The organism is Actinokineospora sp. NPDC004072 (genome assembly GCF_053604195.1).
The window spans coordinates 222,646-315,272 of sequence record NZ_JBSGHB010000007.1; the positions used below are offsets into that span (position 1 = coordinate 222,646).

Here is a 92,627-nt window from a genome sequence, read left to right on the forward strand (position 1 = left end):
CGTAATCGCCGGATGCAATCCGCCCTGCCACTCGCCGAGGCCCAGTTCCTACTCGCCTCGCGCCTGAACCCGGCGGCGCTGACGGCCGTCCGGCGGCGCTGTCGGTCCGGTTGAGCCTTGCCCAGTGGGGTATCGCCGGATGCCGTCCGCCCTGTCGCTCGCTGAGGCCCGGTTCCTGCTCGCCTCGCGCCTGAACCCGGCGGCGCTGACGGCTGGCCCGTGGGGCTGCCCGTCCTGTTGCGCATTGCCCTGTGGCGGGTGGCCGGAGCGTCGCAGTTGCGCGCGTGGGGGAGGGGCGCCTGCCTGCGGCGGGCCGTTGGGGGGTGACCCCACGGCCCGCCGGGGGTGATCAGCGGGAGGCGCGGGCGGGGGTGCCGTTGCGCTGCTGGTCGGGCTTCTTGGCAGGCTTCTGCTGTTCCGGCGTGAAGTGGCGCTTGGCCTCCTCCAGCAGGGCGAACGCATTGGTGACCTGGGCCGAGATCCGCTCGTGGTAGTCCGCGGCCGCGGCGTGGCGGTCGTTGGCCTCGGCGAGCTTGGCGTCGGCTTCGGCGGTCACCCGGGCCGCGTAGGAGTCGGCTTCGGCGCGGGCTGCGGTGATCTCGGCCTCGGCTTCGGCGCGGGTGCGTTCGACGGCCGCTTCGGTGTCGGCCTTGCGCTGCTCGGCTTCCGCGACGAGCGCCGCGGCCTTCTGCTCGGCCTCGGCGAGTTGCGCGGCGATCTGCTCGTCGGTCGTCTTGCGCAGTTCGGCGAGCTTCTCCTCGGTGTCGGCCTTCTGCTTCTGCGCGTCGGCGATGAGGGCGGCGGCCTTCTGCTCGGCGTCGGCCAGCTGCGCGGTGATGCGGGCGTCGGCGTCGGCCTGGCGGGCGGCGAGGTCGGCGTCGACCTCGGCGATGCGGGCGGCCAGGGACTCCTCGGCCGCGGTGCGGGCGGCCTCGATCGCCGCGGCGGAGGCGGCTTCGGCCTCGGTGCGCCGCTGCTCGGCCTCGTCGTCGAGGCGCTTGCGCTCGGCGGCGGCGTCGGCGTCGAGCTGGGCGATGCGCGCCTCGTTCGCCTTGGTGTGGGCCTCGATCTCGGCGCGCGAGTCGGCCATCAGCTTGGTGTGCTCGGCGGCCAGCGTCGTGCGCATCTGCTCGTACTCGGCGTCGAGCTGCTCGTGGTTGCGCTTGTAGTCGGCCTCCAGCTGGGCCCGGCGCTGCTCCAGCTCGGCCAGCATCCGCTCGTGCTGCGCGCGCAGCTCGGCGGCGTCCTTCTCCGCGGCCGCCCGCATCGCCGCGGCCTGCTCGTCGGCCTTCTTCAGCGCGTTGGCCGCGTACGCCTCGGCGCTGCGCCCGGTCTCGGCGGCCTGCTCCTCCGCCGTGGCCTTGATCCGCGCCGCCGCCGCCTCGGCCTCCTGCCGGTGCGCCGCGGCCCAGGCGTCGGCCTCGGCGCGGGTGTTGGCCCCGTACTCGTCGGCCTGGCGCTTGAACTCGGCGATCTCCTCCTCGGCCAGCTGCATCATCAGCCGGACCCGCTCGGTCATGCCCTCCGTGCTGTTGGGGTTGGCGGAGATGCGGTTGAGCCGGGTCGTGGTCTCCAGCAGCTGCTGCTGCAGCGAGCCGAGGGATTTGGTCAGTTCGGCGACCTTCGCCGCCGCGTCGTCGCGCTCTTTCGTCGCGTGCCGCAGGTCATACGTCAAACGGGTGACCCGCTCGTTCACCTGACGGGGGTTATACCCCCGGAGAACGGTGTCGAAGTGCGGAAGGCGATCAGGGGATTCGACGTCATCTGAGGGCATTGACCCACCATAGTGGGTCACCTGGAGTAGTTAATCTGACATCACGGTTAATTCCGCCCCGGACAATTGATCATGCCGACAACTTGAGCCGCCGTCGAGTTCGGTGGCAACTGGGGATGATTGCCGGGTTCCGCGCCCGCCTCCTAGACAGGGATCATGGCCAAAACCCTGCACCGCCTGTCCCTGCTCGCGGCAGGCGTCCTCACCTTCTCGGCCGTCCTCACCCCGTCCGGGCACGCCGCGCCCACCGGGGACTACATCGTCGTGCTCAAACCCGGCGCCGTCGCAGCCCAGGCGCATGGCGGCGTCGTCCACCACCGCTTCGGCATCCTCAACGGCTTCTCCGCCGCCCTCACCGCCGCCCAGGCCCGGGCCTACGCCGCCGACCCCGCGGTGGACTACGTCGTGCCCGACACCCCCGTCCGCGCCTACGGCGAGCAGCCCGACCCGCCGTGGGGGCTCGACCGCATCGATCAGCGCACACTGCCGCTGGACGCCCGCTACCGCTACAACACCGCGGCGCCCGACGTCACCGCCTACATCCTCGACACCGGAATCCGCGCCGACCACGTGGAATTCCAGGGCCGGGTCAGCGGCGGCCACGACTTCATCGACAACGACACCGACCCCAACGACGGCAACGGGCACGGCACCTTCGTCGCGGGCCTGGTGGGCGCGACGACCTACGGCGTGGCCAAGCGCGTGAAGCTGGTCCCGGTCCGCGTCCTCAACGACGCCGGGTCCGGCACCACCGCAGGTGTGATCGCGGGCATCGACTGGATCACCCGCACGGCGACCGGCCCGTCGGTGGTCAACGTCAGCCTCGGCGGCCCGGCCAACCAGGCCCTCGACGACGCCGTCCGCCGCTCGATCGCCGCAGGCATCACCTACTCGGTCACCTCCGGCTCGTCCCGCCAGCCCGCCAGCAACTTCTCGCCCGCGCGGGTCACCGAGGCCATCACCAGCGCCGCCATCGGCCGCGACGACTGCGCCGCCTCCCAGGGCAACTACGGCCCGGCGATCGACATCTACGCCCCCGGCCTGTCGATCCCCGGTCCCTGGCACACCTCCAACACCGCGACGAACACCATCTCCGGCTCGTCCCTGGCCACCGCCCACACGACCGGCGCCGCGGCCCTAGTCCTCGCCCTGGCCCCCGACGCCACCCCGGCCAAGGTCCAAGCCGCCCTGGTCCGCAACGCCAGCCCCGGCGTCTGCAACCTCCCCCCCGGCTCCCCCGACAAGATCCTCTACACCGGCCCGTTCCGCCGCTAGCGGTTCCCCTGCGGGCCGGGACGCTCACCAGCCCCGGCCCGCAGCCCCGCACTCCCCGCACGATCCCGCCGCTCCAAGCCACGCAGGCGTAGCCGTCGCCCTTGCCCGCCCACCCGGTCCGCACTCCCCGTGCGGTCTCGCCGCCCCAAGCCACCTTCGTTGTCGCCCGTCGCCCCCGTTCGCGCCGCTCGCCAGCCAAGACCCTCCACGTACCGCCCTCTGCCGCCCCGGCCTAGGCGCAGGCCGCCTTTGTTGCCGCTCCGGTGCGCGGGTCGCCAGGCCCCTCCACGTGCCGCTTCCGCCTCCCCGGCTGGGCGCAGGTCACCTTCTTGTGCCGCTCCCGTGCGCCCGGTCGCCAGGCCCCTCCACGTGCTGCCTTCTGCCGCCTCGGTCTGGGCGCAGGCTGCCCTTGTTGCCGCTCCGGTATGCCGGGTCGCCAGGCCCCTCCACGTGTCGCCCTTCCGCCGCCCCGACCTGGGCGCAGGCCGCCTTCGTTTGCCGCTCCCGTGCGCCGGTCGCCAGCCAAGCCTCTCCACGTGCCGCCTTCCGCCGCCTCGGCCTGGGGCGCGGGCCGCGTTGCTCCAGATCGTCAGCACTGGCTGCCGCTGCCGCCGGGGCTGCCCGCGCAAAGATCCTTTGCGCCCCCCCACCGGAACTTCTCCACCGGCACATTCCCCGCACCGCCGGGACGCGCGTCCGCCCAGCTCACCCCCGCTGCACCCCCGCCGTCCCACCGAGTCCAAATGGGTGACGGAGCTGGTCAACCCGCCGCGCCCTTGCCAGGATGCGGCGTGCGCCCGGCCGTCGGGTGCGTGCCGCACACCTCGGAGGGACCGCTGTGCCCCAAGGTCCTGGCCGAATAACCACGTGCCTGGCCGCAATCGCCTTCGCCATTCCATTCATCGCCACGCACGTTATCCACAGCCCGTTGCAAACCCCTATTGACAAACCCGAATCCCGCGTAGCCTGGAAAGAAAGGGCGGTTCGTCCCCCGGTTGGGGCGGGGTTTGCCCCCGCGCGTGGGCGGAGTGTTGGGGAGACAGTGAGTGCGGGGTTTGGCACTCCGGGTGGGCGGACTGTTGGGATGGGGTTTGCCCAGCCGCGAGGGAAGGCGGTTCGGGCGGAGTTCGGTCAGTCGCGGGGGCAGGCAGTGGAGGCGGAGTTCGGTCAGTCGCGGGGGCAGGCGGTTGAGGTGGGGTTTGCCCAGTTGCGTGGGGGGACGGTAGGGGCTGAGTTTGGGCAGTCGCGGGGGCAGGCGGTTGGGGTGGAGTTTGGCCAGCCGCGTGGGGGGACGGTTGGGATGGGGTTCGCTCAGCCGCGAGGGAAGGCGGTTGAGGCGGGGTTTGGGCAGTCGCGTGGGGGGACGGTTGCAGCGGGGTTTGGGCGGGGGCGGGGGGCTGCGGTTCGGGTGGGGGTGGTGTTGGTTCGGGTGTGGGAGGCGTATCGGGGGCGGGGTGGGGGGTTGGCGAAGGTGGGGGCTGAGGCGGATTTCGTCATCCGGACGGAGTTGGGGGTTGAGGGGGAGGTGGTGCGGGAGGCTGTGCGGCTGCTGACCGGCGACGGCGCCCGGGCGTGGCAGGCGCGGTTGGCGTTGGTCGGGGCGGCGGCTCCGCAGGCGCAGCGGGGGTTCGTGCGGGCCGCGATCAGGGCCTACGACTCCGCGTACGCCGCCGCACCCCTCACCGTGTCGAGCACGCTCGGCTACGTCGCAGGCCATGACGTCGCCCTGGCCGCCGACGGCGACCCCGACACCTACTACTGGAGCGCAGGCCCGGCCACGAAGGACTCCGCCGTCACCGTCGACCTCGGACGCCTGCGTCGGGTGCACGGAGTCCGGATCGCGCTCGGCAAGCCTGATCGGCCGGGGGACTACCTCCACCAGGGCGTCCTGGAGTTCTCCGCCGACGGCCGCGCCTGGTACGTCGCCGCCCGGCTCGACCGGCCCGAGCACGACGTGCGCGTGCGCGCCGACATCCGGTACCTGCGCCTGCGCTCGACCGCCGACCAGGCCCACTGGCTGGTCGTCCGGGAGCTTTCAGTCGTCGCGTGCAAGGCCGACGACGGCGATCCCTCGACCGTGTTCACCGTCACACGCGAGCCGGTGGAGCTGCCGTTGCCCAGTTCGGCGTCCGCCGTCGTCGTGCGGGCGGGCGCGGACACCGAGCGGGGTGGGCAGGTGCAGGTCAGAATGGGGGGCGGGTGGCGCACGGTGGGCGCGCTGGCCGGGCCGTACACCGAGCTCCCGCTGCCGCGGGGCCGGGCGCCCCGGGTGCGCATCGTGCCGCACACCCCACTGGCGGTGCACGAGGTGACCGGTCGTCCGGCAGGCTGAACCGGGCTGTCAACAGGCAGGCGGGGATCGGCGGGGGTAGTGCCCGTCACGTGGGACGTTCCTCCCGATTGGCGGGACAATCGCGGTAACCTCCGGCGACCGAACCCTAGGGAGCTGGAGGTAGTCGGGCATGTTCCGCAAGGTGCTCGTCGCCAACCGCGGTGAGATCGCCATCCGGGCGTTCCGGGCCGGGTACGAACTCGGGGCGGGGACGGTGGCGGTGTTCCCGCACGAGGACCGCAACTCGCCGCACCGGATGAAGGCCGATGAGGCCTACCTGATCGGCGAACCCGGCCACCCCGTGCGCGCCTACCTGTCCGTCGAGGCGATCATCGACGCGGCCCGCAAGGCCGAGGCCGACGCCGTCTACCCCGGGTACGGCTTCCTCTCCGAGAACCCCGAGCTGGCCCGCGCGTGCGCGCAGGCGGGCATCACCTTCGTCGGCCCCGACGCCGACGTGCTGGAGCTGACCGGCAACAAGGCGCGGGCCATCGCCGCCGCGCGCGAGGCCGGGCTGCCCGTGCTGCGCTCGTCGGCGCCGTCCACCGACGTCGACGCCCTGCTCGCCGCGGCCGAGGAGATCGGCTTCCCGGTGTTCGTCAAGGCCGTCGCGGGCGGCGGCGGGCGCGGCATGCGCCGGGTCGAGGAGTCCAAGGCGCTGCGCGAGTCGCTGGAGGCGGCGATGCGCGAGGCCGAGTCGGCCTTCGGCGACGCCACGGTGTTCCTGGAGCAGGCCGTCGTCGACCCGCGCCACATCGAGGTGCAGATCCTCGCCGACGGCGAAGGCAACGTCATCCACCTCTACGAGCGCGACTGCTCGCTCCAGCGCCGCCACCAGAAGGTCATCGAGATCGCCCCGGCGCCCAACCTCGACCCGGCGCTGCGCGACCGCATCTGCGCCGACGCGGTGAAGTTCGCCAAGCACATCGGGTACAAGAACGCGGGCACCGTCGAGTTCCTCCTCGACACCCGCGGCGAGCACGTGTTCATCGAGATGAACCCGCGCATCCAGGTCGAGCACACGGTGACCGAGGAGGTCACCGACATCGACCTCGTGCAGTCGCAGCTGCGCATCGCCGCGGGCGAGACGCTGGCCGACCTCGGCCTGTCCCAGGACGTGGTCTACCTGCGCGGCGCGGCCCTGCAGTGCCGGATCACCACCGAGGACCCCGCCAACGGCTTCCGCCCGGACACCGGCAAGATCTCCGCCTACCGCTCCCCGGGCGGCGGCGGCATCCGCCTCGACGGCGGCACCGCGGTGGGCGCGGAGGTCAGCGCCCACTTCGACTCCATGCTGGTCAAGCTCACCTGCCGCGGCCGCGACTTCGACGCCGCCGTGCGCCGGGCCAAGCGGGCCATCGCCGAGTTCCGCATCCGCGGCGTGGCCACGAACATCCCGTTCCTGCAGGCCGTGCTGGACGACGAGGACTTCCGCGCGGGCCGGGTCACCACGGCGTTCATCGAGCAGCGCCCGCACCTGCTGACCGCGCGCCACTCCGCCGACCGCGGTACCCGGCTGCTGACCTACCTGGCCGACGTGACCGTCAACCGCCCGCACGGCGAGCGCCCGAAGGTGCTCGACCCGCGGGAGAAGCTGCCCGCGGTGGACCTCGCCGCCGAGCCGCCCGCCGGGTCCAAGCAGCGCTTGGTGGAGCTGGGCCCGGAGGGCTTCGCGCGCTGGATGCGCGAGTCCAAGGCCGTCGGCGTCACCGACACCACCTTCCGCGACGCCCACCAGTCGTTGCTGGCCACCCGGGTGCGCACGCGCGACCTGCTGGCCGTCGCCCCGCACGTGGCCAGGACGCTGCCGCAGCTGCTGTCGCTGGAGTGCTGGGGCGGGGCGACCTACGACGTGGCGCTGCGCTTCCTCGCCGAGGACCCGTGGGAGCGGCTGGCCGCGCTGCGCGAGGCCGTGCCGAACCTGTGCCTGCAGATGCTGCTGCGCGGGCGCAACACCGTCGGGTACACCCCGTACCCGACCGAGGTGACCCACGCCTTCGTGCAGGAGGCCACCAAGACCGGCATCGACATCTTCCGCATCTTCGACGCCCTCAACGACGTCGAGCAGATGCGCCCGGCGATCGAGGCCGTCCGCGAGACCGGCACCGCCGTCGCCGAGGTGGCCCTGTGCTACACCGCCGACCTGTCCGACCCGGCCGAGCAGCTCTACACGCTGGACTACTACCTGAAGCTGGCCGAGCAGATCGTCGGCGCGGGCGCGCACGTGCTGGCCGTCAAGGACATGGCGGGCCTGCTGCGCCCGCCCGCGGCGGCCCGGCTGATCACGGCGCTGCGCAAGGAGTTCGACCTGCCGGTGCACCTGCACACCCACGACACCGCTGGCGGGCAGCTGGCCACCTACCTGGCCGCCATCCAGTCCGGTGTGGACGCGGTGGACGGGGCGGTGGCGTCGATGTCGGGCACCACCTCGCAGCCGTCGCTGTCGGCGATCGTGGCCGCCACCGACCACAGCGACCGGGAGACCGGGCTGTCGCTGCAGGCCGTGGGCGACATGGAGCCGTACTGGGAGATCGTGCGCAAGGTCTACCAGCCGTTCGAGGCGGGCCTGCCCTCGCCGACCGGGCGCGTGTACCACCACGAGATCCCGGGCGGGCAGCTGTCGAACCTGCGCACGCAAGCGGTTGCGCTCGGCCTCGGCGACCGCTTCGAGGAGATCGAGACGATGTACGCCGCCGCCGACCGCATGCTCGGCAGGCTGGTGAAGGTGACCCCGTCGTCCAAGGTCGTCGGCGACCTGGCGCTGCACCTGGTGGGCGCGGGCGTGGACCCCAAGGAGTTCGAGAACGAGCCGGGCCGCTTCGACATCCCCGACTCGGTCATCGGCTTCCTGCACGGCGAGCTGGGCGACCCGGCGGGCGGCTGGCCCGAGCCGTTCCGCACCAAGGCGCTGGCAGGCCGCCCGCCGCGGCGCGGCATGGTCGAGCTGACCGAGGACGACCGCGCGGGCCTGGCCCAGGACCGCCGCGCGACGCTGAACCGGCTGCTGTTCCCCGCGCCGACCAAGGAGTTCCTGGCCCACCGCGAGCAGTTCGGCGACACCAGCGTGCTGGCCAGCAAGGACTTCTTCTACGGCCTGGAGCACGGCAAGGAGTACGCCGTCCCGCTGGACCGCGGCGTCACCCTGCTCATCGAGATCGAGGCGGTGTCCGACCCCGACGAGCGCGGCATGCGCACGGTCATGGCCAAGCTCAACGGCCAGCTGCGGCCGGTGCAGGTGCGCGACCGCTCCGTCGCGTCGAACGCGCCCGCGGCCGAGAAGGCCGACCGCGGCAACCCCAACCACATCGCGGCGCCGTTCGCGGGCGTGGTCACCCTCGCCGTCGCCGAGGGCGATTCGGTCGAGGCGGGGGCAACGGTGGCGACCATCGAGGCGATGAAGATGGAGGCGGCGATCACCGCGCCCCGGGCGGGCACCGTCTCGCGGCTGGCGATCGGCGGGGTGCAGCAGGTCGAAGGCGGGGATCTGCTGGTCGAGCTCTCGTCGTAACGGTTGCTGGTCGGTCTGGCGGCTGTTCGTCGCTTTCCCGGATCCCGCGCGGCGCCGCTCGCTACACTCCGGTGCCCGACAAGCCACCACGGTGGGGGAGAGATGACCGACCAGCCGCCCGGCCACCAGCCGCCGGGATACCAGCCTTCCCCTGCCGGGGAACCCACCCCGCCACGTGGGTTCCCCGCATCGCCCTACCAGGGGACGGGGTCGTACCCGGGTTCGGGCGGGTTCCCCGCGCAGAACCCGGGTTCCGGCCCGTTCCCGGCCCCGACCTCCGGCGGGTTCCCGGCGCAGACCCCGGGTTCGGGCGCCTTCCCGGCGCAGAATCCCGGCTCCGGCGCGTTCCCCGCGCAGCCGGGCTATCCGGGCGCGCAGCCCAAGCGCAAGGCCGGGACGGCGGTCGTGGCGCTGGCCGCCGCGCTGGTCGTGTTCGCGGCCGCCGCGGGCGTGATGCTGTTCCTGTGGCTGGGCGCGGCCGATGACGCCAAGGCGCACAACGACAAGCTCTCCGGGCTCAGCGGCGAGCTGGTCTCGACGCAGAAGAAGGCCGAGGAGGCCAAGGAGTCCGCGGCCGACTCCGCGGCCAAGGCCGATGCGGCTGGCAAGGACGCCGACGTGCTGAAGAGCGAGATCAGCGGGCTGCGCCGGTGCGCGGACAAGGTGCGCCAGACGCTCATCGCCGCCGAGTCCGGCACCGACGAGGAGCTGCGCTCGGCCGTCCAACTCATGTTCCAGAACTGCTGAGCCAGGAGTCCCCGATGAGTTTCCCCGGACCGGAGCAGGTCGCCGGGTGGGGCGGCGCCCAGCAGCAGCCCGCCCAGCAGCAGCCCGCCGCCAAGGGCAAGACGCCGGTCGTCGTGCTGGCCGTGCTGGCCGCGCTGCTCGCCATCACCGCGGGCGTGTTCACCGTGCTGTACTTCGGCGAGCAGGCCGAGGCCGACCGCGCGGCCGCCGCCGTCGTCGAGAAGGAGCGCGAGGTCGAGCAGGCCAAGGACGGCCTGGAATCGGCCGAGCAGCAGGCCCGCGCCGCCGTCGACGACCTCGACGCCCAGGAGGACCGCAAGTCCACTCTGGAGTCCGAGCGCGAGGAGGTCGCCAGCTGCACCGCGGCGGCGAAGAAGTACGTCGACGCCCCCTCCGGCACCGCCGAGGCGGAGATGGACAAGCTCTTCGACGCCATGTACGAGGCCTGCCGCTACATCTGATCAGTCCGGCAGCAGCGGCACCGAGACGCCCGGGTCGCGGCCGAGCAGCGCGGCTCGGGTGACCGCGGCCGCGCCGAAGCGGTCCCGCACGCTGTCCAGCGCCGAGTCCAGCACCGGCCCGCCGCGCTCGAACGGCAGGGCCAGCTGCACCGAGTCGGCGTTCTCCAGGTTCGACAGGGCCAGGCCGACCAGCGTCAGCCCGTCGGCGGCGATCCTGGGCCACGCGGCGGCGAAGAGGTCGCGCGCGGTGCTCAGGATGAGGGCGGTGTCGGTGGTCGCCTCGGCGATGGTGCGCGAGCGGGTCGCGCGGGTGTAGTCGGGGAAGCGCAGCCGAAGGGTGACCGTGCGGCAGGCGCGGTTGGCGCGGCGCAGCCTGCGGGCCAGCTTGTCGGCGAGGGCGGCCAGGGTGGCGTCGAGCTCGGTGCGGCTGCGCGACCGCAGGGCCCGCTGGGCGCCGATGGACCGGCGGCGGCGCCCGACCTCGACCGGGCGCGGGTCGCGGTTGTGCGCCAGGGCGTGCAGGTGCCTGCCCGCCGCCCGGCCGAGCATGGCCACCAGCTCCGCCTCGCACAGCGCCGCGACCTGGCCGACGGTGCCGATGCCGTGGTCGCGCAGCTTGGCCGAGGTCACCTTGCCCACGCCCCAGAGGCGTTCGACCGGCAGCGGGTGCAGGAACGCCAGCTCCCCGTCGTGCGGGACGACCAGCAGCCCGTCCGGCTTGGCGACGCCGGAGGCGACCTTGGCCAGGAACTTCGTGCGCGCGACGCCCACGGTGATCGGCAGCCCGACCTCGCCCGCCACCTCCGCCCGCAGCCGGGCGGCGATCTCCCCGGCCGGACCGGCGATCTTGCGCAGCCCGCCGACGTCGAGGAACGCCTCATCGATGGAGATGCCCTCGACCAGCGGCGTGGTCCGCTTGAAGACCTCGAACACGGCCTTGGACGCGGCGGCGTAGGCCGACATCCGCGGCGGCACGACGACCGCGTGCGGGCACAGCGCCTTGGCCTGCCGCCCGCCCATCGCCGTGCGCACCCCGCACGCCTTCGCCTCGTACGACGCCGCCAGCACCACCCCGCCGCCGACGATCACCGGCCGCCCGCGCAGGCGGGGGTCGTCGCGCTGCTCGACGGAGGCGTAGAAGGCGTCGAGGTCGGCGTGCAGGATGGGGCCTTCAGTGGACACGAACATATGTTCGCATCTGGTGACTGGATTGACACGTGACCTTTTGGTCACGTAACCTCGTCGGCGTGGACGAGGTGTTCAAGGCCCTGGCCGACCCAACCCGACGCAGCCTGCTCGACGAGCTGCACCGCGAAGACGGCCAAACCCTCAGCGCGCTGGAATCCCGCCTCCCGATGACCCGCTTCGGCGTGATGAAGCACCTGAAACTCCTGGAAGAAGCCGGCCTCGTCGTCACGAAGCGCCGAGGCCGGGAGAAGGTCCACTACCTCAACCCCATCCCGATCCGCCTGATCCACGACCGCTGGGTGAGCAAGTACGCCGAGCCGTGGGCCGCAGGCCTGACCGGGCTCAAGACGGCATTGGAGCGCACCGTGGAACGAGTCTTCGAGATCTACATCCAGACCACGCCCGAGCGGCTGTGGGAGGCCATCACCACCAGCGAGATCCGCGAGAAGTACCAGTTCGGCGTGCGGTTCAGCACCGACTGGTCGGTGGGGTCGCAGCTGGAGATGCGCCACCCGGGAGCAGGCGTCCTCGGAACCGGCGAAGTCCTCGCCGCCGACCCGCCCCACCTCCTGGTCCACACCCTCCAGGCGTTGTGGAGCGAGGAGGTGCGGGCGGAGGGGGTTTCCCGCGTCACCTGGGAGATCGAGCAGGTGCAGGACTCCTGCCGCCTCACGCTGACCCACGGCGAACTGCGGGAGGGGGCCAATGATCAGCTGTACGGGGGTTGGCCGATGATTCTGTCGGGCCTGAAGACGTGGCTGGAGACAGGATCGACCCTGACCACGCCCGGGTCGTTGATGTACGGCGGGTGAGATCGGTTCCGCTGGTCCGGCCGCTTCGCAGTCCACCGATCGAACGGGAGATCCGCAGGTGACGAACGGCTGGACGGCGGGCAACGCGGACGAGGACACCACCGGCACGCGCGGCTGGCTGGTCGGCCACTTCATCGACCCCGCCGAAGGTGGCCCCCGCGCAACCGGGGATGTCGAGGTCAAGTGGGCCAACCACCCCGCCGGGGACAAGCGGCCCGGGTGGACGTCGGACGACCAGCGGACCACGCTGGTCGTCCTGGTGTCCGGCGAGTTCCGCGTGGACCTGACCGAAGGCGGCAAGGTGCTGTCGCGGCAGGGCGACTACATCATGTGGGGCGCGGGCATCGACCACTCGTGGGAGGCGCTGGCGGACTCCGTGGTGGTCACCGTCCGCTGGCCGTCGTCCACCTGATCGACGGCGCGTCGGCCCTCGTCCCACCGATCTCGCCGAGCCTGCGCAGCCCGAGCAGGAACGCGAACAGGCCCTCGTTGCTCCAAGCCTCGTCCCGCGCCAGCTCGGCCAGCAGCTCCCGGTCGAGTGTGGAGTACATCCGCAGCCCCGACGCCTCCCAGTTCGCCTCGACGGCGCCACCGAACCGCGCCCAGAACTCCTCGTCCTCCACCACGGTCAGGCACGCGAACTCGTAGTTGCCGCTGACCAGGTTCAGCCCGAACCCGGTGCACTCCATCCGCATCCGCTGCCCGTCCAGCAGCCACTTCATCGGCTCGGACAACCGGCTCGGGTGCATCGGCGCTGCCGCCTTCTGCGGCCCCCGCGTCGAATCGACATCGCCGCGCCCGAACAGCTCCTCCTCCAACTCCCGCAGCAGCGTCGCGCTGATCCGCGCGTCAGCCCGGTAGTCCGTCAGCGGCCCGTGGAACCCCTTCGGCACCACCGCCAGCCGACCCGACCCGTTCACCACGTGCGGGGACCTCTGCTGGACCAGCACGGCGTAGTCGGCAGGCCCGCGGAATGGATCGGCAGGCCGCGCCACCGCGAACAACGACAACACCCCACCGGCCGTCAGCCGGTCCCCGATGGCCGTCACGGCCGCCCAGTCCGGCAGGTACGTGCGCCGAAGCGGCAACGCTCCGGCTCGCACGGCCTGGCCCGACGCGAGCGCGTCGGCCAACTCGGACTCCAGCAGGTCCAGCGTCAGCGCGTACTCCAGGAACGACCCCATCCCCACCTCACCCCGGACCGCTCCGCCATCGAGGTCCACCCCGACCAACCGGTACAACGGCTGATCAGCGAGCCGGACCGCTCCCGCCTCAGCCTCGGCAACCCGCCGAATCGCCAGGTCCAGCCCCCGCCCGGCCAACCTCACCGCGTCCGATCGCACCCCTGCCAGCCGCACCTGATCGGTCTCCGCGTCCAACGCCGCACTCGCCCCGACCCACTCGTCCCGGGTCGCCACGCTGGTCACCAGCTCAACACCCTCCACCTCAGCCGAGAACGCCCGATACCCACCCCCGTTGGCCCCGTAGAACGCCCCCAGCGCCGCCGCCACCCGAGACCGCCCCACCCGTGCCCGCCCGGCAGCCGCCGCCACCAACCGCCCCCGCGCTCCATCTGCCAGGAGTTCGGCCACCCGCCGCCGCGCAGTCCCCACCGCCAACCCGCCATGTCGATCCACCCACTCCACTGCCGACCCCGCAGGCTCCACCTCCACCACATCCCCGAGCAACCCGCTCCGCCGCCACCCCTCCAACTGCTCCGCGACCGCCGCCAGCTCAGCCGCCTCCCACTGCCCGTCCCGCACCCGCTTCGCCGCCCGGAACTCCCGGTCCGCGTCCACCAACAGCCCCCGCGCCCCCAACACCTCATCCACCCTGCGCCAGAACGCCTCGTCCGCTTGCCCCCGCCCGTTCTCCAGATGCGCCAGCCGCGTCCGATCAACGAACACCCGCGCCGCCACGCTGGCCTGGGACATCCCCGCGGCCTTCCGGCAAGCAGCCAACCGCCTGCCCAACTCCTTCCGCAGCTCCACCACGGCCGCCGACTCCCGGCCCATCACCACCACCTCCACGCCCATGTTGACAGAGCGCAGCGGAAAGGTGACGGAACCGGTCCACAGGCACGCTCACCTACCTAGTCACAGCCCTAACTGGTCACCACACCGACCAGCGATCGCCGGTCACCGACCAGCCGATTCGGGGCAAGACAATGGACACCACCCCCTCGACCCAGCGGTCTCGCAGGCCACCGGTCATCTGGCTCACCTGCACCGACGGCCGCGACCACGCGAGCACCCACATGATCGGGACGACCGGCGCCTACGCCACCGCGTGCGGCACCACCGCCCTACCCGCCGCTTCCCAGGACCCACCCCAACCGCGCTGCCCGTCCTGCCTCCGCTACACCGCCACTTGGCGCCACGAACGCACCATCGCCCAGCGCCTGGGAAGTCCGCGCAACCACACCCGCATTGGTTGGCTGCGCCGCGCGTTCTGCCGGGCACGGCGATGACCACCGCGCGCAAAGCCCGCTTCCCCGTCCCCTACGTCGCCAGGTGGAGCAACGAAGACATCGGTCACCCGCCCGTGGTCGTCAACCCCGACGGCACCGGGATCCAGTACAGCGACGAAGTCCTCGGCGACCGCGACACCCGAGGAATCCTCTGGGACCGCGCCGGCCTCGCCCACGGCTCCGGCAAACCCCTCTACGCCCGCATCCACCCGCTCCGCCAACGCCGCTGCATGGCCCGTCTGCTCTGCCAGGTCTGCGCCCACCCAGCCGACCGCAACGACCACGGCACCCTCTGGCTGGTCACCGACACGATCACCCGCGACCACAGCTGGCCCCACAGCGCACTCGTCGCCGAACCACCCGTCTGCGCCTCGTGCGCCCGCCTCGCCCTGCGCCTGTGCCCCGCCCTCTCCACCGGCCGCCACACCCTCATGCGCGTAGCCGCCCACCCCATCAACGGCGTCAACGGTTTGCTGTTCGCCCCCGGCCCCGCCACCCGTCCCCCGGATCTCCTCGACGAGAACGCGGCGCTCGCCCATGGTCACCCGCTGCTGCCATGGATGCTCGCCGCCAAACTCACCCGAGAACTCCAGGAGACCACCATCTTGACCTCGGCCGATTTCTGTGCCAGGTGACCCTTTGCGTGGGATGGCGCGTTGCTAGCTGGGCCAGGTTGGGTTGGTGGTGACCACTGTGAGGCGCTGGGTGGCTCGGGTCAGGGCTACGTACAAAGTCCGTGGGCCGGTGAGGGATTCGGTGACGAGTTCGTCCGGTTCGGCTAGGACTACGGCGTCGTATTCGAGGCCCTTGGATTCCAAGCCGTCTACGACCTTGATGCGGTCGTTGGACAAGGTGGCGATTGCGGCTCGGGTGGTTGCTGCGCGGGAGGCGGAGGTGATGACGCCTACGGTGCCTTGGACGTCCGCCAGCAGCGTGTTCACCGCCTTGATGATCGTGTCGGTGAGGGCGTCGGGGGTCGTCACCTCGATGAGGGGTTCCTGGCCGGTGCTGCGGACGGCGTGGGGGAGTTCCTCGGGGGTTGCGATGTCGGCGACGACCTTGTGGGCCAGGGCGAAGATCTCCGCCGAGTTGCGGTAGTTCGTGCGCAGCGCGAAGCGGCGGTGTTCGGTGGTGGGGCCGCCGAGGGCGGCGGTTCGGGCGCGGCGGGCTTCGTCCGGGTCCGGCCAGGAGCTCTGGACCGGGTCGCCGACCACGGTCCAGCTCGCGTAGCGGCCGCGCCTGCCGACCATGCGCCACTGCATGGGGGAGAGGTCCTGGGCCTCGTCCACCACGATGTGGGCGTACTCGTCGTAGTTCGCGCGGGGTTCGGGGTCGGGGTGCTTGCGGCCGCGGCGGCGCGGGGGCTTGCCGAGGAGGATGCGCAGCTCGTCGAGCAGGGCGACGTCGGCGACCGACGGGTCGCGCAGGTCGGCCCAGGTGTCGGCGAGCAGGTCGACCTCGTGCCGGGTCAGCACCTTGCCTGCGGCGGCGGCCAGGCGGCGGCGGTTGCCCAGGGAGCGCAGGACGTCCAGCGGGGTCAGCAGCTGCCACCAGACGACGACGAACCGGTGGAAGTCCAGGCGCTCGCCGAGGTCGGTGAGCAGCTCGGCGCGGGTCGCGGGGAAGTCGCCGAAGGAGTCGGCCTTGCGCCAGAGGGCCTCCAGCAGCGCCTCGGCGGCGTCGACCCGCGACTGGTTCGGCGGGCGGCGTCCGTTGTGGACGGAGCGGCGGACGGCGGCCAGCTCGCGGGCGTCGAGCTTGAGCACCTGGCCCTTGTAGACGATCCGCAGCTCGTCGGGGGCGTCGGCGGGCGCGTCGCGGATGGCGCGCTTGAGCACCCGGCGCATCCGCAGCGAGCCCTTGACCGCGGCGACCTCGGCCGGGTCGTTGCGGACGGCCTTGACCCCGTCCAGCACCTCGCCGAGCGAGCGCAGCTCGACGCTGTCCTCGCCCATCGACGGGAGCACGCGCGAGATGTAGGAGGTGAACGCGGGCGACGGGCCGACGACGAGCACCCCGCTGCCGCCCATCCGCCGCCGGTCGCGGTAGAGCAGGTACGCCACCCGGTGCAGGGCCACCGCCGTCTTGCCGGTGCCCGGCCCGCCGGTGATCTCGGTGACCCCGCGCCACGGGGCCCGGATCGCCACGTCCTGCTCCTTCTGGATCGTGGCGATGATGTCGCGCATGTTCTCCCCGCGCGCGCGGGTGAGGCTGGCCATCAGCGCGCCCTCGCCGACCACGGCCATGCTCTCCGCGCGCGCGTCGGGCATCAGCAGGTCGTCGTCGATGTCCACGACCTGCTTGCCGGTGGAGCGGATGACCCGCCGCCGCACCACGTCCATCGGGTGCTCGGCGGTGGCCTGGTAGAACGGGGCCGCGGCGGGGGCGCGCCAGTCGGTGACGAGGTTGTCGAAGTTGCCGTCGCGCACGCCGAGGCGGCCCACGTACTGGGTCTCGCCGGTGGTGGAGTCGAGCCTGCCGAACACCAGACCCTCGTGCTCGGCGTCGAGGGTCCGCAGGATCTGCGTCGCGTGGCGCACCATGACGTCGCGCTCGAACAGCATCGCCGCCTGCTCGAACACGGCCTCGTTGCGCGCCCCGTGCGCGAGCTGGTCGCCCTTGGCGCGCATGTCCTCGGCGTCGTCGCGGATCTCGGCGACCCGCGCGTAGACGACGTCCAGGTGCTTCTGCTCTACGGCGATCTCGGCCTCTCTGACAGAGGTCTCCGACACCCCGCTGTCCCCCCTGCTCGATTCCGACCGGACAAGCGAGACTACGCGGTCGGCCGACCCGGTGAATCGGCCGCGTGGCCGACTGTGCCCCGTGTCACCCGCGCGGCTGGTCCACGTGGAGCATCGGGCACGATGGGGCCGTGACCAGGATCGTCGCGGGCGTGGCTGGCGGGCGCAGGCTCGCCGTGCCGCCCAGGGGCACCCGGCCCACCGCCGACCGGGTGCGCGAGGCCCTCTTCAGCGCCCTGGAGGCCGCCGTGGACCTCGACGGCGCCCGCGTGCTCGACCTCTACGCGGGCTCCGGCGCGCTCGGCTTCGAGGCGCTCTCCCGCGGCGCCGCGCTGGCCACGCTGGTCGAGTCCGACCGGACGGCGGTCAAGGTGCTGCGCGACAACGCCCGCGCGCTCGGCCTGCCGGGCGCCGACATCCGGCAGGGCAAGGTCGCCACCGTGCTCGCCGAGCCCCCGCCGCAGCCCTACGACCTGGTGCTCGCCGATCCGCCCTACGCGCTGGGCCAGCCCGAGCTGGCCGCGGTCCTCTCCGCACTGGTCGAGCGGGACTGGGCGGCCGGGGGCGCCGTGGTCGTCGTCGAGCGCGACCGCCGCACCGGACCGCCCGCCTGGCCTGCGGCGTTCGCGCCGGAGCGGGTCCGCGGCTACGGGGACACCGAGCTGCACTGGGCCGTGATCACCACCACCCGGTGACGGCCCGTCCCGGCTGCTACGGTCCGCCCATGACCCGCGCTGTGTGCCCCGGCTCATACGACCCGCCCACCAACGGTCACCTGGACGTCTTCGAGCGCGCCGCGGGCCTGTTCGACGAGGTCGTGGTCGCGGTGATGATCAACAAGAACAAGCGCGGGCTGTTCACCGTGGACGAGCGCATGGCCCTGCTCGCCGAGATCACCGGCCACCTCGGCAACGTGCGCGTCGACTCGTGGAACGGCCTGCTGGTCGACTACTGCGCCACCCACGACGTGCGGGCGATCGTCAAGGGCGTGCGGGTCGCGGGCGACTTCGACTACGAGCTGCAGATGGCCCAGATGAACAAGGGCCTGACCGGCGTGGAGACGCTGTTCATGCCGACCAGCCCGGTCAACAGCTTCCTGTCCAGCTCGCTGGTCAAGGAGGTCGCCGCGGGCGGCGGCGACGTCTCGCACCTGCTGCCCGAGCTGGTCCACAAGCGACTGCTGCGCAGGCTCGCCGAGAACGGCTGACAACCTCCCCGCCCCGCGCGCGTCGATCTTGTCGACCGAGTGGGACGGAAGGGGAGGACATGCGCAGACGCACAGGTGCGGCCGTGGTCGCCGCGGTGGTGGCGGGCACGCTGGTCCCGGCGGGCGCGGCCCAGGCCGCGGGCGCGCGGGGCGCGGGGTACGTGTGGGCGGACCAGCCGACGGCCGCGTCGTACACGCCGTCGACGCGGTACCAGATGAACACCACCGGGGCGCTGAACACGATCAGGCGGGCCGCGACCGGCGTCTACGAGGTCCGGTTCACCGGCCTCGGCGAGCACGGCGGCATCGCCCACGCCACCGCCTACGGCTCCGCGGCCAACCACTGCAAGGTCAGCGGGTGGGCCTACTCCAGCGGTGACCAGGTCGTCAGCGTCCGCTGCTTCACCCTGGCGGGCGCCCCGGTCGACACCCGGTTCACCGCCAGCTACACCAACCGCACGACCTGGGCGGGCTTCGACTACGGCCGCACCTACCCCGGCGCCTACGTCTACGCCTGGAACCCCACCGCGGCCAACTACGCCGCCGAGGGCGTCTACCAGTACAACTCCGCAGGTCAGACCAACACCGTCACCAGGTCGGCCCGGGGCACCTACCACGTCCTGCTGCCCGGCATCGGCAACGCCGTCGTCGGCGGGCACGCGCAGGCCACCGCCCACGGTTACGGCCCGGAGCGGTGCTCGGCGGTCGGCTTCGGCTGGACCAACCCGACCTCCACGATCAAGGTCACCGTCCGCTGCGCGGACCGCGCGGGCGCACCCGTCGACACCCGCTTCAGCCTGACCTTCACCGACCGCACGAACCTCCTGGGCCTGCCCGGCTGCTGCAACCCCGACGGCCACCAGTCCGCCTACGCCCTCGCCCACGACCCCACCGCCGCCTCCTACACCCCGGCCGCGGCCTACCGGCACGTCACCCAGGCAGGCACGGCCACCGCGACCCGCCAGGGCGTCGGCGACTACGCGATGCGCTTCACCGGGGTCGACCTCGACACCGGCACCGTCCACGTCCAGGCCGCGGGCTGGGACGGCGAGTCCTGCACCGTCGCAGGCTGGAGCGGCGCAGGCATCCGGGTCCGCTGCCACGACGCGACCGGCGCCCCCACCGACATCCCCTACTACGTCGCCTTCACCGGCCCCCGCCTGCTCGGCTGAAGCCGGTGCGCGCGACCGACCTTCACTGCCAGGCGGCGGCGCTCAGGTCCAGCTTCATGCCGGTGGGGCTGGGCACGAAGCCGAGCCGCTCGTGGATGCGGTGGGCGTGACCAGGCTCCACTGCTCGACGGCGTTCAGATCCAGCCTCATCCCGACTGACTGGACCGAGCCGTAGATGCGGTGGGCGTGACCAGGCTTCACCGTTCGGCGGCGCTCAGGTCCAGCTTCATGCCGACGTGGCTGGGCACGAAGCCGAGGCGCTCGTAGAAGCGGTGGGCGTCGGGGCGGGCGCGGTCGGTGGTGAGCTGGACCAGGTCGGCGCCGCGTTCCCGGGCGTGCTCCACGGCCCACTCGATCAGCCGCTGGCCCAGCCCGGCCCCGCGCTGGTCGGCGCGGACCCGCACCCCCTCGATGGTGGCGCGGCGGGCTGCCAGCCGGGACAGGCCGGGGGTGATGGTCAGCTGGAGCGTGCCGACCACCGCGCCGTCGGCCTCGGCGACCACCAGCACCTGGTTGGGGTCGGCGGCGATCTCGGCGAAGGCGGCCGCGTAGCGCGGGTCGCCGGGGCGCTCGCGGGTCGCGCCGAGCGGGTCGTCGGCGAGGAGGGCGACGATGGCGGGCACGTCGGCCGCGGTTGCGGTGCGGATCACCGGCCGAGCCTGACACACCCGGCCGATCTCCCCACCGCGCCCCCGCGACCACGGCAGAATCGCCCCCGGGAGACTGCCGCGGCGAGGAGGAGTCGATGTACAAGGTCTTCGAGGCCATCGACGAGCTGGTCACCATCCTGGAGGAGGCCAGGGGCGTGCCCATGACCTCCGGCTGCGTGGTGCCCCGCGGCGACGTGCTCGAACTGCTCGACGAGGTGCGCGACAACATCCCCGCCGAGCTCGACGACGCCCAGGACGTCCTCGACCGCAAGGACGAGATCATCGGCGGCGCCGAGCACGAGGCCGAGCAGAAGCTCAGCAAGGCGTCGATGGAGGCCGAGCGGCTGGTGGCCGACGCCCGCGCCGAGGCCGAGCGGCTGGTCGCCGAGGCCACCGCGCACGCCGAGCGGCTGGTCGCCGACGCCCACGCCGAGGCCGACCGGGCGGTGGCCGCCGGGCGCGCCGAGTACGACAGCCTCGTCGCCCGCTCCCAGGCCGAGGCCGACCGGATGCTGCAGGCGGGCCGGGAGTCCTACGAGCGCGCCGTCGAGGAGGGCCGCTACGAGCAGCAGCGGCTGGTCTCCCAGACCGAGGTGGTCGCCGCCGCCCAGGCCGAGGCCCAGCGCACCGTGGACGCCGCCGCCGACGCCGCCGCCCGCCAGCGCGCCGAGTGCGACGAGTACGTCGACACCAAGCTCGCCGAGTTCGAGGACCTGCTCACCCACACCCTGCGCACCGTCGCCAAGGGCCGCACGCACCTGCGCGGCGTCCCGGCCGGGGCGGTCCCCTACGACTACAACCGCTGAATTTCGCCTCCGGCGTCGCGTCGCGTACGCTGGTCTGGCCGTGTCCGGCACTGTCCCGAGTCCCGAAAGCCGTGACTGAACCAGCCATGTCCAACCACCGCAAGAGCCACGCCCGGCCCGAGGTGTCCAGTTCCTGGGTGATCGACACCCGCGACCTGGGCCGCAGGCCGGGTTCCAGCCGCGCGCTGCGGCGCACGGCGACCGCGGCCCACGACATCGGGCTGGAGGGCGTCATCGCGATCCCGACCGGGGCGGCCGTCGAGCTGGACCTGCTGCTGGAGTCGGTGGTGGAGGGCGTGCTGGTCTCCGGCACGGCGACCGGGCCGCTGGCCGGGGAGTGCTCGCGCTGCCTGGACCCGCTGGCCGACGAGGTGACCGTCGAGGTGACCGAGCTGTTCGCCTACCCCGACAGCGCCACCGACGAGACCACCGACGACGACGAGGTCGCCCGCCTGGTCGACGACCTCATCGACCTGGAGCCGGTGGTCCGCGACGCGGTCGTGCTCGCCGTGCCGTCGGCCCCGCTGTGCACGCCGGACTGCGCGGGCCTGTGCCCGGGCTGCGGCGGCAAGTGGGCCGATCTCGGGCCCGATCACGCGCATGAGACGATAGACCCTCGGTGGGCAGCGCTCCAGGAGCGGTTCCCGCGGGATCAGGGCCACTAGCCCATCCGAAGCTTCACGTTTTAGCACGTCAGAGGAGATGCAGTCGTGGCCGTCCCCAAGCGGAAGATGTCGCGTTCGAACACCCGCTCCCGCCGCTCGCAGTGGAAGACCACCGCGGTCCACCTGGTTCCCTGCAGCAACCGCGCGTGCAAGGCGCCCAAGCCGCAGCACATCGCCTGCCCGACGTGCGGTCAGTACGACGGTCGTCAGGTCACCCAACCCGCGTGACCCGTGGGGAGTAAGCCGCCCCGCGGTCCGTCGGCGGACCCGCAGACGCTGCTCGCCGCGCTCGGCGTCGAACTCGACGCCGAGCTGCTGCGGCTCGCCCTGACCCACCGCTCCTTCGCCTACGAGAACGGCGGCCTGCCGCCCAACGAGCGGCTGGAGTTCCTCGGTGACGCGGTGCTCGGGCTGGTCGTGACCGACCACCTGTACCGCACGCACCCGGACCTGCCCGAGGGCCAGCTCGCCAAGCTGCGGGCCAGCGTGGTCAACATGCACGCCCTCGCGGGCGTGGCCCGCACCCTCGGCGAGGGCGGCCTCGGCGCGCACCTGCTGCTGGGCAAGGGCGAGGAGCTGACCGGCGGTCGGGACAAGGCGTCGATCCTGGCCGACGGCATGGAGGCCATCATCGGCGCGGTCTACCTCAGCCACGGCATCGAGGTCGCCCGCGAGGTCGTCCACAAGCACTTCGACCGGCTGCTGACCGAGGCGCCGCTGCGCGGTGCGGGCCTGGACTGGAAGACCAGCCTGCAGGAGCTGACCGCGGCGCGCGGTCTGGGCGTGCCCGAGTACAAGGTGCGCGAGGAAGGCCCCGACCACCGCAAGGAGTTCACCGCCACCGTCGTGGTGAACGGCCAGGGCTACGGCAACGGCGACGGCAAGACCAAGAAGGAAGCCGAGCAGAAGGCCGCCGAGGCGGCCTGGCGGGAGATCTCCGAGACGCCCCCGCGCACCGACGATGCCGGAACTGCCTGAGGTCGAGGTCGTCCGCCGCGGCCTCGACGGACACGTCCGCGGGCGCGCGGTCGCCGCGGTGGAGGTGTTCCACCCGCGGGCCGTGCGCAGGCACCTGCCCGGCGCGTTCGACTTCATCGGCAGGCTGATCGGCCAGACCGTCACCGCGGTGCGCAGGCGCGGCAAGTACCTGTGGCTGGAGCTGGGCTCCGGCGAGGCCGTGCTCGCCCACCTCGGGATGAGCGGGCAGATGCTGGTCAGCGCCGCCGACGCGCCGCCGGAGAAGCACCTGCGGGTGCGCTTCGCCTTCGCCGACGGCGGCCCCGAGCTGCGCTTCGTCGACCAGCGCACGTTCGGCGGGCTCTCGGTGGAGGAGCTGGCGACCGTCGACGGCGCGCTGCTGCCCGTGCCGGTCGCCCACATCGCCCGCGACCCGATGGACCCCGCCTTCGACATCGCCGCCGCGGTGGCCGCGGTGCGGCGCAAGCGGACCGAGATCAAGCGGGCGCTGCTGGACCAGACCGTGGTCTCCGGGATCGGCAACATCTACGCCGACGAGGCGCTGTGGCGGTGCTCGCTGCACTGGGCCCGGCCGACCGACCGGCTGACCGGCCCCGCGGTGCGCCGCCTGATCACCGCGGCGACCGACGTGATGGCCGCGGCGCTGGACGTGGGCGGGACCTCGTTCGACGCGCTCTACGTCAACGTCAACGGCGAGTCCGGCTACTTCGACCGGTCGCTGGCCGCCTACGGCCAGGAGGGTAAGCCGTGCCCGCGGTGCGGGACACCGATCCGCCGCGAGCCGTTCATGAACCGCTCGTCGTTCTCCTGCCCGCGGTGCCAGCCGCGCCCCCGCGCGATCCGGTAGCGCACCGGCCTGGCCGAGGCGGCATAGTGGCGGCGTGACCAAGGTTCTGGTTGTCGACGACGAGCCGCAGATCGTGCGGGCGCTGCGCATCAACCTCAGCGCCCGCGGCTACGACGTCGTCACCGCGGCCGACGGCGCGGGCGCCCTGCGCGCGGCCGCCGACACCCACCCCGACGTGGTGGTGCTGGACCTCGGGCTGCCCGACATGGACGGCAACGACGTCATCGCCGGGCTGCGCGGCTGGACGAGCGTGCCGATCCTGGTGCTGTCCGCGCGCGTGGAGAGCCGGGACAAGGTGACCGCGCTGGACGCGGGCGCCGACGACTACGTGACCAAGCCGTTCGGGATGGACGAGTTCCTGGCCCGGCTGCGCGCGGCCGTGCGCAGGGCCGCGGTCGCCGTCGCCGACCAGTCCCCGGTGGTGGTGACCGAGGCGTTCACCGTCAACCTGGCCGCCAAGAAGGTCCACCGCGACGGCGCGGAGATCCACCTGACGCCGACGGAGTGGGGGATCCTGGAGATCCTGGTCCGCAACAAGGGCAGGCTGGTCGCCCAGAAGCAGATCCTGCAGGACGTCTGGGGCCCCGGGTACGCGACCGAGACCCACTACCTGCGCGTCTACCTGGCCCAGCTGCGGCGCAAGCTGGAGCGGCAGCCGTCGCGGCCCCGGCACCTGATCACCGAGCCGGGCATGGGCTACCGGTTCGAGGGCTAGTAGCCGAACACCTGGGTCCAGTAGTAGCCGTCGGTGTCCAAGCCCAGGCCCATCGCCTTGAGGTCGCAGTTGAGGATGTTGGCGCGGTGGCCGGGGGAGTCCATCCACGCCTGCATGACCTCAGCGGCGGTGCGCTGCCCGCGGGCGATGTTCTCCGCGCCCGGGTTGCGGTAGCCGGCGGCCTTGGCGCGGTCCACGAAGGACCGGCCGTCGAGGCTGGTGTGCGAGAAGTAGTCGTGGTCGGACATGTCCTCGCTGTGGTCCTGGCCCGCGGTGGTGAGCCGGGCGTCCAGCTTGACCGGTGCGCAGCCCTTCTCGGCGCGCTCGTCGTTGACGATGGCCAGGACCGCGGCGTCGGCGTCGGGCTCGCCTGCGTCGGGCTCGCTGGTCCGCGCCGCCGTCGTCGTCGTGGCGGGCTTGGCGGTCGTGGTGGTGGCCTTGGCGGTGGTGGTCGTCGGCGGGGCTGGTTTCGAGGTGGTCGCCGCCGCGGTGGTGGGCGGTGCCGCGGGGGAGGGCGGGGCGGTGACCGGCGGGGACGTCAGGTTGAGCGCCACCGGGCTGGGGGTGGCGTCCTCGACCGGGGGAGCGGTGAGGACCGTCGTCACGCCTGCGGTGCCCGCGCCTGCTGCCAGCGCGACGAGCACCGCCGGGAGTAACCGGCCACGACTCTTGGTCACGGTTCGGCAACGTACCACGATCGGGTGTAACGCTCCCCGACGGGGTGCGATCCGCGTCACTTTCCGTGGAGTCAGGCTCCGGGCGGCGGGTCGACCGGCGTCGCGGTGGGCTCGGACGTCGGCGGCGTCGTCGGATCTGTCGTCGGGTTCGTGGTGGGGGGCGTGGTCGGCTTGGAGGTCGGCGGGGGGTTGTTCGGCTTGGTGGTGGGGTTGCCGCCGCCGTTGCCCGGGTTCGTCGGCTCGTTGCCGCCACCGCCGCCGCCACCACCACCGGGCGGCGGGTTGACCGGAGGGGCGACCGGGTCCGTGGTGGAGGTCGCCGTGGTGGTGGAGGTGCCGGTCGTCGTCGTGGCCGTGGTGGGCGTGGTCGTCGCCGAGGTGGTCTCGCCGGCGGTGGCGGTGGTGGTCACCTGCACCTGCCCGCCGGGCGCGGTGGGGGTGATCTCGGGGGCCGTCTCGTCGGTTCCGCTGGTGGCGAAGGCGGCCACGGCGGCGAACACCGTGGACACGACGACGCCCGCCACGCCGAGGACGGCGTAGGGGGCGTGGCGGAGGCGTCCGGTGGCGGGCGGGGCGGATTCGTCCCGGGCGTCAGGCTCGGACATGCAGGCGGACTCCCATCCGCGGGCCGGGGCGCGGCCCGTCTCGGCGGCGCACGGTACCACTAGGGCACGATGTGCCCCGTGCCGACCGACGCCGCCCCCGTGCGCATGACCGCCTTCGTCCGCGGGCAGGTGCAGGGCGTCGGCTTCCGCTGGTGGACCCGCGCCCGCGCGCTGGAGCTGGGGCTGGTGGGCTGGGCGCGCAACACCGCCGACGGCCGCGTCGAGGTCGTCGCCGAGGGGCCGCGGGCCGGCTGCGACGCGCTGCTGGCCGCGCTCACGTCCGGGCGGACCCCGGGCCGGGTGGACGGCGTCGTGGAGCGCTGGGCCGAGGCCAAGGGCGGCCTCGCCGGGTTCCGCGAGCGGTGACCCGGGGCATCTTCGACCGTTTGGTGAACCGCCGCGCCCGCAGCGGCGTACAACCGCGCGTGGGACCGCCCGCACGCGACGAGGACCTCGTGCGCGAGCTGTACCGCCGGTACCGGCGGCCGCTGCTCGCGTACGCCATGCGCGCCGTCGGCGGCGACCACCAGCGCGCGGAGGACATCGTGCAGGAGACCTTGCTGCGGGCGTGGCGCAACGCGGGCGCGCTGCACCCCGACCACGCGGGCCCGTGGCTCTACACCGTGGCCAGGAACCTGGTGATCTCCGGGTACCGCAGGCAGTCCGCGCGCGCGACGGAGATCCCGATGGAGGGCACCGACGCGCTGCGGGTCGAGCACCCCGACGAGTTCGACCGGGTGCTGCAGGGCTGGCAGATCGCCGAGGCGATGCGCAGCCTCTCCCGCGACCACCGCAGCGTCATCGTCGAGCTGTTCTACCGGCGGCGCACCGTCACCGAGGCCGCGGCCGTGCTCGGGGTGCCGCCCGGCACGGTCAAGTCCAGATCGTTTTACGCCCTGCGCGCCCTGCGCGACGCGCTGGAGGAACGGGGGGTGACTGAGCCGTGAGCTGCCCCATGATCACCAACGTGGGCGCCTACCTGCTCGGCGCGCTCGACCCCGCCGACCGCGCGGTGTTCCAGGCGCACGTGGCGGGGTGCCCGGTCTGCGAGGTCGAGCTGCTGCGGATGGCCCCGCTGCCGGGTCTGCTGCAGCGGGTCGAGGAGGCCGACTTCATCGAGGTCGAGGCGGACCCGGTCACCGAGCCGGTCCCGGTGCCCCCGCCCCCGCCCGCCCCGGTGCGGGCAGGCAGGCTGCCGGTGCTGGTCGCCGCGGTCGTCGTGGTGCTCGCCCTCGCCGGGATCGTGGCGGTGCAGGCCTTCGGCCAGCAGCCGGACCGGGTGACCTGGTCGGCGCAGGACCCGGCCAGCGGCATCCGCGCCGACGTCGACCTCACCCAGCGGCCGTGGGGCACCGAGCTGAGCATCCGGATGCGGGACGTGCCGCCGGGCAAGCCGTGCAAGCTGGTGGTGCGCGCCCGCGACGGCAGCCGGGAGACCGCGGGCTGGTGGGCGGCGGGCACCACCGCCGAGGAGCAGATCCCGGGCAGCACCTCGTTCGACCTGACCGCGATCGCCAAGGTCGAGGTCATCAGCGGCGACCGCACGGTGATCCACATCACTCCGCCGGATTAGCCCTCCGCCACGCCCCGTCCGCCACGCGCGACCTTGCGCGGGGCTGTCGGCCTGCGCGGGTACGCTCGGCCGAACGCACCCGCACGGACAGGATTCGGCCAGTGCACCTCAAGAGCCTGACGCTGAAGGGCTTCAAGTCCTTCGCCTCGGCGACGACGCTGCGCTTCGAGCCGGGCATCACCTGCGTGGTCGGCCCCAACGGCTCGGGCAAGTCCAACGTCCTCGACGCGCTGCGCTGGGTGATGGGCGAGGGCAGCGCCAAGGGCCTGCGCGGCGGCAAGATGGAGGACGTCATCTTCGCGGGCACCTCCGGCCGCGCCCCGCTGGGCCGCGCCGAGGTCACCCTGACCATCGACAACTCCGACGGCGCCCTGCCGATCGACTACACCGAGGTCTCCATCACCCGCCGGATGTTCCGCGACGGGGCCAGCGAGTACGAGATCAACGGCAGCTCGTGCCGCCTGCTCGACGTCCAGGAGCTGCTGTCGGACTCCGGCATCGGCCGGGAGATGCACGTCATCGTCGGGCAGGGCCAGCTCAGCGCGATCCTGGAGTCCAAGCCCGACGAGCGCCGCGCCTTCATCGAGGAGGCGGCCGGGGTGCTCAAGCACCGCAAGCGCAAGGAGAAGGCGCTGCGGAAGCTGGACGCGATGCAGGCCAACCTGACCCGGCTCACCGACCTCACCGCCGAGCTGCGCCGCCAGCTCAAGCCGCTGGGCAAGCAGGCCGAGGTGGCCCGTCGCGCCCAGGTGATCCAGGCCGAGCTGCGCGACGCCCGGCTGCGCCTGCACGCCGACGACCTGGTCACCCAGCGCGCCGAGATCGCCCGCGACGAGGCCGACGAGGCCACCGCCCGGCGCAAGCGCGCCGAGGTCGAGCAGGCGCTGGAGGTCTGCCAGGCCCGGCAGAACGAGCTGGAGGAGGACCTGGCCGCCGACGCCCCGCTGCTGGCCCAGGCCCAGGAGACCTGGTACCGGCTCTCGGCGCTGGAGGAGCGGCTGCGCGGCACCGTGCGGCTGGCCGTCGAGCGCGCCCGGCACCTCTCGGCGTCGGTGGAGGCCCCGCGCGGCGGCCGCGACCCCGACGAGCTGGAGGCCGAGGCCGAGCACACCGCGCTGCGCGAGGCCGAGCTGGGCGAGGCCGTCACCGAGGCCCGCTACGCGCTGGCCGAGTCGACCGAGCGCCGCGCCGAGCTGGAGCGGATGGTGCAGGCGGCGGAGAAGGCGCACCTGGCCGCCGTGCGCGCCATCGCCGACCGCCGCGAGGGCCTGGCCCGGCTGGGCGGGCAGGTCGAGGCGCTGCGCAGCAAGACCAACGCCACCGCCGAGGAGATCGAGCGGCTGTCGGTGGCCCTGGGCGAGGCCCGCGAGCGCGCCGAGGTCGCCGCGGGCGAGCTGGCCGAGGCCCAGGAGGAGACCGGGGTCGAGGAGGGCGACGACGCCGAGCTGCGCGAGCGCCTGGCCCAGGCGACCGAGGCCAACGACGCGGCCAAGGCGCGCGTGGACGAGCTGGTGCGCGCCGAGCGCACCGCGGAGAAGGAGATCGCCTCCTGGAAGGCCCGCGTCGACGCGCTGTCGCTGGGCCTGTCGCGCAAGGACGGGGCCGGGGCCCTGCTGGCCGCCGCCGACCGGTTGCCCGGGCTGCTGGGCTCGGTCGCGGCGCTGCTGACCGTCGAGCCGGGCGCGGAGGCCGCGCTGGCCGCCGCGCTCGGGCCGATCGCCGACGCGGTGGCCGTCGCCGACCCCTACGGCGCGGTCGCCGCGCTGGAGGCGCTGCGCGCCGGGGACGCCGGGCGGGCCGGGCTGCTGGTCGGCGGATCCACCGCTGAGCCGGACCGGGCGGGCTGGCCCGCGCTGCCGCCGGGCGCGCGCTGGGCGGTCGACCTGGTGCAGGCCCCGGACGTGCTGCGGCCCGCCGTGCGCCGCGCGCTGGACCGGGTGGCCGTCGTGGCCGACCTGCCCGCGGCCCAGGACCTCGTGCTGGCGCACCCGGACGTGCGGGCGGTGACCGGCGACGGCGACGTGCTCGGCGCGCACTGGGCGATCGGCGGGTCGGAGCGGGCGCAGAGCACCATCGAGGTGCAGGCCGCCGTGGACGAGGCCCAGGCCCGTCTCGGCGCGGCCGAGCGGGCGCTGGAGTCGGCCTCGGCCGCCCTGGCCGGGGCGCGGGCCGAGCAGCAGGCCCGGCGCGCCGAGGTCGGCGCGATCAAGGACGAGATGGGCGAGGCCAAGGTCCGCGCGGCCCGCTCGGCCGAGCGGCTCAACCGGCTGCGCGCGGCCGTGCGCTCCGCGGAGGCCGAGGTGGAGCGGGCCGAGCGGCAGCGGGCCAAGGTCGAGCAGGCCCGCGAGGAGGCCCTGGTCAAGCTCGCCGACCTGGAGGAGCGGCTGGCCGCGGTCGCCGACCAGCCGGTGGACGACGAGCCCGACTCCACCGAACGCGACGAGTACACCGCTGCGCTGGCGTCCGCCCGGCAGGAGGAGATGGAGGCGCGGCTGTCGCTGCGCACCGCCGAGGAGCGCCACCGCGCGTTGCAGGGCAAGGCCGAGCAGCTGCGCCGGGCCGCCCGCGCCGAGCGCGAGGCCCGCGAGCGCGCCGCCCGGGCGATGGCCGCCCGCAAGCGCGGCGCCGCGGTCGCCCAGGCCGTGGTGGACGGCGGCGAGCTGGCCCTGGAGCGCATCGCGCTGTCGCTGGCCCGCGCCGCCGAGGAGCGCGACGTCGTGCAGGCCCGCCGCGCCGACCGCGAGCGCCTGCTCGGCGAGGTGCGCGCCAAGGTGCGCGAGCTGTCCGTCGAGCTGGAGAAGCTGACCGACGCCGTGCACCGCGACGAGGTGCTGCGCGCCGAGCAGCGGTTGCGGCTGGAGCAGCTGGAGACCCGCATCGCCGAGACCTTCGGCATCGGCCTGGACGACCTGGTGGCCGAGTACGGCCCGGACCAGCCGGTGCCGCCGTCCCCTGCGGAGCTGGCCGAGTACGAGGCCGCCCGCGAGCGCGGCGAGGACGTCAGCCCGCCCCCGCCGCTGCCCTACGACCGCGACACCCAGGCCCGCCGCGCCAAGCGCGCCGAGCGCGACATGGCCACCCTGGGCAAGGTCAACCCGCTGGCCCTGGAGGAGTTCGCCGCGCTGGAGGAGCGCTACAAGTTCCTGTCCACCCAGCTGGAGGACCTCAAGGACACCCGCCGCGACCTGCTGACCGTGGTGAAGGAGGTGGACGAGAAGATCCTGGAGGTCTTCACCGCCGCCTACCACGACGTGGCGCGGGAGTTCGAGACGGTGTTCGACGTGCTGTTCCCCGGCGGCGAGGGCCGCATGGTCCTCACCGAGCCCGACGACATGCTGACCACCGGCGTCGACGTCGAGGCCCGCCCGCCCGGCAAGAAGGTCAAGCGCCTGTCGCTGCTCTCCGGCGGGGAGAAGTCGCTGGTCGCGGTGGCGATGCTGGTGGCGATCTTCCGCGCCCGCCCGTCGCCGTTCTACGTCATGGACGAGGTCGAGGCCGCCCTCGACGACACCAACATGCGCAGGCTGATCGGCCTGCTGGAGCAGCTGCGCGCCAGCTCGCAGCTGATCATCATCACCCACCAGAAGCCGACGATGGAGATCGCCGACGCCCTCTACGGCGTCTCCATGCGCGGCGACGGCATCACCCAGGTCATCTCCCAGCGCCTGCAGCGGCGCCGGGAGGACCCGATCGAGGGCTAGGCCACCGGGCGGTTGGCCGCCTTGTAGGACAGGAACGTCGCGCCCGCGGAGACCAGCGCGGCCAGCAGGCCCAGGAACAGGCCGATGCCCGCGCCGATCATGGCGTCCAGGGTGATCCAGCGCAGCAGGATGAGCAGCACGGCGAGGCCGGACAAGCTCAGCCACAGGACCGTGCGGTTCGGGACCGCCGTGCCCAGGTGCGGCAGCAGCACGATCACGGCCGAGCCGATCAGCAGCAGCACCGGGAACCAGGCGATGAAGGCGGAGTTCCACGCCGAGAACGACGCCGAGGCGCCGAAGAGCTCGATGGAGACCCACGGGAAGAAGCTGAAGAGGAACGCGGCGGCGCCCGCTCCGATGCCTGCCCACTCGATCGGCGTGACGGTCTTGGGGTCGAAGTTGGCCATGGGGGACCTCTCTGAACTGGGCTGATGCCATGCCGCACCGTCCGGCTGGGACGAGGGTGCGGCCAGTATGAACCTGATCGCCTGCCCGTGGAATGCCGTTGCGGTAATCCGCTCGCTTCCGGGACCGCCCAAGCCGCACGATGCACCCATGTATGCGATCCGCCCAGCATCGGCCGACGACGCCGCCGAGGTCATCGACCTCGTCGTGCGGTTGCAGGCCGACCCCGCTCAGCACATCGGCTACCACGGTGTCACGGCCGAGGAGGTGGCCGACGAGTTGGCTGGCCTCAAGCCCGACTGGGCCGGTGGGGCGGTCGTCGGGGTGGGCGAGGACGGGCGGATCGGGGCCGTGCTGAGCGTCGACGCCGATGCCGAGGTCGGGCGGGCGTGGCTGCTCGGCCCCTACGTCGAGGTGCCCGCGGAGCACCCGGTGCGCAGGCAGGTCTGGCACCGCACCGCCGACGAGCTGCTCGACGCGGCCACCTCGCTGCCGCGCCTCGGCGGGTTCGACGACCTGGAGCTGTACGGGCACCGCCAGCACCGGCTGCTCGCCGACTTCGCCGCGCGGCACGGGTTCGCGGGCGGGGACATGAGCCGCGTCTTCACCCTCTCCGGGCCCGCGCTGCGGGCGGTGCTGGTCGGCGAGGCCGCCGCGGACGGCCCGCGCAGGCTCGACCCGGCCGATCCGGTGCGGGCGGAGGTCATCGAGCTGCACGAGCGCTGCTTCCCCAACCGCACCGCCACCGGCCGCCAGCTCGTCGACGGCGACCGCGGGCACACCGTGGTCGCGCTGTCCGGCGCGGACGGGCTGATCGGCTACGCGGCGGGCTACCACCAGCCCGGTGAGTTCTATGTGGACTACGTGGGGGTCGTCCCGGGGATGCGCTCGGCGGGCGCCGGGCGGGCGGTGGTGCGCGGGCTGCTGCGCGAGCTGGCCACCGCGCACGGCCCGCAGCCGCGCGCCGCCGCGGTGATCATGTTGGGCAACGACGCCTCCGAGCGGATGTTCACCGCCCTGGGGTTCGCGCTGCACCTGGAGCTGATCGGGTACCGGCGGCGCGCGATCACCGGATAGGGTGGCCGCGATCTGGGGGTCCGTCAGCTTTCGAGGGGTGTCGCGCATGGGTGTGGGTCGGCGTCGGTTCCTGGTCGCGGGGGCGGCCGCGGTGGTCGCGTTCGACCCGGTGGGCCTGAGGTGGGCGGCGCAGGCCTCGCCCGGGGCGATCGCCGTCCCGGACCTCGACGGCGAGCTGCTGACCGACCCGGCCGCGCTCGCCGAGGCCGCCGACGACTACGGCCAGATCGTCCACCGCTCCCCGCGCGCCGTGCTGCGCCCCGGCTCGACCGCCGACGTGGTGCGCATGGTGCGCTTCGCCAACCGCCACCGCATCCCGGTCGCCGTGCGCGGGCAGGGCCACTCGACGTTCGGGCAGGCGCAGTCCACCGGCGTGGTCATCGATTCGCGCCCGCTGTCGGGCATCGAGATCCGCGGCACGACCGCGGTCGTCGGCGCGGGGGCGACCTGGGGCGCGGTGACCGACGCGGCGCTGGCCCGCGGCCTGACCCCGCCGGTGGCGACGGACTACCTGGGCCTGTCGGTCGGCGGGACGCTGAGCGTCGGCGGGATCGGCGGGGCCAGCCACCACCACGGCCTGCACGTGGACACCGTGCAGGCGCTCGAAGTCGTCACCGGCACCGGCGAGCTGGTCCGCTGCGGCCCCGGCGACCGCCTCTTCGAGGCCGTCCTCGGTGGACTCGGCCAGTACGCGCTGATCGTGCGCGCGTGGCTGGACCTCGTCCCGGCCGCGTCGACCGCCCGCGTCTACAAGGTGACCTACCGCCGCCTGGGCGAGCTGACCGCGGCCCAGCGCATCGCCGTCGGCGACGGCCGGTTCTCCTATGTGGAGGGTCAGGTGGTCCCGGTCGACGGCGGCTGGGCCTACGTGCTGGAAGCGGCGTCGTACCACGACACCGCCCCCGACGACGCCGCCCTGCTGGCGGGCCTGCCCGCGGGCGCGGTCGAGATCACCGACCTGCCCTACCGCGCGTGGCTGAACCGCGTCACCGACGTGGTGGACCAGATCCGCCCGCTGAAGCTGCCCAACCCGTGGGTCAACCTCTTCCTCCCCGACACCGCGACCGACGCCTTCGTCGCCCGCGCGCTGTCCCGCCTCACCCCGGCCGAGGTCGGCGCGGGCCCGATCCTGCTCTACCCGGTCCCGCGCGCCCGCCTGACCCGCCCGATGGTCCGCGTCCCCGGGACCGACCTGGTCTTCCTCCTGTCCATCCTCCGCGCCCTCCCCGCCGACCAGGCCGCGGTCCGCGCCCTCGTCGCCGACAACCGCGCGCTCTACGAGGACGCCACCGCCATCGGCGCCACCCAGTACCCCATCGGCTCCATCCCCATGCGCCGCCCCGACTGGCGCGCCCACTACGGCTCCCACTACCCCCGCGCCCGCACCGCCAAGTCCCACTACGACCCGCGCGGCATCCTCACCCCGGGCCAGGGCGTCTTCGGTTGACCGGCTCGGCCGCTAGGCCGAGCACCCGTCCATGACCGGGGTGCCCTCCGGGGACGACAGCGCCTGGTACTGGATCCCCCCGGCGTGGTCCAGGTGCAGGATGGGCACGGCCTTGTTGACCGGGTTGTGGTCGCCGTCGAATGAGCAGATCCAGCCGCTCACGCCGTCCACCCGCAGCTGGTTCAACGCTTGGGCCACCGCGGCGGCCGCCGGTTGCGGCGCGTGCGTGCCCGCCTCGGCCTGGCCTGCGACCACGGCGCGGATGGCCAGGATGGCTGTCCACACCGCGTCGTGGGAGAGGGCGGCGTCGCTGTCGGACAGGGATTCGGTCGGGAACAGGGCGCCGTAGCAGGACGGGCAGGAGCCGAACCGGGCGACGGTCTCGCCGGAGGCCGCGCCGCGGTCGCGCTGCCACATCCGCGGGTTCGTCAGCCCGGGCACCAGCACGGTCATGTTCGCCTCCGCCCCGCTCTCCCAGAGCTTGATCCCCGCGCTGCGGGCGATGTCAGGCGGGCCGAGCACGAGCAGGTGGCGGCTCGCCGCGCAGGCGCGCGAGGCCAGCCCGCGCAGGAAGCCGCGCAGGTCCGACCCGCGTCCGGCGAAGTGCACGACGTCGGCGCGCTGCTCGCACACCTTGTTGGCGTTGGCGCTGAGGATCGTCCCGGCCTCGGCCAGCGCCGAGTTGAACACCATCTGCGGCCGCACGAGGTCGTAGCGGCCCTTCGGCGCGGCCCGGATCGCCGTGGAGAACGCCTCGCCGAGGGTGATGGCGTAGTTGTCGTCGCGGTTCTGGTCGCGCACCTCCAGCACCCTGGGCCGGGCAGGCAGGTTCGGGGCCCGGTCGAGGTAGCGCAGGGTCGCCACGGCCATGTCGCTGTTGGTCGGCGCGACCCGCACCATGCCGGGCACCGGTCCGCTGCCGTCCAGCGCCTCGGTCATCTCGTCACCGGTGATCGCGCCCGCGACGATCGCCACCCGGCTCTTGGCGACCTCGTCGACGAAGCGCCGCACCGGTTCGGTGCTCACGCCCAAGCCGACCACGGCCACCACCCGGTCGTCGCCGTCGACCCGGGCCCGGACTTCGGCGGCCGTCTGCGACCAGTGCCCCATCTGGCTGCCGAGGTCGGCCAGCAGCAGCCGCACCTGTGGCGAGCGCTTGTTCTCCGGGGCGTTCCACGCCCGCTGCGCCAGGTACGCCCCCTGCAGGTCGTGCCGCACGGCGTCCGCGGTGATCAGGTCGCCGGGCCCGGGCGCCATCGGGTCGGCGAACACGATGCTGACCCACGGCTGGTCGCCGTTCTCCACCCGCTGGTTCTCCGCCAGGATCAGTTCCTGGATGGGCGCGAGGTCGGGGGAGAAGACGTGCGCGCCGTCGGTGACGTGCACCGGCCTGCTGCCGGTGAGGAAGTACGCGCCCGCCGCCGCGCCGAGCACCCCGACCAGCACCAGCGACAGGAAACCGCGGCGATGCGCCTGCCAGAGGGGATAGCGGTTGATCTTGCGTCGCACCGGTGCTCCAGGTTCTTTCAGCGTCGGTCGGCCTCGGCGGCGAAACGCAGCTGGCCTGCGGGGGAGCGCCTGCCGAGGTCGTGGAAGCCCTGGGCGAGCACGCTCGCCAGGGCGCGGGTCGGATCGCGCAGCGGGTCGGCGGCCAGCAGACCGGCGACGAGCAGCGTTGTGATGGTCAGCAGCCGCTCGCCGTGCGGATCGGTGGGCGGCAGCGGGATGGGGCGGTTGCGCAGCCGCTGGACCATCCCGACGTGCTCAGCCCATGCGCCGCGTTCGCTGCCGGGGCGGCTGGGGGCGCTGGTGAGCGCGGCGAGGTCGGCCAGCCAGGTGGCGGCGTCGACCTCGTCGAAGCGCCGGTTGAGGTAGGCCAGGGCCGAATCCAGGTGCCCGTCGGCCACTTCGTAGTGCAGGACATCGATGTGGCGGCCCGGCGACCGCGCGCAGTGCGCCCGCAGCGCGCGGGTGGTGGGCCCCCAGTCGGACGCGACCGCGGCGACGATGCGGCGCAGCCAGTCCGGCAGCACCAGCCTGCCGCACGGCAGCGGGGTGACCCAGCACAGCGGCGCGAGCATCAGCTGCAGGTCCGCCGCGCCCGGCAGCGCCGCGGTGGCGGTGCCGAGGTCCCTGGCCAGCCCGACGGCGGTGCTGTCGATCGCCGCGGGCAGGTCATCGAGCAGCAGGTAGCGGGCCGCGCCCTCGCCGAGCCGCCGCGGCTCCCCGCCCACCTTCACCTCGAGCAGGCCGCGCAGTTCGTCTTCCCCCGGTCGCTCACCGAGCTGCTCGCAGGCGTCGAGCACCTGGTGTGCGGTCCAGGGGTGGCCGTCGGTGACCTCGGCGACGAGCGGGCCCAGGCCGCGCCCGCCCCGGCCGAACCGCGCTTCGGCCAGCGCGGCCACCTCGTCGGTGGTGAGCGGGGTCAGCCGGACGGCCTGCACCGAGCCGCCGGTGTGCGGCAGCGGGTCGCGGTCGGGGGGCAGGCCCGCCCAGAACGCCAGCGGGTCGGTCATCGGCAGGCCGGGCAGACCGAGGTCGAGCCTGCCGCTGGTGGCCACCACGACCAGCGGGGCCGGGCCGGTCTTGGCGGCGTCGGCGAGCGCGGTCAGCAGCCGCCTCCCCGTCGGGGCGTGCGCGTTGTCCAGCAGCAGCAGGCATTCCCGTGGGCGGAAGCCGCTGGCGTAGGCGGCGCGCAGGTCGGCGAGGAACGCCTCGGCGAGCACCCGGTCAACCTCGGCCCCATCCGCGCGGGCCAGCCTGCGCAGTGCGGTGAGCCCGCTGTCGGGCGCAGTTCGCAGTGCGGCGCCGTAGAAGTCCATCCCCCTCTTGTAGGCACGCTTGACCAGGGGTTTCAGGCCGAGCACCCACCGGGCGACGTCGGGCAGCACCTCCAGCGGGGCGGGCAGGGCGAACAGCTGCGGCAGCCGCCGGGCCACCTCGGCTCCCGCGTCGCCGGGTACGCGGGAGGCGCGCAGCAGGTCGAGGATGGCCGCGTGCGCGGCGGCCGGGTCCTCGGGGATGTGCCCGCCGATGACCATCGTGCCCAGGGTGAGCCGCGGGAACCGCAGCCTGCCGAACTGCGGCCACCACGGTTCGGCCAGTTCATGGGCGATGTCGACCAGCGCGAGCCAGCCGGGGCGGTCACCGTGGCCATTCAGGTCGATATGGGAATGCGGCTGCGCGGCCTGGCTGCCCGCTTTGTTCGCTAGTTCGCGCAATACCGTTGTCTTGCCCATTCCGCGCGGTCCGAACAGGACCGTGATCATGGGCTTGACCTGTGTCTTCTTTCGGGCTAATAGGTCATTCCAGAGGTGGTTGACGAGGGTGCCCCGGCCCTGTGGGGGGTCCGATCTGGCGGATTCCACGTGCGGAGTATGCAGATCGTCGCCGGTCGAGGCAAATCAGAATTCCCTTCATTGTCCACAATAGTCGGAATGAAGGTGATGAACTGTCAATTGATGGCTGCGACCGGCGCGCGACCGCGGTGGCGAAGGGATAACGAACCACCGATCGCCAAGGTGATCGCCACGCCGAGCGGGGTGTACCAGGGGAAGGCCAGGGCCACGGCCTTGTCGCCCTCCAGGGCCAGGCCGGGGCTGGGTTTGCCGAAGTCGACGCCGAGGAAGGCGCCGGTCTCGGCGCTGAACTTCAGGCCCAGGATGACGAAGGCCATGGCCGCCACCGTGGTCACGAAGGCGGCGATCGCGTCGGATTGGCGGGCGTGGCGGATGAGGAGGCCGAGGAGGAAGGCGCCGAGCAGGGCGCCGTAGGTGTAGCCGGTGATGGCCAGGGCGGTTTCCACGATCGGGTTCTTCGTGGTGGTGAACATCGACGCGAACACCACCAGCGCGCCCGCCCAGACGACCGTCCAGATCCGGCCCTGGCGCAGCAGCTCGGCGTCCGACAGCTCGCGGCGGGTCAGGCGCTGGTACACGTCGGTCACCGTCGAGGACGCCAGCGCCCCCAGCGACGAGCTCAGCGCCGCGGCCAGGATCCCCGCGATGACGAAGCCCGACAGGCCCGACGGCAGTTCGGTCACGATGAAGGTGGCGAACAGCTCGTCGTTGGTCGACAGGCCCAGCTCGCCGACCGGGTCCAGTCCCTTGTAGAACGACCACAGCATCGTCCCGATGAGCAGGAACAGCGCGAACTGCAGGAACACGACCACGCCCGAGGCGATCAGCGCCTTCTGCGAGGCCCGGACGTCGTTGCAGGCCATCAGCCGCTGGACGATCAGCTGGTCGGCCCCGTGCGAGGCCATCGACAGCACCGCGCCGCCCAGCACGGCGGTGAGGAACGCATAGGCGTTGCTGACCGGCGCCGAGCCGAAGTCGAGCAACTGGGTCTTGCCCGCGTCGACCGCCGCGCCGAACCAGCCGTCGGGCAGCTTGCCGGACAGCACCAGGATCACCGCGAGGCCGCCCACGACGTACCAGAGCATCTGGATCGCATCGACCCACACCACCGCCCGCACGCCGCCGAAGAACGTGTAGACCACCATCGCCACGCCCAGCACGGCGACGATCTGCCAGTAGGCCGCGTCGACCCCGTAGGCGGCGAGCACGACCTTGACGGGGATCGCGGTGGCGAACAGGCGCACGCCGTCGGCCAGCAGGCGGGTCAGCAGGAACGTCACCGACGCCGTGCCCTGCAGCCCCGGCCCGAAGCGCTTGCCGAGGAAGTTGTACGCCGTCGTCATGTTCCCCGCGACGTACCGCGGCAGCAGGACGAACGCGACCACGATCCGCCCGATGATGTAGCCGATGGCCAGCTGCAGGTAGGTGAACGCGCCCAGGTACGCCACCGTCGGCACGCTCAGCACCGTCAGCGTCGAGGTCTCCGCCGAGACCACCGACAGGCAGGCCACCCACCACTTGATCTTGCCGTCGCCGACGAAGTAGTCCTTCGCCGACCGCTGCCTGCCCCCGATGAGGACGCCCAGCAGCGGCATGCCGACCAGGAACGCGGCGATGATCAGCAGGTCAACGAGCCGCATGGGGGCCTCCAGCCGGTTCGGGGACGGTGATCTGCAGACCGGTGGCCGCCGCGGTGACCGGCTCGGGCAGGCGCAGCGGGGCCGCGCCCGGGGTGATGCTGCCGTGCACCCGGGGCCCGGCCGCGCCCGTGCCGGGGTCCACGGGCATCCCGTGCCAGGCCAGGTAGCCCAGCAGCGCGGCCAGGTACGCCTCCTTGGCGTCGGTCGGCACGCCCAGCTCCTCGGTGGTGGTCAGGGTGGCGGGGGCGAGCGCGTCGGCCAGGGCGGCCATGAGCACCGGGTTGCGCACCCCGCCCCCGGACGCGATGACCTTCCGGACGCCGAACCGCTTGCAGGCGTCGGCGACGGTGGTGGCGGTCAGCGCGACCAGCGTCGCCATCACGTCAGCGTCGGCGACGATCCGCAAGCGGCCCAGGGACGCGCCGAGGTAGCCCGCGTTGAAGTGCTCCTTGCCGGTGGACTTCGGCGGATCGGCGGCGTAGTAGGGGTCGGCGCGCAGCACCGAGAGCAGGTCCTCGCGGACCCGGCCGCGGGCGGCGAGCGCGCCGCCGGTGTCCTGGTCGGCGCCCAGCAGCGCGCGGGCGGCCGCGTCGAGCAGGGCGTTGCCCGGGCCGGTGTCGAAGGCGACCGCGGGCGCCCCGGGCCGCAGGATGGTCACGTTGGCGATCCCGCCGAGGTTCAGCGCCGCGGTCGGCGCCTCCGGGCTGCCCAGCAGCAGCCGGTCGAGCACCGGGGCCAGCGGGGCGCCGTGCCCGCCTGCGGCGACGTCGCGGGCGCGCAGGTCGCTGACCACCGGCAGCCCGGTCGCCTCGGCGATCCACGCGGGCCTGCCCAGTTGCAGCGTCCCGTGGCAGCGGTCGCCGTCGACCCAGTGGTAGATCGTCTGGCCCAGCGAGGCCACCAGGTCCGCGCCCTCGCACATCCCGGCCGCGGCCTGCGCGAACGCCCGGCCGACGCCGGTGTCCAGCTCGCACAGCCGGGCCGCGGTGCAGCCGTTGGGCGGCAGCGCGTCGATGAGCGCCGAGCGCAGCTCGGCCGGGTAGTCCACGGCGGCGTGGGCCACCGGGCGCAGCCGGATCCGCCCGTCGGCGAAGGCGAAGTCGGCGACCGCCACGTCGATGCCGTCCACCGACGTCCCCGAGATGAGCCCGACCACGCGCAGCCACATGGATTTGTGGTCTATTCCACAGTCAGCGGATGCGCAAGGGGTAGGTTGGAAATTTACTCAACTTACGGCCAAATGGTGTATTACCGACACGCGGGGCGCCGCCCGGCGCTGTCCCCCGACGGCGTGACATCCCGCGGTCGGCGGCCCCGAGGATGCCTGCGCAGCGCGGCCGGCGAAGATCAGCCCCCCTGAGCGGGCTGCGCAGCCGGTGGGCCAGCCGCGAGCCAGCCCGGCCGCGCCGCCGCCCGGATGCGAGGATGGCCGCGTGTCGAGCACCCAGATCATCATCATCGTCGCCGTCGTCGTGCTGGTGGCCGCCGTGGTCGCGGGCGTGCTGCTGGCCCGCCGCAGGCGCATCGACCTGGGCGAGACCAAGCCGCAGGTCGAGGCGAAGCCCACGGGGTACCAGGCCAGCGGCGGGATCTCCCTCGCCCCGGGCGGGCACCCCGCAGGCGAGCGCACCGAGGTCGACGGCCAGCCGGGGGTGGGCGACGACGCCGCCGTCCCGCGCGACTCGGTCAAGCGCGGCTTCGTCGACGTCGACCTGCCCGAGCCGGACACCACCCCCGCCACCGACCGCATCCCGGTCCAGCAGTCGCCCACCACCGAGCTGCCGGTCGAGGAGACCGTCGCGCCCGCCCCCGAGCCCGTGGTCATCCCCGAGGCGCGCGTGGTCGAGGAGATCGCGCCGACCGAGGGCAGGCTGGAGCGGCTGCGCGGGCGGCTCTCCCGCTCCCGCTCGGTCTTCGGCCAGGGCCTGCTGGGCCTGCTGGGCGCGGGCGACCTCGACGAGGACTCCTGGACCGAGGTCGAGGACACCCTGCTCCTGGCCGACCTGGGCGCGGCGACCACCCAGGAGATCGTGGACCGGCTGCGCACCGAGCTGTCCAAGCGCGGCGTGCGCACCCCCGAGCAGGCCCGCGCCGTGCTGCGCGAGGTCCTCATCGACGCCCTGCACCCGGAGATGGTCCGCTCCGTCCGCGCCCTGCCGCACGGCGAGGGCGACGCGCGCACCCCCGCGGTCGTGCTGGTCGCGGGCGTCAACGGCACCGGCAAGACAACCACCACCGGCAAGCTCGCCCGCGTCCTGGTCGCCGACGGCCGCACGGTCGTCCTCGGCGCGGCCGACACCTTCCGCGCCGCCGCCGCCGACCAGCTCCAGACCTGGGCCGACCGGGTGGGCGCCGAGGTCGTGCGCGGCCCCGAGGGCGCCGACCCGGCCGCCGTCGCCTTCGACGCGGTCAAGCGCGGCCGCAGCGCCTGCGTCGACGCCGTGCTGGTCGACACCGCGGGCCGCCTGCACACCAAGACCGGCCTGATGGACGAGCTGGGCAAGGTCAAGCGGGTCGTGGAGAAGCAGGGCCCGGTGGACGAGGTCCTGCTGGTCCTCGACGCCACCACCGGCCAGAACGGGCTGACCCAGGCCCGGGTGTTCGCCGAGGTCGTCGACGTCACCGGCATCGTGCTGACCAAGCTCGACGGCACCGCCAAGGGCGGCATCGTCTTCCAGGTCCAGCGCGAGCTGGGCGTGCCGGTCAAGCTGGTCGGCCTCGGCGAGGGCGCCGACGACCTGGCCCCCTTCGACCCGGCCGCCTTCGTCGACGCCCTGCTGGGCTGACCCCCGGCCGGGGGCAATGCGGTGCGACCGCGTGGCGGGTACCCCTGCCGCCGCTGGCGGGTCACTATGTCCTAATGGCCGACATCCAGGTGCTCGGCGGACCCGTCCACCGGGGGGCGGAGGTCCTGACCCCCGAGGCGCTGGCGTTCGTCGCCGGGTTGCAGCGGGAGTTCGCGGGCAGGCGCGACGAGCTGCTGGCCGAGCGGGCCAGGCGGCGGGCCCTGGGGGTGCTGGACTTCCTCGCCGACACCCGCGCCATCCGGGCCGGTGACTGGCAGGTCGCGCCCATCCCCGAGGCCCTGCGCGACCGCCGGGTGGAGATCACCGGGCCGACCGAGCCGAAGATGGCGATCAACGCGCTCAACTCCGGCGCGCGGGTGTGGCTGGCCGACCTGGAGGACGCCAACACCCCGCACTGGCGCAACGTCGTCGGCGGGCAGGTCGTGCTGCGCGACGCCGCCCGCGGCGTCCTGGAGCACACCACCGCCGACGGCAAGCACTACGCCGTCGGCCCCGATCCCGCGGTCATCGTCGTGCGGCCCCGCGGCTGGCACCTGGACGACAAGCACGTTGAGGTCGACGGCAGGCGGGTCGTCGCGGCCCTGCTCGACTTCGGCCTGCACCTGTTCCACAACCGGGAGCGGCCCTACTACTACCTGCCCAAGCTGGAGGGCCACCGCGAGGCCCGGCTCTGGAACGACGTGTTCACCAAGGCCCAGGCCGACCTGGGCATCCCGCACGGCGCCATCCGCGCCACCGTCCTCATCGAGACGATCCCGGCCGCCTTCGAGATGGACGAGATCCTCTTCGAGCTGCGCGAGCACGCCGCCGGGCTGAACGCGGGCCGGTGGGACTACCTGTTCAGCGTCATCAAGTTCTTCCGCGACGCAGGCCCCGCGTACGTGCTGCCCGACCGCGACAGCGTGACCATGGACGCGCCGATGATGCGCGCCTACACCGATCTTCTCGTGCGCACCTGCCACCGCCGCGGCGCGCACGCGATCGGCGGCATGGCGGCCTTCGTCCCCAACCGGCGCGACCCCGAGGTCACCGAGCGCGCGCTGGCCAAGGTGCGCGCGGACAAGGAGCGCGAGGCCGACGCGGGCTTCGACGGCTCGTGGGTCGCCCACCCCGACCTCGTGCCGGTCTGCCGGGAGGTCTTCGACCGCGTCCTCGGCGACGCCCCCGACCAGCGCGGCGCCCTCCCTGGGCGGGATGTCACCGCGGCTGACCTGCTCGACGTCGCCGCCACCCCCGGCCGGGCCACCGCGGCGGGTCTGCGCTCCGCGGTCGACGTCGGCGTCCGCTACCTGCTGTCCTGGCTCGGCGGGACGGGCGCGGCGGCCATCCGCAACCTGATGGAGGACACCGCCACCGCCGAGATCGCCCGCTCCCAGGTCTGGCAGTGGGTGCGCGCGGGCGTCGTGCTCGACAGCGGCGTGCGGGTCACGCCCGACCTGGTGCGGCACGTGCTCGGCGAGGTCGGGGCCGCGCTGCCGGGCAGCGGGCGGGCGTGCGAGCTGTTCGCCGAGGTCGCCCTCGCCGAGCGCTACCCGGACTTCCTCACCGTGCCCGCCTACGAACGGATCTGACCATGCGCACCACGCTCGACGGCGCGCTGCTGACCGGCATCGCCGCCCGGCTGTCCACCCCCGAGCAGCGGACCGCGGCGGGCAGGCAGCCCGTGCACACCTGCTACGTCCCCGCCGACCGCGTCACCGCCGACCTGCCCGCCCGCTGGGGCGCGGCCGCCCTGGCCGCCCTCGACGAGCACGCCCCGACCCCGGCCGCGCTGGCCGCCATCGTCGGCCTGCCCCCGGACCTGGCGCCCACCGTGCACGAGCGGGTGCGGGCCAAGCTGGAGACCGAGCCGGTGGAGGACCTGCGGGTGGACTTCGAGGACGGCTACGGCGTCCGCGACGACTCCGCCGAGGACGCCCACGCCGCCGAGGCGGCCGACCTGCTCGCCACCTGGGGCCTCGCCTCGGCCGGGCTGCGGGTCAAGTCCTTCGACACCACCGCGTCGCTGCTGCGCTCGGTGCGCACGCTGGACCTGGTGCTCACCCGGCTGGGCCGCCCGCCCGCCGGGTTCGTCGCCACCTTCCCCAAGGTGACCTCGGCCGAGCAGGTCGCGGCGCTGGCCGAGGTGCTCGACGTGCTGGAGGAGCGGCTGGACCTGCGCCGGGGCGTGCTGCGCTTCGAGATCCAGATCGAGACGCCCCGGTCGGTGGTGGCCGCCGACGGGCGCCTGGCCGTGCCGGGGCTGATCAGCGCGGGCCGGGGTCGGGTGAGCGGCCTGCACTTCGGCACCTACGACTACACCGCGGCGTGCGGGCTCTCGGCCGCCGACCAGCACCTGGCGCACGCGGCGTGCGACTTCGCCCGCAACGTCATGCAGGTGAGCGCGGCGGGCACGGGAGTGCGGCTCTCGGACGGCTCGACGAACGTCCTGCCGGTCGGCGACGACGCCGCGGTCCGCCACGGCTGGCAGACCCACTACCAGTTGGTCCGCCGCTCGCTGGCGCACGGGTTCTTCCAGGGCTGGGACCTGCACCCGGCCCAGCTCGTCACCCGCTACGCCGCGGTCTACACCCACCACCTGGAGACGGCCGCGGCCGACGGGCGGCGGCTGGCGGCCTACCTGGGCGCGGGGTCGGGGCCGGTGCAGGACGAGCCCGCCACCGCGGCGGCGCTGGCCGGGTCGCTGCGCCGGGCCGTGGACTGCGGGGCGCTGACCGCCGAGGAGGTCGGCGCGCACACCGGCCTGGCCGCCGAGGACCTGGCCGCGCTGGTGCGGCCGTGACCCTGTTCCGCGCCCGCCGCTGCATCACCCCGTCGGGCGAGGTCCCGGCCGCGGTGCGGGTCCGCGACGGCCGCATCGCCGCCGTCGAGCCGTACCACGCCCCGGCCGGCGCGGACCCGGTCGTCCTCCTCACCGACGACGAGGTGCTGCTGCCCGGCCTGGTCGACACCCACGTCCACGTCAACGACCCCGGCCGCGCCGAGTGGGAGGGCTTCCCCGCCGCGACCCGCGCCGCCGCGGCGGGCGGGGTGACGACGCTGATCGACATGCCGCTCAACAGCCTGCCGCCCACGACCGACGCGCGGGCGCTGGAGATCAAGCGGGCCGCCGCGCGCGGCCGCTGCCACGTCGACGTGGGCTTCTGGGGCGGCGCGGTGCCCGGCAACACCGGCGAGCTGGCCGCCCTGCACCGGGCGGGGGTGTTCGGCTTCAAGTGCTTCCTGCTCGACTCCGGCGTCGCCGAGTTCGGCTGCCTGCGCCCGCACGAGCTGGTCGAGCACCTGGAGACCACGGCCGCCCTCGGCGCCCTGATGATCTGCCACGCCGAGGACGCCGAGCTGATCGGCCGCGCCCGCGGCGGGGACTACGCGGACTTCCTCGCCTCCCGCCCCGCCGAGGCCGAGACCAGCGCCGTCGCCCAGGTGATCGCCGCGGCACGCGCGACCGGCGCGCGGGCCCACATCGTGCACCTGTCGGCCGCGGGCTCGATCCCCCTGCTGGCCGCCGCCCAGGCCGACGGGGTGCGCATCACCGCCGAGACCTGCCCCCACTACCTCCTCTTCAGCGCCACCGACATCCCCGACGGCGCCACCACCTTCAAGTGCTGCCCACCCATCCGCGAATCCCCCCACCGCGACGCCCTCTGGCAGGGCCTGGTCGACGGCACGATCACCGCGGTGGTCAGCGACCACTCACCCTGCACCCCTGACCTCAAGCGCCCGGACTTCGGCGCGGCCTGGGGCGGCATCTCCGGCCTCCAGGTCACCCTCCCCGCCGTCTGGACCGCCGCCCACGCCCGAGGCATCCCCCTCTCCGACGTGATCACCTGGATGTCCACCGCCCCCGCCGACCTGGTGGGCCTGCGCCGCAAGGGCCGCATCACCCCCGGCCACGACGCGGATCTGGTCGTCTTCGCCCCCGACGAAGTGACCACCATCGACGCCACCACCCTCCACCACCGCCACCCGACCACCGCCTACCACGGCACCCCCCTCCGCGGAACCATCCGCTCAACCTGGCTCCGCGGCGAGCCGGTTTCAGGTCCGCCCCGCGGCCAATTGCTGGAACGAGGCACGTCATGACCCCCTCACCAGCCCACCCCGACCTACTGGTCTCCGCCCCGGCCAAGGGCTCCATCACCCACCGCCCTCGCCCGCCGCAGCCCGCCCCCCGCCGACCGCGGGGATGCACCCCCGCACCTCCAGCCACCTGCCGCCGCGCCGCGCCCAGGTCATCCCGCGGCCACCGGCTGGAGCGAGGGTTCGCCATGACCGCCGCATCGCCTGTGCTCGCTGCTGTCCGGCCGGCGCCCACCCCGGGGTGCGGCCACGCCTCCGCGCCGCACCCCGCAGCCACCCGCTGGAACGAGGGACGTCATGACTGACTGGCTTGCCCTGCCCGACCTAGCCGTCCGGCGCTTCGGGGGTTCGGTCGTCTGGGCCGACGATGAGACCTTCGCCGAGAAGGAGAACTTGATCACCACCGCCCCGCCCGGCTTCCAGCCGCAGACCTTCGGCCACCGGGGCCAGATCTACGACGGCTGGGAGACGCGCCGCAGGCGGGTGCACGGGGATGACAGCGCGATCATCCGACTCGGCTTGCCCGGGGTGATCAGGGGCGTCGTCGTGGACACCTCGTTCTTCACCGGCAACTTCCCGCCCGCCTGTTCCCTCGACGGCTGCGCCCATCCCGGCTACCCCGCCCCCGCCGAGCTGGGCCCCTGGGAGCCGCTGCTCACCCGCGTCCCGCTCACCGGCGACGCCCGCGCCGAGTTCGAGGTCGACAACCCCCGCCGCTTCACCCACGTCCGGCTGACGATGCACCCCGACGGCGGCATCGCGCGGTTGCGGGTGCACGGCCAGCCCGTCCCCGACCCCGCCCTGATCGACCCGACCGCCCTCGACCTCGCCGCCCTGGAGAACGGCGCGCGGGTGGTTGCGTGCAGCGACATGTTCTACTCGTCGCCCAGCAACCTCATCGCGCCCGGTACGCCGGTGTCGATGGGGGAGGGCTGGGAGACCCGCCGCAGGCGCGACCACGGCAACGACTGGGCCGTCGTCCGGCTCGCCGCCGAGGGGGTCGTCCGCTTCGCCGAGTTGGACACCACCCACTTCACCGGCAACGCCCCCGGCCTGGCCGCGCTATCCATAGGCGGCCCCGACCAGTGGACGCCGCTGCTGCCGCGCACCCGCCTGCAGCCCGACACCCGCCACCGCTTCCGCATCGCCGACGCCCCGCCCGCCACGCACGTGCGCCTGGACATCTACCCCGACGGCGGGATGGCCCGGCTGCGCCTGTTCGGCTGCCTCACCGAGGAGGGCAGGCGCACCATCGAGACCTGCGGCGGGGCCTGAGACCGCCGTCACAAGCAGACCTGTCACAGCGCCGCGGGCTGCCGTGTCTTAAGGGTGTACGCGCCACCAACCGCATGGGGAGTGCACCATGAAACCGCGTTTGAACTTCTTCGAGAACACCGTGGCGATGAAGGCGCTCAAGCACCTGGTCGCCCTGGGCCCCGTGCTCAGCGGCACCGACGTGCCCGCGTCCACGATGGAGCTGGTGAAGATCCGCGCCAGCCAGATCAACGGCTGCGCGGTCTGCCTCGACATGCACACCAAGGACGCCGCCAACGACGGGGAGACCGCGGTGCGGCTCAACCTGGTGGCGACCTGGCGGGAGGCCAAGGTCTTCACCGAGGCCGAGCGGGCCGCGCTGGAGCTGGCCGAGCAGGGCACGCGCATCGCCGACGGGGCGGGCGGGGTCAGCGACGAGGTGTGGGCCAACGCCGCCAAGCACTTCACCGAGGACCAGCTCGTCGCCCTGGTGCTGGCCATCTCCGTCATCAACGCCTTCAACCGGATGAACGTCATCACCCAGCAGCCCGCCGGTGACTACGTGCCAGGGCAGTTCGCGCACCGGGGGTGAGCCCGACCGCTTACTGTGGACCGTTCCGGTCGAAACGGAGTGGCTCATGGTGCGGTTGGACCGCCTGGTGAACGTCCTCGGCGGCTACGGCGTCCGCCTGGCCTGCTGCCCGGTCTCGCGCTCGGTCGAGCTGCGCAGCGTGGCCATGCGCGAGGCCGACGGCGACGCGGGCGGTGACGTCTACCTCGCCATCGGCGCGGAGTCGGTCGGCCAGGCGGTCGCCTGGGCGGCGGGCGCCAGCGCGGTGCTGGTCCACGGCGGCGTCGAGGCCGAGCGCGAGGCCGCCGTGGTCGGCGCCGCCGCGGGGATCGCCGTGCTGGTGGTCGACCCGGCGGTGTCCTGGAGCCAGCTCGCGGGCGTGGTCTACGGGCTGGTCCTCGAAGGCCGCGAGACCGAGTCCGGCCGCGGCCCGACCGACCTGTTCGCGCTGGCCGACAGCCTCGCCGACGCCGTCGGCGGGGCCGTCACCATCGAGGACCGCTCCTCCCGGGTGCTGGCCTACTCCCGCTCCCAGCAGCGGGCCGACGCCGCGCGCTCGGCGACCATCCTGGGCAGGCAGGCCCCCGAGCAGCTCCGCGAGCTGTTCGCCGCCCGCGGGGTGACCGCGCACCTGGCCGCCTCCGACGCGCCGCTGTTCGTCGAGCGCGACGCCGAGCACGGCCTGACCGGGCGGATGGTCGTCGCCGTCCGCGCGGGCCGCGAGGTGCTGGGGTCGGTGTGGGTGACCTGCGGGGAGCCGCTGACCGGCGCGCGCCGCACCGCCCTGGTCGACGGCGCCCGCACCGTGGCCCTGCACCTGCTGCGCTCGCGGGCCAGCGCGGACCTGGAGCGGCAGGTGGAGTCCGACCTGGTGATCCGCCTGCTCGACGGCACCGCCGACGCGGCGACCCTGCTGAGCAGGCTGGGCCTGCCAGCAGGCCCGGCGCGGGTGATCGCGCTGCGCCCGCAGGAGGAGCGGCACGCCGCGCTGCTGCTGGCCTTCGAGCGGGCGACCACCGGCTTCGGCTGGTCGCGCCCCGGCCGCAGCGCCCTGTCGGGCACCACGCTCTACACGATCCTGCCCGGCGAGGACGTCACGGCCGCCCGCGAGTGGCTGGCCGCCCTGCGCGTGGACATGGTGGTGTGGGCGGGCATCGGCGGGTCGGCGTCGGCCGAGGACCTGCCCGCCGCCCGCCAGGAGGCCGACGAGTGCCTGGCCCTGCACGCCGCGCGCGACCCGGACTCCCCGCCGCCCGCCTACGACGAGTCCTGGGACGACATCCTGCTCCAGCGCCTGCGCGCCGCCGCCCGCACCGGCCGCACCCCGGCCCGCGGCCCGGTCGCCGAGCTGCGCAGGCACGACCGCGAGCACGGCACCCACTACGCGGGCACCCTGCGGGCCTGGCTGGAGGCCCAGGGCGACCTCGCCGAGGCGGGCGAGCTGCTGGGCGTGCACCAGAACACCGTGCGCTACCGGCTGCGCAAGATGGCCGAGGTGACCACGCTCGACCTCGACGACCCCCGCAAGCGCCTGGGCATGATCATCGACCTCGCCGCGACCGGCGAGCTGTGAGGGCTGTACCGGGCGGACAGCCCGCGCCGCCCAGTCTGTAGGGAACGGACAACGGTCGGGGTGCCCCCGCGACCCATCCTGGTCTGGACAGCACATTCCAGGAGGTTGGGCACATGGTCGGGCGCATCGATGGCGGTCCGCGGACTGCGGTCGTGGTCGGCGCGGGCATTGTCGGGTTGTCCACGGCGTGGTTCCTGCAGGAGCGCGGGGTCGAGGTGACCGTGGTCGACCGGACCTCGGTGGCCGCGGGCGCGTCCTGGGGCAACGCCGGGTGGATCGCGCCCGGGTTGGCGATCCCGCTCAACGAGCCGTCGGTCCTGCGCTACGGGCTGCGCTCGCTGTTCAGCCCCACCGCGCCGCTGCACATCCCGGTCACCGCCGACCCGGGCCTGTGGTCGTTCCTGACCCGCTTCGCCGCCAACTGCCGCTGGTCGTCCTGGACCCGCGCGGTGCGGGCGAACCTGCCCTTCAACGAGGAGTGCATCGAGGCGTTCGACGTCCTCACCGCCAACGGCGTCGAGGCGCCCACCATCGACGCGCCGATCACCGCGGCCTTCCGCACCCCGCAGCAGGCGCAGGGCCTGCTCACCGAGCTGCGCAGGATGGCCGACGCAGGCCAGCCGATCGCGCACACCGAGCTGGACTTCGAGCAGCTGCGCGAGCACGTGCCGCTGGCATCCTCCGCGCTCACCACCGGCGTGCGCGTCGAGGGCCAGCGCTACATCGACCCCGGCGCGTTCGTCCAGGCGCTGGGCCGCGCGGTCGTCGCCAGGGGCGCCACGATCCGGGTGTTCGAGGTGGCGGGCGTGCGCACCGGCAGCCGGGGCGCCACCGTGTACCCGCGCACCGGCCCGGGCGTGACCGCCGACGTCGCCGTCGTGGCCACCGGCGCGTGGCTCTCGCGCCTGGCCCGCGACTGGGGCGTGCGGGTGCCCGTGCGCGCGGGCCGCGGCTACTCGTTCTCCGTGCCGGTCGAGTACCCCGTGCCCGGCCCGATCTACCTGCCCGACGTCCGCGTGGCCTGCACGCCCTACCAGGGCAAGCTGCGGGTCGCGGGCACGATGGAGTTCCGCGACCCCGACGCCCCCGGCGTCCCGGCCCGGCTGGACGCGATCATCGCCTCCGCCCGGCCGCTGCTCGACGGCGTGCGCTGGGACGAGCGCACCGACGTCTGGGTCGGCCCGCGCCCGGTGACCCCGGACGGGCGGGCCCTGATCGGCGCCGTGCGCGAGCCGAACATCTACGTGGCCAGCGGCCACGGGATGTGGGGCCTGGCCCACGGACCGATCACCGGGCGGCTGCTGGCCGAGCAGGTGACCACCGGCAAACAGCCCGCCGCGCTGCGCGAGTTCGACCCGCTCCGCTGACCACATCCCAGTCCGTGCGGGCCGGAGCCCTCCGCGCCCGGGCCGCTCGGACGCTCGCCGTCAGGGCGGCCTTACCCCACCGCCCTGACGGCGCTGCACCCATTTCCGGAGAAACCCATGACCTGGCTGACCCCCGCCGCCCACGACCGGCTCCGCGCCGAGCTCGCCGAACTGCTCGCCGAGGTCGGCGAGGACGACGGCGCCCGCATCCAGCGGATCCGGCAGATCCGCGACCTGCTCAACACCGCCGTGGTCGGCACCGAACCGGCCGACGACGGCATCGCCGAGCCCGGCATGGTGCTGACCGTGCGCTACGACGACACCGGCGAGACCGAGACGTTCCTGCTCGGCGTCCGCGAGGCCGAGCACGGCGACCTGGAGGTCTACTCGCCGGACTCGCCGCTGGGCCGGGCGCTGATCGGGGCGCGCCGCGGGGACCAGCGCTCCTACCAGGTCCCCAGCGGCAGCACCGTGCGCATCACGCTGGTCGAGGCGGTGCCGTACCGGCAGCCGTCAGTGGGCTGACAGCGGGACGGCTGCGTCGGCGAGCCGGGTCGGGTCGACCCCGCGGCCGCTGCGGATGAGGGCTTGGACGTCGCCGATGCCCTCGTCCCAGCGGTTGACGTGCATGCCTGCGACGACCCGCTCGCCAGCCAGCCAGAAGGCGTGGAACTCCTGGCCGTCGCCGCGCTTGACCACCTGGTCGTAGCTGCCGGGCTCGACCCACCCGGCGAACTCCATGCCCACGTCGTACTGGTCGGAGAAGAAGTACGGCAGCTCGTCGTAGACCACGTCCTGGCCGAGCATCGCCTTCGCCGCGGCCTGCCCGCCCGCGAGGGCGTTGCCCCAGTGCTCCACCCGCAACCGCTTGCCGTACACGGCGTTGGGCACGCTGGCGATGTCGCCCGCGGCGTGGATGTCGGGGTCGTCGGTGCGCAGGGCGGTGTCCACCAGGACGCCGTTGTCGACGCCGAGCCCGGCCTTCTCGGCCAGCTCGGTGTTCGGCCGCGCGCCGATCCCGACGACCACGGTGTCGGCCGGGATCTCCTCGCCGTCGGAGGTCGTGGCCATCCCGTCGCCCGCGCCGGCGAGCTGGGCGCCGAAGCGGAACTCCACGCCGTGGCCGCGGTGCAGGTCGGCGAAGAAGCCGCCGATCTCCGGCCCGAGCACGGCGTGCAGCGGGGTCGGGGCGGGCTCGACGACGGTGACCGGGCAGCCGCGCGCGCGGGCCGCGGCGGCGACCTCCAGCCCGATCCAGCCCGCGCCCGCGATGACGACCCGCCCGCCGGTCTCCAGCGCCTTGCGCAGCCGCTCGGAGTCCTCCAGCTTGCGCAGGTAGTGCACCCCGGTGAGCCCGGGGACGCGCCGCGCGGACGACCCGGTGGCCAGCAGCAGCTTGGTGTAGCCGATCCGCTCGCCGCCGTCGAGCTCGACCTCGCGCGCGGCCCGGTCGATGGCGACCGCGGGCCTGCCCAGCCGCAGCTCGACGGAGTGCTCGGCGTACCAGCCCTCGGGGTGGGGGAACACCTCGTCGCGGGCCTGGTCGCCGAGCAGGTAGCCCTTCGACAGCGGCGGCCGCTCGTAGGGCCGGTCGCCTTCGTCGCCGATGACGACCACGCGCCCGGCGAACCCCTCGGCCCGCAGCGCCTCGGCCGCCTTCGCGGCGGCCAGCCCCGCGCCGACGATCACGAACACCTCGTCCACGTCCTCCTCCTTCACGCATTGACCCCGGACAGGGCGAAGAACTCCTGCCGCGATCTCGGATCATCGCGCAGCAGGCCCTGCAGCGCCGAGGTCACGGTTCGCGTGCCCGCCGCCCGCACCCCGCGCAGGGACATGCACAGGTGCTCGGCCTCGATCACCACGCCGACGCCCTTGGGGGCGAGGTGGCGTTGCAGCCATTCGGCGACCTGCTTGGTCAGCCGCTCCTGCACTTGGAGATCGCGGGCGAACAGCTCGACCACCCTGGCCAGCTTCGAGAGCCCGAGGATCCGCGCGCCCGGCAGGTAGCCCACGTGCGCGACGCCGTGGAAGGGCAGCAGGTGGTGCTCGCACAGCGACTGCACGGGGATGCCGCGCGCGAGGACGAGTTCGTCGTAGCCCTCGTCGTTGGGGAAGGTCGTCAGGTCGAACTCCCGCGGCGTCAGCATCTCCGCGTAGGCGTGCGCGACGCGCCGCGGGGTGTCGGCCAGGTGCTCGGTGCCCGGGTCGCGGCCGAGGGCGACCAGCAGGTCGGCGACCGCGCGCTCGGCTGCGGCCAGGTCGACGCCGCTGCGGTCGTGCACGACCTGCAGGTGCCGGGACAGCGCCTCGGTCATGCCCGCTTCCCCGGCGCGTGCTTGACCGCCAGCCGGGACAGCGCGAGCGCGGCCACCAGCAGCCCGAAGTCGCGCAGGGCGACGTCGTAGAAGCCGGAGAGGGTGAGCAGGTTGACGATGATCCCGCCCAACCAGGCCGCCACGAGCAGCCCGCCGAAGCGTGGCGCGAGCGCCACGGCCACGCCCGCGACGATCTCCACCACGCCGATGCCGTACATGGCCTGCTGGGCGGTGCCCGGCAGCAGCCCGTCGACCCACCCGGCGAGGTAGACCGGCCAGTCGACCATCAGGTTGGCGAACTTGTCCAGGCCGAACAGCACGGGCGCGACGGTGAAGACCGTCCGCAGCAGCAGGTACGCCTGCGCGCTCGGGTCCGCCCGCAGCGCGGATCGGACGCCGGACACTTCCGTGGCCATGACTCCTCCTTCTAACGACAAGATGGACTAACGTTAGAACCGCCGACCGAATATCGTCAACAGGAGTTGTTTTTAGAATGGGCGACCCGACGCACGTCTCCGCCGTCGCCGCGCTGGACGAGCCGACCCGGCGCAGGCTCTACGACTTCGTCGTGCGCAGCCCCGACCCGGTCGGCCGCGACGAGGCCGCCGAGGCCGTGGGCGCGCCCCGCACCACCGTCGCCTTCCACCTCGACCGGCTGGTGGGGGAGGGCCTGCTGGAGGTCGTCCACGAGCGCCGCACCGGCCGCAGCGGCCCCGGCGCGGGCCGCCCGGCCAAGCTGTACCGGCGCTCGGCGAAGCAGATCGCCGTCTCCCTGCCCGACCGCCGCTACGAGCTGGCCGGGCACCTGCTCGCCGACGCCGTCGCCGAGGCCGAGACCTCGGGGGAGTCCCCGCGCGCCGTGCTCGCCCGCCGCGCCCGCGCCCTGGGCCGCGACATCGGCGAGACCGCCCGCGCCGACGACCGGGACGTGTTGGGCGCGCTGGAGGCGTTCGGCTTCGAGCCGCGGACCGCGGGCGGCGAGATCGTGCTGGGGAACTGCCCGTTCCACAGCCTGGCCCAGCAGCACACGGAGCTGGTCTGCGGCATGAACCTCTGCCTGCTCGACGGCCTCCTAGACGGCCTGTCCGCCACCGGCCTCTCCGCCCGCCTCGCCCCCACCCCCGACCACTGCTGCGTCCGCATCGCCCCGGCCTAGGCTGACCGCCCGTGGGGGAATCCGACGTCGACATCGCCATCCGCGCGGCCGAAGCGGGCGCCGCGATCATCCGCGCCGCCTTCGGCCGCGACCTGGAGCTGTTCAGCAAGGACGGCGACGACTTCGCCACCGAAGCCGACATAGCCGCCGAACACGCCATCCGCGCCCTGCTCACCGCCACCCGCCCGAACGACGCCGTGATCGGCGAAGAACTCGGCTCCACCGGCGACTCCGACCGCACCTGGCTGGTCGACCCCCTGTGCGGCACCCACAACTTCGCCGCAGGCACCCCCCTGGTGGCCGTGAACGTGGCCTTGCGCGTCAACGGCACCATCACCGCCGCCGCGGTCGCCGACCCCTTCACCCCCCAGACCTACTGGACCACCCCCCACACCGCCCAAAGCCGCTCCGGCCCCCTCACCCCCACCCCAACCAGCCGCATCATCGACATCGACATCGACCCCCCGACCCCGGGTCGTTTCCCCACCGCCGCCCTCCTCGCCGACCCCGCATTCACCACCCGCTTCCGCCCCCGCGTCCTCTCCACCAGCCTCGCCGCCGCCTGGGTGGCCGCCGGCAGCCGCGCCGGCTACATCACCGCAGCCGACACCCGCGACAGCGTCCACTTCACCGCCGCCATCGCCCTCTGCCGCGCCGCAGGCTGCCCCACCACCGACCTCACCGGCGACCCGAACGGCACCAACGGCCTGATAGCCGCCGCCGACCCCCAAACCCACGCCGCCCTCCTGGCAGCAATCCGCGCCCACTAGCCCCCATCCGGCAGACACCCGTAACCCCGCTTACCGCCACCCGTGCGAGCGCACGGGACGCCCTGCTGGTCGAGCCGATCACCCGTGCCGCCGAGGTCGCCAATCCCCGGTCAAGGTTGCGGCCCAGCCCACGGGCCGGGAACCACCGCAACCGCGTCGTGGACACGGGCGCGTCGCGGCTGCGTCTCGGTGCGGGTGGAAGTGGGCTCTGCCCCCACGAGCGCGGCTGATTCCGGGTCGGATTGGCCGGTTAGCCGCCGAGCCGCCGCGTTCGTTCGGCTGGGGGTTGGCGCGGGCAGCTCACGCACTTCGACTCGCCCGCCCGGTAGATCAGGCAGCACGACGCCCGGCGCACCACCAGCCGTCCGCCCGCGACCACGAACCGCGGCACCGGCAAATCCGACCCCACCGCCGCCGCAACCCCCACCGCGTGCGCAGGCGTCCCGCCCGCCCACAGCGTCCGGTTCCCGACCGAGTCCGTGGCGATCGCCCACAGCGACCGCGCCGCCGCCCCGCTCACCGACGCCACCGCCGCGATCCCCGCCGCCAGCACCGACCGCAGCCGCGGCCCCGGATCGGCGCAGGTCGTGCGGGCCTGCGCGTCGGCCACCCGTCCATCCGGCGTCACCGCCAGCACCATCGAGCCCGCGTCAGCCACCGGCCCACCGGCGACCGCCGTCTCTACCACCGGCCCCACCAGCGCCGAACTCGCCTCGTACCACCACAGCGTCCCCAGCACCCGCGCGTCCGCGCCCGGGTAGCGCCCCCGCGACGCCGCCATCCGGGACGCCACCCACGCCGGGTCGCCCACCACCGTCACGTCGCTCATCGTCCGATCACGGTACCCGCAGCGCGCAACGCGCCCGTAACACAGCGGGATCGACAGTTCACGCACCGGAAACACCGCGCGCGACCCCGCGAAACAGCCGCCTCGAATGATTCCGGCAACGGACGGACGGAGGACGATGTGGACACAGGGGACACGGCCTGGGTGCTGGTCAGCGCCGCCTTGGTCATGCTCATGACGCCGGGGCTGGCGTTCTTCTACGGCGGCATGGTGCGGGCCAAGAGCGTGCTCAACATGCTGATGATGAGCTTCATCGCGCTGGCCGTCGTCAGCGTGCTGTGGGTGCTCTACGGCTACTCGCTCGCCTTCGGCGACGACGTCGGCGGCGGTCTCCTCGGCGGCGGGGACTTCCTCGGCCTCGACGGGGTGCTCGGCGGCGCGACCGCGACCGTCCCGCACGTCGTGTTCGCCGTCTTCCAGCTGATGTTCGCCATCATCACCGCCGCCCTGATCTCCGGGGCCGTCGCCGACCGGACCCGGTTCTGGACCTGGACGCTGTTCATCGCCGTCTGGGCCACGGTCGTCTACTTCCCGGTTGCCCACTGGGTCTTCGACTTCGACGGCCTCACCGGGGAGGGCTTCGCGGGCGGCTGGATCGCCAACACCCTCGGCGCGCTGGACTTCGCGGGCGGCACCGCCGTGCACATCAACGCCGGGGCCGCCGCCCTGGCCCTTGCGCTGGTGCTCGGCAGGCGCAGGGGCTGGCCGCGCGAGCCCATGCGCCCGCACAACCTGCCGTTCGTGCTGCTCGGCGCGGGCCTGCTCTGGTTCGGCTGGTACGGCTTCAACGCCGGGTCCGCCCTGGGCGCGGGCGAGCTGGCGGGCACCGCCTTCGCCACGACCACCGTCGCCACCGGGGCCGCCGTCCTGGGCTGGCTGGTCGTCGAGCAGGTCCGCGACGGCAGGCCCACGACCCTCGGCGCGGCCTCCGGGGCCATCGCCGGGCTGGTCGCCATCACCCCCGCGGCCGGGTTCGTCAGCCCGCTGGGGGCCATCGCCATCGGCGTCGCCGCGGGCGTCCTCTGCGCGCTCGCCGTCGGCCTGAAGTACCGGCTCGGCTACGACGACTCCCTCGACGTCGTGGGTGTGCACCTGGTCGGCGGCCTCGTCGGCACCCTGATGATCGGCTTGGTCGCCACCACCGAGGTCAACCCGGCTGGCCAGGACGGCCTGCTCAACGGCGGCGGCGCGGCCCTGCTGGGCAAGCAGGCCGTCGCCGCGGTCGCGGTCATGGCCTACAGCTTCGCGCTGACCTTCGCCATCGGCTGGGTGCTGAACAAGGCCATCGGCTTCCGCATCTCCCCGGAGGCCGAGGCGACCGGCATCGATGAGGCCGAGCACGCCGAGTCCGGCTACGAGTTCTCCAGCCTGCGCGGCGGCGGGTCGTCCCTGGGCCGGACCGCCGACGTGCTGGCCGCGAAGGTCCCCGCTGGCAAGGAAGGCTGAGCGAGATGAAGCTGGTCACCGCGATCATCAAGCCCTTCACCCTCGACGAGGTGAAGGCCGCGCTGGAGCAGCTCGGCGTGCTCGGCATGACCGTCAGCGAGGTCCAGGGCTACGGCAGGCAGAAGGGCCACACCGAGGTCTACCGCGGCGCGGAGTACTCGGTGGACTTCGTGCCCAAGGTCCGCGTCGAGGTCCTCGTGGACGACGTAATGGGGGAGAAGGTGGTCGACGCCGTGGTCGAGGCCGCCCGCACCGGCAAGATCGGCGACGGCAAGGTCTGGGTCACCCCGGTGGAGGCCGTCGTGCGCGTGCGCACCGGGGAACGCGGCGCGGACGCGATCTAGTGGCCGACGCGGCGGACCTGGTCGCCGCCCGCGACCGGCTGCTCGCCCGGGCGGGCGCCCGGCTGCGCCCGGCCGCGCTCCGCGACGCCCTCGCCGACCTGCACGAGTTCTGGCTGACCGCGCACGCGGCGCAGGCCGGGGTCGGCGGGCGCGGCGAGGGCGTCGCGCTGCTCGCCGTCGGCGGCCTCGCCCGCCGCGAGCTGGTCCCGTTCGCCGACCTGGACCTCGTCCTGGTGCACGACGGCCGCGCCCCGGTCGCCGAGGTGGCCGAACGCCTCTGGTACCCGCTGTGGGACGCCGGGATCGGGCTGGACCACTCGGTGCGCACCGTCGGCGAGGCGCTGTCGGTGGCCGAGACCGACCTGCGCGTCGCGCTCGCCCTGCTCGACGCCCGGCACCTGGCGGGTGACGCCGAGGTCGGCGTCCGGCTGGCCAGGTCCGCCCGCGAGCAGTGGCGGCGCGGTGCGCGGACCCGCTTGGACGAGCTGCTGACCGCGGTGCGCGGGCGCTGGTCGCGGGCCGGCGAGGTCGCGCACTGGGTCGAGCCGGACCTCAAGCACGGCCGCGGCGGCCTGCGCGACCTCGGCGTCCTCGACGCGCTGGCCGCGGCCCAGCTGGTCGACCGGCCCGGCGGCGAGGTCGAGCTGGCCCGGACCCTGCTGCTGGACACCCGCACCGAACTGCGCCGCGTGGTCCGCCGCCCGCGCGACGTCCTGCGCCCGCAGGACGGCGACGAGGTGGCCGCCGCGCTCGGGCTGGGCGACCGCTTCGCCCTGGTGCGGGCGCTGTCCGGAGCCGGGCGGACCGTCGCCTACGCCGTCGACGTCGCGCTGCGGGCGGTGTCGGCGGCGCAGCCGCAGCGGCGGGTGCTCGGCGTGCTGCGCCGCCCGCCCGAGCGCCGCCCGCTCGCCGAGGGCGTCGTGCTGCACGCGGGCGAGGTCGTGCTGGCCCGCGACGCCGACCCGGCCAAGGACCCCGGGCTGCTGCTGCGCGTCGCCGCGGCCGCCGCGCGCACCGGCCGCCCGATCGCCCCCGCCGCGCTGTCCCGGCTCGGCGAGAGCGCCCCCGAACTGCGCACGCCGTGGCCGGATGAGGTGCGCCGAGACCTGGTGGCGCTGCTGGGCGCGGGGGAGGGGCTGACCGAGGTGGTCGAGGCGCTGGAGCGCAGCGGCCTGTGGGCGCGGCTGCTCCCCGAGTGGGGCGCGGTGCGCGACCTGCCCCCGCGCGACCCGGCCCACGTGTGGACCGTCGACCGGCACCTGGTGCGCACGACCGTCAACGCCGCCCGCCTCGCCACCGCGGTCGCCCGCCCGGACCTGCTGCTGCTCGGCGCGCTGCTGCACGACATCGGCAAGGGCCGCGACGCCGACCACAGCGTCGTCGGGGCCGCGCTGGCCGCCCAGGTCGGCCACCGGATCGGTCTGTCCACACCGGACGTCGACGTGCTGGCCGCCGCGGTCCGCCACCACCTCCTGCTGCCCGAGACCGCCACCCGCCGCGACATCGGCGACTCGGCGACGGTCGCCCGCGTGGCAGGCACCCTCCGCGATCCCGTGCTGCTGGACCTGCTGCACGCCTTGGCCCAGGCCGACTCCCTGGCCACCGGCCCCGGCGTCTGGACGGACTGGAAGGCCGCCCTGGTCGGCGACCTCGTGCGCCGCGCGCGTGCGGTCATGGCCGGGGAGCCGCTGCCCGCGGCCGTCCCGCTCGGCGCGGACACCCGGGCGCTGGCGGAGTCCACCGCCGCCTCCGGGAAACCGGACGTGCTGGTGGCCGGCACCAGACCCGCCACCATCACCATCGCCACCACCGACCGCCCCGGCGTCCTGTCCCGCGCGGCGGGCGTGCTGGCCATGAACTCCCTCGAAGTCCACGCCGCCACGATCGCCGCCCACGCAGGCGTCGCCGTCGGCGTCTTCACCGCAACCCCCCGCTTCGGCTCCATGCCCGACCCGACCCTGCTGCGCGAGCAATTCACCCGCGCCGTCGCAGGCACCCTCCCCCTGGCCGAGCGCCTGGCCGCCAAGGAACGCGACTACGCCCGCCCCACCGCCCACCCGCCCCCGAAGGTCCTCTGGTTCGACCACGAACCGGGCGGCCCCGACGTCGTCGTGCTGGAACTGCGCTGCCCCGACCGCATCGGCCTCCTCCACGCCGTGGCCACCGCCCTGGAACACCGCGGGGTCGACGTCCGCTGGGCCAGGGTCACCACCCTCGGCGGCTCCGCGGTCGACTCCTTCGGCATCCCCCGCGGCACCGGCCCCGGCTGGCGGAGGGCGATCGAAACCGCGGTCCTGCGGGCAGCTGAGTAGACCTACTCACCCCCACCCAGGGGCCTTCCCGCTGTGGCGGGCCCAGGAATAAGGGCAAGCTCTGCGGTGTCCGAGCGAGAGCGGCCACGCGGTACCCGTCGGGGGAGACGGCCCACCGCAGGCGGACGCAGCCGGGAGGGGCCCGTCGAGGGGTCGGGCCCCCTCCCGGTCCCACCAGGCGGCGACCGCGCTGGCGCTCCCGGGGGTCAACGGTGTGCCACTCGACCAGTTCCAGTTCGGTCCACCCCGGCGCCCCACAGGTGACGACCAGCTTGCCCATGATGTCCTCCTTCACCTGGCTGACACCCACCCGACGAACGGCCGCGGCGGGAATCGACAGCCCCCGGATGTGACCGTCGCCACTAGGGTGGGCTGAAGCGGCGTCGGCGGTTGCCTGGCCGCCGACCCACCCCCGGTACGCTCGGGGTACGTCCCGGCAACAGCTATGGAGTGGCGCACCCGTGTTCGACACCCTCTCCGACCGGCTCTCGTCGGTCCTGCAGAACCTGCGCGGCAAGGGCAGGCTCAGCGACGCCGACATCGACACCACCGCGCGCGAGATCCGCATCGCGCTGCTGGAGGCCGATGTCGCCCTGCCGGTGGTGCGCGCCTTCATCGCCAAGGTCAAGGAGCGGGCCAAGGGCGCGGAGGTCTCCGCCGCCCTCAACCCGGCCCAGCAGGTCGTCAAGATCGTCAACGAGGAGCTCATCGGCATCCTCGGCGGCGAGACCCGCAGGCTCAACCTGGCCAAGACCCCGCCGAGCGTGATCATGCTCGCCGGCCTCCAGGGCGCAGGCAAGACGACGCTGGCGGGCAAGCTGGCCCGCTGGCTCAAGGCGCAGGGCCACGCGCCGCTGCTGGTCGCCTGCGACCTCCAGCGCCCCAACGCCGTCACCCAGCTGCAGGTCGTCGGCGAGCGCGCGGGGGTGGCGGTCTTCGCCCCCGAGCCGGGCAACGGCGTCGGCGACCCGGTCGACGTGGCGCGGCGGTCCATCGAGGAGGCCAAGCGCTCGCACTACGACGTGGTCGTGGTCGACACCGCGGGCCGCCTCGGCGTGGACGAGGAGATGATGCGCCAGGCCGCCGACATCCGGAAGGCCACCGACCCCGACGAGGTCCTCTTCGTCGTCGACGCCATGATCGGCCAGGACGCCGTCACCACCGCGGAGGCCTTCCGCGACGGTGTGGGCTTCACCGGCGTGGTGCTCACCAAGCTCGACGGCGACGCCCGCGGTGGTGCGGCGCTGTCGGTCCGCGAGGTCACCGGCGTCCCCATCCTCTTCGCCTCCAACGGCGAGAAGCTGGAGGACTTCGACACCTTCCACCCCGACCGGATGGCCTCGCGCATCCTCGGGATGGGCGACCTGCTCACCCTCATCGAGCAGGCCGAGCAGCACTTCGACCAGGCGCAGGCGGAGAAGGCCGCGGCCAAGATCGGCACCGGCGAGCTGACGCTGGAGGACTTCCTCGAGCAGATGCTGGCCGTGCGCAAGATGGGCCCCATCGCCAACCTGCTCGGCATGCTCCCCGGCGCGAACCAGATGAAGGACGCGCTGGCCCAGGTCGACGAGAAGCACATCGACCGGCTGCAGGCGATCATCCGCGGCATGACCCCCGCGGAGCGCCAGGACCCCAAGATCATCAACGCTTCCCGCAGGGTGCGCATCGCCAACGGCTCGGGCGTGCAGGTCCGCGACGTCAACGACCTGGTGAACCGCTTCTTCGAGGCGCGCAAGATGATGCAGCAGATGGCGGGCCGCTTCGGCATGCCCGGCGGGCGCAGCGCGACCAAGAAGCAGCCCAAGGGCCGCAAGGGCAAGAAGGGCAAGGGCAAGGGCCCGACCCAGCCGCGGATGCGCGGCGGCATGCCCGCGGGCATGCCCGACCTGTCCGCGCTGCCGCCGAGCCTGCAGCAGCTGCCCCCGGGCTTCGGCATGGACCAGCTGCCGCCCGGCTTCGACCCGTCCAAGCTGAAGTTCCCGAAGAAGTGACGGCGCTGCACCTGCGCGGCGCCGTCCTGCCCGACGGCGCCGAGCAGGACCTGTGGATCGTCAACGGCCGCATCCGCACCACCGAGGTCCCGGGCGCGACCACGGTCCTCGACGGCGGCTACCTCGTCCCCGGATTCGTCGACGCCCACTGCCACGTGGGCATCGGCCCGGAAGGCCCGGTCGACCTCGACACCGCGGCCGCCCAGGCCGAGACCGACCGCGACGCGGGCACGCTGCTCATCCGCGACTGCGGCTCGCCCATCGACACCACACCGCTGCAAGAGCGCTTGGACCTGCCCCGGATCATCCGCGCGGGCAGGCACATCGCCCGCCCCCGCCGCTACATCCGCCACCTCGGCGTCGAGATCGACCCCGACGACCTGCCCGCCCAGGTCGCCGCCCAGGCCGCGGCGGGCGACGGCTGGGTCAAGCTCGTCGGCGACTGGATCGATCGGGAGAAGGGCGACCTGGCCCCGCTCTGGCCCGACGACGTGCTGGCCGAGGCCATCCGCACCGCGCACGACGCGGGCGCCCGGGTCACCGCGCACGTCTTCGGCGAGGACGCCCTGCCCGGCCTGATCGCGGCGGGGATCGACTGCATCGAGCACGGCACCGGCCTGACCGAGGAGACCACCGCCGAGATGGCCCGCCGGGGCACCGCGCTGGTCCCCACCCTGATCAACATCGAGAACTTCCCCGGCATCGCGGCGGGCGCGACGAAGTTCCCCGCCTACGCCCGGCACATGCTCGACCTCCACGAGCGCGTGACCGGCACCGTCGCCGCGGCGATCGCGGCGGGCGTGCCGGTGTACGCGGGCACCGACGCGGGCGGCGGCATCGCCCACGGCCGCATCGTCGACGAGATCATCGCCCTGCACCGCGCCGGGATGGGCGCCGAGCAGGCCATCGCCGCGGGTTCGTGGAGTGCGCGCGCCTGGCTGGGGTACTCCGGACTGTCCGAGGGCGCGGCGGCCGACCTGCTGGCGTTCGCCGACGATCCCCGCGACGACTTGGAAACCCTCCGCAACCCGGCGCTCGTCGTGTTGCGGGGCAGGGTGGTCCGCCAAACCGTACGGTGATCCCGTTAACCTCGGACCGCCCGGGGCCGGACTGTCGGAGGTGTGATGGTGTCGCTGCCGGACGCCGACGCGGCGGCCCCGCCGCCACCAGCCCGGGACCACCGCTGGGGCTTCGGGGCCTTCCTGGCCGTCTACGGCGTCTTCGTGCTGTCCGCGGTCGTCATCGGCGTGCTGATCGGCAACCCCCGGCCGGGGGCCGAGGACTCGATCGTGGTGATCCTCGTCGGCACGATCCTGCCGACCCTGCTGGCCACCGGCACCGCGCTGCTGGTCACCCGCCTGCGCGGCAACGGCCCGCGCGTCGACCTGCGCTGGTCCTTCGGCCGCGCCGACATCCGGGCGGGCCTGAAGTTCGGCGTGATCGGGCTGGTCGTCACCACCGCGGCCGCCGCGGTGTGGACGCGCGTGGTCGGTGAGGACAACGCCACGTCGTCGCTGGGCAGCCTGGTCGACGACCAGCGCATGCCGGTCATCGCCGCCGTCACCCTGTTCCTCTACGTCTGGCTGGTCGGCCCGCTCTGCGAGGAGATCATCTACCGCGGCCTGCTCTGGGGCGCGCTGGAGCGGCTGAACTGGGGCCGCTGGGCGGTGTTCGGCCTCACCACGGTGATTTTCGCCATCAGCCACCTGGAGCCGCTGCGCACCTCGCTGCTGCTGGTCATCGGCATCCCGATCGGCCTGGCCCGGCTCTGGACCGGCCGCCTCGGCGCCAGCGTGGTCGCCCACCAGGTCAACAACTTCCTGCCCGCCCTGGCCGTCCTGCTCATCTCCCTCGGGGTGATGACCCCGTGATCGACCTCAACGCCGACCTGGGGGAGGGGTTCGGCGTCTGGCGCCTGGGCGACGACGACGCCCTGCTCGACGTGGTGACCTCGGCCAACGTCGCCTGCGGCTTCCACGCCGGCGACGCATCGACCATGCGCGCGGTGTGCGCGGCCGCGGCGCGGCGTGGGGTCGCCGTCGGCGCACAGGTCTCCTACCGCGACCTGGCGGGCTTCGGCCGCCGGTTCATCGACGTCGATCCCGTCACCCTCGCCGACGAGGTGCTCTACCAGATCGGCGCGCTGGCGGCGTTCGCCGCGGCAGCGGGCACGCGCGTGGCCTACGTCAAGCCGCACGGCGCCCTCTACAACGCCACCGTGCACCACAAGGCCCAAGCCGAGGCGGTCGTCGCCGGGACGCGCGCGTTCGGGGACCTGCCGGTGCTCGGCCTGCCCGGCTCCGAGCTGCTCGCCGCCGCGGGGGGAAACGCCGTCGCCGAGGCGTTCGCCGACCGCGGCTACACCCCGCAGGGCACGCTCGTGCCCAGGTCGCAGCCGGGTGCGCTGCTCACCGGGACCGACGCCGTCGTCGAGCGGGCCGTCCGGCTGGCCACCCGCGGCGAGCTGGTCGCCGTCGACGGGACGGTGCTGCCGGTGGCCGCCCGGTCCCTCTGCCTGCACGGCGACACCCCCGGCGCCGTCGAGCACGCCCGGGCCGTCCGGGCGGCGCTGGCGGCCGCGGGGGTGGAGGTGATTCCGTTCGCCCGGTAGGCGTCTGGCACAATTGGCGGCTGTCCGCCGCGGCCGGACCCTCTCACCGTGCCGCGACGACCGCAAACCACCGGATGTGACGGCTCGACCCCACGGGGCCACCCGCGTCCAGACCCGATGTCGAAACCCAGGAGCAAGCAGACCCGTGGCTGTCAAGATCAAGCTGCAGCGCCTCGGCAAGATCCGCGCGCCGTTCTACCGCATCATCGTCGCCGACGCCCGCACCCGCCGCGACGGCAAGGCCATCGAGACGATCGGCCGCTACAACCCCAAGTCCGAGCCGAGCCTGATCGAGGTCGACTCCGACCGCGCCCAGTACTGGCTGGGCGTCGGCGCGCAGCCGACCGACGCGGTGAAGCACCTGCTGGAGGTGACCGGCGACTGGCAGAAGTTCAAGGGCCTGCCGGGCGCCGAGGGCACGCTGCGCGTCGCCGAGCCGAAGCCGACCAAGCAGGAGCTGTTCGAGGCGGCGCTGAAGGCGGCGGGCGAGGAGCCCACCACCGAGGCGATCAGCCCCAAGAAGAAGTCCGCCCCGAAGAAGGCGGAGAAGGCCGAGCAGGCCGAGCCCGCCGCTGAGACCGAGGCCGCGGCCGAGTGAGCGCCCTCGCGGACGCCCTGGAGCACCTGGTCCGAGGCATCGTCGACCACCCGGACGACGTCCAGGTGGAACTCGTCACGACCCGTCGCGGCCGCACGCTCGAAGTGCACGTCAACCCCGAGGACCTGGGCAAGGTCATCGGCCGGGGCGGGCGCACGGCGACCGCGCTGCGCACGGTGATGGCCGGGGTCGGCGGGCGCGGCATCCGCGTCGACGTGGTGGACACCGACCACTGAGATGGCCGAGGTAGTCGTCGGGCGGGTGGCCAAGGCGCACGGCATCCGCGGGGAGCTGGCCGTGGACGTGCGCACGGACTCCCCGCAGCTGCGCTTCGCCGAGGGCGCGGCCGTCGACGCCCGGCTCAAGGACGGCACCGTCCGCGCACTGACCATCGCAGCCGCCCGGTGGCACACCGGGCGGCTGCTGGTGCGCTTCGACCAGGTGCCCGACCGCGACGCCGCCGAGGCCCTGCGCGGCGCGCTGCTGCTGGCCGACCCGGCCGCGCTGCCCGCCCCGGAGGACCCCGACGAGTTCCACGACCACGACCTGATCGGCCTGGCCGCGGTGCTGGCCGACGGCGCGGTCGTGGGCGAGGTCACCGACATCCAGCACGGCCCCGGCGGCGACCTGCTGGTCGTGTCCCGGCCCGAGGGCGACGACGTGCTGGTCCCGTTCGTGGCCGCGATCGTCCCCGAGGTGGACCTGGCGGGCAGGCGGGTCGTGCTCGACCCGCCCGAGGGGTTGATCGAGTAAGCCGTGCGCGTCGACGTCGTCACGATCTTCCCCGAGTACCTGGAGCCGCTGCGCGCGGCGCTGCTCGGCCGCGCCATCGAGCGCGGCCTGTTCGACCTGCAGGTCCACGACCTGCGCAACTGGACCCACGACGTGCACCGGTCGGTGGACGACAGCCCCTACGGCGGCGGTCCCGGCATGGTGATGAAGCCGCAGGTGTGGGGCGAGGCGCTGGACGAGGTCTGCGCTGGCGAGCCGCCGCGGCTGGTCGTGCCGACCCCGGCGGGGCGCCCGTTCACCCAGGCCCTGGCCCGCGAGTACGCCCAGCTCCCGCGGCTGGTCTTCGCGTGCGGCCGGTACGAGGGCATCGACCAGCGGGTGGTGGAGGACGCCGCCCGGCGGATGCCGGTCGACGAGGTGTCCATCGGCGACTACGTGCTGGTCGGCGGCGAGGTCGCCGTCATGGTGATGGTGGAGGCCGTGGCCCGGCTGCTGCCCGGGGTGCTGGGCAACCCGCAGTCGGCCGAGCAGGACTCCTTCTCCGACGGCCTGCTCGAAGGCCCCAGCTACACCCGCCCGGAGGTCTGGCGCGGCCTGGCGGTGCCCGACGTGCTGCGCTCTGGGAACCACGCTGCCATCGACCGCTGGCGGCGTGACCGGGCCTTGGAGCGCACGCTCGACCGGCGGCCCGATCTGCTCGCCGCCCTCCCCGAAGAGGCCCTCGACCAGCGGGATCGCGCGGTGCTGCGCTCGCTGACGGGGGTCGATTTCGATTCCGGCGACCTGGTCTGACATACTTTCCGGGTTGCCGCGCCCGGCACCAGCCGGATGCGCGCCGCAGACCACCCCAAGGCCGGCTGTTCGGTTTCGCGCCGTCCCGCGGTCGGTCTGGCCGACGACCCAGTTGCTTAAGGACGGATTACCCCATGAACACCCTGGATGCCCTGGACGCCAAGTCGCTGCGTTCCGACGTCCCGGACTTCCGCCCGGGTGACACCCTCAAGGTCCACGTCCGCGTCATCGAGGGCACGCGCGAGCGCGTCCAGGTGTTCCAGGGCGTGGTCATCCGCCGCCACGGCGGCGGCGTCCGCGAGACCTTCACGGTCCGCAAGATCTCCTTCGGCGTCGGCGTCGAGCGCACCTTCCCGGTGCACACGCCCAACATCGCCAAGATCGAGGTCGTCACCCGCGGCGACGTGCGCCGCGCCAAGCTCTACTACCTCCGCGAGCTGCGCGGCAAGGCCGCCAAGATCAAGGAGAAGCGCGAGCCCCAGCCCGCTTCCTGACACGGGGAGCACATCGGCTCACGTACCCTGACGTGCGTGGTCGACCGCCCCTCCCGCCGTGTGCCCCCGGGTGCCCGCTCACCCCAGGAGCGCCCGGGGGACCAGCACGACCGCAGGCCCGAGGCCCCGCCCAGCCCCCACCCAGGGGCTGACGCCGCCTCGGGCCTCCGCCGTCCCCCCACCGGCCCCACCTTCTGGTTCGGCCCCACCCCAGCCGACCACCCCCGCAACGGCCACACCCCCGCGGGCCCCACCCCAGCCAACGGCACCCCCTCCCGCCCCGCCGACGGCCCACCCCAGCCGCCCACCAACGCGGCCCCCTTTCGGCCTGCCGACGGCGCCCGCCCCCACCCCACCGCCGCGGCCCCCTCGCAACCCGCTGACACGGCCAGCCCCCGACCCGCCGACGCGCCTTCCTTCCAGCCCGCCGACGGCATTCACTACCGGCCCGCCGCAGCCCAGCCCGCCGACGGCACCAGCCACCTCCCGGCCGACGCGGCTTCCTTCCAGCCCGCTGACGGCATTCGCTACCGGCCCGCCGATGCAGCCCAGCCTCTCGACGGCGCCGCCAACCTCCCGGCCGACGCGGCTCCCCATCACCCCGCTGACGCGGCCCCTCACCGGTCTGCCGCCGCAGCTCCCCATCAGCCTTCCGACAGTGCTCGCTTCCAACCTGTCGACGCGGCTCCCTTTCACCCCGCTGACGCGGCCCGCCCCCGGCCCGCCGCCCCAGCCCCCCACTTCCCCGCCGACGCGGCCACCCCCTTCCCCCCGGCCCCCAACGGCAGCCACCCCAAGACCCCACCCTCGTCTTTCTTCACCCCGATCTCCCAAGCCCCATCCGCCTCCCCCTTCTTCACCCCCGCCACCCACGACAGCGGCCCCGCAACCACCCCCTCAGGCTTCTTCCCCCCGGTCGACCCACCCCCCGACCGCACCCCCTCAGCCTTCTTCGCCCCGGTCGAGCCCCACCACACCCCGTCAGGCCACCCGTCGAGCACCTTCGCTCCGGTCACCCCCGACGACCACCCACCCGGCGCCCGTCCTCCAGCAGCCTCCCGACCGGACCTCACCCCCGTCGACCCTGAGGACCCACAGCCACACCACCCCGGCCCCCGCCGCGCGCCCACCCCGTCGAGCTTCTTCGCTCCGGTCGAGCCCAACCACCGCACCCCCGCAGGCCCACCGTCGAGCCCCTTCGCTCCGGTCGAGCCCGCCTCCAGCCCGTCAGCAAGCTCCCGACCGGACCTCCCCCCTTCCGAACCAGACCGCCCCGCCCGCGCGGCCTCATCGGACTTCTTCGCCCCGGCCGACCCTGCCCAGCCACCCGGCGCCCGAACCCCCACCAACTCCCGCTCCGACTTCTTCACCCCAGTCGAGCCCACCCCCCTCCCCACCCCACCGACCCAAGGCCCAACCCTGTCCCACGCCGACCCTCACCCCTCCCCACCCGACCAGGACGACCAGCCGAACTGGCCCACCGAGTCCCCCTCCCTCCGCTTCCCCCCGCTGGCGGACCCGGACGCCGAGACCACCGCCGTCCTCCCGCCCACCCCCCGCCCCGAGCCCGCCGACCCCACCACCTACACCCCCCGTCGAGCGGCCCCGGACCCCGAACCCGACGAGGACCAGCCCAAGCACGGCAAGCACCGCAAGCACAAGAAGCAGCCCCTCTGGCGCGAGCTGGTCACCCTCGTCGCCGTGGCCCTCCTGCTGACCTTCCTCATCCAGCACTTCGTCGGCCGCGTCTACTCCATCCCCTCCGGCTCGATGGAGCAGACCCTGCACGGCTGCCCGGGCTGCACCGGCGACCGCGTCTTCGTCGACAAGATGATCTACGACTTCCGCGACCCCCTCCCCGGCGACGTCGTCGTCTTCCAGGGCCCGAACTCCTGGACCGGCGAGGAGGTCGACGCGATCGGCGATGAGGACAACCCGATCGTGCGAGGACTGCAGTACCTCGGCTCGCTGATCGGCATCGCGCCGCCCGACGAGCGCGACTTCGTCAAGCGGGTCGTGGCGATCGGCGGCCAGACCGTCGAGTGCTGCGACGACGAGATGCGCGTGCTGGTCGACGGCAAGCCGCTGGACGAGCCCTACATCTACTGGGAGGGCGGCGGCCCCGACGAGCGCCAGCGCTTCGCACCCGTTACGGTGCCGGAGGGAACCCTGTGGGTCATGGGGGACAACCGGGCCAACTCGGCCGACTCGCGCATCCAGGGCGGCGGCGGCATCCGCGGCGTCGTCCCGATCACCAAGGTCATCGGGAAGGTCCGGGCCATCGTCCTGCCGCCGTCGCGCTGGCAGGGCGTCGGCGACCACAACCCGCAGGCGTCCCCGGCGATCGCCGCGCCCGCCTGGCAGCAGGGGCTGCCCGCCGGGCTCGGGTTCGCCGCCGCGTGGCCGCTGCTGTGGCTCGGCCGCCGCGTCAAGAAGTCCCTGACCAGCAGGAAGGCGGATTAGGTGTCGGACGCAACCGGTGCCGGGGAAGACCCAGACCACGGCGCCGAGCAGGTGGATGTCGCCGAGCCGGACGAGAAGGCCAAGAAGAAGCGGCCCTGGTACATCGAGCTGCCGATCCTGATCGGCGTCGCGCTGGTGCTGACCATCCTGATCCAGACGTTCATCGCGCGCGTGTTCGTGATCCCGTCGGAGTCGATGGAGCGGACCCTGCACGGCTGCCCGGGCTGCACCGGCGACCGCGTGCTGGTCGACAAGATCACCTACCTGTTCCGCGAGCCCACCCCCGGTGACGTCGTGGTCTTCGAGCGCCCGGCCACCTGGGACCACTTCGGCGGCGTCACCCGGTCGGACAACCCGGTCGTGGCCTGGTTCCAGGACTTCGGCGCGCAGTTCGGCCTGGCCGAGCCCAGCGAGGACGACGTGGTCAAGCGCGTGATCGCCGTCGGCGGACAGACCGTCGAGTGCTGCGACGAGCGCAACCGCGTGGTGGTCGACGGCAAGCCGCTGGACGAGCCGTACGTCTACCTGCCCGACCCCGGCATGGAGCAGTCGGACTTCGCCCCGATCACCGTCCCCGAGGGGATGCTGTTCGTGATGGGCGACAACCGCAACAACTCCCGCGACTCGCGCTCGCAGGGCGGCGGCGGCCTCAACGGCATGGTCCCGATCGACAACGTCATCGGCAAGGCGCGCACGATCATCCTGCCGCCGTCGCGCTGGCAGGGCGTCGGCGACCACGACCCGCAGGCGCTGTCGGCCCCGGCCTGGCAGGCGGGCATCCCCGCAGGCGTCGGCCTCGCGCTGGCCTTCCCGGTGGTGGCGCTGGGACGCCGCTTGCGCCGGTAGGCCGCGGTGGAGGCGGAGAACGCGCCGGAGGAGCCGGAGGAGCCCCCGGCGAAGAAGAAGCGGCCGTGGTGGGTCGAGCTGCCCCTGCTGCTGGGCATCGCGCTGGCGCTGACGCTGGTCATCCAGACCTTCTTCGCGCGGGTGTTCCTCATCCCGTCGGAGTCGATGGAGAAGACCCTGCACGGCTGCCCGGGCTGCTACGGCGACCGCGTGCTGGTGGACAAGGTCGCCTACTGGTTCGGCGAGCCCACCCCGGGCGAGGTCGTGGTCTTCGAGCGGCCCTCCACCTGGACCTTCGGCTCGCCCGACACGCAGAACTGGTTCGCCGACTGGTGGCAGGACATGTTCGCGCCCTTCGGCCTGGCCTCCTCCGACGAGGACGACGTGGTCAAGCGCGTGATCGCCGTCGGCGGCCAGACGGTGGAGTGCTGCGACGAGCGCAACCGCGTCCTGGTCGACGGCAAGCCGCTGGACGAGCCCTACATCTACTGGGACCCCGACCGCGGCGGCCCCCGGCAGGCCGAGTTCGCCCCGGTGTCGGTGCCCGAGGGCATGCTGTTCGTGATGGGCGACAACCGCAACAACTCCGGTGACTCCCGGGTCCAGGGCGGGGGTGGGAGCAACGGGCTGGTGCCGGTGGACAATGTCATCGGCAAGGCGCGTGCGATCATTCTCCCGCCGTCGCGCTGGCAGGGCATCGGCGACCACAACCCGCAGGCCGCCGCGCTGGTGCCCGCGGGGATGGGGCTGGTGGCCGCCTTGCCGGTGTGGTGGCTGGTCCGCAGGAGAGGAGGGCGAGGGTGACCACGGCGTTCCGCCCGCCGCGCGCCATCCTGCGGCGCGATGCAGGCAACTGGGGGCTGCAAACCGCGCTGCACCGCCGCGGCCTCGGTCCGGTCGCGGGCGTCGACGAGGCGGGCCGGGGCGCGTGCGCCGGGCCGCTGGTGGTCGCCTCCTGCGTGCTGCGGCCGGGCGACGCCGCCCGCCTCGACGGGCTGACGGACTCCAAGCTGATGACCGCCGCCGCGCGCGAGCGGATGTTCAACCTGGTCACCGCCCGTGCCGTCGACTACGCCATCGTCGTCATCCCCACCGCCGAGGTCGACGGGCGCGGGGTGCACGTGGCCAACATCGAGGGCATGCGGCGCGCGGTGGCGCGGCTGTCGGTGCACCCGGGGTACGTGCTGGTCGACGGCTTCCGCGTGCCCGGGCTGACCGCCCCGAGCATGCCGGTGGTCAAGGGCGACCAGGCCGCGGCCTGCGTCGCCGCGGCCTCCGTGCTGGCCAAGGTGACCCGCGACCGGTTCATGGCCGACCTGCACGAGCGCCTGCCCGAGTACCACTTCGACGTGCACAAGGGCTACTGCACGCCGCTGCACACGCGGGCGCTGGACGAGCACGGTCCGACCTCGGAGCACCGGTGGTCGTTCGTCAACGTGGTCAGCGCGGGGCGCAAGCACGGGCTCCGCCCGCCACACCGGGTGGCGCTGAGTGTCGCGGCTGCGGCCGTGGTCCAGAATGGGACGTCGCCGCAGTGAGCGGCGGTCCCGGAGTACGACCAGGAGGGGCGCGCGGCACATGAGCGCGGAGGATCTCGAGAAGTACGAGACCGAGATGGAGCTGCAGCTCTACCGGGAGTACCGCGACATCGTGGGCCAGTTCGCCTACGTCGTGGAGACCGAGCGGCGCTTCTACCTGGCCAACGGCGTGGACGTGCAGGTGCGCGACGCCGACGGCGAGGTCTACTTCGAGGTGCGCATGTCCGACGCCTGGGTGTGGGACATGTACCGGCCCGCGCGCTTCGTCAAGAACGTCCGGGTGATCACGTTCAAGGACGTCAACGTCGAAGAGCTCGACAAGCCCGACCTGCGCCTCCCCGAGGACGGCCCCTTCAACGGCTGAGTTGTCCACAGCCCCGGGAGCACCCCGTGCGCGGGTGCCCCGGGCTTCGGCACGCTCGAAATCAGTGATCCCGCGACGGAGGGAACCTGATGAGGAGCGATCACCACGAACTCGGCGCCGCCGGGGAATCGGTAGCCGCCCGCTACCTGCAACGCATCGGCATGCGCATTCTCGGCCGCAATTGGCGCTGCCCGATCGGCGAACTGGACATCATCGCCGCTGACGGCGCCCAATTGGTCGTCTGCGAGGTCAAGACCCGCCGCTCCACGGCCTACGGCGTCCCAGCCGAATCGGTCGATGCCGCCAAGGCGGGCCGAATCCGCGCGCTGGCCGTGCGCTGGCGCCGAGATCACGGCATACCCCCGTGCCCGATCAGATTCGACATCGTCGCAATCCTGTGGCCGCGCGGCGGCAGGCCCGCCATCCGCCACCTGATCGGGGCGTTCTGATGGGCCTCACCCGAGTCTGGTCGGTCGCCCTGACCGGCGTCGACGGCATCCCGGTCGAGATCGAGGCCGACATCGGCGGCGGCAAACCCCGCACCCAGATCGTCGGCCTGCCCGACGCCGCCCTCAACGAGGCGAAGGACCGCGTCCGCGCCGCCACCCGCAACTCCGGCCTGTTCTGGCCCGACCAGTCCATCACCCTGGCCCTGTCCCCGGCCGCCCTCCCCAAGGGCGGCTCCGGCTACGACCTCGCCTTGGCCGTCGCCGTCCAGATCGCCGACAACCCCACCGGCGCCCGCCCCCTGTCCGACACCGTCTTCATCGGCGAACTGGCCCTGGACGGCCGCCTCCGCGCCGTCCGCGGCATCCTCCCCTGCCTCCTGGCCGCCCGCCGCCACGGCATCACCCGGGCCGTCGTCCCCCGCCCCACCCTCCCCGAAGCCGCCCTGGTCCACGAACTGGAAGTCCTAGGCACCGACCACCTGACCGACACCCTCCGCTGGATACGCGGCGAAGACGACGCGCTGCACGGATTCGTCGCCAGTGCGGAGCCGCAATTGCCGCCTGCGTTGGATCTGGCGGACGTGGTGGGGCAGACGGAAGGCAAGTGGGCGCTGGAGGTCGCCGCGGCAGGCGCGCACAACCTGTTGTTCGTCGGGCCGCCGGGAGCGGGGAAGTCCATGCTCGCCAGGCGTCTGCCGGGAATCCTGCCGCCCCTGACCCGAGAACAGGCGCTGGAGGTGACCGCCGTCCATTCGGTCGTGGGCGCGTTGTCGGCGGACAACCCGCTGATCACGATTCCGCCGTTCATCGCGCCGCACCACACCACCTCCGTCCCCGCGCTCACCGGTGGCGGCGTGGGAATTGCGAAGCCAGGCGCGATGAGCAAGGCCCATCGCGGGGTCCTCTTCCTTGATGAGGTGTGCGAATTCGCGGCCGATCGGTTGGAGTGCCTGCGGACGGCCTTGGAGGAAGGCGAGATCCGCATTGCCCGGCGCGATGGCGTCGTCCGGTATCCCGCCGCGTGCCAACTCGTCATGGCGACCAACCCGTGTCCGTGCGCGCCCGTGAAGGACCGGGACTGCACCTGCACGCCCGTCGCGCGAAGGCGCTACCTCACGAGGTTGTCCGGCCCGCTGCTGGACCGGGTCGACCTCCAGATCCGCATCCCGGCGATCACCAGCATGGTGACCGACGCGGACACGTCGACGGAAACGACCGCAGCGGTGGCGGCCCGGGTGCGTGCGGCACGCGACCGCGCGCAGCATCGCTGGCGGGCCAACGGATGGCAGACCAACGCCGAGGTCCCCGGCCCGGTCCTGCGCCGCGAGTTCGCCCCTCCGCCGGAGGCGATGCTGATCGTGGACCGAGCCCTGGCGCAGGGCGCGGTGACGGCCAGAGGCGCGGACAGATGCGTCCGGGTCGCGTGGACGCTCGCGGACCTAGCCGAAGCCGCGCGGCCGACGGCTGATCACGTCGCCGCGGCGCTGCACTTCCGAGACCGCTTCACCCTGCAGACAACCGGAACCCAAGCCCGCTACGCCAGAACAGGACCGCGACATGGATAACGACCTCCGAACCGCCCGCGCCTACCTCACCCGCGTCGCCGAGCCGCCTGCCCCCGCCTTGGTCGCGTTCGTCGACCGCGTGGGCGCAGTGGCCGCCGCCGAGCGCGTCCGAGCTGGGGACGTGCCGCCCGACGTGGCGGCGGAGACCAGCGCCCGCCGCGAGGACGACAGCGCCCAACGAGACCTCGAAGCCGCCGCCGCAGCAGACGCCCGCCTGGTGGTTCCCGAGGACCCCGAGTGGCCGTCGTGGCCGTTGCTGTCGCTCAGCAACGCGCTCAACCGAGGACTGCGCTGGGCGGCCCCACCGCTCGGGCTGTGGGTCCGCGGAAGTCCCGGCTTGGCGGAGGCCCTCGAACGCTCGGTGGCCATCGTCGGCGCCCGAGCGGCAACGGCCTACGGCGAGCACGTCGCCAGCGACTTCGGCCACGGAGTCGCCCTGGCGGGCATGACGGTGGTGTCCGGCGCTGCGTTCGGGATCGACGCAGCAGCCCACCGCGGTGCCTTGAGCGCGCGCGGCCGGACCATCGCCGTGCTCGGCTGCGGCATCGACCATGCCTACCCGATCGCCCACGCTCGCTTGCTGGAGCACATCGCCGAGCAGGGGCTCATCGTCAGCGAGTACCCACCCGGGGTCCGCGCCGCCAAGCACCGCTTCCTCGTGCGCAACCGCCTGATCGCGGCCCTCACCGCAGGCACGGTCGTCGTGGAAGCGGGCAGGCGCAGCGGCTCACGCAACACCGCCTCCACCGCAGGCGCCCTGGGCAAGCGCGTCCTAGCCGTCCCCGGCCCGGTGACCTCCGCCCAATCCATCGGCTGCCACGCCCTGATCCGCTCCCAATCCGCCGACCTGATCGAATCCCCCGCCGACATCCTCGAAGCCGTAGGCGCAATCGGCGAGTTCACCCCCACCCCGCCCGCCACCCCCAAACGCCCCACCGACGGCCTCGGCCCCGAAGCCCTACGAGTCCACGACGCCCTACACCCCCGAAAGGAACTCCCCGACGCCGCAGTAGCCGCCGAATCCGGCATCCCCCTCCCCAGAACCCGAGCCCTCCTAACCGACCTGGAGATAACCGGCCTAGCCCTCCGCGGCGACACCGGCTGGAGACGCACCTAACCCGCCCCCTCACCACCTCCCACCCAACCCCACCGCGAACACCCACCCACCCCAAACTGGCCGAACTGGCCGGAGTGCCGGAGTGGACCTCAGGGATTCCGCGGGGCTGGCTCGCGAGATGGCGGTGCTGCTCTCGGAGGTGAACGGCACCGCCACCTGCCGGACGTACTAGCGGTCAGGAGCGGCTGACAAGGCCTGCTGGTACGTCTCAACCACCTGCTTCACCGCGTCCGTCAGTCGAAGCAACCGAGGTAGGCCCCGATCTCCCTCACGTCGAGACCGGTTTCCTCCTTAACCTCCCGCACCAAGGCCACGTCGAGCGCCTCCTCCAGATCGACCTTGCCACTGGGCAGCTCATAGATGCCACCCATGAAGTCATCAGCAGGCCGCTTAAGCAGCAGCACAGAGCCCTCGTCAACCACGACACCACCGACGACGAACTGCCGGACGCCATCCGCCTTGGCCTCATCGGTGAGCCGGTCGAGCAACTGCCGGTCAACCACAGGTCAAACTCCTCCAGGTCCCGGTGATATCCACCCATCCTGGCAATCCTCGACGTAGCGCCACACGAAGAGACGACAGTGCGACCTCCCTGGTAGGCAGCCCAACTCGCTGAGCCTCAGGTTCCGGCCCCGGAGTTGCTGCCCCGCGGTCCGCCGCCCCGTGCCGTGGCCCGGTGTGCCGCAACTGCCCCGCCCCCGCGGTCCGCCGCTGCCGTGCCGTGGCTCGGTGTGCCGCTGCTGGCCTTCATAGCCCGCTGCTGCCGCGTGGCGTGTGACGAGTTGAGCGTGGGTGCGTGGGAAGCGTTGACCATGAGCAGGAATGAAGGCGGTCAGCGTGGATCGCGGTCCGGTTTGTCTGAGTCCGGCGGTGTGGGCGTGGCGGTGCTTGACCACGGGGCGTTGGTGGCGCAGCGTCGGAGGGGTGGTGGGTTCTGGGGCGGCGCGGGGGGAGCTTCGCGCGGTGCGGGCTGGTTTGCCGGAGGCGGACCGGCGGGTTGTTGATGAGTTCGAGCGGCACCTGGGGCTGGAGCGGGGGCTCTCCGAGCACACCGTCCGGGCCTACGTCGGCGACGTCGTGTCGATGCTCGGGTTCGCCCAGGAGTCCGGGGTCGGGGTGGCCGGGGTGGATCTCGGGATTCTGCGGGGCTGGCTCGCGCAGCTGCGGGCGGATGGTGCGCAGCGGGCGACGTTGGGGCGGCGGGCCGCCGCGGTGCGGACCTTCACGGCCTGGGCGCACCGGCGGGAGCACCTGGCGGTCGATCCGGGGCTGCGGTTGGTCGCGCCGAAGCGGGAGCGGCGGTTGCCGGTCGTGCTCAGGGAGGACCAGGCGCGGGAGGTGATGGCGGCGTCGGCGGCGGGGGCCGAGCAGCTTGATCCGGTCGCTCTGCGTGACCACGCCATCGTGGAGATGCTGTACGCCACGGGGGTGCGGGTGGCTGAGCTGTGCGGACTCGACATCGACGATGTCGATCGTGCTAAACGGCTGGTCCGGGTGGTCGGGAAGGGCGACAAGGAGCGGGTCGTCCCGTTCGGCGCGCCCGCGGCGGCGGCGGTCGGGCTCTGGCTCGATAAGGGCAGGCAGACCCTTGCCCGGGACTACTCTCCGCCGGCAGTGTGGCTTGGTGCTCGCGGCGGCAGGTTGCAGCCTGCAAGCGTGCGGCGGATCGTGCGGGACGCCGTGGAGGCGGTGTCCGGGGTGCCGGGGGTCGGGCCGCACGGGATGCGGCACTCCGCTGCGACCCACCTGCTGGAGAGGGGAGCTGACCTTCGTAGCGTCCAGGAGTTACTCGGTCACGCTACGCTGTCAACGACCCAGCTTTACACTCACGTGACCGTCGACCGGCTGAAGGCGATCCATGACCGAACCCATCCCCGCTCCCGATGACCCCGGGGAAGGATTGCAGGCCCCGGTGCGCCCGGGGCCGGTGGGTCCGGTGAACGGCTACGCCCACGTCGGCGGCGTGCTCCCCGGCGACCAGCGGACCGCCGACGACGTGGAGGCGGGCATCGTCGCCCTCTGGCGGCAGTACGGCGACCAGCGCCAGCAGGGCCTGCGCGACCGCCTCGTGCTGCACTACGCCCCGCTGGTCAAGTACGTCGCGGGCCGGGTCGGCACCGGCCTCCCCGCGCACGTCGACGTGGCCGACCTGATCCAGTCCGGGATCTTCGGCCTGGTCGACGCGATCGAGAAGTTCGAGCCCGAGCGCGGCCTCAAGTTCGAGACCTACGCCATGCAGCGCATCCGCGGCGCCATCCTCGACGACCTGCGCGCCCAGGACTGGGTGCCGCGCACCGTTCGCGGCCGCGCCCGCGAGATCGAGCGCGCGATGGAGCGCCTCGGCGGCAAGCTCCAGCGCACCCCGACCGACGCCGAGCTCGCCGACGAGCTGGGCCTGACCCTCGCCGAGCTGCGCGAGGTGTACGCCCAGCTGCAGCTCACCAGCGTCGTCGCCCTCGACGAGCTGGCCGCCGCGGGCCGCGGCTCGACCTCCCTTGCCGACATCCTGGAGGACGAGCGCGCCGACGACCCGGTCGCCACCCTGGTCGACCAGGACAACCGCCGCCAGCTCGCCGCCGCGATCGGCAGGCTCTCCGAGCGCGACCGCATCGTCGTCACCCTGTACTACTTCGAGAACCTCACCCTCGCCGAGATCGGCCGCGTCCTGGGCGTCACGGAGTCCCGCGTCTGCCAACTGCACACCCGCGCCGTCCTCCGCCTCCGCGCGAAGCTGATGGAGACCGTCGACGTCTAGCGGTGCGGCAGCAACCGCACGCGCAGCGGGACGAGCAGCCGCAGCGGATCCAGGTACACCCCCTCCCGGCGCAACCCCCAGTGCAGGCACGCGGCCACCGGACACCCCCGATGCCCCGCCACCAGCACCCCCAACCGATCCCCAGCCCGCACCCGCGCCCCCACCACCACGGACGGCGCCACCGGCTCATACGTCGTCCGCAACCCACCCCGATGCGAGACCGACACCACCCCCCGATCCACCACCCACCCCGCGAACACCACCACCCCATCCGCCGCCGCCCGCACGACCGCCCCCGGCGTCGACACCAGGTCAACCCCCCGATGCCCCGCCGCATACGGCCCAGGCGGCGCCTCGAACGGCCGCCCCACAGCAGGCACCGGCTCAACCGGCCACACAAACCGCCCCGGCACATCCCGCGTCCCCGCACTGACCCGCGCCCCACCAGGCACCACGAACAACAGCACCGCCACCGCAACGACGACAGCAACACCCCGCCCCAGCCGAGCGGCCCGGGACAGCCGAGGATGGGGAGGCAAGTGATTGCGGGAGGACAACGGCCCAGATGAACGGGTCCTGGCGGTGGGCCAGGGCACGCGATCAGCCAGGCGCAGGCGAGCGGCCAAGCGCAGGCGAGCGGCCAAGCGCAGGCGAGCGGCCAAGCGCAGGCGAGCGGCTAGGTGCAGGCCGACGGCGTGATGCGGGTGAGCGCTGGCCGGGATACGGGAGTCACCAGGAAGGCGAGCGGGTGCCCGGCACCGGCGGCTGAGGGCGCGGGCGGACGAGCCGGGCGGATGGCAGCCAGTCGGGGAGGCGGATAGACCCCGGGCCCGGGCGGGGACGTGGGTTGGTTGATGGGCGCGGGCGGTCAGAGTGCGGGTTGTCGGGCGGCCGGGGTGGGGACGGCTAGCGCTGGTCGGATGGCGTGATGGGCGGCAGGTGGTGCTGATGGAAGGGAGGTTGGCGCTGGTGGGGGAGGAGGACGGGGCGTGACCTGTGCTGGCGGCGGCGTGGGAACGGGCCCCGGCGGCGGCTTGGGGATGGGGTTCGCTGGCGGTGGGCGTGGGGTGCCCGGCGGTGGGTGAGGGGTGCCCGGCGGTGAGCGAAGGGTTCCCGGCAGTGGAGTGAGGTCGAGGCTCGGTGGTGGCGGAGTGGGAGCGAGGTGCGGCGTTGGTGAAGGGGTGGGGGTGAGACTCGGCCTTGGAGGAGGAGCGGGAGGGGAGCTCGGTGGCGGGGTGGGTACGAGGTGCGGCGGTGGAGGAGTGGGGTCGGGGCGTGGGAGTGGGGTGGGAACGGGAGCTAGCGGCGGTTGCGGCAGGGGGATGGGGCTCGTTGGCGGTGGAGTGGGAAGGGTGCCCCGGGGTAGCGGGCGGCCGGGGCTCGGTGCTGGGGTGCTGGTGGGGGTGTCTGGTGGCGGGGCGGGCGGGAGGTTCGGTGGTGGAGCGTGATGGGGGTTCAGTGGCGGGGTGGGCAGGAGGTTCGGCGGCGGGGTGTGAAGGGGGTTCGGTGGTGGGGTGTGAAGCGGGCCGAGCGGTGGAGTGGGGATGGTGGGCTGGGGTGGCGGGGTAGGGACGCGGCGGCGTGGGGGTGGTGGAGTTGGGGGTGTGCGGGTGGGTGGGAGTCGGGTGTTTGGGCTGGTCAGTGGTCATACGTCCAGCATCCGGACCGGGGTGGGGGTGGTGCCAGGGGTAGTGGGAGGGTGTGGATAACTCGGCTGGTTGGGCGCGGTTCACGGGTGGGGGCGGGGCGGCGTACACTTCTGGGCGCGCCCCAGTCGGGGTGACTTCGCGTGCCGTGCGTTTGCCTCTAGGGGTGCAGGGTGCCTGGGCGGTCCTGCTGGTGGTGACATCGGTGGGTCCGGGTTCCCGCGCGGCGCCAGGGCGGCGGTCCCACCGGGGGCGTCGCGGTAACCGAGTTCGCGCGGCGGGACCAGGGGAAACGGGACCGGCGCGCCCTAGTGAGAGGTGCGATTTCGGCCATGGCCGTCGTCACCATGAAGCAGCTGCTGGATTCCGGCGTGCACTTCGGGCACCAGACCCGTCGCTGGAACCCGAAGATGAAGCGGTACATCCTCACCGACCGCAACGGCATCTACATCATCGATCTGCGCCAGACGCTGACCTACATCGACCGGGCTTTCGAGTTCGTCAAGGAGACCGTCGCCCACGGCGGCAGCATCCTGTTCGTCGGCACCAAGAAGCAGGCGCAGGAGGCGATCGCCAACGAGGCGCGCCGGGTCGGGATGCCGTTCGTCAACCAGCGGTGGCTGGGCGGCATGCTCACCAACTTCTCCACCGTGCACAAGCGCCTCCAGCGGCTCAAGGAGCTGGAGTCGATGGAGCAGACCGGTGGCTTCCAGGGTCTCACCAAGAAGGAGATCCTGATGCTCACCCGCGAGAAGGACAAGCTGGAGCGCACCCTCGGCGGTATCCGCGACATGGCGAAGGTGCCCTCCGCCGTGTGGATCGTGGACACCAAGAAGGAGCACATCGCCGTCGGTGAGGCGCGCAAGCTCAACATCCCGATCGTGGCGATCCTGGACACCAACTGCGACCCGGACGAGGTCGACTACCCGATCCCGGGCAACGACGACGCGATCCGCTCGGCCGCGCTGCTGACCAAGGTCGTCGCCGAGGCCGTGGCCGCCGGTCTGATGGCCCGCTCCGGCGCCCGCAGCAACGGCGCGGAGAAGCCCGAGGTCGCGGGCAGCGAGCCGCTGCCGGAGTGGGAGCAGGAGCTGCTGGCGGGCGCGGAGAGCGCCGCCGAGGCGCCCGCGGCCCCCGCCGAGGGCTGAGCCACCCGGCTGCCCGGGGGCATCAGGCCCCCGGGCGGCCGCCACACGACCACATCAACGCGCGTAAGGAACAACGCACGATGTCGAACTTCACCGCGGCCGACGTGAAGCGGCTCCGGGACATGACCGGCGCAGGCATGATGGACTGCAAGAAGGCGCTCGAGGAGTCCGCGGGCGACTTCGAGAAGGCCGTCGAGCTGCTGCGCATCAAGGGCGCCAAGGACGTGGGCAAGCGCGCCGAGCGGGCCACCGCCCAGGGCCTGGTCGCCGCCGCCGACGGCGTCATGGTCGAGCTGAACTGCGAGACCGACTTCGTCGCCAAGAACGACGAGTTCCAGCAGCTGGCCGCCCGCATCGTCGCGGCCGCCAAGGCCGCCAAGGCCGGTGACCTGGACGTCCTGCTGGCCACCGAGCTCGACGGCGGCACCGTCGGCGACGCCGTGCAGGCGCTCTCGGCCAAGATCGGCGAGAAGCTGGAGCTGCGCCGGGTCGCCGTGTTCGACGGCGCCGTCAGCACCTACCTGCACCGCCGCTCCTCCGACCTGCCCCCCGCCGTGGGCGTGCTGGTCGAGTACACCGGCGACGACGCCGAGGCCGCCCGCGCCGCCGCGATGCAGATCGCCGCGATGCGCCCGCGCTACGTCACCCGCGACGAGGTGCCCGAGGACGTGGTGGCCAACGAGCGCCGCATCGCCGAGGAGACCGCCCGCGAGGAGGGCAAGCCCGAGGCCGCCCTGCCCAAGATCGTCGAGGGCCGGGTGAACGGCTTCTACAAGGACGTCGTCCTGCTGGAGCAGTCCTCGGTGCAGGACTCGAAGAAGACCGTCAAGGCCATCCTCGACGAGGCGGGCGTGACCGTGACCCGGTTCGCCCGGTTCGAGGTCGGCCAGGCCTGAGTCACCGGCCGCGGTTCAGGGTTGTTGTGCCCCGCCCCCGGCGACGCCGCGGGCGGGGCACAGTCACGAAGGAGGGTCGTAGGTGGCGCAGACCGGATTCCGCCGGGTGCTGCTGAAGCTGGGCGGGGAGATGTTCGGCGGCGGCGAGGTCGGTGTCGACCCCGACGTGGTCTACGCCGTGGCCCGCCAGATCGCCGACGTCGTGCGCAGCGGGGTGCAGACCTCCGTGGTCATCGGCGGCGGCAACTTCTTCCGCGGCGCCGAGCTGAGCCAGCGCGGCATGGACCGCGACCGGGCCGACTACATGGCCATGCTCGGCACGGTCATGAACTGCCTGGCGCTGCAGGACTTCCTGGAGAAGGAAGGCATCGACACCCGCGTGCAGACGGCGATCACGATGGGCCAGGTCGCCGAGCCCTACATCCCGCGCCGCGCCGAGCGGCACCTGGAGAAGGGCCGCGTGGTGATCTTCGGCTGCGGGGTCGGCATGCCGTACTTCTCCACCGACACCGCGGCCGCCCAGCGCGCGCTGGAGATCGGCTGCGACGTGGTGCTGATGGCCAAGGCCGTCGACGGGGTCTACGACGCCGACCCGCGCGTCGTGCCCGATGCCAAGATGTTCACCGAGATCACCCACCGCGAGGTCCTCGAACGCGGCCTGAAGGTCGCCGACGCGACCGCGTTCAGCCTGTGCATGGACAACAACATGCCGATCATCGTGTTCAACCTGCTGACCGAGGGCAACATCGCCCGCGCGGTGCGTGGTGAGAGGATCGGCACCGTGGTGAGCACCCCCGCCGCCTGACCCGCCGAGATCACGAGGAGCGCGCCTTGATCGAGGAGACCCTGTTCGACGCCGAGGAGAAGATGGAGAAGGCGGTGACGGTGGCCAAGGACGAGCTGTCCACCATCCGCACCGGCCGGGCCACGCCCGCCATGTTCTCCCGCATCCACCTCGACTACTACGGTTCGCCGACCCCGCTGAACCAGGTGGCCAGCATCTCCATCCCGGAGGCGCGCATGGCCGTCGTCAAGCCCTTCGAGCCCAACCAGCTCAACGCGGTGGAGAAGGCGATCCGCGACTCCGACCTCGGCGTCAACCCCTCCAACGACGGCACGATCATCCGCGTGGTGTTCCCGCAGCTGTCCGAGGAGCGCCGCCGGGAGATGGTCAAGCTGGCCAAGTCCAAGGGCGAGGACGCCAAGATCTCCATCCGCAACGTGCGCCGCAAGGCCAAGGAGGAGCTGGACCGCCTGGTCAAGGACGGCGAGTCCGGTGAGGACGACGTGGTGCGCGCGGAGAAGGAGCTGCAGAACCTGACTGACAAGTACGTCCACTCCGTCGACGAGTTGGTCAAGCACAAGGAAACCGAGCTGCTCGAGGTCTGAGCAGCGGGGGAGAGCGGATTTGACCACGGAAGCGGTGGGCGCCGGGTCGCGGGCCGGGCGCAACCTGCCCGCCGCGATCGCGGTCGGGGTGCTGCTCGGCGGCGGGATCCTGCTGGCGCTGCTGACGGTGCGGCACGTCTTCGTCGGCATCGTCGCCGTCGCGGTGGCGGTGGCGACCTGGGAGCTGGCGGGGGCGTTGCAGCGGGCCGCGGGCATCCGGGTGGCGTTGTGGCCGGTGCTGGCTGGCGGCCAGGCGATGGTGTGGCTGTCGTGGCCGTACGGGCGCGACGGCGTGCTGGCCGCGTTCGTGGTGACGGTACTGGTCGTGCTGCTCTGGCGGCTGTTCCGCGGCGGCGTCGAGGGCTACGTCCGGGACGTGACCGCGTCGGCCTTCACCGCCGCGTACGTGCCGCTGTTCGCCGCCTTCGCCGCGATGCTGGTGCTCCCGGAGGACGGCGCGGCGCGCGTGCTGTGCTTCATGATCCTGGTGGTGTCCTCCGACACCGGCGGCTACATCGCGGGCGTGCTGTTCGGCAGGCACCCGATGTCGCCGACGATCAGCCCCAAGAAGTCCTGGGAGGGCTTCGCCGGGTCGATGGCCGCGGGGGTGGCCGCGGGGGCGCTCAGCGTCCACTTCCTGCTCGACGGGGCCGTCTGGCAGGGCATGCTCTTCGGCGTCGCCCTGGTCGCGGTGGCGACGCTGGGCGACTTGGTCGAGTCGGTGATCAAGCGGGACCTGGGCATCAAGGACATGGGCACGCTGCTGCCCGGCCACGGCGGCCTGATGGACCGGATGGACTCGCTGCTCCCGTCCGCCGTGGTCTCCTGGCTGCTGCTGCAGCTGTTCGTGCCGGTCTAGTCGGCGTAGGGGTCGTCGACCTCCGCGCCGATCTCGCTCTCGTCGGCCTCGATGGTCACCGTCCGGTCCAGCACGCTGAACTCCGCGCCGAGCGGGTCGCGCAGCACGGCCGTGCGCCCGTAGGGGGAGTCGAACGGCGGGATGGCGACCGTCCCGCCGAGGGCCGCGGCCCGCTGGGCCAGCGCGTCCACCCCGATCTCGGGCGCGGCCTCGAAGAAGACCATCCAGTACGGCGGGCGCTCGCGCGGGAACTCCGTGCCCATGCGCAGCCTGCCGAGCACGTCCTCCCCGCTCATCGACCACGTGGTGTAGTCGTAGACCTGACCGTCACCGATCTGGGTGGTCTCGAAGCCGAAGAGGGCGGTGTAGAAGGCGTCGGCGGCGGCGCCGTCCCAGGTGTACAGCTCGGCCCAGGTGAAGGCGCCGGGGAAGCCGCTGCCCAGGTCCCAGCCGCGGTCCTGGCGCCAGAACCCGATCGGGCCGCCGCTGGGGTCCGCGGCCACCAGCAGCCCGCCCTGGCCGGGGATCTCCCGGGGCTCGGCCAGGATCTCCCCGCCCAGCATCCGCACCCGTTCCGCGGTGTTGTGGGTGTCGTGGATCGTGAGGTAGAGGGTCCATTCCCGGGGCTGGTCGCCGACCGGGTGGTACAGGCCCGCCACCGGCACGCCGTCGACGAGCGCGACGCGGTAGCCGTCGTCGCCTATCCGGTACTCCCAGCCCAGCAGCGCGCCGTAGAAGTCGGCGGAGGCCTGCGGGTCGCTGGTGGCGACCTCCACCCAGCACGGCTTGCCTGGGGTGCCCTCGGGTAAGTCCTCCGCAGCGCTGATCGCATCCGTCACCATAGGGTGACATTAACTAGATCGGGTGAACTTCGGGGATTGACGATCTGTGCTTTCCTGGGGGCATGGGCATGGTGGCGCGGGCGCGCGAGCTGGTGTCGGCGCTGCGCGCCCCGCAGGTGGTGCCGAGCCCGAACATCTGGCACTGGCCGCAGGTGTACGAGGCGGAGAACCGCGCGCAGGACGTGCACGGCGCGGTCTGGCGGGTGCTGGAGCCGCTGGCCGACTGGACCGGTGACGTGGTCGACGTCGGCTGCGGCAGCGGCTTCCACCTGCCGCGCTTCGCCGAGCGGGCGCGGTCGGTGGTGGGCGTCGAGCCGCACCCGCCGCTGGTGGAGCAGGCCCGCACCCGGGTTGCGGGACTGCCGGTCGCCGTCCTGCCCGGCTCGGCGCAGGCGCTGCCGCTGGCCGACGCCAGCGCCGATGTCGTGCACGCGCGCACGGCCTACTTCTTCGGCCCGGGCTGCGAGCCGGGCCTGCGCGAGGCCGACCGCGTGCTGCGGCCGGGCGGCGCGCTGGTGATCGTGGACCTCGATGCCGCGCGGGCGCCCTACGGCCGCTGGATGCGCGCCGACCTGCCCACCTACGACGGCGCGGCGGTCGATTCCTTCTTCCAGCGCCAGGGCTTCCAGCGGCACCGGGTGGCGACCACGTGGCGGTTCCCCGACCGCGAGACGCTGGTGTCCGTGCTGCGCATCGAGTTCTCCGCCGCGGTGGCCGCCCGCGCGGCGGCCGAGGTGGACGGTCTGGAGTTCACCGTCGGCTACCGCGTGCTGGCGCGGACCAAGCCCGCGGGCCTGATCACCTAGCGGGGCGTGTCCTCGCCGAGGATCGCGTAGAGCTGGCGGCGGGCCTGGTCGAGCACGTCGATCGCGCGCGACTTCTGCTCCGCGCTGGCCGCCTGGGCCACGCCCATGACCGCCGTCGCCAGCCCGCCCAGCGCCTCCCGCAGGGAGCGGTCGGCCGGGTCGACGCCCGCGGCGGCCTCCTCCCACGGCGGCGTGCCGCCCAGGTCGGCCGCGGCGGCGCGGCCCGCGTCGGTCAGCTCGAACAGGCGCTTGCCGCCGTCGCCGTCGATGCCGCGGACCAGCCCTTCGTCGGCGAGCATCTGCAGCGTCGGGTAGACCGAGCCGGGGGAGGGCTTCCACATGCCGCCGCTGCGGGCGGCGATCTCCTGGATCATCTCGTAGCCGTGCATCGGCCGGTCGGCCAGCAGGGCGAGGACGGCGGCGCGCACGTCACCCCGGCGCTTGCGGCCGTGCGGGCCGCGGTGCCCGCGGCCGAACGGGCCGAACCCGCCGAAGGGCGGGGGGCCGGGCGGCATGGGCGGGACGATCGGGGGGAACGGCGGGGCCATGTGGTCCTCCGGGTCGAAGTGGTCGTGCCGCTGCCAGGGGCCGCGGCGGAAGTGTCCGGTGCGCATTCTTCCTCCTAGATGGGTCGCGTTCGTTCGCGATAGCTCAACGATATATCGGAACCTATCGACGATGCAACGGTGAGTTGGGTCGCCGCGGCGTGGGACAATGGAGCGGCCATGACCTCGCTCCCCCTCGTCTTCGACGCGCCCAAGCGCGGCCTGCCGCCGCGCCACCTCGCCGACCTCTCCACCGCCCAGCGCCGCGACGCCGTCGCCGAGCTGGGGGAGAAGCCGTTCCGGGCCGCGCAGCTGTCCACGCACTACTTCGGCAGGCTGACCGCCGACCCGGCCGCGATGACCGACATCCCGGCCGCCGCGCGCGACCGGCTGGCCACCGCCCTGCTGCCCCCGCTGCTGTCCCCGGTCCGCCATGTGACCTGCGACGACGGCGACACCCGCAAGACGCTCTGGCGCGCCCACGACGGCACGCTGCTGGAGAGCGTCCTGATGCGCTACCACGACCGCACCACGCTGTGCGTGTCGTCGCAGGCGGGCTGCGGGATGGCCTGCCCGTTCTGCGCGACCGGCCAGGGCGGCCTCCAGCGCAACCTGTCGACGGCGGAGATCGTCGACCAGGTCCGCGCCGCCGCAGCCGCCATGCGCGACGGCGAGCTGGGCGAGCCCGGTCGGCTCAGCAACATCGTCTTCATGGGCATGGGCGAACCGCTGGCCAACTACCGCCGCGTCGTCGACGCCGTCCACCGCATCTGCGACCCGTCCCCCGACGGCCTGGGCATCTCCCAGCGCTCGGTCACGGTCTCGACGGTCGGCCTGGTCCCCGCGATCCGCAAGCTGGCCGAGGAGGGCCTCAGCGTCCGGCTGGCGGTCTCCCTCCACACCCCCGACGACGAACTCCGCGACACCCTCGTCCCGGTGAACACCCGCTGGAAGGTCGCCGAGGTCCTCGACGCCGCCCGCCTCTACGCCGACCGCACCGGCAGGCGCGTCTCCATCGAATACGCCCTCATCCGCGACATCAACGACCACCCCTGGCGCGCGGACCTGCTGGGCAAGCTCCTGCGCAAGCACCTGGGCCCGCTCGCCCACGTCAACGTCATCCCCCTGAACCCGACCCCGGGCAGCAAGTGGGACGCCTCCCCGAAACCGGTCGAACGCGAATTCGTCCGCCGCGTGAACGCCGCAGGCGTCTCCTGCACCGTCCGCGACACCCGAGGCCAGGAGATCGCCGCCGCCTGCGGCCAGTTGGCGGCCGAGGGGTAACCGGCGGGTAGCTCATAAAGGTGAGGGTTTCCAGTTTCTTCGGGTAGACGGCCCTTGCGCCTAGGCTTCTGAAGTCACATCACACTCGGGAGCCTGTGTTGATCGGCGAGCATGACTTCGGACCGGTGGTTGTCAGGCAACCAGGGCGAGCACTTCGCGTCGGTTATTTTGACAATGTTGAGCCATTGGCGCGCCGCGGGTTTCGCGCATTTGTCTACTATTTTCCACCGCCGTTTCTGCTGGTTCGCGAGTATCACATGGTGAACTTGGCCTGGCTGTCGCCGGTGGACACGCCAACCCTGTGGAGCAGGCGGGAGAGCCTGCACAGGATCATGTGGGAACAGATCAGCCCGATGACAGCAAGAGATCGGGCAAGGATCCCCTACAAGCGGCTGTACGGATACTCGCAGGAGCTCTCCGTCGTCGAAGGGCTCCTGTCGGATCGCATGCTCGAAGCGCTGCGGAACGAGGGTGTCGGGAGGCGGGTCTTCATCTCCTACTCGCCGGCGGACAAGCAGGCTGCGATCTCGCTCTCGGTCGACCTGGCCGGTCGCGGGCATCGGCCCTGGCTGGATGAGTGGCAGATCAGGGCAGGCGAAACGATACCGGTGAAGATCGCGCAGGAGTTCCTCCTCGTCCTCCTCAGCCCGCGGTCGGTTGAGTCTGGCTGGGTGGAGCGGGAGTGGCTGGCGAAGTACTGCGCCGAGGTCACTGAAGGCAGGGTCACCGTCATCCCGGTCCTGCTGGAGCAGTGCCGAGTGCCCACGCTCCTGCGGACGAAGAAGTACGCGGACCTGCGGTCTGACTACCAGGCCGGGTTGACCGAGATCCTGGAAGCGCTGGCCGCCTACTCCGTTCAGTCCAACTGACCCCGTGGCGGCGCGGCCGTCCGGCAGCGGTGAGGGGGTTTATACCGAGTTATACTCGGTGGCATGAAGACGGCGATCTCGGTTCCCGATGACACGTTCGCCGAGGTGGAGGACAAGGTTCGACGCCTGGGGCTTACGCGGTCGGAGTTTTATGTGCGGGCGGCCAGGCACTACCTGGCTCATCTGGAAGAGCAATCCCTGACCAGCGAGATCGACGCTGCGCTCGAACTCGCTGGTGACGACGATTCAGGCGCGCTCGCCGTCGCGGCGGGTAGGCGGGTCGTCGTGGATGGGGAGTGGTGATCGAGCGGGGTGGGGTGCACTGGGCTGATCTGGGGGAGGCGGACGGGTCGCGGCCTGCGAAGCGGCGGCCGGTGTTGGTGGTCCAGGCGGATCCCTACAACCGCAGCAGGCTCGCCACCGTGCTCGTCGCCGTCATCACCTCGAACACCAAGCTCGCCACCGCGCCCGGGAACGTGTTCCTCTCCGCGGCGGCGACGGGCCTGCCAAAGGACTCCGTGGTGAACGTGACCGCGCTGGTCACCTTGAACAAGACCGACCTGGCCGAGGCCGTCGCCGCGCTCCCGCCGAGCCTCATGCGCGAGGTCGACGCCGGGTTGCGGCGGGTGCTCGGCCTGCCGGGGTGACTAGCGGCGCCAGGACGTGCGGCGCTTGTGGATCAGCCAGGCGACGCCGCCGAGCAGCGTGAGGCCGACGCCGATGAGCCAGAGGTTCTCCGTCCAGCCCGAGTGGTTGCCGATCAGCATGGCGAACATCGCCAGGCCGACGAAGATGCCCGCGACCGGCGTGCCGACGCGGAATTCGCCGTGCCAGCCCCACTCCGCCGACGGCTCGTCAGCCGGGCTCACCGTGTGGCCGGAGGCGGCGGTCGACTTCCGCTTCTCCAGTGCGGTGCTTCCCACGGTGGGGCCTCCTGAGTCTGTCCGGTTCCGATCGCCGACATAGTGGCACACCGGGCGCGGCGGGGGTCGCCGCGCCCGGTGTGAGTCCGGTCGCGCGTCAGGTTCGGGCTCGGTTGCCGACGACCACGCGGTAGATGGCCAGCAGGATCAGGGCGCCGCCGATGGCGAGCAGCCAGGTGCCGATGTCGAAGAACTCCCCGATTCCGCGGCCGAAGATCGCGCTGCCGATGAAACCGCCGAGGATGGCGCCGACGATGCCGATCAGGATCGTGATGATGATGCCGCCCGGGTCCCTGCCAGGCATGATCGCCTTGGCGATGAGGCCGGCCAGCAAGCCGAGAACGATCCAGCCGAGAATGCCCATCGGTACTCCTTCCAGGTGCGCCTCCGCAATGCGGCGACGCTTTGCTCCTGTCCGCTAAGTGCCCTCTTCTCGGGTCGTTCAATCACCGTTCCGGTGGATTGCGCCGAACGGTCGTATGACGGCTGCCACGCCCCGGTGGGCGGACGGGCCGCCCGGGTCGGGGACAATGGCGGTGATGACTGCGCAGCGCTCACTCCTCGTGCTCGGCTCCACCGGGTCCATCGGCACCCAGGCCCTCGACGTGGTGGCCGCCAACCGCGACCGCTTCCGCGTCGTCGGGCTGGCCGGGGGCGGGGGCAACCGCGCGCTGCTGGCCGAGCAGGCCGCCGCGCACGACGTGCCCTTCGTGGCCGTGCCCGAGGGCGATGTCCCGGGCACCGACGCCAAGGTCTTCAGCGGCCCGACGGCGGTGTCCGACCTCATCGAGGCCGCGGGCGCCGACGTCGTGCTCAACGGCATCACCGGCTCGGTGGGCCTGCCCGCCACGCTCAAGGCGCTGGAGGTCGGGGCGACGCTGGCCCTGGCCAACAAGGAGTCGCTGATCGCGGGCGGCCCGCTGGTGCTGGCCGCGGCCCGGCCCGGCCAGCTCGTCCCGGTGGACTCCGAGCACTCGGCGATGGCCCAGGCGCTGCGCGGGGGCAAGGCGGACGAGGTCGACCGGCTCATCCTGACCGCGTCCGGCGGCCCGTTCCGCGGCCGCACCCGCGCCGAGCTGGCCGCGGTCACCGCAGAGCAGGCGATGGCGCACCCGACCTGGGCGATGGGCCCGGTCATCACCATCAACTCCGCGACCCTGGTCAACAAGGCGCTGGAGCTGATGGAGGCGCACCTGCTGTTCGGCGTGCCCTACGACCGCATCGACGTCGTCGTCCACCCGCAGTCGATAGTTCACTCGATGGTGTCATTCGTCGACGGCTCGACCCTGGCCCAGGCCAGCCCGCCGGACATGCGCCTGCCCATCGCGCTGGCCCTGGCCTGGCCCGACCGGGTGCCCGGCGCGGCCCGCCCGTGCGACTGGGGCGCCCCCGCCACCTGGACCTTCGAGCCGGTCGACGACGAGACCTTCCCCGCCATCCGGCTCGCCCGCGCCGCAGGCGCGACCGGCGGCTGCCTGCCCGCGATCTACAACGCGGCGAACGAGGAGGCCGTGGCCGCCTTCCGCGAAGGCCACGCCGCCTTCACAGACATTGTGGACACTGTCGGCAGGGTGCTCGACGCCGCGCACGGTTGGACCGCCGCGCCGCGCGACGTCGCGGACGTGCTCGCCGCGCAGGACTGGGCGCGCTCGCGGGCGCGCGAGCTGCTGGGCGCCCCTGCCGACCAGGGAAGGAACCGACCGTGATCGTGTGGCTGCTCGGCCTCGTCCTCTTCGCGCTGGGCATCTGCGTGTCCATCGCGCTGCACGAGGCCGGGCACATGCTCACCGCCAAGGCCTTCGGCATGAAGGTGCGGCGCTACTTCATCGGCTTCGGCCCGAAGGTCTTCTCCTTCCGCCGCGGCGAGACCGAGTACGGCCTCAAGGCCATCCCCGCTGGCGGCTTCTGCGACATCGCGGGCATGACCGCGCTGGACCCGGTCACCCCGGACGAGGCACCGCGCGCGATGTGGAAGTACCCGGTGTGGAAGCGCGTCGTCGTGCTGTCGGCGGGCTCCATCACGCACTTCATCCTGGGCTTCCTCATCCTGCTGACGATGGCGCTCACGATGGGCCTGCCCAACTGGGAGGGCCGGGCCATCGTCGGCGGCACCGCGTGCGCCGCGCCCAGCCAGGACCCGGTGACCCAGGAGCTGACCCCCTGCGGCCCGGACGCCGCCGCCCCAGCGGCCGCGGCGGGCATCCAGGAGGACGACGAGGTCCTGGCCGTCGACGGCGTGGCCGTGACCGGCTGGCGCGACCTCGTGGAGCGCGTGCGCGGCCTCAGCGGCCCGCACGAGTTCCTCATCGAGCGCGACGGCGACCAGCGGACCGTCACCGTCGACATCGCCAGCGTGCAGCGCCTGGCGCTGGGCTCGGAGCCGGGCAAGCCGGGCACGCTGGAGACCGTCGGCGCCATCGGCGTCGCCCAGAGCCCGACCGTCGAGTACGGCCTGGGCGCCGGGGTGGGCGCGACCATCGACTTCACCGGTCAGATGTTCGCCCGCACCTGGGAAGGGCTGATGAAGTTCCCGGAGAAGATCCCCGCGGTCATCCGGGCCATCGGCGGCGAGGACGACCCGGAGCGCCCGGTCAGCGTGGTCGGCGCGAGCATCATCGGCGCCGACGCCGCCGAGCAGGGGATCTGGGAGATCTTCGTGCTCATGCTCGCCGCGCTGAACTTCTTCGTCGGCGTGTTCAACCTGCTGCCGCTGCTCCCGCTCGACGGCGGCCACATCGCCGTGACGCTCTACGAGAAGGTCCGCGACGCCCTGCGCCGGATGCGCGGGAAGGCCCCGGGGGGCCCGGTGGACTACAACAAGCTCGCGGGGGTGACGATGGTGCTGGTCTTCATCGGCGGTGCGATCGTCCTGCTCACCGTGACCGCGGACATCGTCAACCCCATCCGACTACCTGACTGAGAGGCACAGTGTCCAACGACGTGCTGCTAGGTATGCCCGCCCTCCCGCCGCCCGTGCTCGCCGAGCGGCGGAAGACCCGGCAGCTGCAGGTCGGTTCCGTGGGGGTGGGCAGCGACTTCCCCATCTCCGTGCAGTCGATGACCACCACGCTGACCGCCGATGTCAACGCCACCTTGCAGCAGATCGCCGAGCTGACCGCCGCTGGCTGTGACATCGTGCGGGTGGCGTGCCCCTCCCAGGACGACGCTGAGGCGTTGCCCGCGATCGCGCGGAAGTCGCAGATTCCGGTGATCGCCGACATCCACTTCCAGCCCCGCTACGTCTTCGCCGCGATCGAGGCCGGGTGCGCGGCGGTGCGGGTCAACCCCGGCAACATCAAGAAGTTCGACGACAAGGTCAAGGAGATCGCCGCGGCCGCACGCGACCACGGCACCCCCATCCGCATCGGCGTCAACGCCGGATCGTTGGACCCCCGGCTGCTGGCCAAGCACGGCAAGGCCACCCCCGA

General features: G+C 73.2%; 91 protein-coding genes. 69 read left to right on the forward strand and 22 right to left on the reverse strand.

Features of this window, described 5'->3' with window-relative positions:
* Positions 1-349: 349 nt before the first annotated feature.
* Positions 350-1,696, reverse strand: a complete 1,347-nt coding sequence (locus ACWEPX_RS13385; RefSeq protein ID WP_451897404.1) for a hypothetical protein — start codon at positions 1,694-1,696, stop codon at positions 350-352.
* Between the two features lie 234 nt (positions 1,697-1,930).
* Between ACWEPX_RS13385 and ACWEPX_RS13390 the strand changes: the two genes are divergently transcribed.
* The 5 genes from ACWEPX_RS13390 (at position 1,931) to ACWEPX_RS13410 (ending at position 10,097) form a co-directional block, all read left to right on the forward strand.
* Positions 1,931-3,049, forward strand: coding sequence for a S8 family peptidase (locus ACWEPX_RS13390; protein WP_451897405.1), 1,119 nt, complete (start codon positions 1,931-1,933; stop codon positions 3,047-3,049).
* 1,528 nt (positions 3,050-4,577) lie between these two features.
* Entirely contained in the window at positions 4,578-5,381 is an 804-nt protein-coding gene (locus tag ACWEPX_RS13395) for a discoidin domain-containing protein (RefSeq protein ID WP_451897406.1), read from the forward strand.
* A 130-nt stretch (positions 5,382-5,511) separates the two neighbouring features.
* A complete protein-coding gene (locus ACWEPX_RS13400; RefSeq protein ID WP_451897407.1) occupies positions 5,512-8,889 on the forward strand; it encodes a pyruvate carboxylase in 3,378 nt (1,125 codons plus the stop codon).
* Between the two features lie 102 nt (positions 8,890-8,991).
* Positions 8,992-9,636: a hypothetical protein gene (locus ACWEPX_RS13405; protein WP_451897408.1), complete on the forward strand. Its 645-nt coding sequence runs from the start codon at positions 8,992-8,994 to the stop codon at positions 9,634-9,636.
* 14 nt (positions 9,637-9,650) lie between these two features.
* On the forward strand, positions 9,651-10,097 hold the full coding sequence (locus tag ACWEPX_RS13410; RefSeq protein ID WP_451897409.1) for a hypothetical protein: 447 nt from the start codon (positions 9,651-9,653) through the stop codon (positions 10,095-10,097).
* Here ACWEPX_RS13410 and dinB read toward each other — a convergent pair whose 3' ends face one another.
* Positions 10,098-11,285 (reverse strand): DNA polymerase IV, encoded by a 1,188-nt coding sequence (gene dinB, locus ACWEPX_RS13415; protein WP_451897410.1) that lies wholly within the window; start codon positions 11,283-11,285, stop codon positions 10,098-10,100. It lies immediately after the preceding gene.
* Positions 11,286-11,344: 59 nt separating this feature from the next.
* Here dinB and ACWEPX_RS13420 point away from each other — a divergent pair, with 59 nt between their 5' ends.
* Both ACWEPX_RS13420 and ACWEPX_RS13425 read left to right on the forward strand, forming a co-directional pair.
* Positions 11,345-12,097 carry an ArsR/SmtB family transcription factor gene (locus ACWEPX_RS13420; RefSeq protein WP_451897411.1) on the forward strand — a complete coding sequence of 251 codons (753 nt, stop codon included), beginning with the start codon at positions 11,345-11,347 and terminating at the stop codon, positions 12,095-12,097.
* 58 nt (positions 12,098-12,155) lie between these two features.
* Positions 12,156-12,509, forward strand: a complete 354-nt coding sequence (locus tag ACWEPX_RS13425; protein ID WP_451897412.1) for a signal peptidase I — start codon at positions 12,156-12,158, stop codon at positions 12,507-12,509.
* On the opposite strand, the gene ACWEPX_RS13430 is transcribed toward ACWEPX_RS13425, so the two are convergent.
* Positions 12,481-14,133: a helix-turn-helix domain-containing protein gene (locus ACWEPX_RS13430; protein ID WP_451897413.1), complete on the reverse strand. Its 1,653-nt coding sequence runs from the start codon at positions 14,131-14,133 to the stop codon at positions 12,481-12,483. The genes ACWEPX_RS13425 and ACWEPX_RS13430 overlap by 29 nt on opposite strands.
* 430 nt (positions 14,134-14,563) lie before the next feature.
* Between ACWEPX_RS13430 and ACWEPX_RS13435 the strand changes: the two genes are divergently transcribed.
* Entirely contained in the window at positions 14,564-15,202 is a 639-nt protein-coding gene (locus ACWEPX_RS13435) for a hypothetical protein (protein ID WP_451897414.1), read from the forward strand.
* A gap of 24 nt (positions 15,203-15,226) precedes the next feature.
* On the opposite strand, the gene ACWEPX_RS13440 is transcribed toward ACWEPX_RS13435, so the two are convergent.
* Positions 15,227-17,299 (reverse strand): HelD family protein, encoded by a 2,073-nt coding sequence (locus tag ACWEPX_RS13440; RefSeq protein ID WP_451897415.1) that lies wholly within the window; start codon positions 17,297-17,299, stop codon positions 15,227-15,229.
* A gap of 140 nt (positions 17,300-17,439) precedes the next feature.
* On the opposite strand from ACWEPX_RS13440, the gene rsmD reads away from it, so the two are divergent.
* The 3 genes from rsmD to ACWEPX_RS13455 are packed head-to-tail and all read left to right on the forward strand — an operon-like array spanning position 17,440 to position 19,687.
* Positions 17,440-18,003 carry a 16S rRNA (guanine(966)-N(2))-methyltransferase RsmD gene (gene rsmD, locus ACWEPX_RS13445; protein WP_451897416.1) on the forward strand — a complete coding sequence of 188 codons (564 nt, stop codon included), beginning with the start codon at positions 17,440-17,442 and terminating at the stop codon, positions 18,001-18,003.
* Between the two features lie 29 nt (positions 18,004-18,032).
* Positions 18,033-18,515 carry a pantetheine-phosphate adenylyltransferase gene (gene coaD / locus ACWEPX_RS13450; RefSeq protein WP_451897417.1) on the forward strand — a complete coding sequence of 161 codons (483 nt, stop codon included), beginning with the start codon at positions 18,033-18,035 and terminating at the stop codon, positions 18,513-18,515.
* Between the two features lie 59 nt (positions 18,516-18,574).
* The gene (locus ACWEPX_RS13455) at positions 18,575-19,687 is read left to right on the forward strand and encodes a hypothetical protein (protein ID WP_451897418.1); all 1,113 of its coding nucleotides are present in this window, start codon (positions 18,575-18,577) and stop codon (positions 19,685-19,687) included.
* A gap of 197 nt (positions 19,688-19,884) precedes the next feature.
* Here the strand turns inward: ACWEPX_RS13455 and ACWEPX_RS13460 are convergent, their stop codons facing one another.
* The gene (locus ACWEPX_RS13460; protein ID WP_451897419.1) at positions 19,885-20,337 is read right to left on the reverse strand and encodes a GNAT family N-acetyltransferase; all 453 of its coding nucleotides are present in this window, start codon (positions 20,335-20,337) and stop codon (positions 19,885-19,887) included.
* A 95-nt stretch (positions 20,338-20,432) separates the two neighbouring features.
* Here ACWEPX_RS13460 and ACWEPX_RS13465 point away from each other — a divergent pair, with 95 nt between their 5' ends.
* The 6 genes from ACWEPX_RS13465 to ACWEPX_RS13490 all read left to right on the forward strand — a co-directional run bounded on the left by ACWEPX_RS13465 (position 20,433) and on the right by ACWEPX_RS13490 (position 24,348).
* Positions 20,433-21,143, forward strand: a complete 711-nt coding sequence (locus ACWEPX_RS13465; RefSeq protein ID WP_451897420.1) for a DivIVA domain-containing protein — start codon at positions 20,433-20,435, stop codon at positions 21,141-21,143.
* A gap of 86 nt (positions 21,144-21,229) precedes the next feature.
* Positions 21,230-21,808, forward strand: a complete 579-nt coding sequence (locus ACWEPX_RS13470) for a YceD family protein (protein ID WP_451897496.1) — start codon at positions 21,230-21,232, stop codon at positions 21,806-21,808.
* A 45-nt stretch (positions 21,809-21,853) separates the two neighbouring features.
* The gene (rpmF, locus tag ACWEPX_RS13475) at positions 21,854-22,036 is read left to right on the forward strand and encodes a 50S ribosomal protein L32 (protein ID WP_378250767.1); all 183 of its coding nucleotides are present in this window, start codon (positions 21,854-21,856) and stop codon (positions 22,034-22,036) included.
* Between the two features lie 3 nt (positions 22,037-22,039).
* A complete protein-coding gene (rnc, locus tag ACWEPX_RS13480) occupies positions 22,040-22,786 on the forward strand; it encodes a ribonuclease III (protein WP_451897421.1) in 747 nt (248 codons plus the stop codon).
* Positions 22,770-23,633, forward strand: a complete 864-nt coding sequence (gene mutM, locus ACWEPX_RS13485) for a bifunctional DNA-formamidopyrimidine glycosylase/DNA-(apurinic or apyrimidinic site) lyase (protein WP_451897422.1) — start codon at positions 22,770-22,772, stop codon at positions 23,631-23,633. Before rnc ends, mutM begins: the two co-directional genes overlap by 17 nt.
* 34 nt (positions 23,634-23,667) lie before the next feature.
* The gene (locus ACWEPX_RS13490) at positions 23,668-24,348 is read left to right on the forward strand and encodes a response regulator (protein ID WP_451897423.1); all 681 of its coding nucleotides are present in this window, start codon (positions 23,668-23,670) and stop codon (positions 24,346-24,348) included.
* Here the strand turns inward: ACWEPX_RS13490 and ACWEPX_RS13495 are convergent.
* Together ACWEPX_RS13495 and ACWEPX_RS13500 are read right to left on the reverse strand one after the other, a co-directional pair.
* The gene (locus ACWEPX_RS13495; RefSeq protein ID WP_451897424.1) at positions 24,345-25,025 is read right to left on the reverse strand and encodes a CAP domain-containing protein; all 681 of its coding nucleotides are present in this window, start codon (positions 25,023-25,025) and stop codon (positions 24,345-24,347) included. The genes ACWEPX_RS13490 and ACWEPX_RS13495 overlap by 4 nt on opposite strands.
* A gap of 71 nt (positions 25,026-25,096) precedes the next feature.
* Positions 25,097-25,630: a hypothetical protein gene (locus ACWEPX_RS13500; protein ID WP_451897425.1), complete on the reverse strand. Its 534-nt coding sequence runs from the start codon at positions 25,628-25,630 to the stop codon at positions 25,097-25,099.
* Between the two features lie 69 nt (positions 25,631-25,699).
* Here ACWEPX_RS13500 and ACWEPX_RS13505 point away from each other — a divergent pair, with 69 nt between their 5' ends.
* The 4 genes from ACWEPX_RS13505 to smc all read left to right on the forward strand — a co-directional run bounded on the left by ACWEPX_RS13505 (position 25,700) and on the right by smc (position 30,904).
* Positions 25,700-25,996, forward strand: a complete 297-nt coding sequence (locus ACWEPX_RS13505) for an acylphosphatase (RefSeq protein WP_451897426.1) — start codon at positions 25,700-25,702, stop codon at positions 25,994-25,996.
* Between the two features lie 59 nt (positions 25,997-26,055).
* Positions 26,056-26,577 (forward strand): sigma-70 family RNA polymerase sigma factor, encoded by a 522-nt coding sequence (locus tag ACWEPX_RS13510; protein ID WP_451897427.1) that lies wholly within the window; start codon positions 26,056-26,058, stop codon positions 26,575-26,577.
* 8 nt (positions 26,578-26,585) lie between these two features.
* Positions 26,586-27,203, forward strand: coding sequence for a zf-HC2 domain-containing protein (locus ACWEPX_RS13515; protein WP_451897428.1), 618 nt, complete (start codon positions 26,586-26,588; stop codon positions 27,201-27,203).
* Positions 27,204-27,304: 101 nt separating this feature from the next.
* The gene (smc, locus tag ACWEPX_RS13520; RefSeq protein ID WP_451897429.1) at positions 27,305-30,904 is read left to right on the forward strand and encodes a chromosome segregation protein SMC; all 3,600 of its coding nucleotides are present in this window, start codon (positions 27,305-27,307) and stop codon (positions 30,902-30,904) included.
* Here smc and ACWEPX_RS13525 read toward each other — a convergent pair.
* Entirely contained in the window at positions 30,901-31,311 is a 411-nt protein-coding gene (locus ACWEPX_RS13525) for a hypothetical protein (RefSeq protein WP_451897430.1), read from the reverse strand. The genes smc and ACWEPX_RS13525 overlap by 4 nt on opposite strands.
* A 148-nt stretch (positions 31,312-31,459) precedes the next feature.
* Here ACWEPX_RS13525 and ACWEPX_RS13530 point away from each other — a divergent pair, with 148 nt between their 5' ends.
* Positions 31,460-32,386: a GNAT family N-acetyltransferase gene (locus tag ACWEPX_RS13530; protein ID WP_451897431.1), complete on the forward strand. Its 927-nt coding sequence runs from the start codon at positions 31,460-31,462 to the stop codon at positions 32,384-32,386.
* Positions 32,387-32,432: 46 nt separating this feature from the next.
* Positions 32,433-33,833, forward strand: a complete 1,401-nt coding sequence (locus tag ACWEPX_RS13535; protein ID WP_451897432.1) for an FAD-binding protein — start codon at positions 32,433-32,435, stop codon at positions 33,831-33,833.
* A 12-nt stretch (positions 33,834-33,845) separates the two neighbouring features.
* Here ACWEPX_RS13535 and ACWEPX_RS13540 read toward each other — a convergent pair whose 3' ends face one another.
* The 4 genes from ACWEPX_RS13540 to ACWEPX_RS13555 all read right to left on the reverse strand — a co-directional run bounded on the left by ACWEPX_RS13540 (position 33,846) and on the right by ACWEPX_RS13555 (position 40,000).
* Positions 33,846-35,342 (reverse strand): hypothetical protein, encoded by a 1,497-nt coding sequence (locus ACWEPX_RS13540; RefSeq protein ID WP_451897433.1) that lies wholly within the window; start codon positions 35,340-35,342, stop codon positions 33,846-33,848.
* Positions 35,343-35,359: 17 nt separating this feature from the next.
* Entirely contained in the window at positions 35,360-37,201 is a 1,842-nt protein-coding gene (locus ACWEPX_RS13545) for an AAA family ATPase (RefSeq protein ID WP_451897434.1), read from the reverse strand.
* Between the two features lie 86 nt (positions 37,202-37,287).
* Positions 37,288-38,832, reverse strand: coding sequence for a sodium:solute symporter (locus ACWEPX_RS13550; protein ID WP_451897435.1), 1,545 nt, complete (start codon positions 38,830-38,832; stop codon positions 37,288-37,290).
* The gene (locus ACWEPX_RS13555) at positions 38,819-40,000 is read right to left on the reverse strand and encodes an anhydro-N-acetylmuramic acid kinase (RefSeq protein ID WP_451897436.1); all 1,182 of its coding nucleotides are present in this window, start codon (positions 39,998-40,000) and stop codon (positions 38,819-38,821) included. The genes ACWEPX_RS13550 and ACWEPX_RS13555 overlap by 14 nt, the downstream gene beginning before the upstream one ends.
* 265 nt (positions 40,001-40,265) lie before the next feature.
* Between ACWEPX_RS13555 and ftsY the strand changes: the two genes are divergently transcribed.
* The 9 genes from ftsY (at position 40,266) to ACWEPX_RS13600 (ending at position 51,009) form a co-directional block, all read left to right on the forward strand.
* Positions 40,266-41,618 (forward strand): signal recognition particle-docking protein FtsY, encoded by a 1,353-nt coding sequence (gene ftsY, locus ACWEPX_RS13560; protein WP_451897437.1) that lies wholly within the window; start codon positions 40,266-40,268, stop codon positions 41,616-41,618.
* A 74-nt stretch (positions 41,619-41,692) separates the two neighbouring features.
* Positions 41,693-43,210 carry a malate synthase A gene (aceB, locus tag ACWEPX_RS13565; RefSeq protein WP_451897438.1) on the forward strand — a complete coding sequence of 506 codons (1,518 nt, stop codon included), beginning with the start codon at positions 41,693-41,695 and terminating at the stop codon, positions 43,208-43,210.
* Positions 43,211-43,212: 2 nt separating this feature from the next.
* A complete protein-coding gene (locus tag ACWEPX_RS13570) occupies positions 43,213-44,421 on the forward strand; it encodes a DUF6986 family protein (protein ID WP_451897439.1) in 1,209 nt (402 codons plus the stop codon).
* A gap of 2 nt (positions 44,422-44,423) precedes the next feature.
* Positions 44,424-45,722 (forward strand): allantoinase AllB, encoded by a 1,299-nt coding sequence (gene allB / locus ACWEPX_RS13575; protein WP_451897497.1) that lies wholly within the window; start codon positions 44,424-44,426, stop codon positions 45,720-45,722.
* A gap of 294 nt (positions 45,723-46,016) precedes the next feature.
* Complete coding sequence (alc, locus tag ACWEPX_RS13580; protein ID WP_451897440.1) at positions 46,017-46,994, forward strand: allantoicase; 978 nt, start codon at positions 46,017-46,019, stop codon at positions 46,992-46,994.
* An 88-nt stretch (positions 46,995-47,082) separates the two neighbouring features.
* Positions 47,083-47,565 carry a carboxymuconolactone decarboxylase family protein gene (locus ACWEPX_RS13585; protein WP_451897441.1) on the forward strand — a complete coding sequence of 161 codons (483 nt, stop codon included), beginning with the start codon at positions 47,083-47,085 and terminating at the stop codon, positions 47,563-47,565.
* Positions 47,566-47,611: 46 nt separating this feature from the next.
* Positions 47,612-49,117: a PucR family transcriptional regulator gene (locus tag ACWEPX_RS13590; RefSeq protein ID WP_451897442.1), complete on the forward strand. Its 1,506-nt coding sequence runs from the start codon at positions 47,612-47,614 to the stop codon at positions 49,115-49,117.
* Positions 49,118-49,230: 113 nt separating this feature from the next.
* Positions 49,231-50,484 carry an NAD(P)/FAD-dependent oxidoreductase gene (locus tag ACWEPX_RS13595; protein WP_451897443.1) on the forward strand — a complete coding sequence of 418 codons (1,254 nt, stop codon included), beginning with the start codon at positions 49,231-49,233 and terminating at the stop codon, positions 50,482-50,484.
* A 117-nt stretch (positions 50,485-50,601) separates the two neighbouring features.
* Complete coding sequence (locus ACWEPX_RS13600; RefSeq protein WP_451897444.1) at positions 50,602-51,009, forward strand: GreA/GreB family elongation factor; 408 nt, start codon at positions 50,602-50,604, stop codon at positions 51,007-51,009.
* Here ACWEPX_RS13600 and ACWEPX_RS13605 read toward each other — a convergent pair.
* The 3 genes from ACWEPX_RS13605 to ACWEPX_RS13615 are packed head-to-tail and all read right to left on the reverse strand — an operon-like array spanning position 50,998 to position 53,218.
* Positions 50,998-52,188 (reverse strand): NAD(P)/FAD-dependent oxidoreductase, encoded by a 1,191-nt coding sequence (locus tag ACWEPX_RS13605; RefSeq protein WP_451897445.1) that lies wholly within the window; start codon positions 52,186-52,188, stop codon positions 50,998-51,000. The genes ACWEPX_RS13600 and ACWEPX_RS13605 overlap by 12 nt on opposite strands.
* 11 nt (positions 52,189-52,199) lie before the next feature.
* Complete coding sequence (folE, locus tag ACWEPX_RS13610; protein WP_451897446.1) at positions 52,200-52,802, reverse strand: GTP cyclohydrolase I FolE; 603 nt, start codon at positions 52,800-52,802, stop codon at positions 52,200-52,202.
* Positions 52,799-53,218 carry a hypothetical protein gene (locus tag ACWEPX_RS13615; RefSeq protein ID WP_451897447.1) on the reverse strand — a complete coding sequence of 140 codons (420 nt, stop codon included), beginning with the start codon at positions 53,216-53,218 and terminating at the stop codon, positions 52,799-52,801. The genes folE and ACWEPX_RS13615 overlap by 4 nt, the downstream gene beginning before the upstream one ends.
* A 77-nt stretch (positions 53,219-53,295) precedes the next feature.
* Between ACWEPX_RS13615 and ACWEPX_RS13620 the strand changes: the two genes are divergently transcribed.
* On the forward strand, positions 53,296-53,958 hold the full coding sequence (locus ACWEPX_RS13620; RefSeq protein ID WP_451897448.1) for a helix-turn-helix transcriptional regulator: 663 nt from the start codon (positions 53,296-53,298) through the stop codon (positions 53,956-53,958).
* An 11-nt stretch (positions 53,959-53,969) separates the two neighbouring features.
* A complete protein-coding gene (locus tag ACWEPX_RS13625) occupies positions 53,970-54,728 on the forward strand; it encodes an inositol monophosphatase family protein (RefSeq protein ID WP_451897449.1) in 759 nt (252 codons plus the stop codon).
* A 250-nt stretch (positions 54,729-54,978) separates the two neighbouring features.
* On the opposite strand, the gene ACWEPX_RS13630 is transcribed toward ACWEPX_RS13625, so the two are convergent.
* Positions 54,979-55,557, reverse strand: coding sequence for a (2Fe-2S)-binding protein (locus tag ACWEPX_RS13630; RefSeq protein WP_451897450.1), 579 nt, complete (start codon positions 55,555-55,557; stop codon positions 54,979-54,981).
* A 186-nt stretch (positions 55,558-55,743) separates the two neighbouring features.
* On the opposite strand from ACWEPX_RS13630, the gene ACWEPX_RS13635 reads away from it, so the two are divergent.
* The 20 genes from ACWEPX_RS13635 (at position 55,744) to dprA (ending at position 75,237) form a co-directional block, all read left to right on the forward strand.
* A complete protein-coding gene (locus ACWEPX_RS13635) occupies positions 55,744-57,021 on the forward strand; it encodes an ammonium transporter (RefSeq protein ID WP_451897498.1) in 1,278 nt (425 codons plus the stop codon).
* Between the two features lie 5 nt (positions 57,022-57,026).
* Positions 57,027-57,365: a P-II family nitrogen regulator gene (locus ACWEPX_RS13640; protein WP_451897451.1), complete on the forward strand. Its 339-nt coding sequence runs from the start codon at positions 57,027-57,029 to the stop codon at positions 57,363-57,365.
* Positions 57,365-59,677 carry a [protein-PII] uridylyltransferase gene (locus tag ACWEPX_RS13645; RefSeq protein ID WP_451897452.1) on the forward strand — a complete coding sequence of 771 codons (2,313 nt, stop codon included), beginning with the start codon at positions 57,365-57,367 and terminating at the stop codon, positions 59,675-59,677. The genes ACWEPX_RS13640 and ACWEPX_RS13645 overlap by 1 nt, the downstream gene beginning before the upstream one ends.
* Positions 59,678-60,138: 461 nt before the next feature.
* On the forward strand, positions 60,139-61,668 hold the full coding sequence (gene ffh / locus ACWEPX_RS13650) for a signal recognition particle protein (RefSeq protein WP_451897453.1): 1,530 nt from the start codon (positions 60,139-60,141) through the stop codon (positions 61,666-61,668).
* Positions 61,665-62,747 (forward strand): amidohydrolase family protein, encoded by a 1,083-nt coding sequence (locus tag ACWEPX_RS13655; protein WP_451897454.1) that lies wholly within the window; start codon positions 61,665-61,667, stop codon positions 62,745-62,747. Before ffh ends, ACWEPX_RS13655 begins: the two co-directional genes overlap by 4 nt.
* A 45-nt stretch (positions 62,748-62,792) precedes the next feature.
* Positions 62,793-63,539 (forward strand): CPBP family intramembrane glutamic endopeptidase, encoded by a 747-nt coding sequence (locus tag ACWEPX_RS13660; RefSeq protein WP_451897455.1) that lies wholly within the window; start codon positions 62,793-62,795, stop codon positions 63,537-63,539.
* Positions 63,536-64,279, forward strand: a complete 744-nt coding sequence (locus ACWEPX_RS13665) for a LamB/YcsF family protein (RefSeq protein WP_451897456.1) — start codon at positions 63,536-63,538, stop codon at positions 64,277-64,279. Before ACWEPX_RS13660 ends, ACWEPX_RS13665 begins: the two co-directional genes overlap by 4 nt.
* A 145-nt stretch (positions 64,280-64,424) precedes the next feature.
* A complete protein-coding gene (gene rpsP / locus ACWEPX_RS13670; RefSeq protein WP_451897457.1) occupies positions 64,425-64,877 on the forward strand; it encodes a 30S ribosomal protein S16 in 453 nt (150 codons plus the stop codon).
* Positions 64,874-65,113 carry an RNA-binding protein gene (locus ACWEPX_RS13675; RefSeq protein ID WP_054050002.1) on the forward strand — a complete coding sequence of 80 codons (240 nt, stop codon included), beginning with the start codon at positions 64,874-64,876 and terminating at the stop codon, positions 65,111-65,113. The genes rpsP and ACWEPX_RS13675 overlap by 4 nt, the downstream gene beginning before the upstream one ends.
* 1 nt (position 65,114) lies before the next feature.
* Entirely contained in the window at positions 65,115-65,630 is a 516-nt protein-coding gene (rimM, locus tag ACWEPX_RS13680; RefSeq protein ID WP_451897458.1) for a ribosome maturation factor RimM, read from the forward strand.
* A gap of 3 nt (positions 65,631-65,633) precedes the next feature.
* Positions 65,634-66,401: a tRNA (guanosine(37)-N1)-methyltransferase TrmD gene (trmD, locus tag ACWEPX_RS13685; protein WP_451897459.1), complete on the forward strand. Its 768-nt coding sequence runs from the start codon at positions 65,634-65,636 to the stop codon at positions 66,399-66,401.
* A 134-nt stretch (positions 66,402-66,535) separates the two neighbouring features.
* Entirely contained in the window at positions 66,536-66,895 is a 360-nt protein-coding gene (gene rplS / locus ACWEPX_RS13690) for a 50S ribosomal protein L19 (protein ID WP_451897460.1), read from the forward strand.
* A 1,509-nt stretch (positions 66,896-68,404) separates the two neighbouring features.
* A complete protein-coding gene (lepB, locus tag ACWEPX_RS13695) occupies positions 68,405-69,358 on the forward strand; it encodes a signal peptidase I (protein WP_451897499.1) in 954 nt (317 codons plus the stop codon).
* 51 nt (positions 69,359-69,409) lie between these two features.
* On the forward strand, positions 69,410-70,204 hold the full coding sequence (lepB, locus tag ACWEPX_RS13700) for a signal peptidase I (RefSeq protein ID WP_451897500.1): 795 nt from the start codon (positions 69,410-69,412) through the stop codon (positions 70,202-70,204).
* Positions 70,205-70,210: 6 nt separating this feature from the next.
* Positions 70,211-71,008, forward strand: coding sequence for a signal peptidase I (lepB, locus tag ACWEPX_RS13705; protein WP_451897461.1), 798 nt, complete (start codon positions 70,211-70,213; stop codon positions 71,006-71,008).
* Positions 71,005-71,742, forward strand: a complete 738-nt coding sequence (locus ACWEPX_RS13710) for a ribonuclease HII (protein ID WP_451897462.1) — start codon at positions 71,005-71,007, stop codon at positions 71,740-71,742. The genes lepB (ACWEPX_RS13705) and ACWEPX_RS13710 overlap by 4 nt, the downstream gene beginning before the upstream one ends.
* A gap of 40 nt (positions 71,743-71,782) precedes the next feature.
* Positions 71,783-72,106 (forward strand): DUF2469 domain-containing protein, encoded by a 324-nt coding sequence (locus ACWEPX_RS13715; RefSeq protein ID WP_451897463.1) that lies wholly within the window; start codon positions 71,783-71,785, stop codon positions 72,104-72,106.
* Between the two features lie 89 nt (positions 72,107-72,195).
* Positions 72,196-72,555, forward strand: a complete 360-nt coding sequence (locus tag ACWEPX_RS13720; protein ID WP_451897464.1) for a YraN family protein — start codon at positions 72,196-72,198, stop codon at positions 72,553-72,555.
* A complete protein-coding gene (locus tag ACWEPX_RS13725) occupies positions 72,555-74,120 on the forward strand; it encodes a YifB family Mg chelatase-like AAA ATPase (protein WP_451897465.1) in 1,566 nt (521 codons plus the stop codon). Before ACWEPX_RS13720 ends, ACWEPX_RS13725 begins: the two co-directional genes overlap by 1 nt.
* A complete protein-coding gene (gene dprA / locus ACWEPX_RS13730) occupies positions 74,113-75,237 on the forward strand; it encodes a DNA-processing protein DprA (protein WP_451897466.1) in 1,125 nt (374 codons plus the stop codon). The genes ACWEPX_RS13725 and dprA overlap by 8 nt, the downstream gene beginning before the upstream one ends.
* 233 nt (positions 75,238-75,470) lie before the next feature.
* On the opposite strand, the gene ACWEPX_RS13735 is transcribed toward dprA, so the two are convergent.
* Positions 75,471-75,740 carry an NUDIX domain-containing protein gene (locus tag ACWEPX_RS13735; RefSeq protein ID WP_451897467.1) on the reverse strand — a complete coding sequence of 90 codons (270 nt, stop codon included), beginning with the start codon at positions 75,738-75,740 and terminating at the stop codon, positions 75,471-75,473.
* Positions 75,741-76,200: 460 nt separating this feature from the next.
* Between ACWEPX_RS13735 and ACWEPX_RS13740 the strand changes: the two genes are divergently transcribed.
* Entirely contained in the window at positions 76,201-77,124 is a 924-nt protein-coding gene (locus ACWEPX_RS13740; RefSeq protein ID WP_451897468.1) for a tyrosine recombinase XerC, read from the forward strand.
* Positions 77,096-77,992, forward strand: coding sequence for a FliA/WhiG family RNA polymerase sigma factor (locus tag ACWEPX_RS13745; protein ID WP_451897469.1), 897 nt, complete (start codon positions 77,096-77,098; stop codon positions 77,990-77,992). The genes ACWEPX_RS13740 and ACWEPX_RS13745 overlap by 29 nt, the downstream gene beginning before the upstream one ends.
* On the opposite strand, the gene ACWEPX_RS13750 is transcribed toward ACWEPX_RS13745, so the two are convergent.
* Positions 77,989-79,641 carry a peptidoglycan DD-metalloendopeptidase family protein gene (locus tag ACWEPX_RS13750; protein ID WP_451897470.1) on the reverse strand — a complete coding sequence of 551 codons (1,653 nt, stop codon included), beginning with the start codon at positions 79,639-79,641 and terminating at the stop codon, positions 77,989-77,991. The two genes, ACWEPX_RS13745 and ACWEPX_RS13750, sit on opposite strands and share 4 nt — an antisense overlap.
* Before the next feature lie 329 nt (positions 79,642-79,970).
* On the opposite strand from ACWEPX_RS13750, the gene rpsB reads away from it, so the two are divergent.
* The 5 genes from rpsB to ACWEPX_RS13775 all read left to right on the forward strand — a co-directional run bounded on the left by rpsB (position 79,971) and on the right by ACWEPX_RS13775 (position 83,930).
* On the forward strand, positions 79,971-80,786 hold the full coding sequence (rpsB, locus tag ACWEPX_RS13755; protein WP_451897471.1) for a 30S ribosomal protein S2: 816 nt from the start codon (positions 79,971-79,973) through the stop codon (positions 80,784-80,786).
* A gap of 80 nt (positions 80,787-80,866) precedes the next feature.
* A complete protein-coding gene (gene tsf / locus ACWEPX_RS13760) occupies positions 80,867-81,682 on the forward strand; it encodes a translation elongation factor Ts (protein WP_451897472.1) in 816 nt (271 codons plus the stop codon).
* An 82-nt stretch (positions 81,683-81,764) separates the two neighbouring features.
* Positions 81,765-82,487 (forward strand): UMP kinase, encoded by a 723-nt coding sequence (gene pyrH, locus ACWEPX_RS13765; protein ID WP_451897473.1) that lies wholly within the window; start codon positions 81,765-81,767, stop codon positions 82,485-82,487.
* Between the two features lie 26 nt (positions 82,488-82,513).
* The gene (gene frr, locus ACWEPX_RS13770) at positions 82,514-83,071 is read left to right on the forward strand and encodes a ribosome recycling factor (RefSeq protein WP_451897474.1); all 558 of its coding nucleotides are present in this window, start codon (positions 82,514-82,516) and stop codon (positions 83,069-83,071) included.
* 19 nt (positions 83,072-83,090) lie between these two features.
* The gene (locus ACWEPX_RS13775) at positions 83,091-83,930 is read left to right on the forward strand and encodes a phosphatidate cytidylyltransferase (RefSeq protein WP_451897475.1); all 840 of its coding nucleotides are present in this window, start codon (positions 83,091-83,093) and stop codon (positions 83,928-83,930) included.
* On the opposite strand, the gene ACWEPX_RS13780 is transcribed toward ACWEPX_RS13775, so the two are convergent.
* The gene (locus ACWEPX_RS13780) at positions 83,927-84,772 is read right to left on the reverse strand and encodes a VOC family protein (RefSeq protein ID WP_451897476.1); all 846 of its coding nucleotides are present in this window, start codon (positions 84,770-84,772) and stop codon (positions 83,927-83,929) included. The two genes, ACWEPX_RS13775 and ACWEPX_RS13780, sit on opposite strands and share 4 nt — an antisense overlap.
* Positions 84,773-84,834: 62 nt before the next feature.
* Between ACWEPX_RS13780 and ACWEPX_RS13785 the strand changes: the two genes are divergently transcribed.
* Complete coding sequence (locus ACWEPX_RS13785) at positions 84,835-85,578, forward strand: class I SAM-dependent methyltransferase (protein ID WP_451897477.1); 744 nt, start codon at positions 84,835-84,837, stop codon at positions 85,576-85,578.
* Here ACWEPX_RS13785 and ACWEPX_RS13790 read toward each other — a convergent pair.
* A complete protein-coding gene (locus tag ACWEPX_RS13790) occupies positions 85,575-86,192 on the reverse strand; it encodes a PadR family transcriptional regulator (protein ID WP_451897478.1) in 618 nt (205 codons plus the stop codon). The genes ACWEPX_RS13785 and ACWEPX_RS13790 overlap by 4 nt on opposite strands.
* Positions 86,193-86,303: 111 nt before the next feature.
* Between ACWEPX_RS13790 and rlmN the strand changes: the two genes are divergently transcribed.
* The 4 genes from rlmN to ACWEPX_RS13810 all read left to right on the forward strand — a co-directional run bounded on the left by rlmN (position 86,304) and on the right by ACWEPX_RS13810 (position 88,923).
* Entirely contained in the window at positions 86,304-87,407 is a 1,104-nt protein-coding gene (rlmN, locus tag ACWEPX_RS13795; protein WP_451897479.1) for a 23S rRNA (adenine(2503)-C(2))-methyltransferase RlmN, read from the forward strand.
* Positions 87,408-87,502: 95 nt separating this feature from the next.
* Positions 87,503-88,276, forward strand: a complete 774-nt coding sequence (locus tag ACWEPX_RS13800; protein ID WP_451897480.1) for a toll/interleukin-1 receptor domain-containing protein — start codon at positions 87,503-87,505, stop codon at positions 88,274-88,276.
* Positions 88,277-88,339: 63 nt separating this feature from the next.
* On the forward strand, positions 88,340-88,579 hold the full coding sequence (locus tag ACWEPX_RS13805; protein ID WP_451897481.1) for a CopG family transcriptional regulator: 240 nt from the start codon (positions 88,340-88,342) through the stop codon (positions 88,577-88,579).
* Positions 88,576-88,923, forward strand: a complete 348-nt coding sequence (locus ACWEPX_RS13810) for a type II toxin-antitoxin system PemK/MazF family toxin (protein ID WP_451897482.1) — start codon at positions 88,576-88,578, stop codon at positions 88,921-88,923. The genes ACWEPX_RS13805 and ACWEPX_RS13810 overlap by 4 nt, the downstream gene beginning before the upstream one ends.
* On the opposite strand, the gene ACWEPX_RS13815 is transcribed toward ACWEPX_RS13810, so the two are convergent.
* Together ACWEPX_RS13815 and ACWEPX_RS13820 are read right to left on the reverse strand one after the other, a co-directional pair.
* Entirely contained in the window at positions 88,924-89,199 is a 276-nt protein-coding gene (locus tag ACWEPX_RS13815) for a DUF2631 domain-containing protein (RefSeq protein WP_451897483.1), read from the reverse strand.
* A gap of 97 nt (positions 89,200-89,296) precedes the next feature.
* Positions 89,297-89,563 carry a GlsB/YeaQ/YmgE family stress response membrane protein gene (locus ACWEPX_RS13820; RefSeq protein ID WP_451897484.1) on the reverse strand — a complete coding sequence of 89 codons (267 nt, stop codon included), beginning with the start codon at positions 89,561-89,563 and terminating at the stop codon, positions 89,297-89,299.
* A 175-nt stretch (positions 89,564-89,738) separates the two neighbouring features.
* Here ACWEPX_RS13820 and dxr point away from each other — a divergent pair, with 175 nt between their 5' ends.
* From dxr to ACWEPX_RS13835, 3 genes are all read left to right on the forward strand, one after another.
* Complete coding sequence (dxr, locus tag ACWEPX_RS13825) at positions 89,739-90,905, forward strand: 1-deoxy-D-xylulose-5-phosphate reductoisomerase (protein ID WP_451897485.1); 1,167 nt, start codon at positions 89,739-89,741, stop codon at positions 90,903-90,905.
* Complete coding sequence (locus tag ACWEPX_RS13830; RefSeq protein ID WP_451897486.1) at positions 90,902-92,119, forward strand: M50 family metallopeptidase; 1,218 nt, start codon at positions 90,902-90,904, stop codon at positions 92,117-92,119. The genes dxr and ACWEPX_RS13830 overlap by 4 nt, the downstream gene beginning before the upstream one ends.
* A 32-nt stretch (positions 92,120-92,151) precedes the next feature.
* On the forward strand, positions 92,152-92,627 hold a 476-nt coding region (locus ACWEPX_RS13835), incomplete at its 3' end, for a flavodoxin-dependent (E)-4-hydroxy-3-methylbut-2-enyl-diphosphate synthase (RefSeq protein ID WP_451897501.1).

Excerpts from the sequence above, each read along its gene's own strand:
- ACWEPX_RS13390 (WP_451897405.1), top strand. The coding sequence starts at position 1,931 with ATGGCCAAAACCCTGCACCGCCTGTCCCTGCTCGCGGCAGGCGTCCTC.
- ACWEPX_RS13400 (WP_451897407.1), top strand. The coding sequence starts at position 5,512 with ATGTTCCGCAAGGTGCTCGTCGCCAACCGCGGTGAGATCGCCATCCGG.
- ACWEPX_RS13405 (WP_451897408.1), top strand. The coding sequence starts at position 8,992 with ATGACCGACCAGCCGCCCGGCCACCAGCCGCCGGGATACCAGCCTTCC.
- ACWEPX_RS13410 (WP_451897409.1), top strand. The coding sequence starts at position 9,651 with ATGAGTTTCCCCGGACCGGAGCAGGTCGCCGGGTGGGGCGGCGCCCAG.
- dinB (WP_451897410.1), bottom strand. The coding sequence starts at position 11,285 with ATGTTCGTGTCCACTGAAGGCCCCATCCTGCACGCCGACCTCGACGCC.
- ACWEPX_RS13430 (WP_451897413.1), bottom strand. The coding sequence starts at position 14,133 with ATGGGCGTGGAGGTGGTGGTGATGGGCCGGGAGTCGGCGGCCGTGGTG.
- ACWEPX_RS13435 (WP_451897414.1), top strand. The coding sequence starts at position 14,564 with ATGACCACCGCGCGCAAAGCCCGCTTCCCCGTCCCCTACGTCGCCAGG.
- coaD (WP_451897417.1), top strand. The coding sequence starts at position 18,033 with ATGACCCGCGCTGTGTGCCCCGGCTCATACGACCCGCCCACCAACGGT.
- ACWEPX_RS13455 (WP_451897418.1), top strand. The coding sequence starts at position 18,575 with ATGCGCAGACGCACAGGTGCGGCCGTGGTCGCCGCGGTGGTGGCGGGC.
- ACWEPX_RS13465 (WP_451897420.1), top strand. The coding sequence starts at position 20,433 with ATGTACAAGGTCTTCGAGGCCATCGACGAGCTGGTCACCATCCTGGAG.
- ACWEPX_RS13470 (WP_451897496.1), top strand. The coding sequence starts at position 21,230 with ATGTCCAACCACCGCAAGAGCCACGCCCGGCCCGAGGTGTCCAGTTCC.
- mutM (WP_451897422.1), top strand. The coding sequence starts at position 22,770 with ATGCCGGAACTGCCTGAGGTCGAGGTCGTCCGCCGCGGCCTCGACGGA.
- ACWEPX_RS13500 (WP_451897425.1), bottom strand. The coding sequence starts at position 25,630 with ATGTCCGAGCCTGACGCCCGGGACGAATCCGCCCCGCCCGCCACCGGA.
- ACWEPX_RS13505 (WP_451897426.1), top strand. The coding sequence starts at position 25,700 with ATGTGCCCCGTGCCGACCGACGCCGCCCCCGTGCGCATGACCGCCTTC.
- ACWEPX_RS13515 (WP_451897428.1), top strand. The coding sequence starts at position 26,586 with ATGATCACCAACGTGGGCGCCTACCTGCTCGGCGCGCTCGACCCCGCC.
- ACWEPX_RS13525 (WP_451897430.1), bottom strand. The coding sequence starts at position 31,311 with ATGGCCAACTTCGACCCCAAGACCGTCACGCCGATCGAGTGGGCAGGC.
- ACWEPX_RS13530 (WP_451897431.1), top strand. The coding sequence starts at position 31,460 with ATGTATGCGATCCGCCCAGCATCGGCCGACGACGCCGCCGAGGTCATC.
- ACWEPX_RS13535 (WP_451897432.1), top strand. The coding sequence starts at position 32,433 with ATGGGTGTGGGTCGGCGTCGGTTCCTGGTCGCGGGGGCGGCCGCGGTG.
- ACWEPX_RS13550 (WP_451897435.1), bottom strand. The coding sequence starts at position 38,832 with ATGCGGCTCGTTGACCTGCTGATCATCGCCGCGTTCCTGGTCGGCATG.
- ACWEPX_RS13555 (WP_451897436.1), bottom strand. The coding sequence starts at position 40,000 with ATGTGGCTGCGCGTGGTCGGGCTCATCTCGGGGACGTCGGTGGACGGC.
- aceB (WP_451897438.1), top strand. The coding sequence starts at position 41,693 with ATGGCCGACATCCAGGTGCTCGGCGGACCCGTCCACCGGGGGGCGGAG.
- ACWEPX_RS13570 (WP_451897439.1), top strand. The coding sequence starts at position 43,213 with ATGCGCACCACGCTCGACGGCGCGCTGCTGACCGGCATCGCCGCCCGG.
- alc (WP_451897440.1), top strand. The coding sequence starts at position 46,017 with ATGACTGACTGGCTTGCCCTGCCCGACCTAGCCGTCCGGCGCTTCGGG.
- ACWEPX_RS13585 (WP_451897441.1), top strand. The coding sequence starts at position 47,083 with ATGAAACCGCGTTTGAACTTCTTCGAGAACACCGTGGCGATGAAGGCG.
- ACWEPX_RS13590 (WP_451897442.1), top strand. The coding sequence starts at position 47,612 with ATGGTGCGGTTGGACCGCCTGGTGAACGTCCTCGGCGGCTACGGCGTC.
- ACWEPX_RS13595 (WP_451897443.1), top strand. The coding sequence starts at position 49,231 with ATGGTCGGGCGCATCGATGGCGGTCCGCGGACTGCGGTCGTGGTCGGC.
- ACWEPX_RS13600 (WP_451897444.1), top strand. The coding sequence starts at position 50,602 with ATGACCTGGCTGACCCCCGCCGCCCACGACCGGCTCCGCGCCGAGCTC.
- folE (WP_451897446.1), bottom strand. The coding sequence starts at position 52,802 with ATGACCGAGGCGCTGTCCCGGCACCTGCAGGTCGTGCACGACCGCAGC.
- ACWEPX_RS13615 (WP_451897447.1), bottom strand. The coding sequence starts at position 53,218 with ATGGCCACGGAAGTGTCCGGCGTCCGATCCGCGCTGCGGGCGGACCCG.
- ACWEPX_RS13620 (WP_451897448.1), top strand. The coding sequence starts at position 53,296 with ATGGGCGACCCGACGCACGTCTCCGCCGTCGCCGCGCTGGACGAGCCG.
- ACWEPX_RS13630 (WP_451897450.1), bottom strand. The coding sequence starts at position 55,557 with ATGAGCGACGTGACGGTGGTGGGCGACCCGGCGTGGGTGGCGTCCCGG.
- ACWEPX_RS13635 (WP_451897498.1), top strand. The coding sequence starts at position 55,744 with ATGCTCATGACGCCGGGGCTGGCGTTCTTCTACGGCGGCATGGTGCGG.
- ACWEPX_RS13640 (WP_451897451.1), top strand. The coding sequence starts at position 57,027 with ATGAAGCTGGTCACCGCGATCATCAAGCCCTTCACCCTCGACGAGGTG.
- ACWEPX_RS13660 (WP_451897455.1), top strand. The coding sequence starts at position 62,793 with ATGGTGTCGCTGCCGGACGCCGACGCGGCGGCCCCGCCGCCACCAGCC.
- rimM (WP_451897458.1), top strand. The coding sequence starts at position 65,115 with ATGGCCGAGGTAGTCGTCGGGCGGGTGGCCAAGGCGCACGGCATCCGC.
- rplS (WP_451897460.1), top strand. The coding sequence starts at position 66,536 with ATGAACACCCTGGATGCCCTGGACGCCAAGTCGCTGCGTTCCGACGTC.
- ACWEPX_RS13715 (WP_451897463.1), top strand. The coding sequence starts at position 71,783 with ATGAGCGCGGAGGATCTCGAGAAGTACGAGACCGAGATGGAGCTGCAG.
- ACWEPX_RS13720 (WP_451897464.1), top strand. The coding sequence starts at position 72,196 with ATGAGGAGCGATCACCACGAACTCGGCGCCGCCGGGGAATCGGTAGCC.
- ACWEPX_RS13725 (WP_451897465.1), top strand. The coding sequence starts at position 72,555 with ATGGGCCTCACCCGAGTCTGGTCGGTCGCCCTGACCGGCGTCGACGGC.
- dprA (WP_451897466.1), top strand. The coding sequence starts at position 74,113 with ATGGATAACGACCTCCGAACCGCCCGCGCCTACCTCACCCGCGTCGCC.
- ACWEPX_RS13745 (WP_451897469.1), top strand. The coding sequence starts at position 77,096 with ATGACCGAACCCATCCCCGCTCCCGATGACCCCGGGGAAGGATTGCAG.
- ACWEPX_RS13750 (WP_451897470.1), bottom strand. The coding sequence starts at position 79,641 with ATGACCACTGACCAGCCCAAACACCCGACTCCCACCCACCCGCACACC.
- rpsB (WP_451897471.1), top strand. The coding sequence starts at position 79,971 with ATGGCCGTCGTCACCATGAAGCAGCTGCTGGATTCCGGCGTGCACTTC.
- tsf (WP_451897472.1), top strand. The coding sequence starts at position 80,867 with ATGTCGAACTTCACCGCGGCCGACGTGAAGCGGCTCCGGGACATGACC.
- ACWEPX_RS13780 (WP_451897476.1), bottom strand. The coding sequence starts at position 84,772 with ATGGTGACGGATGCGATCAGCGCTGCGGAGGACTTACCCGAGGGCACC.
- ACWEPX_RS13785 (WP_451897477.1), top strand. The coding sequence starts at position 84,835 with ATGGGCATGGTGGCGCGGGCGCGCGAGCTGGTGTCGGCGCTGCGCGCC.
- ACWEPX_RS13790 (WP_451897478.1), bottom strand. The coding sequence starts at position 86,192 with ATGCGCACCGGACACTTCCGCCGCGGCCCCTGGCAGCGGCACGACCAC.
- rlmN (WP_451897479.1), top strand. The coding sequence starts at position 86,304 with ATGACCTCGCTCCCCCTCGTCTTCGACGCGCCCAAGCGCGGCCTGCCG.
- ACWEPX_RS13805 (WP_451897481.1), top strand. The coding sequence starts at position 88,340 with ATGAAGACGGCGATCTCGGTTCCCGATGACACGTTCGCCGAGGTGGAG.
- ACWEPX_RS13820 (WP_451897484.1), bottom strand. The coding sequence starts at position 89,563 with ATGGGCATTCTCGGCTGGATCGTTCTCGGCTTGCTGGCCGGCCTCATC.
- dxr (WP_451897485.1), top strand. The coding sequence starts at position 89,739 with ATGACTGCGCAGCGCTCACTCCTCGTGCTCGGCTCCACCGGGTCCATC.